The organism is Enterococcus lactis (genome assembly GCF_015751045.1).
GTDB classification, from domain to species: domain Bacteria; phylum Bacillota; class Bacilli; order Lactobacillales; family Enterococcaceae; genus Enterococcus_B; species Enterococcus_B lactis.
This window is the reverse complement of record NZ_BNJW01000007.1, coordinates 1-115,343: the sequence shown is the minus strand read 5'-3', so window position 1 is coordinate 115,343 and position 115,343 is coordinate 1. Positions and strand designations below refer to the sequence as shown.

At 38.5% G+C, this 115,343-nt stretch carries 106 protein-coding genes, 2 pseudogenes and 2 riboswitches (1 of these 110 running past the window's edge); of the genes and pseudogenes, 84 read left to right on the top strand and 24 right to left on the bottom strand.

Annotated elements, in window-relative coordinates; translation table 11 throughout:
• Positions 1-155 carry the 3' portion of a hypothetical protein gene (locus KFO35_RS05535; protein WP_002291816.1) on the top strand. 106 nt of this gene lie to the left of the window's left edge, so 155 of the gene's 261 nt are visible here — the last part of the coding sequence; the start codon falls outside the window, past its left edge; it ends in the stop codon at positions 153-155.
• Positions 156-168: 13 nt separating this feature from the next.
• A complete protein-coding gene (locus KFO35_RS05530; RefSeq protein WP_024636178.1) occupies positions 169-921 on the top strand; it encodes a class II aldolase/adducin family protein in 753 nt (250 codons plus the stop codon).
• Between the two features lie 92 nt (positions 922-1,013).
• On the opposite strand, the gene KFO35_RS05525 is transcribed toward KFO35_RS05530, so the two are convergent.
• From KFO35_RS05525 to celB, 4 genes are all read right to left on the bottom strand, one after another.
• The gene (locus tag KFO35_RS05525; RefSeq protein ID WP_002315241.1) at positions 1,014-1,619 is read right to left on the bottom strand and encodes an alpha/beta hydrolase; all 606 of its coding nucleotides are present in this window, start codon (positions 1,617-1,619) and stop codon (positions 1,014-1,016) included.
• A gap of 55 nt (positions 1,620-1,674) precedes the next feature.
• Positions 1,675-2,649 carry a ring-cleaving dioxygenase gene (locus KFO35_RS05520; protein WP_002288275.1) on the bottom strand — a complete coding sequence of 325 codons (975 nt, stop codon included), beginning with the start codon at positions 2,647-2,649 and terminating at the stop codon, positions 1,675-1,677.
• A 472-nt stretch (positions 2,650-3,121) separates the two neighbouring features.
• Positions 3,122-3,841 carry a GntR family transcriptional regulator gene (locus KFO35_RS05515; RefSeq protein WP_002315240.1) on the bottom strand — a complete coding sequence of 240 codons (720 nt, stop codon included), beginning with the start codon at positions 3,839-3,841 and terminating at the stop codon, positions 3,122-3,124.
• 127 nt (positions 3,842-3,968) lie between these two features.
• The gene (celB, locus tag KFO35_RS05510) at positions 3,969-5,240 is read right to left on the bottom strand and encodes a PTS cellobiose transporter subunit IIC (RefSeq protein WP_002315239.1); all 1,272 of its coding nucleotides are present in this window, start codon (positions 5,238-5,240) and stop codon (positions 3,969-3,971) included.
• A gap of 152 nt (positions 5,241-5,392) precedes the next feature.
• On the opposite strand from celB, the gene gmuD reads away from it, so the two are divergent.
• The 4 genes from gmuD to KFO35_RS05490 all read left to right on the top strand — a co-directional run bounded on the left by gmuD (position 5,393) and on the right by KFO35_RS05490 (position 8,535).
• Positions 5,393-6,790: a 6-phospho-beta-glucosidase GmuD gene (gene gmuD, locus KFO35_RS05505; protein ID WP_002315238.1), complete on the top strand. Its 1,398-nt coding sequence runs from the start codon at positions 5,393-5,395 to the stop codon at positions 6,788-6,790.
• Positions 6,791-6,870: 80 nt separating this feature from the next.
• Positions 6,871-7,311: a universal stress protein gene (locus tag KFO35_RS05500; protein WP_002289467.1), complete on the top strand. Its 441-nt coding sequence runs from the start codon at positions 6,871-6,873 to the stop codon at positions 7,309-7,311.
• Between the two features lie 147 nt (positions 7,312-7,458).
• Positions 7,459-7,785: a PadR family transcriptional regulator gene (locus tag KFO35_RS05495; protein ID WP_002291828.1), complete on the top strand. Its 327-nt coding sequence runs from the start codon at positions 7,459-7,461 to the stop codon at positions 7,783-7,785.
• Complete coding sequence (locus KFO35_RS05490) at positions 7,786-8,535, top strand: permease prefix domain 1-containing protein (RefSeq protein ID WP_002315237.1); 750 nt, start codon at positions 7,786-7,788, stop codon at positions 8,533-8,535. It begins immediately after the preceding gene.
• 161 nt (positions 8,536-8,696) lie between these two features.
• On the opposite strand, the gene KFO35_RS05485 is transcribed toward KFO35_RS05490, so the two are convergent.
• Together KFO35_RS05485 and KFO35_RS05480 are read right to left on the bottom strand one after the other, a co-directional pair.
• The gene (locus KFO35_RS05485) at positions 8,697-9,152 is read right to left on the bottom strand and encodes a Spx/MgsR family RNA polymerase-binding regulatory protein (protein ID WP_002291831.1); all 456 of its coding nucleotides are present in this window, start codon (positions 9,150-9,152) and stop codon (positions 8,697-8,699) included.
• A gap of 422 nt (positions 9,153-9,574) precedes the next feature.
• Entirely contained in the window at positions 9,575-9,850 is a 276-nt protein-coding gene (locus KFO35_RS05480; RefSeq protein ID WP_002315235.1) for a hypothetical protein, read from the bottom strand.
• 294 nt (positions 9,851-10,144) lie between these two features.
• On the opposite strand from KFO35_RS05480, the gene thiD reads away from it, so the two are divergent.
• Entirely contained in the window at positions 10,145-10,960 is an 816-nt protein-coding gene (gene thiD / locus KFO35_RS05475; protein WP_156272203.1) for a bifunctional hydroxymethylpyrimidine kinase/phosphomethylpyrimidine kinase, read from the top strand.
• Positions 10,961-11,145: 185 nt separating this feature from the next.
• Here thiD and cls read toward each other — a convergent pair whose 3' ends face one another.
• A complete protein-coding gene (gene cls / locus KFO35_RS05470; RefSeq protein ID WP_156272189.1) occupies positions 11,146-12,627 on the bottom strand; it encodes a cardiolipin synthase in 1,482 nt (493 codons plus the stop codon).
• 311 nt (positions 12,628-12,938) lie between these two features.
• Here cls and KFO35_RS05465 point away from each other — a divergent pair, with 311 nt between their 5' ends.
• On the top strand, positions 12,939-15,605 hold the full coding sequence (locus tag KFO35_RS05465; protein ID WP_024636181.1) for a cation-translocating P-type ATPase: 2,667 nt from the start codon (positions 12,939-12,941) through the stop codon (positions 15,603-15,605).
• Positions 15,606-15,907: 302 nt separating this feature from the next.
• Complete coding sequence (locus tag KFO35_RS05460; protein WP_002315232.1) at positions 15,908-16,660, top strand: class I SAM-dependent methyltransferase; 753 nt, start codon at positions 15,908-15,910, stop codon at positions 16,658-16,660.
• A 22-nt stretch (positions 16,661-16,682) separates the two neighbouring features.
• Here the strand turns inward: KFO35_RS05460 and KFO35_RS05455 are convergent, their stop codons facing one another.
• Entirely contained in the window at positions 16,683-17,837 is a 1,155-nt protein-coding gene (locus tag KFO35_RS05455) for a hydroxymethylglutaryl-CoA synthase (protein WP_002335590.1), read from the bottom strand.
• A gap of 184 nt (positions 17,838-18,021) precedes the next feature.
• On the opposite strand from KFO35_RS05455, the gene KFO35_RS05450 reads away from it, so the two are divergent.
• The gene (locus tag KFO35_RS05450; RefSeq protein ID WP_002315230.1) at positions 18,022-20,463 is read left to right on the top strand and encodes a hydroxymethylglutaryl-CoA reductase, degradative; all 2,442 of its coding nucleotides are present in this window, start codon (positions 18,022-18,024) and stop codon (positions 20,461-20,463) included.
• 201 nt (positions 20,464-20,664) lie between these two features.
• On the top strand, positions 20,665-21,255 hold the full coding sequence (locus KFO35_RS14145) for a phosphatidylinositol-specific phospholipase C domain-containing protein (protein WP_231401884.1): 591 nt from the start codon (positions 20,665-20,667) through the stop codon (positions 21,253-21,255).
• An 851-nt stretch (positions 21,256-22,106) separates the two neighbouring features.
• Here KFO35_RS14145 and KFO35_RS05440 read toward each other — a convergent pair.
• From KFO35_RS05440 to KFO35_RS05430, 3 genes are all read right to left on the bottom strand, one after another.
• Positions 22,107-22,811: a hypothetical protein gene (locus KFO35_RS05440; RefSeq protein WP_002290126.1), complete on the bottom strand. Its 705-nt coding sequence runs from the start codon at positions 22,809-22,811 to the stop codon at positions 22,107-22,109.
• A 184-nt stretch (positions 22,812-22,995) separates the two neighbouring features.
• On the bottom strand, positions 22,996-23,241 hold the full coding sequence (locus KFO35_RS05435; protein WP_002290128.1) for a hypothetical protein: 246 nt from the start codon (positions 23,239-23,241) through the stop codon (positions 22,996-22,998).
• Between the two features lie 16 nt (positions 23,242-23,257).
• Positions 23,258-24,109: an aldo/keto reductase gene (locus KFO35_RS05430; RefSeq protein ID WP_002290130.1), complete on the bottom strand. Its 852-nt coding sequence runs from the start codon at positions 24,107-24,109 to the stop codon at positions 23,258-23,260.
• A gap of 165 nt (positions 24,110-24,274) precedes the next feature.
• Here KFO35_RS05430 and KFO35_RS05425 point away from each other — a divergent pair, with 165 nt between their 5' ends.
• Positions 24,275-25,279: a nucleoid-associated protein gene (locus KFO35_RS05425; protein WP_002290131.1), complete on the top strand. Its 1,005-nt coding sequence runs from the start codon at positions 24,275-24,277 to the stop codon at positions 25,277-25,279.
• Positions 25,280-25,572: 293 nt separating this feature from the next.
• On the opposite strand, the gene KFO35_RS05420 is transcribed toward KFO35_RS05425, so the two are convergent.
• Positions 25,573-25,929, bottom strand: coding sequence for a YxeA family protein (locus KFO35_RS05420; RefSeq protein ID WP_156272187.1), 357 nt, complete (start codon positions 25,927-25,929; stop codon positions 25,573-25,575).
• 367 nt (positions 25,930-26,296) lie between these two features.
• On the opposite strand from KFO35_RS05420, the gene tuf reads away from it, so the two are divergent.
• Complete coding sequence (tuf, locus tag KFO35_RS05415) at positions 26,297-27,484, top strand: elongation factor Tu (protein WP_002289463.1); 1,188 nt, start codon at positions 26,297-26,299, stop codon at positions 27,482-27,484.
• 189 nt (positions 27,485-27,673) lie between these two features.
• Here the strand turns inward: tuf and mprF are convergent, their stop codons facing one another.
• Both mprF and KFO35_RS05405 read right to left on the bottom strand, forming a co-directional pair.
• The gene (mprF, locus tag KFO35_RS05410) at positions 27,674-30,265 is read right to left on the bottom strand and encodes a bifunctional lysylphosphatidylglycerol flippase/synthetase MprF (protein WP_156272185.1); all 2,592 of its coding nucleotides are present in this window, start codon (positions 30,263-30,265) and stop codon (positions 27,674-27,676) included.
• A 25-nt stretch (positions 30,266-30,290) separates the two neighbouring features.
• Complete coding sequence (locus tag KFO35_RS05405; RefSeq protein ID WP_002315226.1) at positions 30,291-31,052, bottom strand: alpha/beta fold hydrolase; 762 nt, start codon at positions 31,050-31,052, stop codon at positions 30,291-30,293.
• Between the two features lie 165 nt (positions 31,053-31,217).
• Here KFO35_RS05405 and KFO35_RS05400 point away from each other — a divergent pair, with 165 nt between their 5' ends.
• From KFO35_RS05400 to KFO35_RS05320, 17 genes are all read left to right on the top strand, one after another.
• Positions 31,218-31,850: a lysozyme family protein gene (locus KFO35_RS05400; RefSeq protein ID WP_002290135.1), complete on the top strand. Its 633-nt coding sequence runs from the start codon at positions 31,218-31,220 to the stop codon at positions 31,848-31,850.
• A gap of 57 nt (positions 31,851-31,907) precedes the next feature.
• The gene (locus KFO35_RS05395; RefSeq protein WP_002309619.1) at positions 31,908-32,768 is read left to right on the top strand and encodes a DUF368 domain-containing protein; all 861 of its coding nucleotides are present in this window, start codon (positions 31,908-31,910) and stop codon (positions 32,766-32,768) included.
• Positions 32,769-32,956: 188 nt separating this feature from the next.
• Positions 32,957-35,272, top strand: a complete 2,316-nt coding sequence (locus KFO35_RS05390; protein ID WP_181728964.1) for a cation-translocating P-type ATPase — start codon at positions 32,957-32,959, stop codon at positions 35,270-35,272.
• A 181-nt stretch (positions 35,273-35,453) separates the two neighbouring features.
• Entirely contained in the window at positions 35,454-37,295 is a 1,842-nt protein-coding gene (gene dnaG / locus KFO35_RS05385) for a DNA primase (RefSeq protein WP_024636185.1), read from the top strand.
• Between the two features lie 23 nt (positions 37,296-37,318).
• Positions 37,319-38,428 carry an RNA polymerase sigma factor RpoD gene (rpoD, locus tag KFO35_RS05380; RefSeq protein ID WP_002290142.1) on the top strand — a complete coding sequence of 370 codons (1,110 nt, stop codon included), beginning with the start codon at positions 37,319-37,321 and terminating at the stop codon, positions 38,426-38,428.
• Positions 38,429-38,644: 216 nt separating this feature from the next.
• Positions 38,645-40,777, top strand: coding sequence for a cell division site-positioning protein MapZ family protein (locus tag KFO35_RS05375; RefSeq protein WP_167513739.1), 2,133 nt, complete (start codon positions 38,645-38,647; stop codon positions 40,775-40,777).
• 281 nt (positions 40,778-41,058) lie between these two features.
• Positions 41,059-41,922 (top strand): virulence factor B family protein, encoded by an 864-nt coding sequence (locus tag KFO35_RS05370; RefSeq protein ID WP_002290150.1) that lies wholly within the window; start codon positions 41,059-41,061, stop codon positions 41,920-41,922.
• A gap of 104 nt (positions 41,923-42,026) precedes the next feature.
• A complete protein-coding gene (fur, locus tag KFO35_RS05365; protein WP_002290152.1) occupies positions 42,027-42,500 on the top strand; it encodes a ferric iron uptake transcriptional regulator in 474 nt (157 codons plus the stop codon).
• Positions 42,501-42,595: 95 nt separating this feature from the next.
• The gene (gene xerD, locus KFO35_RS05360; protein WP_002290156.1) at positions 42,596-43,483 is read left to right on the top strand and encodes a site-specific tyrosine recombinase XerD; all 888 of its coding nucleotides are present in this window, start codon (positions 42,596-42,598) and stop codon (positions 43,481-43,483) included.
• A gap of 18 nt (positions 43,484-43,501) precedes the next feature.
• Positions 43,502-43,873, top strand: coding sequence for a GNAT family N-acetyltransferase (locus KFO35_RS05355; RefSeq protein WP_002290158.1), 372 nt, complete (start codon positions 43,502-43,504; stop codon positions 43,871-43,873).
• Positions 43,870-44,640 carry a segregation/condensation protein A gene (locus tag KFO35_RS05350; protein WP_277885141.1) on the top strand — a complete coding sequence of 257 codons (771 nt, stop codon included), beginning with the start codon at positions 43,870-43,872 and terminating at the stop codon, positions 44,638-44,640. The genes KFO35_RS05355 and KFO35_RS05350 overlap by 4 nt, the downstream gene beginning before the upstream one ends.
• The gene (gene scpB / locus KFO35_RS05345; protein ID WP_002290163.1) at positions 44,624-45,199 is read left to right on the top strand and encodes an SMC-Scp complex subunit ScpB; all 576 of its coding nucleotides are present in this window, start codon (positions 44,624-44,626) and stop codon (positions 45,197-45,199) included. Before KFO35_RS05350 ends, scpB begins: the two co-directional genes overlap by 17 nt.
• Positions 45,200-45,916 carry a pseudouridine synthase gene (locus KFO35_RS05340; protein WP_002313886.1) on the top strand — a complete coding sequence of 239 codons (717 nt, stop codon included), beginning with the start codon at positions 45,200-45,202 and terminating at the stop codon, positions 45,914-45,916.
• Positions 45,917-45,997: 81 nt separating this feature from the next.
• A riboswitch (FMN riboswitch) is annotated at positions 45,998-46,122 on the top strand.
• Positions 46,123-46,245: 123 nt separating this feature from the next.
• Positions 46,246-46,857, top strand: a complete 612-nt coding sequence (locus KFO35_RS05335) for an ECF transporter S component (protein ID WP_002290166.1) — start codon at positions 46,246-46,248, stop codon at positions 46,855-46,857.
• A gap of 377 nt (positions 46,858-47,234) precedes the next feature.
• A complete protein-coding gene (locus KFO35_RS05330) occupies positions 47,235-48,758 on the top strand; it encodes a YfcC family protein (RefSeq protein ID WP_156272183.1) in 1,524 nt (507 codons plus the stop codon).
• Between the two features lie 232 nt (positions 48,759-48,990).
• The gene (locus KFO35_RS05325) at positions 48,991-50,331 is read left to right on the top strand and encodes a M20 family metallopeptidase (RefSeq protein WP_002315221.1); all 1,341 of its coding nucleotides are present in this window, start codon (positions 48,991-48,993) and stop codon (positions 50,329-50,331) included.
• 154 nt (positions 50,332-50,485) lie between these two features.
• On the top strand, positions 50,486-51,223 hold the full coding sequence (locus tag KFO35_RS05320; protein ID WP_002315220.1) for an alpha/beta hydrolase: 738 nt from the start codon (positions 50,486-50,488) through the stop codon (positions 51,221-51,223).
• Positions 51,224-51,385: 162 nt separating this feature from the next.
• Here KFO35_RS05320 and KFO35_RS05315 read toward each other — a convergent pair whose 3' ends face one another.
• Positions 51,386-51,607, bottom strand: a complete 222-nt coding sequence (locus KFO35_RS05315; RefSeq protein WP_002290171.1) for a ferredoxin — start codon at positions 51,605-51,607, stop codon at positions 51,386-51,388.
• Between the two features lie 30 nt (positions 51,608-51,637).
• Between KFO35_RS05315 and KFO35_RS05310 the strand changes: the two genes are divergently transcribed.
• The 10 genes from KFO35_RS05310 to KFO35_RS05265 all read left to right on the top strand — a co-directional run bounded on the left by KFO35_RS05310 (position 51,638) and on the right by KFO35_RS05265 (position 61,990).
• Positions 51,638-52,669, top strand: coding sequence for a helix-turn-helix domain-containing protein (locus KFO35_RS05310; RefSeq protein WP_002315219.1), 1,032 nt, complete (start codon positions 51,638-51,640; stop codon positions 52,667-52,669).
• Entirely contained in the window at positions 52,656-54,059 is a 1,404-nt protein-coding gene (locus KFO35_RS05305; RefSeq protein WP_002315218.1) for a RecQ family ATP-dependent DNA helicase, read from the top strand. The genes KFO35_RS05310 and KFO35_RS05305 overlap by 14 nt, the downstream gene beginning before the upstream one ends.
• A 65-nt stretch (positions 54,060-54,124) precedes the next feature.
• Positions 54,125-54,760 carry an SAG1386/EF1546 family surface-associated protein gene (locus KFO35_RS05300; RefSeq protein ID WP_002315217.1) on the top strand — a complete coding sequence of 212 codons (636 nt, stop codon included), beginning with the start codon at positions 54,125-54,127 and terminating at the stop codon, positions 54,758-54,760.
• A gap of 48 nt (positions 54,761-54,808) precedes the next feature.
• Positions 54,809-55,489, top strand: coding sequence for a (d)CMP kinase (gene cmk, locus KFO35_RS05295; RefSeq protein ID WP_002309595.1), 681 nt, complete (start codon positions 54,809-54,811; stop codon positions 55,487-55,489).
• A 134-nt stretch (positions 55,490-55,623) separates the two neighbouring features.
• The gene (gene rpsA, locus KFO35_RS05290) at positions 55,624-56,853 is read left to right on the top strand and encodes a 30S ribosomal protein S1 (protein WP_002290176.1); all 1,230 of its coding nucleotides are present in this window, start codon (positions 55,624-55,626) and stop codon (positions 56,851-56,853) included.
• Positions 56,854-57,034: 181 nt separating this feature from the next.
• Complete coding sequence (der, locus tag KFO35_RS05285) at positions 57,035-58,345, top strand: ribosome biogenesis GTPase Der (protein ID WP_002315215.1); 1,311 nt, start codon at positions 57,035-57,037, stop codon at positions 58,343-58,345.
• Positions 58,346-58,587: 242 nt separating this feature from the next.
• On the top strand, positions 58,588-58,863 hold the full coding sequence (gene hbs / locus KFO35_RS05280) for a non-specific DNA-binding protein Hbs (RefSeq protein WP_002290178.1): 276 nt from the start codon (positions 58,588-58,590) through the stop codon (positions 58,861-58,863).
• 232 nt (positions 58,864-59,095) lie between these two features.
• Positions 59,096-60,142: a hypothetical protein gene (locus KFO35_RS05275; protein ID WP_002309590.1), complete on the top strand. Its 1,047-nt coding sequence runs from the start codon at positions 59,096-59,098 to the stop codon at positions 60,140-60,142.
• 1 nt (position 60,143) lies between these two features.
• Positions 60,144-61,403, top strand: coding sequence for a tetratricopeptide repeat protein (locus tag KFO35_RS05270; protein ID WP_002290180.1), 1,260 nt, complete (start codon positions 60,144-60,146; stop codon positions 61,401-61,403).
• Between the two features lie 5 nt (positions 61,404-61,408).
• On the top strand, positions 61,409-61,990 hold the full coding sequence (locus KFO35_RS05265; RefSeq protein WP_002335598.1) for a ReoY family proteolytic degradation factor: 582 nt from the start codon (positions 61,409-61,411) through the stop codon (positions 61,988-61,990).
• Between the two features lie 77 nt (positions 61,991-62,067).
• Here KFO35_RS05265 and KFO35_RS05260 read toward each other — a convergent pair whose 3' ends face one another.
• Positions 62,068-62,943 carry a YitT family protein gene (locus KFO35_RS05260; RefSeq protein WP_002290183.1) on the bottom strand — a complete coding sequence of 292 codons (876 nt, stop codon included), beginning with the start codon at positions 62,941-62,943 and terminating at the stop codon, positions 62,068-62,070.
• A 147-nt stretch (positions 62,944-63,090) separates the two neighbouring features.
• Between KFO35_RS05260 and KFO35_RS05255 the strand changes: the two genes are divergently transcribed.
• The 8 genes from KFO35_RS05255 (at position 63,091) to KFO35_RS05220 (ending at position 71,722) form a co-directional block, all read left to right on the top strand.
• Positions 63,091-63,423, top strand: coding sequence for a nucleotide pyrophosphohydrolase (locus KFO35_RS05255; protein ID WP_002315213.1), 333 nt, complete (start codon positions 63,091-63,093; stop codon positions 63,421-63,423).
• Between the two features lie 111 nt (positions 63,424-63,534).
• Positions 63,535-64,743 carry a CCA tRNA nucleotidyltransferase gene (locus KFO35_RS05250; protein WP_024636190.1) on the top strand — a complete coding sequence of 403 codons (1,209 nt, stop codon included), beginning with the start codon at positions 63,535-63,537 and terminating at the stop codon, positions 64,741-64,743.
• Positions 64,744-64,896: 153 nt separating this feature from the next.
• Positions 64,897-65,352 (top strand): hypothetical protein, encoded by a 456-nt coding sequence (locus tag KFO35_RS05245; protein ID WP_002290187.1) that lies wholly within the window; start codon positions 64,897-64,899, stop codon positions 65,350-65,352.
• Between the two features lie 464 nt (positions 65,353-65,816).
• Positions 65,817-66,092 (top strand): hypothetical protein, encoded by a 276-nt coding sequence (locus KFO35_RS05240; RefSeq protein WP_002290188.1) that lies wholly within the window; start codon positions 65,817-65,819, stop codon positions 66,090-66,092.
• Positions 66,093-66,104: 12 nt separating this feature from the next.
• The gene (locus KFO35_RS05235) at positions 66,105-68,183 is read left to right on the top strand and encodes a cation:proton antiporter (RefSeq protein ID WP_002290189.1); all 2,079 of its coding nucleotides are present in this window, start codon (positions 66,105-66,107) and stop codon (positions 68,181-68,183) included.
• A 158-nt stretch (positions 68,184-68,341) separates the two neighbouring features.
• The gene (locus KFO35_RS05230) at positions 68,342-70,225 is read left to right on the top strand and encodes an ABC-F family ATP-binding cassette domain-containing protein (RefSeq protein ID WP_002315210.1); all 1,884 of its coding nucleotides are present in this window, start codon (positions 68,342-68,344) and stop codon (positions 70,223-70,225) included.
• Between the two features lie 11 nt (positions 70,226-70,236).
• The gene (locus KFO35_RS05225; protein ID WP_002290192.1) at positions 70,237-71,184 is read left to right on the top strand and encodes a thymidylate synthase; all 948 of its coding nucleotides are present in this window, start codon (positions 70,237-70,239) and stop codon (positions 71,182-71,184) included.
• A 19-nt stretch (positions 71,185-71,203) separates the two neighbouring features.
• A complete protein-coding gene (locus tag KFO35_RS05220; protein ID WP_002290193.1) occupies positions 71,204-71,722 on the top strand; it encodes a dihydrofolate reductase in 519 nt (172 codons plus the stop codon).
• A 64-nt stretch (positions 71,723-71,786) separates the two neighbouring features.
• Here KFO35_RS05220 and trhA read toward each other — a convergent pair whose 3' ends face one another.
• Positions 71,787-72,440: a PAQR family membrane homeostasis protein TrhA gene (gene trhA / locus KFO35_RS05215; RefSeq protein ID WP_002290194.1), complete on the bottom strand. Its 654-nt coding sequence runs from the start codon at positions 72,438-72,440 to the stop codon at positions 71,787-71,789.
• 129 nt (positions 72,441-72,569) lie between these two features.
• On the opposite strand from trhA, the gene fakB reads away from it, so the two are divergent.
• From fakB to lepB, 6 genes and pseudogenes are all read left to right on the top strand, one after another.
• Positions 72,570-73,412 (top strand): DegV family protein, encoded by an 843-nt coding sequence (gene fakB, locus KFO35_RS05210; protein ID WP_002290196.1) that lies wholly within the window; start codon positions 72,570-72,572, stop codon positions 73,410-73,412.
• Positions 73,413-73,568: 156 nt separating this feature from the next.
• Positions 73,569-74,462, top strand: a complete 894-nt coding sequence (locus tag KFO35_RS05205; RefSeq protein ID WP_010732778.1) for an SGNH/GDSL hydrolase family protein — start codon at positions 73,569-73,571, stop codon at positions 74,460-74,462.
• 5 nt (positions 74,463-74,467) lie between these two features.
• Positions 74,468-75,180 (top strand): annotated as a pseudogene (locus tag KFO35_RS05200) (YpmS family protein).
• 19 nt (positions 75,181-75,199) lie between these two features.
• Positions 75,200-75,718 (top strand): peptide-methionine (S)-S-oxide reductase MsrA, encoded by a 519-nt coding sequence (gene msrA / locus KFO35_RS05195; protein ID WP_002315206.1) that lies wholly within the window; start codon positions 75,200-75,202, stop codon positions 75,716-75,718.
• Positions 75,715-75,942 (top strand): YozE family protein, encoded by a 228-nt coding sequence (locus KFO35_RS05190; protein WP_002309571.1) that lies wholly within the window; start codon positions 75,715-75,717, stop codon positions 75,940-75,942. Before msrA ends, KFO35_RS05190 begins: the two co-directional genes overlap by 4 nt.
• A 149-nt stretch (positions 75,943-76,091) precedes the next feature.
• Complete coding sequence (gene lepB / locus KFO35_RS05185; protein ID WP_002290203.1) at positions 76,092-76,643, top strand: signal peptidase I; 552 nt, start codon at positions 76,092-76,094, stop codon at positions 76,641-76,643.
• An 87-nt stretch (positions 76,644-76,730) separates the two neighbouring features.
• Here lepB and KFO35_RS05180 read toward each other — a convergent pair whose 3' ends face one another.
• Both KFO35_RS05180 and KFO35_RS05175 read right to left on the bottom strand, forming a co-directional pair.
• The gene (locus tag KFO35_RS05180) at positions 76,731-77,273 is read right to left on the bottom strand and encodes a folate family ECF transporter S component (RefSeq protein WP_002315205.1); all 543 of its coding nucleotides are present in this window, start codon (positions 77,271-77,273) and stop codon (positions 76,731-76,733) included.
• Between the two features lie 236 nt (positions 77,274-77,509).
• The gene (locus KFO35_RS05175; protein WP_002290207.1) at positions 77,510-77,908 is read right to left on the bottom strand and encodes a VOC family protein; all 399 of its coding nucleotides are present in this window, start codon (positions 77,906-77,908) and stop codon (positions 77,510-77,512) included.
• A gap of 256 nt (positions 77,909-78,164) precedes the next feature.
• On the opposite strand from KFO35_RS05175, the gene ylqF reads away from it, so the two are divergent.
• The 10 genes from ylqF (at position 78,165) to KFO35_RS05125 (ending at position 89,108) form a co-directional block, all read left to right on the top strand.
• A complete protein-coding gene (ylqF, locus tag KFO35_RS05170) occupies positions 78,165-79,025 on the top strand; it encodes a ribosome biogenesis GTPase YlqF (protein WP_002315204.1) in 861 nt (286 codons plus the stop codon).
• Positions 79,018-79,785 (top strand): ribonuclease HII, encoded by a 768-nt coding sequence (rnhB, locus tag KFO35_RS05165; protein ID WP_002315203.1) that lies wholly within the window; start codon positions 79,018-79,020, stop codon positions 79,783-79,785. The genes ylqF and rnhB overlap by 8 nt, the downstream gene beginning before the upstream one ends.
• A 55-nt stretch (positions 79,786-79,840) precedes the next feature.
• Positions 79,841-80,698, top strand: coding sequence for a DNA-processing protein DprA (dprA, locus tag KFO35_RS05160; RefSeq protein ID WP_024636191.1), 858 nt, complete (start codon positions 79,841-79,843; stop codon positions 80,696-80,698).
• A gap of 121 nt (positions 80,699-80,819) precedes the next feature.
• Positions 80,820-82,898 (top strand): type I DNA topoisomerase, encoded by a 2,079-nt coding sequence (gene topA / locus KFO35_RS05155; protein ID WP_002288411.1) that lies wholly within the window; start codon positions 80,820-80,822, stop codon positions 82,896-82,898.
• A complete protein-coding gene (trmFO, locus tag KFO35_RS05150) occupies positions 82,867-84,243 on the top strand; it encodes an FADH(2)-oxidizing methylenetetrahydrofolate--tRNA-(uracil(54)-C(5))-methyltransferase TrmFO (protein WP_080000586.1) in 1,377 nt (458 codons plus the stop codon). Before topA ends, trmFO begins: the two co-directional genes overlap by 32 nt.
• 197 nt (positions 84,244-84,440) lie before the next feature.
• Entirely contained in the window at positions 84,441-85,346 is a 906-nt protein-coding gene (xerC, locus tag KFO35_RS05145; RefSeq protein ID WP_002315200.1) for a tyrosine recombinase XerC, read from the top strand.
• A 35-nt stretch (positions 85,347-85,381) separates the two neighbouring features.
• Complete coding sequence (gene hslV, locus KFO35_RS05140) at positions 85,382-85,930, top strand: HslVU peptidase proteolytic subunit (protein ID WP_002290221.1); 549 nt, start codon at positions 85,382-85,384, stop codon at positions 85,928-85,930.
• A gap of 13 nt (positions 85,931-85,943) precedes the next feature.
• Positions 85,944-87,344, top strand: a complete 1,401-nt coding sequence (gene hslU, locus KFO35_RS05135) for an ATP-dependent protease ATPase subunit HslU (protein WP_002290222.1) — start codon at positions 85,944-85,946, stop codon at positions 87,342-87,344.
• 15 nt (positions 87,345-87,359) lie between these two features.
• On the top strand, positions 87,360-88,151 hold the full coding sequence (gene codY, locus KFO35_RS05130; protein WP_002315199.1) for a GTP-sensing pleiotropic transcriptional regulator CodY: 792 nt from the start codon (positions 87,360-87,362) through the stop codon (positions 88,149-88,151).
• 81 nt (positions 88,152-88,232) lie between these two features.
• Complete coding sequence (locus tag KFO35_RS05125; RefSeq protein ID WP_024636192.1) at positions 88,233-89,108, top strand: aldose 1-epimerase family protein; 876 nt, start codon at positions 88,233-88,235, stop codon at positions 89,106-89,108.
• Positions 89,109-89,252: 144 nt separating this feature from the next.
• On the opposite strand, the gene plsY is transcribed toward KFO35_RS05125, so the two are convergent.
• A complete protein-coding gene (gene plsY, locus KFO35_RS05120; protein WP_002290229.1) occupies positions 89,253-89,891 on the bottom strand; it encodes a glycerol-3-phosphate 1-O-acyltransferase PlsY in 639 nt (212 codons plus the stop codon).
• A gap of 126 nt (positions 89,892-90,017) precedes the next feature.
• Here plsY and KFO35_RS05115 point away from each other — a divergent pair, with 126 nt between their 5' ends.
• The 8 genes and pseudogenes from KFO35_RS05115 to KFO35_RS14140 all read left to right on the top strand — a co-directional run.
• Complete coding sequence (locus KFO35_RS05115) at positions 90,018-90,452, top strand: CoA-binding protein (protein ID WP_002315197.1); 435 nt, start codon at positions 90,018-90,020, stop codon at positions 90,450-90,452.
• 165 nt (positions 90,453-90,617) lie between these two features.
• Positions 90,618-92,663: a DNA topoisomerase IV subunit B gene (gene parE / locus KFO35_RS05110; protein ID WP_002315196.1), complete on the top strand. Its 2,046-nt coding sequence runs from the start codon at positions 90,618-90,620 to the stop codon at positions 92,661-92,663.
• Positions 92,664-92,674: 11 nt separating this feature from the next.
• Positions 92,675-95,125 carry a DNA topoisomerase IV subunit A gene (gene parC, locus KFO35_RS05105; RefSeq protein ID WP_156272181.1) on the top strand — a complete coding sequence of 817 codons (2,451 nt, stop codon included), beginning with the start codon at positions 92,675-92,677 and terminating at the stop codon, positions 95,123-95,125.
• A gap of 276 nt (positions 95,126-95,401) precedes the next feature.
• On the top strand, positions 95,402-97,633 hold the full coding sequence (gene pflB / locus KFO35_RS05100) for a formate C-acetyltransferase (RefSeq protein WP_002309546.1): 2,232 nt from the start codon (positions 95,402-95,404) through the stop codon (positions 97,631-97,633).
• 243 nt (positions 97,634-97,876) lie between these two features.
• On the top strand, positions 97,877-98,638 hold the full coding sequence (gene pflA / locus KFO35_RS05095; RefSeq protein WP_002290235.1) for a pyruvate formate-lyase-activating protein: 762 nt from the start codon (positions 97,877-97,879) through the stop codon (positions 98,636-98,638).
• 84 nt (positions 98,639-98,722) lie between these two features.
• The gene (locus tag KFO35_RS05090; protein WP_156272179.1) at positions 98,723-99,649 is read left to right on the top strand and encodes a manganese-dependent inorganic pyrophosphatase; all 927 of its coding nucleotides are present in this window, start codon (positions 98,723-98,725) and stop codon (positions 99,647-99,649) included.
• A 181-nt stretch (positions 99,650-99,830) separates the two neighbouring features.
• Positions 99,831-100,712, top strand: coding sequence for a DUF1803 domain-containing protein (locus tag KFO35_RS05085; protein WP_002315193.1), 882 nt, complete (start codon positions 99,831-99,833; stop codon positions 100,710-100,712).
• A gap of 74 nt (positions 100,713-100,786) precedes the next feature.
• Positions 100,787-100,996 (top strand): annotated as a pseudogene (locus KFO35_RS14140) (GNAT family N-acetyltransferase); the annotation flags it as partial.
• Positions 100,997-101,132: 136 nt separating this feature from the next.
• Here the strand turns inward: KFO35_RS14140 and KFO35_RS05080 are convergent.
• Positions 101,133-101,765 carry a hypothetical protein gene (locus KFO35_RS05080; protein WP_002315192.1) on the bottom strand — a complete coding sequence of 211 codons (633 nt, stop codon included), beginning with the start codon at positions 101,763-101,765 and terminating at the stop codon, positions 101,133-101,135.
• A 147-nt stretch (positions 101,766-101,912) separates the two neighbouring features.
• Positions 101,913-102,455 carry a DUF2179 domain-containing protein gene (locus tag KFO35_RS05075; protein WP_002289260.1) on the bottom strand — a complete coding sequence of 181 codons (543 nt, stop codon included), beginning with the start codon at positions 102,453-102,455 and terminating at the stop codon, positions 101,913-101,915.
• Positions 102,456-102,589: 134 nt separating this feature from the next.
• Between KFO35_RS05075 and KFO35_RS05070 the strand changes: the two genes are divergently transcribed.
• The 4 genes from KFO35_RS05070 (at position 102,590) to KFO35_RS05055 (ending at position 105,694) form a co-directional block, all read left to right on the top strand.
• Positions 102,590-102,979: a hypothetical protein gene (locus KFO35_RS05070; protein ID WP_002290241.1), complete on the top strand. Its 390-nt coding sequence runs from the start codon at positions 102,590-102,592 to the stop codon at positions 102,977-102,979.
• A 3-nt stretch (positions 102,980-102,982) separates the two neighbouring features.
• Positions 102,983-103,741, top strand: a complete 759-nt coding sequence (locus KFO35_RS05065) for an alpha/beta fold hydrolase (protein WP_002315190.1) — start codon at positions 102,983-102,985, stop codon at positions 103,739-103,741.
• Between the two features lie 135 nt (positions 103,742-103,876).
• A complete protein-coding gene (locus tag KFO35_RS05060; protein ID WP_002290245.1) occupies positions 103,877-104,824 on the top strand; it encodes a LacI family DNA-binding transcriptional regulator in 948 nt (315 codons plus the stop codon).
• Between the two features lie 129 nt (positions 104,825-104,953).
• Positions 104,954-105,694, top strand: coding sequence for a hypothetical protein (locus KFO35_RS05055; RefSeq protein WP_002315189.1), 741 nt, complete (start codon positions 104,954-104,956; stop codon positions 105,692-105,694).
• A gap of 290 nt (positions 105,695-105,984) precedes the next feature.
• Here KFO35_RS05055 and KFO35_RS05050 read toward each other — a convergent pair whose 3' ends face one another.
• Positions 105,985-106,653, bottom strand: a complete 669-nt coding sequence (locus KFO35_RS05050) for a YitT family protein (protein WP_002290249.1) — start codon at positions 106,651-106,653, stop codon at positions 105,985-105,987.
• Between the two features lie 132 nt (positions 106,654-106,785).
• Between KFO35_RS05050 and KFO35_RS05045 the strand changes: the two genes are divergently transcribed.
• The 8 genes from KFO35_RS05045 (at position 106,786) to KFO35_RS05010 (ending at position 114,749) form a co-directional block, all read left to right on the top strand.
• Positions 106,786-107,073 (top strand): hypothetical protein, encoded by a 288-nt coding sequence (locus tag KFO35_RS05045; protein WP_002290251.1) that lies wholly within the window; start codon positions 106,786-106,788, stop codon positions 107,071-107,073.
• A gap of 414 nt (positions 107,074-107,487) precedes the next feature.
• Positions 107,488-109,026: an ABC transporter permease/substrate-binding protein gene (locus KFO35_RS05040; protein WP_002315188.1), complete on the top strand. Its 1,539-nt coding sequence runs from the start codon at positions 107,488-107,490 to the stop codon at positions 109,024-109,026.
• Positions 109,023-109,988: an ABC transporter ATP-binding protein gene (locus tag KFO35_RS05035; protein WP_024636195.1), complete on the top strand. Its 966-nt coding sequence runs from the start codon at positions 109,023-109,025 to the stop codon at positions 109,986-109,988. Before KFO35_RS05040 ends, KFO35_RS05035 begins: the two co-directional genes overlap by 4 nt.
• On the top strand, positions 109,975-111,297 hold the full coding sequence (locus tag KFO35_RS05030; protein WP_002315186.1) for a dihydrolipoyl dehydrogenase family protein: 1,323 nt from the start codon (positions 109,975-109,977) through the stop codon (positions 111,295-111,297). Before KFO35_RS05035 ends, KFO35_RS05030 begins: the two co-directional genes overlap by 14 nt.
• 62 nt (positions 111,298-111,359) lie before the next feature.
• Positions 111,360-111,464, top strand: a riboswitch (TPP riboswitch).
• Positions 111,465-111,537: 73 nt separating this feature from the next.
• Positions 111,538-112,281, top strand: a complete 744-nt coding sequence (locus tag KFO35_RS05025; protein ID WP_002329108.1) for an ABC transporter permease — start codon at positions 111,538-111,540, stop codon at positions 112,279-112,281.
• A gap of 14 nt (positions 112,282-112,295) precedes the next feature.
• On the top strand, positions 112,296-113,288 hold the full coding sequence (locus KFO35_RS05020; protein WP_002315184.1) for an ABC transporter substrate-binding protein: 993 nt from the start codon (positions 112,296-112,298) through the stop codon (positions 113,286-113,288).
• Between the two features lie 11 nt (positions 113,289-113,299).
• Positions 113,300-114,025, top strand: a complete 726-nt coding sequence (locus tag KFO35_RS05015; protein WP_024636196.1) for an ABC transporter ATP-binding protein — start codon at positions 113,300-113,302, stop codon at positions 114,023-114,025.
• A 1-nt stretch (position 114,026) separates the two neighbouring features.
• Positions 114,027-114,749, top strand: coding sequence for a TatD family hydrolase (locus KFO35_RS05010; RefSeq protein ID WP_024636197.1), 723 nt, complete (start codon positions 114,027-114,029; stop codon positions 114,747-114,749).
• Between the two features lie 83 nt (positions 114,750-114,832).
• On the opposite strand, the gene apf is transcribed toward KFO35_RS05010, so the two are convergent.
• Positions 114,833-115,343, bottom strand: a 511-nt coding sequence (gene apf, locus KFO35_RS05005) for an aggregation-promoting factor (RefSeq protein ID WP_211140335.1), incomplete at its 5' end; no start/stop codon positions are given.

The window sequence follows — 115,343 nt, the reverse complement described above, 5'->3', positions numbered from 1 at the left end:
TGGTCATTTTTTTCGCGCTAGTGATCTATAAATATGGAAATCACGTTTTATTCAGAGAGTACGATGAAAAAAGAAAACGGAAAATAGAAGAATCAATAAAAATAAAAGAAGCTACCAAAGAAATATTGAGAGAAAAAAGTTTTATAAAAAGATAATGGAGGGGTCATTATGTCAGATGGACGTATGTTATTTGAGAGAGAACGACAGGACATGGCACGTATCGTAAGAGTGATTTTCGAAAGGAAAAACACAAATGTCGCAGGAGGGAATTTTTCCTTTAAAACTACTGATGATCAAGGGAAAGACTACATCATCATGACGCCGACCATGATGTCAGAAGCCTATCTAGGAGAGATTTCTCCTGCACAGGTTCTAGTAGTAGAACCAAGAACGCGTAGAATCGTTGACGGAGTCGGTCATTTAACTCGGGAGATCAATATGCATGAAGCGATGTACGAGACTAATCCAGCTATCAAAGCTGTTCTACATGCTCATGCGCCTAATGCAATGTTCTGGGCGACTACTGGGTTGCCTATGCCTAATTTGACAGAAGCCACAGCTAAAGTAAAAGAGATTCCTGTCATGGACTTTGAGCCTAATTGCTCTGAAGAACTTGCTGAATTGACAAGCGATTACGTAAAAACACATGATTTAGAATTGCCTCATATGTTATTACTCAATTCACATGGTGTATTGATCAACACAGGTGGAGAATCAGGAATCGAAGCCATCCATAAAGCACTGCAAATCCTTGATACAGTCGAATGGAATGCAGAAATCGCTTATAAACAGACGATTTTCCAAGCACTAGGGATTACTGATGGGTTTTATTCGAAAGGTGAGAAAATCGGCAGATTGGAAGATTTGAAACATAAAACGGCTATTTATAATAAATCTGTTATTACAGTTAGCGGAGACTAACCTATCTGACAAAAAAACTACGACTTTCACACACTATGATCCAGATTGATGTCTGCTTCAGGTTGTGTCATGTAAGTCGTAGTTCTTTTCTTTTATTTAGTTAGAAGATGCTCTGACCATTCCCTCGCTTGCTCGATTTCGTCCATCGACAACTGATGACCTGTCACAGTTAGCTGAATCGTCACATTTGCTTGGCGTGTTTCGAATTGATCGGCCAATTCTTTAAAGGAAGCAGGGGAAACGATTGGATCGTTATCACCATAAGAAAGCCAGACGGTTTTATCCTCTAATGTGGAACGGCTTTGATGAACACCTAGAGACATCGGATGGAAAAACAACCCTTTATTTAGCTCGGTCTCACGCTCCAATAATAAATGAGCAGCGATGTTTGCGCCATTTGAATAGCCGACAAGCAGCCAATCGCTTAAAGCTATCTGTTCTTTTTCGCTGATTTCTTTGATTTTTTCATGGAGTTTATCTGCTTCTTTTTCCAAACTGTCCAGGTCGAATTGATTCAATCCATTACGCTTGAAAAAACGATTCATCCCATCTTCTTGGACCGTGCCGCGAAAAGAAAGCAACGTACTGTTTGGTGCAAGAAAGTGAGCGATATCCAGTAAAGAATGTTCGTCGCCACCTGTGCCATGAAGTAAGATCAAATGCTTGCCACTTGTTCCTTTTTCAAAAATATAGGTCATTTTGTTTCCTCTTTTCTGTTTCTATAGATACAAAAAATGAAGTAGCATGAAGAGATTATTCACGTTTTTTATTTGCATCACTTGTATCGAAAGGACGGACATAGGCTTCAATGGCTTCACGACGTTCTTCTAAGAATGGAGGAAGAGATAGTTTTTCTCCTGCTGATTCTGCTGGTTCATCTTCAAGGAATCCAGGACCGTCAGTTGCTAGTTCAAACAGTACGTGATGAGCGGCTAGGAAGTACTCAGATTGGAAATAGAAACGATCGACGAAACCAGAATTTGGCAATTCAATCTTATTGATTACTTGAATCCAGTATTCCAATGCTTCTTTGTCTGCTACACGCAATGCTAAGTGATGGATATTTCCAAATCCTTCGATTGCTTTTGGCAAGTCTGTCCGATGTTCAATAATAATGCTTGCACCATTTCCGCCTTCACCGATTTCAAATAAGTAGAAATCTCCTGAATGGTCTGTTTCTTTGAATCCTAAGATTTTTTCAAGAATCAAGCGGATATGCTCTAATTGACTGACACGGACAAAGACAGGTCCAAGTCCTGTGATCGCAAACTCTGTCGGTACATTGCTGTTTTTCCAAGGAATGCCAGCTGCTACACCTTGATTATTTTCGTCAGAGATCAATTGATAATATTGATTATCGAAATCTTCAAATTCGATATATTTTTTGCCGAAACGTTCGTTGATTGCTGAATGAGTAACGTCATATTTTTCAAATCGTTCTAACCAAAAGTCTAATGCAGCGTCACTTGGCACACGGAAAGAAGCACGAGAGATCGTATCTGTTCCTTTTTTTCCTTTTGGCTGATTTGGAAAATCAAAGAAAGTCATATCTGTTCCCGGCGCACCAGTATCATCTGTAAAGTAAAGATGGTAAGTTTCGATGTCATCTTGGTTAACGGTTTTTTTGATTAAGCGCATTCCTAAAATATCTGTAAAAAAGCGGTAGATTTTTGTTGCGCTAGATGTCATTGCTGTGACGTGGTGAATTCCTCTGATTTGTGTATCCATGATAAATTTCCTCCTGTTAACTTACAAAAAGTAAGTAGTTGATTTAGAAATAGTATAGAGGGTGCATCTCTATTTTGCAATTAATTTGTTTTCTAAAGTATCAGGAAGGAATCTAGAATGGAAAAGAGGAGGAACGGATCAATAAAATAAAAAGACTTACGACTAGCTGTATCGATTTCAAAAAAACTAGCTTTAAAAAGCTAACTTTAGAATCATTACGGGTGGTCATAAGTCTTTTTATGATTAGATGGAAACGAGCTTCTGAAAGTACTTGGTAAATGTTATTCAAAAGATTGTATCTGTGACAATCAATCAACTCGAAACTAAGCGGCTTTTCCACAACCTCTGATTCACGGTGTTCAAAAGCCAGTTTCTCGGTAGTAAGTCAAATTTATGCAAAAATGAGGAAAGCCATTTTCACAAAATTTTTCTTACTACTCGAAACTAAGCGGCTTTTCCACAACCTCTTTGGTTAAGTTGAACGCACATCCAACACAGAATAGTTCCGAACATCAAATCGGTTTCGGCTGGAAGAATATTCAATCGGCTGGCCATCTTTGAGATAGACGACTTGCTGAACTTCCAGTACAGGATCGTTTTCTGCACAGTTCAAATATTGCTGATCATATTCATCACTTTTATCTGCAGAAATAGCACGATAAGCCCCTGCAAAATGGACATTCAATTCTTGATGAAGATGATCATAGATAGAGGCTAACAAATGTTCTTTTTTTAAACCCGGCACAAGATGGACTGGCATAAAGGTATGCTCTAAAACATAAGGCTCGCCATCTAAGATCCTTAACCGGTGAATATTGTAGACAGGTTGCTCGGCATCGATCATCAATCGTTCTTGGATATATTGATCAGGGAATTCGACGTCAAAATGAATGATTTGACTCTTCAAAGAACGATGTCTGCGTTTCATTTGGAGACTCAAACCTTCATACTCGTTAGCGGGCGATGTGTCTTTTTGCATGAATGGATGATTCAAGATTTTCGTTCCTGATCCTCGCTGCGAATAGACAAGTCCTTCCATCGCTAAGATATTGATGGCTTTTTTGATTGTCATCCGGCTCGCACCAAATTCTTTTACCAAGTCCACTTGATTAGGCAAAAAACTATCGGGAGGATACTCTTTTGAACGGATTCGTTCCCTTAAAATATTTGCGATTTCTTCGTATTTTGGCACGTTATTCACCTCTTCTAGAGTATAACGAAAGATTATGCTTCCGACAACTCGAAGTAGCATCTGGAACATTGTTTATTCGAAAAAAGAGGATATGACAAGTTTCTTGTCACATCCCCTTAATGATCCATTAAGCAATATCTAGGTCTGGTTGTTTATCTAATACTTTCAAGAACGGGTACCAGATAAAGGCAACGATGACAAAGTCGATGACTTGCAGCATACCACCAAGCCATGAATTTGTTGCTAAGACACCGCTTGCAATGATTGGCACAGTCCATGGAACAGAGACGCCAGTTGGTGCAGGGACAAGTCCAGCAGCCATTACCAAATAATTGAACGTCGTTACGATTAGAGGCGCCACGACCCAAGGAATAAGGATTGTTGCATTCAATACGATCGGCAGACCAAAGATCGCTGGTTCATTTACATTGAAAATACCAGGTGCTAAAGCTAATCGACCAACATCACGATACTGTTTCTTTTTAAGAACGAAGGCCATTAATAAAACGACAGCTAAAGTCATTCCAGAGCCACCAATACCAACAGTGAAGGTTTCCATGAATGGTTTTGTGATGATGTGTGGTAATTCTTTTCCATGTTGATAAGCTTCTAAGTTATCAAGCATCAGTGTATTCCAAATCGGGTCCATTACAGAGTTGACGATGATTTGTCCGTGAAGTCCGAAGAACCATAAGAATTGGACAAAGAACAAAGCAATCAATGTTGCAGGTAAACTACTTCCCAAACCAGTTAATGGTTTTTGGATCACTTCATAAACGACATCATGTAAGTTAGCATTGAAAATACCAGTCATCACAGCGTTGATTACTAAGAAAATAGTTAGTGTCACTACAGCAGGGATCAAAGCGGCAAATGATTTTGTTACTGCAGGTGGAACTCCATCAGGCATTTTGATCTGCCAGCCGCGTTTCGTGATTCTGCAGTAGATTTCTCCAGCCAAGAAAGCAGCGATCATTCCAATGAACATTCCTTTTGCGCCAAGACGATCAAGTGAAAGAACACCAGTTACATCTTCACCACCAACGGTTTTCATTGCAAAAGGCGTAAGAATCAAGAAGCTGGCAAAAGACACGGCACCACCGAAAATACCTTCAACGTCATAAGATTTTGATAAATAATAGCCGATACCAAAAGTAACAAAAACCGACATGATGCTCATTGTTGCATTTTGCCCATTACCGAATAAGTTCGATAAAGTTCCCTTTGTTGCGTCACTGAAAAAAGGCAAGTTATTGATAACGACAACGATCGAACCGAACATCGTTAAAGGGAAGGAAAGCATAAACGCATCCCGTAAAACTGTAAGGTAACGATTTTGCCCTAATAAATTAGCTAAGGGCATGATTTTCTCAGAAAGCTTGTCCATAAAACCGTTCATTTTTATTCACCTCAAATTTATTTGCAATCGATTACATACAAAGTATAACGCCGAATATTTTAAATGTCTAGTCATTTTTATAAAAAGTATTGATTTATTTTTTTAGGTTCGTTATGATTACGATATCAAGAAGAAAAGAGAGGAAGTACAAAATGAAAACCTACACATTTCCAGAAAATTTTTGGTGGGGTTCTGCTGCTAGCGGACCGCAAACAGAAGGAAGAGTAAGTAATGACGGGAAAGGAGAAAATATTTGGGATCATTGGTATGCATTAGAGCCTGAAAAATTCTTCGATCAAGTAGGACCTGAAAAAACTTCGCAAGTTTACACAAAATACAAAGAAGATGTTCAGTTAATGAAAGAAACTGGCCATAACACATTTCGTACATCTATCCAATGGAGTCGTTTGATTCCGGAAGGGACAGGTGAAATCAATCAAAAAGCTGTTTCTTTTTATCGAGATTATTTTACTGAATTGCTGAACAATGGTATCGAGCCTTTTGTGAATCTTTATCATTTTGATATGCCACTGTCCTTGCAAGAAAAAGGCGGGTGGTTATCAAGAGAAACGGTTGACGCTTATGTTTCTTATGCAGCCGCGTGTTTTGAATTGTTTGGAGACCTAGTCAAAAAATGGTTTACTCATAACGAGCCAATCGTACCTGTAGAAGGAGGCTACTTGTATCAATTCCACTATCCAAATCATATCAATATGAAAGAAGCGGTCCAAGTAGGCTATCATGAGAATCTAGCAAGTGCAAAGGCAATCAAAGCCTACCATGAAGGCGGTCATGATGGCGAGATCGGAATCATCTTGAATCTGACACCAAGTTATCCGAGAGATGAAACAAACCAAGATGATGTAAAAGCAGCGCAAATCGCGGATGCATTCTTCAACAGATCATTCCTTGATCCTGCAGTGAAAGGCGAGTTTCCACAAGAGTTGATCGAGATTGTCAAAACATTGGGTATAATGCCTGACATTCATGAAGGAGACTTAGAACTCATCAGAGAAAACACGATTGACCTGTTAGGAATCAATTATTATCAGCCTCGTCGGATCAAAGCAAAAGAAACACCGATCAATCACGAACATAGCCCCATGCCAGATGATTATTTTGATAATTACGACATGCCCAATAAAAAAATGAATCCATATCGTGGATGGGAAATTTACGAAAAAGGCATCTATGATATTTTAACGAATACAAGAGAAAACTATGGTAATATCAAATGCTATATTTCTGAAAATGGGATGGGGGTCGAAGGAGAAGAACGATTTGTTAACAGCGAAGGCATGATTGAAGATGATTATCGGATCGAATTTGTGACGGATCATTTGAAATATGTCTATCAAGCAATCCAAGAAGGAACGAATTGTGTGGGGTACCACATGTGGACATGTATGGACAACTGGTCATGGACAAATGCCTACAAAAATCGCTATGGCTTTATCGCTGTTGATTTGGCACAAGACGGCAAACGCACGATCAAAAAATCAGGTCGCTGGTTTAAAACGGTCTCCGAAAAAAACGGATTTGATGCCTGATATTTTTTGATAAAACGTTCACAAAATGTTTGTCCTAACACTGTAATCGTGCTACACTAACAGTGAAGGAGGCGTTTACAATGGTAGACACTTATCGTAATATTTTAGTAGCAATTGATGGTTCTGAAAAGGCAGAAAAAGCATTTCTTGAGGCAATCACGATTGCCAAACGAAATCAAGCAACGTTGCACATCCTGTATGTCAATGAAGTAACAGGCAATTACTTTGGTGATTTTGCATTTGTTACAACAAGCCTGCAGGAAGAATTGGATGAGGTTGCGGAAAACCAGATGAAAGAACATCGAAACTTGGCAATCGAAAAAGGCCTGACAGATATCGAGACATATGTTCTTTACGGTTATCCAAAGACACTGATTGCTAATTTCCATGAATCGAAAGAACCAATCGATCTGATTGTCATGGGGGCGACAGGTCTGAATGCGGTAGAACGTGCGCTAGTAGGTTCCACTACTTCCTATGTAGTCAACCACGCATCATGTAACGTCATGGTTGTAAAATAAATAAATTAAAGGAACAGAAAGCAAAAAAGCATAATGCTTCTCTTGCTTTCTGTTCCTTTTTATTTTTTGCAAAAAATTACTTTACCTGATGAAGTAATCATGCTATGCTGATTACAACGACAGATGGAGTAATATGGAGGAGAGAACATGATTTCAAGTGATGGAATACGCGGATACAATGATGCGATTATTTTATCGATCCTTAACAAAAACGATTCTTATGGATACGAAATTTCTAAAACAATCCGTGAGAGGACAAATGATTCCTATGTAATCAAAGAGACGACACTTTACTCCGTTTTTGCCCGTTTAGAAAAGAATCAATTGATTGTTTCGTACCCTGGTGAAGTGACCCATGGAAAAAAACGGACCTATTATAAAATCACTGAAATAGGACGTAATCTTTTAGAAGAAAAAAAGCAAGAGTGGCTGACGACGAAAGACGTGGTCGATCAATTTTTGGAGGGAAAGTAAATGGATACAATCCGTAATTATTTAGAAAGTCTTTTTATCGGAGTACCCCGAAGTAACGAGATAGAAAAGCTGAAAGCTGATTTGTTGGCAAATATGGAAGATCATTATCATGAATTAATGGGAGAAGGGAAAAATGAACAAGAGGCCATTGGTACAGTCATCTCGACATTTGGTTCAATCGACGAATTATTAGAAGAATTAGATGTCAAAAAAGAAAATCCAAGTCCCGAGACGGAATCAAATCCAGCTTCGATTTATTTAAGCGAAGCAGAAAATTATTGGAAAGAATACAGAGCAGCAAGTCTTCAAGTAGCGTCAGGTGTCCTATTCACTTGTTTATCCTTTGCAGGATTTCTGTTCTTCTGTTCAACAGGCTATGCATTCATGGGTGTTTCTTGTCTGATTTTCGGTATAGCATTAGCTGTCGGTTTTTTCATCGCTTCTGGTATGAAAATCACCCGCTTAAATCACTTTTTGTATAATAGAAAAATACCTGAAAAAGTATTAGCAGAAGCAAAAGAAAAAGAAGAAGCATATCAGCGAAGTTTTGGCTTCTCGTTGATTGCAGGAATCGGATTATGTATTTTTTCACTTTTCCCACTTTTTGCTTCGATTTTGTGGTATATGGATGGTAGTATCGGTGCCTCTGGATTTTTTGTTACAGTAGGAACGGGTGTCTTTTTGATTATTTATGGCAGTCTTGTTCGTCATTCTTATCGTCAGTTCACTCAAAGCACTTATTCGTGGTAAGTGTGCACAAATTTGAACGCCATGAATCAGAGGTTGTGACAGAAGTAGTTATCTTCAAGAATTAGCTTCAAGAAAATTCGGCTTATTTTTCGTAGAAGCTACTTCTGGAACACTAGTTATTCGGAAAAAAGGACGGTGACACTTTTTTGTCACCGTCCTTTTTATATATAATAATTTAAAAATTCATCATCTAATTCCATAGAATTGTCTAGATCGCTTACCCACGTGAAATCGTTATAGACAGATTTGAGCTGGCTTCTGCGCCATTGTACAGGGATAAAAAGACGCATACTATCTTCATTGAACCCGACTAATAATTTTTTTCCGTCAGTAATGATGGGACGTTGCAACAAAGTAAAATGAGACACGATTAAATCGACAAGTTCTGAGGTCGTACATTGGTCAATTTGATCTTTCAAATTTTTATAATCAATCGAGCGTTTAGCTAATAGATCGTCAAATCCGTTTTCTGTTAATGATAATAAATAAAAGATTTCTTTTCTGGTTAAAGGCTGTTTAGGTGTGAAAATTCGTTCTCTGTAAGGCATTTGGTGGTCTTTCAGCCAATTTGCCATCAGATGGTAACTATGTGTACGAGAAGAATAGATCGTAAGCATAACAAAACTCCTTAAATTTTCCATTAATTTGTTCGATCTGTTGAGATAAATAATAGGTAAGGAGCTGTGTATAAGCGTGAAACAACCCAAACATCAATAGAAATAACTTTCTAAAGTCTTAAATTTGCGACGAGAAACAACTAGACTAATAGAAGGAATGTCTCAGCCATTTGGCTTCCTGTTTGTTTTTCTTGCTTATGCTGCAGCTCCTCGGGAAAGGGTTCTAACAATTTGAAGAAGGTTGATGATTGATCTAGTTTCAATTGTGTGAAATTTGAAATCTGGTGTTTTTACTAGATGAATCATCTAACAACTATGATTATAACTTATAGAACCGTCGTTTTGTATTCTGTTTTGTTATAGTTGTTATAAAGTTTTATTTTATTACAGAGCATATTTAATTAAGAGCGTATAGTTAAAAGTTAAAATTGCTGATGCACATAGAGTTTATGACTTCTTGGAAATTCTTTTTCAATCAGTTTTTTCATCTGTTTATGAAATTCTTTTTTTTCAGTAAACATAAAGGTTTGGGTATCGTAACCTTCTTCATTTAGGAAATAGATTATTCCTTTTTCTGTGTTTTGCGTATAAGCTTTTATACTCCTGTCTTTTTTGAAAGAACAGATCGTATAGTTTTCTATTTGGTCTGGGAGACGTTTGATTTTCTTCAAAATGACTTTTTTATCCTCAAGTTTCATTTTTTCACCTGACTTTATTTTTTATCATATGGAAATCATAGCGCCATTGGTTATATGAAAACAAGAAGGATACTGAAATATATACAAATCGAATAGCAGGTATTTGTTATTAGAATAACTAGTTCAAATAAATGACAACTATTTTCTGATTTATTACAAATGTTTTTTCAAATAAATTTGATTACCAAGAAAAGGTAGTGGTATATTTACTGAGGGATACTTTGAAAAACATATAATAGAAACAGTAACAGCATCATGAAAAAATTTTTTTATAAAAATGGAGGGATCGATTTAATGGAAGAGCAGTATTTACAAGCAATGACGATCGCAGGATCAGATAGCGATGGAAGCGCAGGGATGCAAGCAGATATGCATACATTCTTTACAAGAAGTGTTTACGGTGTTTCTGTCATGACCGCATGTGTTGCAGGAAATTCTTACGGAATCGGAGCAAGTGTGACCTTGCCAACCGATTTTATCGATAAAGAATTTGAACTGATTGCAGAGGACTTTCAAATACGTGCAGCTAAAACAGGTATGCTAGCAGATTCAAATTTGATTGAGACAGTTGTAAAAAATTATCAAAAATATGATTTTGGACCATTAGTCGTGGACCCCGTGATCGTAACGAAACATGGAAATCTTTTACTAGAAGAATCTGCTTTGCAAAGCTTGAAAGAAAAACTTGTCCCTTTGGCCGAAGTACTGACACCTAATTTTTACGAAGCAGAAAAGCTGACTGGACGGACATTAGCAACTGAAGAAGATTTTGTGCAAGCAGCAAAAGAACTGCAAGAGATGGGTGCGAAAAACGTCATGATCAAAGGACATCATGCAAAAGATGCGCAACAAGAAACAGTCAACGACTACGTATTGCTTGAATCAGGAAAATCATTTTGGCTGAATGCGCCATTTTATCCTACTGACCGGATCAATGGAACTGGCGATTCGTTATCTGCATGTATTGCAGCCGAATTAGCTAAAGGAAAAACAGTAGAACAAGCGATCCGATTGGCAAAAGACTATGTAAACCGTGCGATTCGTGAAGAAATAAACGTAGGGCATAAATATGGACCAATCAATCATTGGGCAGCCAGTGAATTAGAGTAAAAGAAAGAGGTTGTGAAATCAGCGTCCTGTCCTGAGTATTAGCTCAACAAACGGAAAAATAGTTCCTCATATTTTGCCGTTTGTTGAGCTAATACCGAAGGTCAGCTGATTGAACACCGTTTATTCAGAAAAAGAGGTTGTGACACGTTTTGTCACAGCCTCTTTTCTCTACTTGAATGGAAAAATTATAAGATTGGAGAAAATAATCGAGAAATTTGTTGTTTGAATAACAGCCAGTTAGACATTTCCTTCACTGTTTCAGTCGTCATTGGTGAACAATGTGTCTCATCTTCTTTAAACTGAGTAGCAAGTTCTTCTAAAAACTCAGGATCGTAGATGACAGCACTTGTTTCAAAATTCAATCGGTAGCTACGAATATCTTGATTTGCTGAACCTACCATGCAGATTTCATCATCCATTATCAATGTTTTTGCATGGAGGAAGCCATTCTCATAGACAAGGATTTGTACGTTTTCCTTGATGAGCTGACGAGCATAATATTGTGTTGCTCGATAAATAAAAGGATGATCCGGTTTATTGGGGATCATGATTTTTACATCGACACCAGAAGCAGTTGCGATTTTCAAAGCAGCAATGACACTTTCATCAGGAACGAGGTAAGGTGTCTGTATCCAAACACGTTTTTTAGCAGAAGTAATCAATTTGATAAACGAAAGCTTGATTTGTTCGCGTTCGTTATTTGGTCCGCTTGAGACAAGCTGGATGGACGTATCAGCAAGTTTGGATTCGTCTTGATCTGCTTTTTTAAAGAAATAATTCAAATGATAGCCGACCTTTTTTTCTTCAGGTACTGAGACGTTCCAGTCTGTTAAAAAACGAAGTTGAAGCAAAGAAGAAGCGGCACCGAAAATCCGTATATGCGTATCACGCCAATAGCCGAATTTTTTTGTCGTATTTACATACTGATTGGCAATGTTGAAGCCACCGGTGTAACTGATCTTTCCATCGATCACAACGATTTTCCGGTGATCATGGTAATTCAATCGGAAACGAAGCAATGCTTTTTGCGAGGTAACAAATGTATGGACATGTCCACCATTTTTGATTAGACGATTGAAATCTTTTGCTTTTGTGCCATGGGAGCCAAATGCATCATATAATATACGAACTTCTACGCCTTCTGCGGCTTTTTCTTCTAAAACGCGTAAGACTTGCTGACCGATAGTATCTGTCACAAATGCGTAATATTCGATATGGATCGAATGTTTGGCTTTTTTTAGATCTTGAAGCAGTGAATCTAATTTCTTTTGTCCGTCTGTGAGAAGAGTGACAGAATTCATTCTTGTCAGCGGCATACGATTTAATGAAGAGAAGAAGTCGACAAATTGTTGTTTGTCTTTGTCGCCCATGTCAGGATCGTAATGTTCAATGGTATCTCCTCTAAAAGACTGAAAGTTTTCTAATTCTTTCAAGTCACTTTGTCGGAGATAGAATTTTTTCTTATCCGTTAATCCACGTCCGAAAAATAAATATAATACAAAACCCACCCCAGGAAGGGCAAATAATACTAAGAGCCATGCCCAAATAGCTGCTACATCTCGGGGTTTGATCAAGATAGCCACTAAAGCAATAAGTGCATTCAATAGATAAAGGGCGGTTATAATACTAGATACCACAAAAATGTTCCTCCTTACATACAATAACATTAGTATAGCATGATAGAAGAAAGAAGCCTACCAAGGTGAATATACTTTTCACTCTTTTCATGAAAATGTAGGTAAATCGGGCTAAAGTAGTTGCTTTTTGTAGCTTAATAAGGTAGGATATTAGTACAGTTGAATATCTCCTTAGGGGAGTAACCGGCAACATTTTGTTGCGATAATATCAACAGTAAGTTAACCAAATGGTTTTCTGGTATTGTATGAAATGGTGAGACCTAAGACAAATGCGTATTTGTCTTAGGTCTCTTTTTTTTCAGACAGGACTAGGACCGAGATCAAAAAATGGGGGATGAAATTTGGAAAACAAGGAACAAGCACAACAAGCGGTCTATAAAGAAACGATCGACTCGTTGATGCAGCAAACGCAGAGCTCAACCGATGGATTGAGCACCACGCAAGCGAAGGAAAAATTAGAAAGAGATGGCTTGAACCAGCTAAAAGAAAAGCCGAAGAAGCCAACTTGGAAATTGTTCTTAGAAACCTTCAAAGATGCAATGGTTATCGTATTGCTGATTGTCGCACTGATTCAGATGGTCATGGGAGACTACATCGAATTCTTAGTTATTTTAGCAGTGTTGATGTTGAATTCTATCATCAGTGTTGTCCAAACAAAAAAAGCAGAAGGTTCTTTAGAGGCATTGAAAAATCTTTCAGCACCTGATGCTCGAGTGATTCGTGACGGTAAAGAAAAAACGATTCCGGCAAACGAACTTGTCGTAGGGGATATCGTGTTGTTAGACGCAGGCGATTATGTACCTGCTGATGGACGATTACTAGATGCGGGTTCATTAAAAGTAGATGAAGGCATGCTGACAGGAGAGTCGACTTCCGCAGAAAAAGAAGTAATGGATATCACAAGTACTGTTCCAATCGGTGATCGTACGAATATGGTATTCAGTGGAACGATCGTAACTTACGGACGCGGTAAATTCTTAGTGACTTCAACTGGGAACAATACGGAGATCGGACAAGTTGCTGGTCTTTTGGAATCAACAACTGAGCAAGTCACTCCGTTACAACGAGGTCTGGATAAATTCAGTAAAAAATTAAGTCTGGCTATTTTGGCATTATCTCTACTGATTTTAGGTATCCAATTGTTCCGTATTTATCTTGGAGAAGGTACAGGAGATATGACTGCAGATATCGTCAGCGCAGTGATGTTTGCCGTAGCCGTAGCCGTAGCTGCTATTCCAGAAGCATTACAGTCTATCGTAACAATCGTGTTATCTTTGGGAACGAATAAAATGGCGAAACGTCATGCCATTATCCGAAAACTTCCAGCAGTTGAGACACTTGGTTCGACAAGTATCATCTGTACAGATAAAACGGGTACATTGACACAAAACAAAATGACAGTTGTTGACTACTTTTTAGGAAATGGCGATACTGGAGATTTCACAAACGATCCTTCAAAGTGGACAGCTGACGAACGTCGTTTGATTGAAATCAGTGTCTTAGCGAATGATGCATCAATCAGTGAAGATGGGACTAAATTGGGCGACCCTACGGAAGTAGCGTTTATCGATTTTAGTGAAAAACTAAACCAGCCTTATCAGGAAATTCGAAACAACTACCCAAGACAAGCAGAACTTCCTTTTGACTCAGATCGAAAATTGATGTCTACTGGACACACGATCGATAACGAAAATTACTTATTTGTCAAAGGGGGACCAGATATCGTCTTCCAACGCAGTAAAAAGGTATTACTGAATGGCGAAGTTGTTCCGATGACGGATGAATTGATGAAAAAATTCCAAGAGCAAAATGAAGCTTTTTCAACACGAGCATTACGTGTACTAGCTTTTGCTTACCGTCCACTTGATAATTTTGATTTGTCATTTGAAGATGAAGATGATTTGATCCTTGTTGGTTTGCTTGCTATGATCGATCCTCCACGTGCTGAAGTCACTCAAGCGGTGACAGAAGCAAGAAGTGCAGGAATCAAAACGATCATGATTACTGGTGATCACAAAACAACAGCTGTTGCTATCGCAAAACAAATCGGGATTTTTGAAGAAGGAAACTTAGCTCTGACTGGAACGGAATTAGATGAATTAACAGAAGAGCAACTAAACGAAGTTTTAGAAAAAGTCACCGTTTATGCACGTGTTTCTCCTGAAAATAAAATCCGTATCGTTCGTGCTTGGCAAAATAAAGGTCATATCTCCGCTATGACAGGTGATGGCGTAAATGATGCACCAGCATTGAAACAAGCAGACATCGGGATTGCTATGGGAACTGGTACAGATGTGGCAAAAGATGCAGCAGCGATGGTATTGACGGATGACAACTTTGCTTCTATTGTCAGCGCAGTAGAAGTAGGACGTAACGTGTTTGATAATATCAAGAAAGCTATTTCTTATCTATTTGCCGGAAACTTAGGTGCGATCATTGCGATCATCTTTGCCTTAGTTGCTGACTGGTCCAATCCATTTACAGCATTACAACTGCTGTTCATCAATTTAGTCAATGACTCACTGCCAGCGATTGCATTAGGTACAGAAAAAGCAGAACCCGCTACGATGAACCGTCCGCCAAGAGATCCAAATTCAGGAATCTTTACGGACAAAACATTGATTTCTGTAACATATCGTGGTGTGCTGATTGGGATTGCTGTTATCTTCGCTCAATGGCTTGGCATGCAGCATTCACCTGAATTCGGTGTAGCTATGTCATTTTCAACATTGATTTGGTGTCGGACATTGCAAACATTCCCAGCACGTTCAAATACACAAACAGCTATCCAAGCAGGGTTCTTCTCTAACAGAAGTGTCTTACTAGCTGTAGTTGTATGTAGCGCGCTTTACTGCTTAACAATGATTCCAGGACTGAAAGAAGTCTTCTCTATCCCATCAGCATTTGGATTGACAGAAGTCTTTACATGTATGGGAATCGCCCTTGTGACAATCATCTTGATGGAAATCACGAAATTGATCATTGTACGAGTACAAGGAAATAAATAAAACGAATCAAGGAGGTTGTGAAATCAGCGTTCTGATCTGAGTATTAGAGAAACAAACGGAAAAATAGTTCCTCATATTTTGCCGTTTGTTGAGCTAATACCGAAGGTCAGCTGATTGAACACCGTTTATTCGGAATAAGGGACTGTGACACGACGTTTGTCACAGTCTTTTTTTATTTATAATAGACGGAAAGCAAAACATTTTTTTATTCATCAAAAGAGATATAATAGATAAAAGAGGAGAGTTATTTATTCCGAAAAGTGAAAATATCTAACAAAAATCAAAAAGTAAGAGGGATTCAAATGAATGAAAAAGAATGGGATGATTTTGCGGAAGAATATTATGAAATCCAGCAAGAATCACAAACAACTATTGCAGAAGATGTAAGAGAATATCTGAAGTCGGAGAAAGTCCTGCCTGCTGAAATAGTAGCAGACGTTGCCGGAGGATCTGGCAGATTTCTTTCTTTAGCAAAAGAAGTTAATCACTACGATTTGATTGATTTTTCTTCAGGAATGTTAGCAAATGCAAAAAAAGAAGCAGAAAAAATTGACTTATCAAATGTTTCCTTTATCAAACGATCATTAGAAGAATTTATCCAATCCAGTGAGACATATGAAGTGGTTTTTACAGCAGCAAACCCAGCTTTGACACATCCCAATCAATTAGAAAAACTGATGAAAAAGTCAAGCAAATGGTGCGTGATAATGAGAGTAGTGGAATCAATCGATGATGTTTTTTATCCTATCGAAAAGCAACTAGGAATGATAGAAGAAGATCCTAATACAACCCCATTTATCATGGATCAATTTGAATCATATTTAATTGATAAAGGATTCAAAGTAAAGAAAAAAGATTTTACTTATTTTGCACAGGAATCAATTACTGAAGAGTGGATGAAGATGTACTATGAAGAGTACGCAAAAGACCCTGTTATGACTAGATATATTCGCAAACTATTCAGTGAAAAACAAGAAATCATCAGTACGACTAGGTTGACCTATCGATTGCTTCTCTGGTCCAAGGACAAAAAAAGATCCCCTCACATTTCGTGAAGGGATCTTTTTTATGCGTGTATTATATTTTGTAATAACGAATATCATTTTCAATTTTTGTAATCGAGAAAGGTACGTCTGATGTATATTCTGCGCTTTCTCCATGTTCAGGAAGCGATTCGCTGAAAATCGTTTCATATTCGTCAACAGAGATTCGTTTTCGAGAATCCAGCATCTCTTGATGAGATTGCGCGAAGAGATATTCTTGATAGTTTTCCTCCAGATAACCTGTAAAAAATTCACTTACTGCACCAGAACCGTAGCTGAATAAACCAATGCGGTCTCCTGGCTGCAATGATTTCGAATTTTCCAGTAGAGAAGTTAGTCCAAGGTATAATGAACCAGTGTAAAGATTACCGATTCGTCGGCTGTAACGAATGCTTTCTTCATAGCGAGCCAGTAGCCGTTCTTGATTTCCTTCATCTGTTTGGTCTAATACGCTTTGCAATGCCTTTTTTCCCATCTTCGTATATGGGATATGGAAAGCAATCGCTTGATAATCTTCGAGTCCTCGACCCGATAATTCTTTATGTCGATTCCAAACTTTTTGGAACGATTCGATATACGTAGAATTAGATAAAGGTCCATCGACAACAGGAAATTCACTGTAATCTGGACGCCAGAAATCATAGATATCTTCTGTCAGAAATACGCTGTCGTCTTCAATCGATAAAATACGCGGATTTTGAGTGATCATCATCGCAACAGCACCGACACCTTGCGTCACTTCACCCCCGCTTGCCAAGCCGTAACGAGCAATATCACTTGCTATGACTAGTACTTTTCGTTCTGGATGATTTTTGACATATTCTTTTGCCATGTGTAAAGCTGCGGTGCCACCGTAGCAAGCTTCTTTTACTTCAAAAGAACGAGCAAAAGATTGGATTTTTAGTAAATGGTGGATAATTACCGCACTCGCTTTTGAATGGTCAATCCCGGATTCTGTTCCGACGATGACCATGTCGATTTGCTCACGGTCTTTTTCTGTCACGATCTTGCTGGCAGCATTTGCCCCTAGTGTAATGATATCTTCATTCGCACGATTGACTGCCATTTGGTCTTGACCAATACCGATATGATATTTTGCAGGGTCATCTCCACGGCTTTCTGCTAATTCTGTCATATCTAAATATAAATTAGGAATAAAAAAGGAAAGACGATCAATCCCTATTTTCATTTCAACACCTCTTTACTCATGATAAAAAACTTACTTTACTAAAGTATCATAAAAAGATTAAAAGAAATATAAAAAAGCGAATATTTAAGGATTGTTAAAATTTAATCTTAGAAAAAACTAACTGGAACAAGAGCTATTTGTTTTTATAGCAAAGAATGGTATATTTTTGTAGGAGGTGGCTTACTTGAAAGAAGTCGTAATGATAGATGCTGCAAGAACGCCGATAGGAAAGTATCGCGGAAGTTTAAGTTCATTTACTGCAGTTGAATTAGGCACACTTGTGACCAAAGAATTATTAGATAAAACAAAACTGAAAAAAGATAAAATAGATCAAGTAATATTCGGGAATGTCCTGCAGGCTGGTAATGGTCAAAATGTTGCTAGACAAATTGCTTTGAACAGCGGTATCCCAGTGGATGTCCCTGCAATGACAATCAATGAAGTTTGTGGATCTGGTATGAAAGCAGTGATTTTAGCACGTCAACTGATCCAATTAGGTGAAGCAGAGCTTGTGGTAGCAGGCGGAACAGAGAGTATGTCACAAGCACCTATGCTGAAACCCTATCAGTCAGAAACAAATGAATATGGCGAACCAATTTCCAGTATGGTCAACGACGGATTGACTGACGCATTTTCAAATGCACATATGGGATTAACCGCAGAGAATGTGGCAACCCAATTTTCTGTGAGCAGAGAAGAACAGGATCGTTATGCCTTGGCATCCCAATTGAAAGCAGCTCAAGCTGTTGAAGCTGGCATGTTTTCTGAGGAGATCATTCCGCTCAAGATTTCTGCTGAAGACGTGTTATCTGAGGATGAAGCAGTTCGTGGAAATAGTACATTGGAAAAATTGGGTACATTACGTACAGTATTCTCGGAAGAAGGAACAGTAACAGCAGGCAATGCTTCTCCATTGAATGACGGTGCCTCAGTGGTGATCCTTGCATCCAAAGAATACGCAGAGAATAATAATCTGCCTTATTTGGCAACCATCAAAGAAGTAGCGGAAGTTGGTATTGATCCAAGCATCATGGGAATCGCTCCAATCACAGCCATTCAAAAATTGACAGATAAAGCAGGAATAGCTTTACCAACGATCGATCTTTTTGAAATCAATGAAGCATTTGCGGCTTCATCTATCGTGGTCAATCGAGAACTACAGTTAGATGAAGAAAAGGTCAATATCTATGGAGGAGCAATCGCATTAGGACATCCAATTGGGGCAAGTGGTGCACGGATTTTGACCACGTTAGCTTACGGATTGCTTCGTGAGCAGAAGAGATACGGGATTGCTTCATTATGTGTTGGCGGAGGTTTAGGCTTGGCAGTCTTGTTAGAAGCGAATACGGAGCAAACACGTGAGGATTTGCAAAAAAAAAAGTTCTATCAGCTCACGCCATCTGAACGGCGCAGTCAATTAGTCGAAAAAGGTGTATTGACACAGGAAAATGCACTGATTTTTGAGGAACAAACACTTTCTGAAGAGCTCTCAGATCATATGATTGAAAACCAAGTGAGCGAAGTGGAAATCCCAATGGGCATTGCACAAAATTTCCAAATCAATGGCAAGAAAAAATGGATCCCGATGGCTACAGAAGAACCATCTGTTATTGCAGCTGCAAGCAATGGCGCAAAAATCTGCGGAAATATCTGTGCAGAAACACCTCAACGGCTGATGCGCGGACAAATCGTTCTATCAGGAAAATCGGAGTATCAAGCAGTGATCAATGCAGTGAATCATCGAAAAGAAGAACTGATTCTTTGTGCAAATGAAAGCTATCCTTCCATCGTGAAACGCGGGGGCGGTGTTCAAGATATCTCTACACGGGAATTTATGGGAAGTTTCCATGCCTACCTATCTATTGATTTTTTAGTGGATGTAAAAGATGCAATGGGTGCCAACATGATCAACTCGATTCTTGAGAGCGTAGCAAACAAATTACGGGAATGGTTCCCTGAGGAGGAGATTCTATTCAGTATTTTAAGTAATTTTGCTACAGAATCGTTGGCTTCTGCCTGTTGTGAAATCCCCTTTGAACGCTTAGGAAGAAGTAAAGAAATTGGTGAACAAATTGCTAAAAAAATCCAGCAAGCAGGGGAATACGCGAAGCTTGATCCGTATCGTGCAGCGACGCATAATAAAGGAATCATGAATGGTATAGAAGCTGTAGTAGCAGCTACAGGAAATGATACACGTGCGGTAAGTGCTTCGATCCATGCCTATGCGGCAAGAAACGGATTATACCAAGGATTAACAGACTGGCAGATTAAAGAAAATAAACTAGTTGGGAAGTTAACAGTGCCTTTGGCTGTGGCTACAGTGGGCGGAGCTTCTAATATCCTGCCAAAAGCTAAAGTATCCTTAGCTATGCTAGATGTCGATTCAGCCAAGGAACTAGCGCAAGTAATGGCTGCTGTAGGGTTAGCTCAAAATCTTGCTGCTTTGCGAGCATTAGTTACAGAAGGAATCCAAAAAGGACACATGGGGCTTCAAGCTCGTTCATTAGCGATCTCAATTGGGGCAGTTGGTGAGGAAATCGAGCAAGTTGCGCAAAAATTACGTGAAGCAGAAAAGATGAATCAGCAGACAGCTATACAGCTATTGGAAAAAATCCGAGAAAAATAAAAAAGTATCTTTAGAGGAAGAAAGCAAGATTTGCAGTTATTTTATTTACTGCAGATCTTGCCTTTTTTTCTTTTACGAGAAAAATGCGTTCATTGTTAGAATATTTTTCTAGCTATAATTAAGTGTGCGCACAAAATAAAAAAGAATGGAGAACTTATGAATAAGAAAAAACTTACCGTACTACTGAGCATCTGTTTTGGGGTGTTTTTACTAGGTTATAAAGTCCCAATCTCTTATGCCAATATGACTACCGAATCTTGGACAGTTCGTACATATAATCGGAATTGGATGAGTCAGTTAAGAGATGATGTACGTCTATCAGAATTATCTATTCCAGGGACACACAATTCAGCGACAGCAACTTATAGAGGAGGACTCAGTGATTATGTGAGAACACAAAGTATCGACATCCGCAAGCAACTTGACAATGAAATACGTTTTTTAGATATACGTGCCATTGATGGTGTTTTTACGATGCATCACGACAGGTACTATCTAAACCAGAATTTCGGTGATGTACTTAATAAAACAGTGGCCTTTCTTCGTGACAATCCTGAAGAAGTAGTCTATATGAGATTGAAACAAGAATACAGTAGTGAAAATGACCATACATTCAACCATATTCTTAATACACGATATTTACAAGATAGTCGCTGGAGAGATTACTTTACGCTAATCCGACTCTTAGCGAGACACGAGGAAAAATCGTCATTTTTCGTAATTTCTTGGGAAATAATGTCGGAATCCCTTATCCGTCAAGTTTTGATATACAAGACTATTGGAATCCAGTGAATCCAAATGATAAACGATGGGCTGTCGAGCAGCAAATTGATAGCGCAAATCAAAGTAGAGGGACGAATGGTGTTAAATATATCAATTTTTTAAGTGCAAACGGATTTTGGAGCGGCGTACAGGGGTAGGCAGCAGTAACCAATCCTTTTACCTATCGTCGTATATTACATAGAAATATCAGACACATAGGAATCGTTCCTAACGATTACCCAAGCGAAAAGCTCGTCAATGCGATTATTGACATCAATCATCGCTTATTAAAAGATACTGAAAGCAGAGGCAAATACCATGGCTATATCGCTTCTATTCAATGTCAAGCAGATGTTTGGAGAGTAGTAGACTGGAATCAGAGTAACAATACTGGGATCATATTTAGAAATCGAGGTCATTCAAATCAAAAATGGATTTTCGAATATGATGAACAGACAAGATCATATATCCTAAGAAGTCTGGCAAATCCAAGATATCTTCTAGCAGAAGATATCTCATCTCGTGACGTAGAGATGATCGGTGGTTTCTTGACTCGGGCAAGATGGCGATTGATACCAGCTAGGGAAGAGCATGTAAATGGGGATGTTTATTATCTACAAAGTGTTCGGAGCCAACGAGTCTTAACTGTGCAAAACGACATATATTTAGATAATCGTCCTTTGCGTATGCAACCTTTGGAACATGCGCAAAGACAACGCTTTGTCATTCACAGAGAGGACATGCAATAGACAAGAAAAACAAATTGAAAAAAGCACGAATCTATTGTTATATTCGGATATATATTTTTAATATTAACTATTTATTATATGACTAAAAAGGCTGGAATCTTCGATTCCAGCCTTTTGTGACAAATAGAATTTTTATCTATCGGTAATCGCTGTCGCTGCAAATTGTTCAATTAAAGGAATCAAAGTCAATTTGACTTTGTATTTTCGTTCAAGTGCTTTTTCGATGACAAATTCATTTTCAGCAGTCATAGAAATAGTTGCTAACTTACGAGGTTCATCCGCATTTTTTTCATAAATAACTACTTCTTGTTCATTTTGTTCTGTGTAAAATTTAGGATACTCAGCAACAGCTTTTGAAAAATCAGCAAAACTTAAAGCGGCATTCGTATCAGTTGAGCGTGTATTTTCAGTTGTGTCCGCTTTTGGTTCTTCCACTTTTTCTTCTGGCACACTGACTGTTTCTTCTGTCACTGGTGTTGCAACGGTTTGTGCAGTTGGTTCATCGTTTTTCAATCGTTGATCATTCCAGTAAGATACGATCTCAATAAGAAGATTGTCACGGAATCGTTCGAAAATACCGTTTTCTCCCGAACGGATCCGCTTTAATACAGTATTGAAATTATCATCGATAGGCACGTTGATTCGTGTATCTTCATTTGTTTTTCCAGCTAATCCGATCGTTAAGATTTGACGGTTTTTGGGATCAAGCATGACTTGTAATGGCAAACCATAACGTCTCAAGCTTTCATCTTCTAGAGAACGGAATAACTGTCCTCTTACACCATCCAATGAAGGACGGAATTGATTTAATAATTTTTGTTTCTGTTTTTTCTTCATATGTTCTCTCCTTCGCTCATACCCTTTCGATTATAAGAAAAAAAAAGCCAAATGAAAAGGAGTAATGCAAAAAAACTTGCGTATACGCAAATTACAACAGAAAAATTTGCTTATTTTTCCATTTTTTGAAAGAAAAATAAAAAAAGGAACAGGTTATCTATTCACATAACCTGTTCCAATCTTTTTATCTTTTCGGTATCAAGGCAAAAACAGGTAACTCAGGTGAATAAATGACTTCGTGTTCGTGCCAAGTTGTGACCATTAGTGAATGATCGAACCGTTTTTTTAGCTCTTCGATAATTTGATCATGTGTCCAGTTTCTTGCAGGAAAATGTTGGATCTTCTCTGCATCGATCAAAAAGACAAAATCGGAATGAAAAGTCTGAATGACTTCTTCCGAGAGAGAATTCAAGCGTTCGATTGGATCCATAAAATCACCTTTCGACTTAGAATTGGGTAGTATCTGGGTCTTTTGCCTTGCCAACTACACCATCTAATTGATCAATTTGTTTCATTTCTTCTTCTGTCAATTCAAAATCAAACAGTTCAGTATTTTCTTTGATTCTGCTTGGTGTGACTGACTTAGGAAGAGGAAGGAATCCGTGTTGCAATGACCAACGTAAAGCAACTTGTGCGATCGTCTTATCATGCGCTTCAGCGATTTGTTTCATTTCAGGTACATCGAAGATTTTCCCAGTGCCTAATGGGCTGTATGCTTCAAGGATCATCTCATGTTTTTTTGCATACTCAACTACAGCTGGCTGTAATTCACCTGGTGCAAGGAAAACTTGATTGACCATTGGCATGATTTTTGCTGTTTTAGCAAGTGTATCTAGATGGTGGGGCAAGAAATTGCTGACACCAATTGCTTTGATTTTACCTGCTTCATACAGTTCTTCAAATGCTCGCCATGTATCTGCGTTTGCTTGTTCCCAATTATCACGAAAAGCAACTGGATTTGGCCAGTGAATCAAGAACAGATCTACATAATCTGTTTGGAGTTTCTTTAATGATTCCTCAAAAGAAGACATCACAAGTTCATAACTGTGATTGGCATTCCATAACTTTGTTGTTAGGAAGATCTCTTCTCTAGGAATGCCACTTTCCTTAATCGCTTGGCCGACACTTTCTTCATTCTTGTATCCTTGGGCAGTATCGATATGGCGATAACCTGCAGCCAGTGCTTCTTTAACAGAGGAAACAGCGACATCCCCGTCAGGTGTTTGCCATGTGCCGAATCCTACTACTGGAATTTCGTAACCATTTGATAGACGATACGTGCTTGTTAATGAATTCATACTTTCAGCTCCTTTTTTATTCGTTCATCTATAAGTTTAGCGCATTTTCCAAAAAAAAGAATCCATTTTGTTTCTACTATTGAAATTTTTGTTTAAAAGAAAATGATTTTGATTCTGGCATTTTTGATTTTTTTTCCGTAAACTAGGACAGAAGGGAATGAAGAAATGGATATCTATTTAAAAAAAGCAATCCTGCATATTATTGACAGAGAAACAGGTTCGCCGGTCTTTTCACAAAAAGAGCTAGATCTGACAAAAGAATATATTCGTGATTTTCTTCAAAAGAAAATCCAAAAAATCTCTTCTGCCCAAACGAAAACTGGACAATTGGCAGAAGAAAGCATGATCGTTGAATCACTTAAAATCGCTCAAGAAAATTTTGTGGAAGCAAGTGAAGCAATCGTTCAGCGATGGTTCGATATTTACCAAGAAAGTGAAGAGGCGCCAAGTGCAGATGTATTTGTTGTTTTGTATGAATTAGATACAGTGATGTACCTATCTTTATTGAAAGTCAATTATCGTGAGGCTTATACGCATTTTGTTGAAGCAGACGAAGTAGGGATTGACAACCGTTTGATTTTGAACCGAGCAATACTAGGCGCGAAAACACAAAAAGCAGATGAAGCCTTCGCGGTGAACTTGTCCGATTGGACCTACGAATTGATTGAAAAAAAATATGAGTTTTCCGGTAAAAAAGAGCTTTATTTTTCTGGAAGAGTGATCGAAAGTGTTCCTGCACCTTCTTTAGAGGAAAACGTAAAAGTGATCCAAAAAGTAGCCAAGCATCTCGGAAAAAAATTCGAGACAGAAGAATTTGATATCATGGCTGATTTAAAAGAAGCTGTCTATGACACGATAGAAGAAAAAGGACGGTTGGATCATGAGATGATCGCAGAAAAAGTCTTCAAGGAAAACATTACGGCAAAACTGGCTTTTAAAGAAGAAGTACAGGAGCAAGGGTTTGTCCCAGAAGCACCCCCTGTAAAAGAAGTACAAGAAATTTCTGAGAAAAAATTTGGAAAACAAAAATTTAAACTATCAAACGGAATCGAACTGATTGTACCAGTCGATGTATATCGCAACCCAGATTTGATTGAATTTGTGAATAATCCGGATGGTACGATATCTGTGATGATCAAAAATGTGGATGAAGTATTGAATCGTTTATAAAAGAGACTGGAACATTAGATGTTCAACTACCGATGTTTAGTTGAATGAATGGTCCATGAGAAAGATCTGAAAAGACGAATATAACAAAAAAAGAGCGTGAGACAAAAGTAAAGAACACTTTAGTCTCACGCTCTAAACACGTATAAACGGCGGAAGCAGAAGCAACTCCTTCGGAAATAAGCTGAAATTCACAAGAATTTGAAAAGCAAGTTTCATGAATTTCTTCTTATTTCTTGGAGTTAAACGCTTCTGTCCCTGCCTCTTTTTATCTAATAAAATTTTAAGACCACCGATTATTGATCGATTTTTTCTGCCGCATTTTTAGGGACTTCAGAAGCTTTTATTTCTTCCCAGCTTAATACACCTTTACGAGCATTGACTTTGAGTTGGAGATACGCATTCATTTTTAATGGATGTTCTCTTACTTCATGAAGCGTCACTTGTTTTTTTTCTCCATCTTTGTTATAAGCCGCTTGCTTGTAGGTATAAGTCGTAAATTTTTCTCCATTATCTGTTCGGAAAGCTGACATTTCGCCATTCGTCGTGATTTTTGTATAATAGGCTTCGCCGCCGTAAAAATAATGATAGGCTGCAAAACTTCCGCCGAGAAAGATGCCTAAAACGACAAGTACGCCAATTAATTTTTTCATGTACTTCACCTCTCTTCTTATTATTAACGAAATAGAAGATTTCGTCTATTGAAAGTTGTTGGCGACAGCTGAATTTTAAACTTTTCCTCATTTTGTTCTTATTGCTTCAAAAGAAAGTTAAAGAAGAGCTTGAAGTTTTTCTCAAAAAACATAATTTTTTATTTATAAAAGGTACTTTTTTCGCGTATAAGACAGGCGAGTGCTCTTAGTTGACTTTGACCAATTTTGACGTATAATAAGCTTAGTTCGAATCTTACAAAAAGTAAGCCGGACGTATTCTTTTTGATTTATTCAAAAAAAGACTATAATAAAAAAGTGAGAGCTGAAATCCTTCAGTGATCTATATTATTTAGGAGGTTTGTAAATTATGGCAAAAGAACATTACGACAGAAGTAAACCACACGTTAACATTGGTACAATTGGACACGTTGACCATGGGAAAACTACTTTAACTGCTGCGATCACTACAGTATTAGGCAAAAAAGGCCTAGCAAATCCTCAAGACTATGCTAGTATTGATGCAGCTCCAGAAGAACGTGAACGCGGGATTACGATCAATACCGCACACGTAGAATATGAAACAGAAAAACGCCACTATGCGCATATCGATGCACCAGGACACGCGGACTATGTGAAAAACATGATTACAGGGGCAGCCCAAATGGATGGTGCCATCTTAGTCGTTTCTGCCACTGATGGTCCGATGCCTCAAACACGTGAACACATTTTGTTGTCACGTCAAGTTGGTGTAAAATACCTAATTGTTTTCTTGAACAAAGTAGATTTAGTCGATGATGAAGAATTGATCGATTTGGTAGAAATGGAAGTTCGCGAGTTATTGAGCGAATATGGTTTCCCAGGCGATGATACTCCTGTGATCAAAGGTTCCGCATTAAAAGCATTGCAAGGCGATCCAGATGCTGAAGCTGCTATTATGGAACTGATGGATACAGTGGATGAATATATCCCAACACCAGAACGTGATACAGATAAACCATTACTATTACCAGTGGAAGATGTTTTCTCCATTACAGGACGAGGAACTGTTGCCTCAGGTCGTATTGACCGCGGTGCTGTTCGTGTCGGTGATGAAGTAGAGATCGTAGGGATCAAACCTGAAACACAAAAAGCAGTTGTCACAGGTGTAGAAATGTTCCGTAAAACGTTAGATTACGGGGAAGCTGGGGATAACGTAGGCGTACTGTTACGTGGTATCCAACGTGACGATATCGAACGTGGACAAGTACTTGCTAAACCAGGTTCCATTACTCCACATACAAAATTCAAAGCTGAAGTGTACGTGTTGACAAAAGAAGAAGGTGGACGTCATACACCATTCTTTAACAACTACCGCCCACAATTCTACTTCCGTACAACTGACGTTACTGGAACAATCACGTTACCAGAAGATACAGAAATGGTCATGCCTGGTGACAATGTGACGATTGATGTTGACTTGATCCACCCAATCGCTGTTGAAAACGGAACGACCTTCTCCATTCGTGAAGGTGGCCGTACAGTAGGTTCAGGTATCGTTACAGAAATCGAAGCATAAGAAACGTGACTCGAATATTTTGGTAATGAAAAATGTTTAAAATGAAAAGCGGTCAAAACAGAAATCTTGTTTTGACCGCTTTTTTTGTTCTTCAATTGTACAATAAGAGAGGGCAGGAGCCGTACCTCACGCTTTGGTTCAGTCTCTTTTATTTATATTGTGAGTGTTTCCTTACTAACTACGCAGTTTTTAGTACTTTCTTCGTATCCATTTTTTCAAACCATTTATTCTACCTTGTGTCTGCTCAACTGGCGTATTATCAATAATCAGCAAAGCAATCATAACATATGCAATCCAACTATCTCGCGAATATAGGGTGTAGCGTGAGACCCAGTTCGTAGCGTACTTGCTTTTGTATTCTCTTAATCCATGGAAAGAATAAAAATGAGAGCCAAACTCGTAAACCAAGTAAGCAATTCTTTCCTGTAAAAAACTCTTTCTGGAAGTTCCAACATTTGAAAGAGGTGCCATCCCTAAATTGAACCATTGGATATGTTCTTCTTTCATATAAGCAAATAAATGCAGGAACAAGAAATCCATACTGCCGGAAGGGGCTTTTTTGGGATCATATCGCATCAAATCGATCGTTCCTACTTTGTTGTTCGTGTAAGTAGGCATGATCGTCGCAAAAGCGACAATTTCTTCTTGAGTATTTTTGACTACAGCAATAGGCGCTCTTTGTAAATAATCTTCCGAGAAAAAGCCTAAAGAAAAACCTTTTTCTTTTCGTGAACCCAACCAATTATCAGAAATATTTTTGAAAATACTCATTTGCTCAGCAGAAAACGGCGGTTGTAAGACATCAAATGTAAATCCTTCTCGTTCAATTCGGTTCAAGACAGCCCGAGTGCCCTTCATTTTTTTCCCTGATGTTGTAAAACTATTCAGGTCTACATAAGCTTCTTCCCCCATTTTAATGAAGTCATAGCCGAATTCATGCAAAATCATAACGATCTCTTCGCTTGTTTCGTAGAAAACAGGTAAATAACATAATCGGTCTGTCTCTTCGATGAAAGCTTCAATTGCTTCTGGAAAATCTTCTTTCTTACCAGAAGGATCGCCCATTACGATGCATTTATTATTGAAGCAAGCGAATTGGAGAAGCACAGTTGGTTCACCGTCTTTTTCATAGGCAAACATCCGCTTGTCTTTTAAGAAGATCAATTGACTGTCGGAGTTTCCTCCATAAGTTGTGAGGATCTTCAGTGCCTTTTCTTCATTAAAGGCTTCGCCAATCTGTTTCTTTTCTCCTTGAAGAAAATGGACAAATAGAACGATCATGAAGCTAACGGCGATAATGGCCAACAACCCTGAAAACCAAATCTTTTCAGAAGGGAATAAGAAAAAGGAAATAAAATGGTGACGCCGATGTGGAAAATCAGGCAGATTGTATGCACCAATAACGATATAAAGCAATGTCAATGCACCGATAATGATTCCGTCGATTGTACGCCATTCCCACGAATAGATGAGTTGTTCCCGAAACAGTTCGTTTTTGGACGCAAGAATGATCAGAAGCAGAATAGACAAGAAAATCACCGGTGTGAAGCTAAAATCGCTTAATAAAACATAAAACAAAGCGAGTCCGATCAAGAAAATTGTAGGCAGATAGGCTCGTTTTACGCGTGCAGCGATCCCTCTCCCCATAACAATCAAAAGAAATCCTAATAATATACTAGGAAATTGGATAATAAAGTGGAATTTCAATGGGTTCAAACTATGAAGCCAGCGAAACTCTGTAAAAGCTTGCGGAATAGTGGCAGAAAGTACCAACATGATTCCAGAAAAGTATAAGAGGACAACCACGATTTTATGCGCGATTTCTGTTGCTAACTGCTTAGGGATCCCTGAATAACGTTGATCAAAAGTGGAACCGATATTTTTGAAGAAAAAGACGATTCCAATCAAAAACGGAATGATGTAGTAGAACAGACGATAAAGCAAGATCCACACAACGACTGTTTCTCTTGGCACACCAATAGCAGATAATCCGATAATCATCATCACATCGAAACTGCCGATCTCGCCAGGAATCATAGACACAATCCCTATCACTGAAGCAGCAATGAATAACGGAATCGTTTGCCACAGATCGATTCGGATTTCCATTAGGTAACCAACAGAAAGGAAACTGAACAGGACACCAGACCATTCCAATAATGAAACAAGCAAGAGCTGTCCTTGCGTTTTAAGTGAGGTACCACCAAGGAATCCTTTCTTTTTGAAAGTAGTGAATAAAAAGACAACAGGGAAATACAGACCGCCGCCAATCAGCCATATCCAATATTGCTTCAAAAAAGGAGCAACTGGCGTGAAGACTACAAGTAAAAAAGAAAGCAGACTGTAAATAGAAAGTCCAGCCATCAAAAACAAGAAAACTTTCGATAATGCCTGGATCACGTTTTTGCTCTCTTTCTTTTGTCCATATAGCTCAGAGCGAAGCCCCACACTGACAAACCCGCCGAAACCGGCAATATTGTTGATTGTATTGATCAGCCAGCTTGTCTCAAACAAGTAACGAGGATTCTGCTTTTGTTCAAGCATCCGATTCAAAATAATATCATAACCAATCATAGGTAACACAGAGACAAGACCAATCAACAGCATAAGTCCGCTTTTCCAAATAGGTATAGTGGCAAACGTTTCTCCTAATTGCTGGATAGATAGAGTCTTACCGATGGACATCAATTCACCGACAATAATGACAATGACAGAAATCAAAAAGATTGTTTTGAACAGTCCTAGATGGTTTTTCAGCCATTGTATGGTAGTTTTTAACAAATAAATCACCTTCTATTCCTAATAATTATGTTTCAGAAAGAAATTGAAGAACTTCTCGGTTGAAGCGTTCAGGATCTTTTCTAGCTAATTCATGTCCTTGTTCTTTTACAAGTACAAAAGAAGCTTTTGGTATAGTTTTAGCTATATACAGAGAATGTTTCAGCTTGATCACATCTTTTTTTCCTACAATAATCAAAGTTGGGGAGTTGATTTTTTTTAAATCATTTTCTGTAAGGCCGATATCATGCAGCAATAGTTTAATAACTAACAGATTTTTGCGAAGGCTTGGGCGAAATAAAGAGAGCAACCATACCCATGCATAATGAAAATTGCTGATGACTCTGGCAGAAAAACGAACGCCTTTAACTAGCGTGTTTCCAGAATTTAAAATCAGTCGATGAACTTTTTGGGGAAAGCTGCTGGCAAATACCAATGCCAGATTTGCGCCATCACTAAATCCAAGAAAATCTGCCTGATTGATTTTTTCTAGCAACATAATCGTATTCAGATCCTCAGCCATCAAATGAAAATTCAATATAGATGCTTCATTTGTTGAACGGCCATGTCCTCTGCTGTCTACTAGATAAACGGTATAGTAGCGTTCAAGTACGGGAACCTGTTCTGAAAAAAAGCGGCCGCTGCCATCATTGCCATGCAGTAAAAAGAGTGGGAAGCCTTGACCACTCTTTTCATAATAAATTTCGCTCCCGTCTGACATTTTTGCATATTTCTTTTCTTTTTTCACATAATCACCTACTGTGTAAAGTATAACGATTATAACAGTCATTGGGCAATCGTTTTTACTGAAAAACAACGATCATTTTCGTAAGATGATAAAAAACACAGGAAAATTCATTTTTTCTTAAGGTGTACACAGAATTTAAGGAAGAAATAGCCAAGAAGATAAAGAAATAGTAAGATAAAAAAGATGTCAAAATAACTAGGTGATGAAATGAAGCGAAAACGATTATCTATTATCCGTATTCTTTTTTACATGATCCTTCTAACGGTCATTGGTGCGGTGTTGTTTTTAGGAGGAAGAACTTATCGCTCAGTAAAACGGGTGGAAAGCTATCAAATAGAAATAACGACAGCTGCAAAAAATTATCATATGGAAGCATACGAAAAATTGATCAAGGCAATAATCTTGACCGAATCAAAAGGAAAAGGCACAGATCTCATGCAGAGTTCAGAGAGTTTGCATGGAGAAGCCGATATCATTGATAATCCAGCTGACAGTATTGATCAAGGGGTCAAATATTTGGCGGAGATGATAATGGAAGCAAAAAAACAAGGATGTGATCTGTGGACCGCTGTCCAAGCGTATAATTTTGGGAAAGATTATATTGCCTATGTAAAAAATCATGGCGGAGAAAACACAGTAGAACTAGCAGAAGCGTATTCTAAAGATGTGTTAAGCCCGCTTTTAGGAAATGAGGAAGGAAAACAGTACCGATATTGGCGAATCCAGTCCTTGCTTTACAACGGCGGCTATCTCTATCATAATGGAGGTAACATGTTTTATCCTGATATTGTCAAAATGAATGAAAAAATAATAGAGACTTACGAAAAAGTCTTTAAATAAACGAGTAGGAAATATCCAAACATAATAAAATGAGTTGAAAGAAGGAGTGCGCAAATAGTGGAAAAAAGGCAAAAAATGGAAAATCAAAAAGTGGGGTACACAACCAAAGATTGGATGTTGCGGTTTGTGAAGGGAATGTTTATCGGTTCAGGATTTATCTTGCCGGGGGTCAGCGGTGGTGCATTAGCAGCTGTTTTTGGCATGTATGAGCGACTGATTTCTTTTCTAGCCCATATCACAAAAAATTTCAAAGAAAATGTTTTGTTTTTCCTGCCTGTTGGTCTAGGCGGAGTGACAGGCATCTTTTTACTTTCTTTTTTAGTCAGTTTTTTATTAGGGGCGTATGAAACAACAATATTGTGGTTTTTTGTTGGGTGTATCGTCGGAACTGTTCCTGCCTTATGGAAAGAAGCAGGAAAAAAAGGACGAGATACTTCTGATGTGATCATCATGGTTGTTACTTTTGTTCTGGCTTATTTGTTTTTATTATACGGTGCTCGATTATTTGATGGACAAGTCGATCAGAATTTTGGGACTTGGCTGATCGCCGGTGGATTGATTGGTTTAGGGATGATTGTCCCAGGATTGAGTCCTTCTAATTTTTTGGTATATATGGGATTGTACAAAGCGATGGCTGACGGATTTAAAGAAGTTCGGTTTGAAGTCATCTTGCCGATCGGAATTGGTGGGGTTCTTTGTGTCCTTGGCTTGTCAAAAATCATGGATTATATTTTCTCAAAGGCATACAGTAAGCTATTCCATTTTATTTTAGGCGTCGTTTTTGCTTCAACGATTATGATCATCCCTACTGATTACGCGGGATTGGGAGTCGCTGGCGTACTAGCTTGTCCTGTTCTTTTTGTAGCTGGTACAGCACTAGGATGGTGGATGAGCCGTTTGGAAGAACAATATAAGTAAAGATAGTTCGATAATAAAAAAACAACACACGGGTGATTCATACAAAAAAGATCAGCATCTTTTTCGTAAGAATCATTCGTGTGTTTTTCTATAAATTTTATAAAAACAAGTTGTTTTTAACCTTGGAACACGCTAGACTTAAACACGTGATTATTTTTGAAAGTTGGCGGAAAATGGAGAAAAAGAAAATGAATGGACTTACACAGCAAGAAGTAGTTCAAAAAATGGCTTCTGGCCAGCAAAATGACTACCAGGAAGATGCATCAAAAAGTACAAAGCAAATATTCAGCGATAATATATTGACGTTATTCAATTTTCTGAACTTCGGTATCGGGATTTGCCTGTTATTTGTAGGTGCTTATTCCAACATGGCATATTTAGCAATTATTATCGTAAATATCGTTATTGGAATTTATCAAGAAATACATGCAAGAAATCTTGTACGGAAATTATCGATTGTTTCCCAATCAGAAGTACTAGTGATTCGGGACGGTAAAGAACAATCGATTTCTACTAAAGAGCTGGTATTAGGAGATTTGGTAAAAATCGGAGCAGGAGAACAGATACCAGCCGATTTGCAGGTCATATCAGGACGGGCAGAAGCAAATGAAGCTCTTTTGACAGGTGAATCTGACTTGATTGTCAAAGAAGCTGGAGCTGAATTGCTTTCTGGGAGCTTTTTGACAAGTGGTTCTGTCATGGCTGAAGTCATCCGAGTAGGGGCAGATAATTATGCTGTCCGCTTGACTAGCGAGGCAAAAACCCACAAAGCTATTCATTCTGAACTTGTAGATTCGATTCGTAAAGTATCCAAGTTCACTAGTTTCGTGATTATTCCTTTAGGGATCATACTATTTTTGGAGGCACTGTTCATTCGCGATGCTTCTATCAAGATTTCAGTTATTGCCTCTGCAGCAGCTTTGTTAGGGATGCTTCCAAAGGGATTAGTATTGCTGATAAGTATTGCGTTAACGACAGGTGTAACAAAACTGGCAAAAAAACGGATTCTTGTTCAAGACATGTATTCCATTGAAACACTTGCTCACGTCGATACATTATGTTTGGATAAGACAGGAACTATTACTGAAGGGAAAATGAGTATCCAGCGTGTAGAAGCATTACATCCGCTGTATGAAAAAGCTATTCCAGAAATTATGGGAACGTATCTTGCAGAAAGCAGTGATAACAACATCACCATGCGGGCGATGAGAGAGTATTTTGAGCTTTCTAATCGTTATGATGTAACAAACAAAGTCGCATTTTCTTCTGATCGCAAATGGGGTGCGATGGAGTTTCCAGAATTAGGAGTCGTATACGTAGGAGCACCTGAACGCTTGGTGGAAGAAGATCGGCTGCCAGATAGTCTAAAAACAGCTCAAGCGAATGGCTATCGCGTACTTATGTTGGGGATTGCTCCAAATCAGCAATTAAACGAAGAAAAACCCGCGTTTGTTGAGCCAGTTGCTCTGTTTGAAATCGATGACCCAATCCGAAAAAATGCGCCAGAAACACTAGCTTATCTTCATGAGGAAGGCGTTGACCTGAAAGTAATCTCTGGAGATAATCCATTTACTGTCTCCAATATTGCCAGACGTGCAGGATTACCGAATTATGATGCGTATATCGACCTTTCTCAGATTACTGAAGAATCGGACGTGCGAGAAGCTGCACATCAATATACCGTTTTTGGTCGAGTGAGTCCTCAGCAAAAGAAATTACTGGTAAATGAATTGAAAGATAGCGGCAGAACGGTTGCGATGACAGGTGACGGCGTAAATGATGTTTTGGCATTAAGAGAAGCAGATTGTAGTATCGCCATGGCAGAAGGTGACGGAGCGACACGTCAAATTGCTAATCTGGTATTGTTGGACTCTGATTTTACGACATTGCCAGAAGTCCTGTTTGAAGGACGTCGGGTAGTCAACAATGTGACGAAAGTCTCCGGTATCTTTTTCATCAAAACGATTTATTCTTTTATTTTATCGATTATCTGTGCCGTTACAGCTATTGGATTTCCATTTATCCCTATCCAGATTACGCTGATTGATTTGGCGATTGAAGGGTATCCTTCCTTCTTTTTATCATTTGAACAAGATAAACGCAAAATCACTTACCGTTACTTGCCTACTGCACTTATCAACGCGTTGCCAAATGCCTTGCTTGTAGTAGTGAATATCATAGCAGTGTATCTACTTGGAAAAACGTTCGCGTGGGGAAGTAGTGAAACCACTACGTTGATGTATTACTTGCTAATTGGAATCAGCTGCATGGCAGTTGTAAAAGCTTGTTATCCTTTCAACCCGTTGCGAATGTTCTTAGCAGTAACGACAATCGTAGGGATATATGTAGCTGCGATGCTGTTCCACGGAATTTTGGAAGTAAACTTAGGTTTAGGAGAAACCATAGGATACTTCGTTATGTTCATGATCATAAATATTGTCTTTCGATTATTGTACTGGAAGGCTGATATTCAAAATCAGCTACTGAAAAGAGTAGCAAATTGATGCTTAATTAAATAGAAATGTGTTATACTTGAAAAAGAATTGAAATATGATACAATCAAACATGTATAATTGTGTCCTTTAAAATCGCACTGATTTCAGTTAGTGCGATTTTTTACCGGTTATTCTCCTGAAATATCTTTTGTTAAAACGAAAAGATATCAATAAAGCAGGGGGTGGAAAAATGGCTCAACGGATTCCTCCAGAAGTTATCGAAACGGTACGCAGTCAAACGAATATCGTTGAGGTGATTGGACAATATGTCCAATTGAAAAAGTCTGGTAAAAACTACTTAGGGCTGTGTCCTTTTCATGAAGAACGCACACCATCCTTCTCTGTTGCAGAAGACAAGCAGATCTTTCATTGCTTTGGTTGCGGCAAGGGCGGAAACGTGTTTACTTTTCTTCAAGAACTAGAAGGACTGAGTTTTCCAGAAGCAGTGATAAAAGTAGCAGATTTCGAACAGATTCCGTTGGAAGATCAATGGCGTCAGCGAACGGTAGCTGTACAAAATCCTGAATCTGCTACAGGAAAATTGATTGCTGCTCATGAAAAAGCAGCGGAAATCTATCATCACATGCTGTTGCATACAAAAGCGGGACAGCCAGCCCTAGAATATTTGCAAAGTCGTGGGTTGTCTTTAGAATTGATTGAAGAATTCAATATCGGTTTTGCACCTAATGAACGCTCGTTTCTTCAGCAAGTCTTCAAGAATGAATCATTCTCAAATGAATTATTAGAACGTTCTGGATTGTTTGTCACACATGATGATGGCCGTCTGTCGGACCGTTTTTACCAAAGGGTGATGTTTCCTCTTCGTAATCCTCAAGGCCAGACAATCGGGTTTTCAGGACGCTGGCTTGCACCTGAAAAAGGGCAGGAAAAAGATCAGCCCAAATATTTGAACAGTCCGGAAACAGAATTGTTCAATAAAAGACAAGTTTTATTTAATCTTGATAAAGCAAGAAGCGATATCCGAAAAAATGGAGAAATCTTGTTGTTCGAAGGTTTTATGGATGTGATTGCTGCATGGCAGGCTGGTATCAAAACTGGATTAGCTTCCATGGGAACAAGTCTGACAGCTCAACAGATCCAGCAAATGGAAAAACTGACGAAAGAACTGGTTTTTTGTTATGACGGAGATAACGCAGGTTTTGAAGCAACCAATCGAGGGATTGAATTGCTTCGGCAAAATAGTCGCTTAGGACTTTCGGTCGTAGTCGTTCCAGAAAAGCTTGATCCTGATGAATATCTCCGTAAGTATGGGGAAGCATCTTTTCAAGAATTAGTGGCTCACGGGCGTGAAACAGTTTTTACTTTTAAATCACGTTATTTGAAACAAGGGAAAAATTTAGAGAATGAAAAAGACAAAATCGAATACCTTGAAGAATTATTAGTTGAACTTAGCCGAGTCGTTTCACCAATTGAACAAGATATGTATTTATCGCAGCTGTCCACAGAGTTTCAGGTCAGCAGAGAGACGATACAAAAACAATTGCGTGAGCTCCGAAGAACAAATCAGCAAAATCGTCAAGAACCTCAGGAAAACCAACATGCGCAGACCAAGAGACAAGAAACTGTACGGAAGAAGAGACCGTTGACGCAGGTAGAAAAGGCAGAGCAGATTCTGTTGTACCGCGCATTTAAAGAAGTTTCTGTCCGCAATATTTTAAAAGAACGAGAATTTCAGTTTATCCACGACGCATATGCAGAAGTTTATTTTTTATTCGATGCATATGTCTCACAACATTATGAATTCAACCTTGCAGAGTTTTTAGACTTTTTGCAAGATGAAAATTTAAGGCGGTTGGTGGTGGAGATCGAATATCTACCGGTGGCAGAAGAAAGTTCGCCACGGGAAATCCAAGACTTGCTAGATGTGATCAGCAAATCTGGCTTAGCTGATGAAATAACATTAAAAAAACAAATGCAGCAAGAAGCCAGACGTACTGGGAACAAACAGCTTGAGCTTGAATTGACGATCGAAATCATCAATTTAACGAAACAGTTAAAACAAGCCAAATAGCTACTCAAGGGGGGCCTTCTTTTATGGCAAATGGAACAGATAAAAAAAAGTATGAAGCAGCAGTAGCAGCTTTCATCAAAGAAAACAAACCCAAACGACAAGTTGTATATGATGATTTATCCAATCAGCTTGCTACACCATTCACTTTGAATGCAGATGAAATGGACAAATTGATCCAAAAGATTGAAGACGCAGGTATCAGTGTGGTGGATGAAAATGGTGATCCATCAATTCACAGCTTGAAAAGTGCTGAGAAAAAAGCTGAACAGGCAAAAACAGAAGATCTCTCTGCGCCAACCGGTGTAAAAATCAATGACCCGGTTCGTATGTATCTGAAAGAAATTGGCCGTGTCTCCCTTTTAACTGCGGAAGAAGAAGTAGCGTTAGCATTGAAAATCGAAGAAGGCGACCAAGAAGCAAAACAGCGTTTAGCAGAAGCAAACCTTCGTTTAGTAGTAAGTATCGCTAAACGTTATGTAGGGCGAGGCATGCAGTTCCTTGACTTGATCCAAGAAGGAAATATGGGGCTGATGAAGGCAGTTGAAAAATTCGATTATCGCAAAGGATTCAAGTTTTCTACTTATGCTACATGGTGGATTCGTCAAGCAATTACTCGTGCAATCGCCGACCAAGCACGTACGATCCGTATTCCAGTTCACATGGTAGAAACAATCAATAAATTGATTCGTATCCAGCGTCAATTGTTGCAAGACCTTGGAAGAGAACCTACGCCGGAAGAAATCGGTGCAGAAATGGACCTTCCGACAGAAAAAGTCCGCGAAATCTTGAAAATCGCGCAGGAACCTGTTTCCCTTGAAACGCCAATCGGTGAAGAAGATGATTCTCATTTAGGTGATTTCATCGAAGACCAAGAAGCAACAAGTCCAGCAGAACACGCAGCATATGAACTACTAAAAGAACAATTGGAAGATGTACTAGATACATTGACAGATCGGGAAGAGAATGTCCTTCGCTTACGTTTTGGTCTAGACGATGGACGTACGAGAACACTGGAAGAAGTAGGAAAAGTATTTGGTGTTACTCGGGAACGTATTCGTCAGATCGAGGCTAAAGCATTGAGAAAATTACGCCATCCTTCTCGTTCGAAACAATTAAAAGACTTCTTAGAATAAGCACGAACTATTGACCAGAAGAGAAATCAGTCAAATGGTTTGGTTTATTTTAAAAGAAAAAAAGCTTGGGACTATGCGGTCTCAAGCTTTTTTTTCTATAGGAAGAAAATTTATTCATTATTTTTAAGTAAATCCTAAAAATAAGCTATTGGCGTGACGTATAGAATATGATAGATTAAATGGTAGCGTAAACCTAGTAAAGGAGCCGATCGCTAAGTGATGAAAAAATGTCCAAATTGCGGATCGAAAAAAATGGATGAGAACAATATCTGTCCAGACTGCGGTCATCAACTAACTGCAGAAGATCAGCAAACAAAAGAAACAATCAAAGAAATAAATGCAGATGAAACTATGCAGGATAAATCAACTGAAGACGCAGTCTTTCCTGATACAGAATTAAACGATCCAATCGAATGGTCGGAATTGAAAGATCTACCTCTCGAATCTGTGATGGAATTATTCGAAAAAACAGAATTAGAAGACGATGTATCATCTACTCACGATAAAGTAGCCAATAAAGAAAAAATGGAACAGAAGAAAGCGACTGTTCGTGAGACTTTGGAAAAATCAGGAAAGAATCAAGAAGAAACCCTTGAATCAAAACAAAAAAGAAGAGTAGCTGAACTAAAAGAAATCGTCGATAATGAGGAAGAAAATTCGATACTATCCGCCTATATCAAAGCACATCGTGAAGATACAAAGGAAGAGCACGCGGAAGAGCTACTCAAAATGATCAGTGAAAAAATTGCACAGGAAAACAAAGTAGAACCAGAACATGAAGCTGAAAAAGACGCTGAAAAAGCCATTAGTAGAGTAAACGCTGCAGGTAAAGAATCATTAAAAACGAATGATCTAAAAACGGATGTCCCGGAAAAAACTGAAACATTGTCTGAAAAACAATCAGAAGACGAGAAATCGAATGGATTGCCGGAAGCAGAGAAAAAAGAAATGCTCGAAAAAGCAGACAAGAAGTCAACAGAGTCAGATGAAATAAATAATGAAGCCGATGCTGAAAGTCAATCTGCAAGTGAAGATAGCACTGTTCTTGAAGCTAAAATAGAAAAAGAAGAGAACCAGCCTGAGCTGATTGAAGCAGAAACAGAACTAATAACAATCGTGCCAAATACTGAAAAAACGCCTCAAGAATCAAACCTAGAAAAAAAAGATCTAGATAAGACACAAAAGAAAAAATCAAAAAAAGTGCCTTATCTCGCTTTAGCAGCGGTTCTTCTACTAGGTGGGGGAGGCTGGGCTTATTATGACCATCATCAAAAAGTAGAAGCCGAAGTAGCAGCAGAAGCAAAAAGACAGCAACAAATGGAAGACCTTCATGGGAAACTTGCTGCCTTTTATACAGATGACCACCATCAATTTATTCGTGCAGATATGATTCATCAAGATCTATCAAAACTAAAAAATGATTTATCAAGTCTTAAGAATGAAAAAGGATATTCAGCGTTAGAAACAACTTATCAAGATATCCAATCTAAGATCCAAGATATCCAGAAAGTGAATGAATGGTTCGTAGCACCTGTGATCGTCGATGATCATCTAGCAGATGACATCAAGTTGAAAGCAGATAAAGAGATACAAACAATCGAAACGGATAACACAGATTTTGGAAAATTGATTCAACAAGCACAAACAGAAGCTAAAAATCAATATGCTGAATTGCAAACAGCTAAAGAAAAAACAGCTATAGTCTTTAAAGACGGAAAAGTAGTGGGTTCAGCGACACGCGACCAATACAAGACGGCAAAAGAAGCAGTAGAAAAGGTGAAAAATACAGATCTATCTGCTCAGTTGAATGAACAATTGAAACAAGTAGACAAGATGCTCACTGATAAAGAGAAAAAAGAAGAAGAGGAAAAGAAAAAAGCAGAAGAAGCGAAAAAAGCAGAAGAAGCGAAAAAAGCAGCTGAAGAACAAGCAAAACAAGCCGCTCAAGCAGCAGCAGCTGCTGCAGCTCAAGCCGCTCAACAAGCTGCGGTCGCACAAGCAGCACAGCAAGAAGCGGCATCCTCGACTCCTTCCTCTTCAAACTCAGCGAATCAGCCAATCAAATCTGCCAGAGCAAGTGATATTGCCGATGCATCTAATCCAGCATGGACGTGGGCACCAGGTGTCCAAAGCAAAGTGATTGCTACATGTATCCAACGTGGATATATCGTTGAAGGAGGTTACAGATTAGAAAAAGCCAGAATCGAAAATGGGGAAGGCTATTACAATCTATATGCCACTTCAACAAAATCTGCATTGATGAAAGGCATTGGAGAAAGTGCTTTGCCATTTTATATCGTAACGATCAACTGTAAAACTGGGTGGTTCGGAGGAAATGGGAGCAATTAGTTTTAACTAAACGAAAGAGGTTGTGAGCCTGCCGTTTCACTCTGAGTCACAAGGAACAATTTCAAAAAACAGCTTCTCATGTTTGATGAATAGTGTGACTTGAAACCGAGGAGTTGGCAGGTAAACACCGTTTATTCAAAAAAGGGGAGTATGACACAACTGTTGTCATACTCCTTTTTTCACCTTTCCAAAGCAAGGCTCAGCTATTCAAGTAGATAACATTATGTTATGATAGCAAAGAAATGTATTAAGAAAACCTTTCACTATAGAGGGAGAAAAAAATGAACGATTTATTAGCAACTATATTTACAGGTATTATTATTGATGAAAATGAAAAAAATTACTTTGTCCAAAAAAATGGGCAAACCTTTGGCTTAAGCAAATCAGAAGGCGAGCACAAAATCGGTGAGGCAGTGGAAGGATTCGGCTACCAAAATCAAAAACATGAAAACCGGATCACTACACAAATTCCAAAAAGTCGCATCGGTCACTATGCATTTGGGATCGTTACTGCTACACGAAAAGATTTAGGCGCATTTGTCGATATCGGTCTTCCAGATAAAGACTTTGTCGTATCTCTTGATGAATTACCGACCATGACAGAGCTGTGGCCTAAAAAGGGAGATCGTTTGATGATTTCCCTTAGAGTTGATGCAAAGGATCGTGTTTGGGGTAGTTTAGCAGACGAAAAAATATTCAAATCTTTAAGCAAGTATGGAACAGAAGAAATGAAAAACAAAGATGTGATAGGAACAGCCTACCGTTTGAAATTAACAGGTACGTATGTTTTGACTGAAGATTTCTATCTTGGGTTTATCCATCCTTCTGAACGATATAACGAACCTCGACTAGGCGAGCAGGTAAAAGGGCGTGTGATCGGTGTCCGACCAGATGGTGTACTGAATCTTTCATTGAAACCAAGAGCGTATGAAGCAATATCAGATGATGCACAAATGATTTTAACCATTTTAGAACGTTCTGCAGATCAGCAAATCAACTTTACAGATAAATCAGATCCAGAAGACATCATGAAAGCTTTCGGCATCAGCAAAGGTGCTTTTAAGCGAGCATTAGGCAATCTTTTGAAACAAGGACTGATTAAACAAGAAAACGGTGTGACAAAATTAGTCAAAAAATCTAATTGAGAATCCCTTGCATGTTTTTCTTAACTAGCTTATAATAATTTTAATTAACACAGTGTTATTGTTTTTCTAAATTGTAATTATTATAAATTGTTGGGGTTGAGTAAATGGTCATGAATGCTATTTCGGCGATGAAAAAAACAAAACAGCAGCTACATGAATCGGGGTTCAAGCTGACACCGCAAAGAGAAGCTACCCTGCTTGTGCTTTTGGAGAATGAGAAAGAGCATTTGTCTGCAGAAGAGATCTTCTTTTTAGTGAAAAAAAAGAGTCCAGAAATTGGACTTGCTACTGTTTATCGAACCCTTGAAATCTTGACAGAATTAAAAATTGTCGATAAAGTAAGTTTTAATGATGGATTAGCCCGTTATGATTTGAGAAAAGAAGGCGCCAAACATTTCCATCATCATTTACTATGCTTGAACTGCGGCACGATCGAGGAAGTAGAAGAGGATCTTTTACTTGAAGTGGAGCAAGTAGTAGAAGAACGTTATCATTTTTTAGTAAAAGATCATCGGCTGACGTTCCATGGAATCTGTCAGGAATGTTATGAAAAAGAAAAAAGAAACCAGTCCGTCTGAGTGTCTAGACGGCTTTTTCTTTGCTCAGATTATGGAAAAAGACTATCAGAATGAAGCGGTATCTGATATGATAGAGAGGCATGAGGGGGATTATTATGAAAGAGCAAATCAACGATTATCTCCACTACTTGAATATTGAACGGGGATTATCCGCCAATACACGTCAAAGCTATGAACGTGATTTGGAACAATACTTGCATTTTCTAGAAGAGCAGAAAGTTGCTTCATGGCAAGATGTCGATCGCTTTTTAGTCATCCGTTTTCTGGAAAAAATGCATGAAGAAAAAAAAGCGACAGCAACCGTTACGCGGATGATCTCAAGCCTCAGAAGATTTCATCAGTTTTTACGACAAGAGCGTATCACGGATCATGATCCAATGCAGCATATCGATACGCCAAAGAAAGCGCAGAAATTACCAAGTACATTGACGCTGGCAGAAGTAGAAAAGCTGATTGAAGCACCTGATACGACAAAAACATTAGGGATAAGAGATCGTGCAATCTTAGAAGTCATGTATGCTACTGGGATGCGCGTCAGTGAATTGATTGGATTGAAATTGGGAGATCTTCATCTTTCTCTTGGGCTGGTACAGACAGTCGGTAAAGGAGATAAAGAGCGGATTATTCCTTTAGGTGATTATGCGATCCAATGGCTGGAACGCTACTTAGACGAAGCACGTCCGTTACTTGTAAAGGACGCATCTGAAATGCATGTATTTGTCAATAATCATGGAAAAGGTCTTTCCCGGCAAGGAATCTGGAAAAATCTGAAACAGCTAGTAAGAGAGGCTGGGATTTACAAAGAAGTAACGCCGCATACGCTACGGCACAGCTTCGCCACCCATTTGCTAGAAAACGGAGCAGATTTGCGGACAGTACAGGAATTGTTAGGTCACGCGGATATCTCTACGACACAGATTTATACACATATCACGAAAAAAAGGATGACAGATGTTTATAAGCAGCATTTTCCAAGGGCTTAGTCATAGGAAGGTGAGAAGATGTTAACACATTACCGAAAAGAAAACCGTAAAATTGCTATGGGACTGTTGAGTTTCCATAAGAAGCTGACAGGTAAGTCTTCTTTGTTGAAGGAGATAGATACGTACGAATCTGAAGATGATTATGAACTTTTTTTCTTTACGCCGGAAGGTTCGACCAACATTCAAGGAATCATTGGTGTTTATTGGGCAACGAACGATCAGCTGATTATCCATGACATTTCTTTGAATCCATCTTATCGCGGTGAGAATATGGGCTTCCAAATGTTAGATGAATTACAAGAAAAGTATCCGGATGTCTCCATCCGTGCAACTGAAATCACAGAGCCTTATATTGGAAAGTGGCTAGCAAAGAAAAAGAAGAAAGAGTGAATGAGTTGACGGAGATCAATATTAAATTAGATGTATTCGAGGGACCTCTCGATCTGCTGCTTCATCTGATTCAGCAAATGGAAATCGATATATATGATATACCAATCGCTACGATCACAGAGCAATATATGAATTATATCCATACAATGAAGACACTAGAGCTAGCTGTTGCAGGAGAATACCTAGTGATGGCTGCTACATTGATGGCAATCAAAAGTAAGACGTTGCTCCCTATCCAAGAGTTTGTTACAGATGATGAAGAACTATGGGAAGAAGATCCTCGAGAAGAATTGGTCACTCAGCTTTTAGAATACCGTAAGTATAAGTATGCGGCTGAAAAATTAACAGAAAAAGCAGAGGAACGAAGTCTTTATTACACAAAAGACCCTATGAACATCGATGGATTGGCGGATGTTGAAAAACCGTTGAAGCGAGGACAAGTCAAAAAAATCGATCTAATCCGTGCCATGCAGAAAATTTTGGAACGTAAGAAATTTTCTCAAAAAGTGGAAAAAACGATCACGCCCGATGATACAACGATCGAAGAACGAATGATCTTTATCGAAGAGCGTATAAAAAGAAATACGCATGGCTGTACCTTCGACTCTTTTTTTGAGTCGCCTTCCAAAAGTGAAGTTGTCACTACTTTTATGGCTTTGCTAGAGTTGATGAAAAAAGGACAGATTATTGCGCAACAAAAAGAAAACTATGAATCAATTATGCTTTATCCAGCAGTAGGAGATACCGAACATGACGAAATTAAGTGAACTTGAAGCCCTTCTTTTTATTGTTGGCGAGGAAGGAATCAGTAATGAAGAATTAAGCGGACTGTTGAATCTCAGTGAAGCAGAAGTCGCAAATTTAGTGAAAGAATTAAAAGACTCTTACGCTCAAAACCCGCACTCAGCTTTGCATATTTTTGAAACGGAAAGCCATTATGTATTAACGACTAAAAAAGAGCTAGCGCCATTGCTCAAGCGATATGCACAAGGAACATCGAACACGTTATCTCAAGCCGCTGTCGAGACTTTAGCAATCATTGCCTATAAACAACCGATCACACGAGCTGAGATCGAGCAGATTCGAGGCGTTCAGGTTTCAGGAGCGGTACAGCGTCTGGCTGCTCATAAACTGATTGAAGAAAAAGGCAGAGTAGAAGGACCAGGTCGCCCGATATTATATGGAACAACTGGTTACTTCTTGGATTATTTTGGGCTGAAATCATTAGAGGAACTGCCTGATACACAAGAAATGGAAATTTCACTTGAAGAAGATGTGTCACCAGATCTATTCTTTGATGGAATGAATAAAGGAGAACAATTGTAAATGGAGAGATTACAAAAAGTAATTGCCCACGCTGGCATCACTTCTCGTCGAAAAGCAGAAGAATTTATCCTTGCAGGACGTGTAAAAGTAAACGGACAAGTTGTAAGAGAATTAGGGATAAAAGTTGGAAAACATGACACTGTGGAAGTGGATGAAGTGCCAATTTATCAAGAAGAATACGGTTATTATTTATTGTACAAACCTAAAGGAGTCATTTCTGCTGTAGCAGATGACAAAGGAAGAAAAGTCGTTACGGACCTTCTGCCGATGGTAAAAGAACGAATTTACCCCGTAGGTCGACTGGACTACGATACTTCGGGCATCTTACTGCTGACAAATGATGGAGATTTTGCCCAGCGCCTGACACATCCAAAACATGAAGTGGATAAAGTTTATGTCGCAAAAGTAAAAGGGATTGCGACAAAATCGATGCTTGCACCTTTGGCGAAAGGAATAAAGATCGAAGGACGAAAAACGTCTCCAGCTAAATTCCAAATTTTATCAGTGGATCCTAAGACAAATCACAGTATCGTGGAATTGACGATCCACGAAGGACGGAATCATCAAGTGAAAAATATGCTTCAAGCAGTTGGGCTTCCTGTGCAAAAGTTAAAACGTGAAAAATACGGTGATTTGACATTACAAGGTTTACGCCCTGGGGATTATCGTGAATTGAACAAAAAAGAAGTCAGCAGCTTATTGAATCATTCAAAATAAACACTTACTTTTTATAAGCGTTAAATGTTGCGTTTTTTGAAGAGATATGTATAATGAACATGTAAACAAAAATTATATAAGGTTCGTCTTCAGGGGCAGGGTGAAATTCCCGACCGGTGGTTATAGTCCACGACCTATTTTGCAAAAAATAGCTGAATCGGTGAAATTCCGATACCGACAGTACAGTCTGGATAAAGAAGATAGGGCTTATTTGACGCACACTTGATCAAATAACTCTAACTCTATTTTCCCTGGAAAATAGAGTTTTTTCATTTGGAGAGAAACGTCAAAAAGTTCGCTGAAGAGGAGTCCTAACAGGAGGATTTCAAATGAAGAACACCCGTGTACAGAAAATGGTTGCAGTAGCGATGTTTGCTGCGATCGCGTTAGTTTTACAGTATTTTGCTTTTCCGATCATGCCGGCTTTTAGTTTTTTGAAGATTGATTTTAGTGATATCCCGGTATTGATCAGTATGTTCTTATTCGGTCCAGCGGCCGGAGTAGCAACAGCGTTCTTGCGTTCAGTATTACATCTGCTGACTACAGGTTTTTCTCCAGATAACCTAGTGGGAGACACAGCTAGTTTCTTATCAACAACGATCTTTACATTCCCGATTTATTACTTCTTTAGTGTAAAGAAACAGCATAAAGGAAGAAATAAATTTTTAGGTGTGATTACAGGAACGATTGCTCTGACTATTTTCATGAGTATCGCGAATTATTTCGTTATTACGCCTCTTTACTTAATGTTTTTAGGACTGAACGCGACACAGATGTTGGGGATGTCTTTAGCAAATTATGTATTGATTGGGATTGTTCCTTTCAACTTGATCAAAGGATTCATCGTGAGTGCTGTCTTTTTAGTGCTACATGCGCAACTTCTTCCATGGTTAAGTCGAAAACAACATCAGATGGAACAACGTCATACAGCAGTTAAATAAATGTCAAAAAGATCAAGAAATTTCTTGATCTTTTTTTTGGAAAAAAATACAATACATGCAATATTGTAAACGTTTTATTTGTTTGTTTTGAGTATTTTTTTTATTTATGCATAAAAATCAATTAGTTCTTTTGGAATGTGAAATCCTTCTCCTTTTAAAAGACGGAAATGTTTGTTTATATAAAAAAGGAAACGCTACAATGAAAATGAAGAAAGCTTTAAAAACCTAAGAAAAGGGGGAGAAAATAGGAAAAAACGAACTTTTTGAACAAAAGTTTTATAAAATGCGTGTTATTATTTTTGTTCTGATACTCTTTTTGATAAAATAACATTAGAGCCAAAAATGATGTCTCTAACGGAAAAGAAAGGAAGAAGAAGATGGAACAAACAAAGAAGAAAAAATTTCAAATGCCTTCAGCGTATACGGTCTTATTCATTATTATTGCAGTAATCGCTGTACTTACTTGGTTTATACCAGCTGGGCACTATAGTGTAGACAATGCAGGCAACATTGTCGCTGGATCATATGAACGAGTACAACAAAATCCTCAAGGGCTGTGGGATATTTTCATGGCGCCAATCAATGGGATGCTAGGTGTACCAGCGGGGGAGCTAACTAAAGAAACACCTGCTGCAATCCCAATCTCTTTCTTCATTTTAGTTGTTGGTGGATTTTTAGGTATTATCAACAAAACAGGCGCCCTAGATGCCGGAATCGCTTCAGTTGTGAAGAAATTCAAAGGAAAAGAAAAAATGCTTATTCCAGTATTGATGCTGTTATTTGCATTAGGCGGATCTACTTACGGAATGGCGGAAGAAACGATTCCGTTCTATGCTTTACTGATCCCAGTTATGATGGCAGTAGGCTTTGATACAGTGGTAGCAGTAGCCATCGTATTAGTAGGGTCTCAAGTAGGCTGTTTAGCTTCAACGGTCAATCCTTTTGCAACCGGCGTAGCTTCGCAAGCTGTTGGGATTTCGATGGGTGAAGGGATTGGTCTTCGATTCTTGATGTTCGTTATTTTGTTAGCTATTTCTATTGTATATGTGTATCGCTATGCATCAAAAATCGAAAAAGATCCAACAAAATCATTAGTATACAATCAACGTAAAGAAGATATGAAACATTTCGATATCGAAGCAATCGGTCGCCAAGAAGTAATCACGAAAAAACAAAAACATGTAAATGTATTGTTCTTCATTACTTTTGGTATCATGATCATTAGTTTGATTCCTTGGACAACCTTGAATGCGAATTTCACAATTTTTGAATCGTTGACAAACTGGTTAACAAATCTTCCGGTACTAGGAACTGTTTTAGGTAAAAGCATGCTTCCACTAGGTGACTGGTACTTCCCAGAAATTACTATGTTGTTCTTAGTCATGTCAATCGTCGTAGCAATCACGTATGGTATGAAAGAATCTGAATTCGTCTCTGAATTTTTAGCTGGTGCTTCTGACTTGATTGGTGTAGCTATCGTAGTAGCTGTTGCTCGTGGTATTCAAGTGGTTATGAACAACGGATTGATTACAGATACTATCTTACACTGGGGCGAACAAGGATTAAGTTCATTATCTTCAAGCGTATTCATCATCATTACATTTATTTTCTATATTCCTATGTCATTCTTGATTCCTTCAACTTCTGGCTTAGCTGCTGCAACAATGGGAATCATGGGACCTATGGGTGAATTTGCCGGTGTAGGGAAGGATTTAGTTATCACTGCTTATCAATCTGCGTCTGGCTTAGTAAACTTGATTACGCCAACATCTGCTATCGTAATGGGTGCTGTAGCGATTGCTCGTTTCGATGTTTCAGTGTGGTGGAAATTTACTGGTAAATTAATTGCGATATTATTTGTAGCCATCTGTGTGATCCTAGGTGTAGCAGCAATGTTCTAAACCTAGACAAATACAGGTACAAGGTCTATCATAAGAGTGAAGAAACCGATATACGGCTATCAATAAGCACGTGGATAAGTCGATTGCTCCATTCAGTGAGTGTTTTTTCTTTCATCATTAAGAACATTCTGCTTGCTGATGGAGCAGGCTTAAAACGTCATTATTAGAGAAGAAGAGGTTGTGTCGGAGGCATTTGACATAACCCTTTTTAACATATTAGGAGGTTAAAATCATGAAACAATTTGTGACAGAACAACATCATGAACAAGCATTAGAATCATTGAGCGAATTGATCCGAATCCCTTCCGTACTAGATGAAGCAGATTCAGGGCAAGGACACCCCTTCGGTAAAAAAGTGATTGAAGCTTTGGACAAAGTATTGGAAATCAGTGAAAAGCTAGGATTTAGAACATTTAAAGATCCAGAAGGCTATTACGGTTATTCAGAGATTGGCTCAGGAGATGAATTATTCGGTATCTTGTGTCATATGGACGTTGTTCCGGCAGGCGACGAAAACAATTGGGAAACGAAACCATTCGATCCAACCGTAAAAGACGGCTGGTTAGTTGGTCGCGGCTCTCAAGATGACAAAGGTCCTTCCATTGCAGCAATGTATGCTGTAAAAGCTTTGATGGACGCTGGCGTGGAATTCAAAACACGTATTCGTTTTATCTTTGGTACAGATGAAGAAAATTTGTGGCGTTGTTTAGAAAAATATAACGAGAAAGAAGAAGGCATTACGCAAGGATTTGCGCCAGACGCTGAATTCCCTTTAATTTATGCGGAAAAAGGCTTACTACAAGCTTACTTGACAGGTCCTGGAACGAACGATTTTTCTGTAAAAGCTGGCGGAGCGCTGAATGTTGTTCCTGATGCAGCTCCTTATTCTGGTGAAAAGATTTCTGAAGTAAAAGAAGCATTGAAAAAACACGGATTCGATTTCGAAGAACAAGGCGAAGGAATCGTCGTTCTTGGTAAAAGTATCCACGCGAAAGATGCCGCACAAGGAGTGAATGCTATTTCTCGTCTGGCAATCGCTCTTTCAGAAGTATTCGATTTTGGCCCAATCAATTTCTTAGGAAAATTAGTTCAAGAAAATGCAACTGGTGAAGCAGTCGTGGGCAAGACAGAAGATGAACAATCTGGTGAGTTAACGATGAACTTTGCAAGTTTGGAAATCACACCAGAACAAACAAAAATCGGTGTAGATATGAGAATTCCTGTGACATTCAAAAAAGAGGATTTAGTAGCTAAATTAACTAAAACAGTAGAAAAATATGAGTTGTCTTATGAAGAGTTTGACTTCCTAGATTCATTATACGTGCCATTGGACAGTGAGTTAGTGAAAAACCTATTGGGGACATATCGCGAGATTACTGGAGACATGACTGAACCATTTGTATCAGGTGGCGCTACGTTTGCCCGTACGATGAACCAGTGTGTGGCATTCGGTGCGATGTTCCCTGATACTCCTGACTTCATGCATCAGGCAAATGAACGATGGGAATTAAGCAGTATGTATAAAGCAATGGAAATTTATGCAGAAGCAGTGTATCGTTTGTGCGCTAAATAAAAAATAATCATATAAAAAAGGCGGATATTCGAATGGATATTCCGTCTTTTTTATTTGGTGCTGGAAAGTTTGCATTTTTCTCTTATTTTTTTTAAGGTATAATCATACTTGATTGAGAAGAAGGTATAAACTCAGATAGAAAAGGTGGGAGAAATTGAAAATATTTAGACGAATACTAATTGGCTTAGTCATTATTTTAGGATTACTTGGCGGAGGCGGTTATTACTATATACAGCAAAATACGTACGAACCATCGTCAGAAGCACAAAAGGTGGTAAAAGAAGGAAGAAACAAAGAAGATTACTTGTTTTTTGAAGGAGAGAAAAAGAATCAGGCAAAGTCTCCATTACTTATTTTTTATCCTGGTGCTCTCGTAGAACCAGAAAGTTATAGTATTTGGGCGCAAGATTTAGCAAAAAACGGCTACTCAGTTGCTATTGTCAAAATGCCTCTTGATCTAGCAGTGATAGGTGGAAACAAAGCGGATAAGATCAAAGAAGATTTTCCAGATTCCGATTATGTGATCGGTGGTCACTCTTTAGGCGGTGTCATGGCAAGTCGATATGCGAATAAGAATCGTTCAGACAGTCATTTAAAAGGGGTATTCTTCATGGCAAGCTATCCCGATAAAAAAGGAACATTGAAAGAATCAGCTGTCCCAATTTTATCCATTACAGCAACTAAAGATAAAGTATTGAATCAGAAAGCTTATGAAGAAGCCAAGCAGTACTTACCAGAAAGAACAGAGTATGTATCAATCAACGGCGGGAACCATGGAGGTTTTGGTAGCTATGGTGAGCAAAAAGGAGATGGAGAAGCAGAAATTTCTAACGCAGATCAGCAAACTGTGATTGTCAATACATTGGAAAACTGGCTGAAAAAGTTGAAATAACCGAAATGGGTCCTATAGGGTCTATGAAAAAAACAAGTCAAATAAATAGATAGTAAATATAACTTTCAAAATAAGTCGGGATTTCACGGAACGGGAGAAACAGATCCCGGCTTATCTTTAAGTTTAGAAAATCTAGTATCCATTTTTAAAGCTTAGTTTGACTTACATTTTATTTTCTAATAAAATCGCCCGAACTGGACATTTTTGATACGCTTTTCTTACATACGCTTCTTCTTCCGGCATGACGAACTGTTGATGAGCCTCTGGTTCTTGGGCAAATAAAACGATTCCTTCTTCATCATAATCGAAAATATCCGGCGCTTCGATTTGGCAAAGACCGCATGCAATACAGCGTTCAGGTACAAGTTTACATAGTAGTGACATTTCTAACCATCCTAACTTAAGGAGAATAATATGATTGTTTTTATTTTATCGCTATTTTCATCAAGAAACAAGCTGCGAGTCAGCTCTCTTTACCAGCTCCTTGTGGGAAAACGAACGACTTCAGTACTTATTTTCGGATTTACTCACGAACTTTTATTTGCTCATAACAGTTTTCCAGATTTGAAGCAAGACAAGTTTTATCAGATTATGCAAAAACTTGCACAGCAAGGCTGGATCGAAATAAATGAAAATGAAGCAAAACTAACGTCTGCAGGAGCAGATAGGTTGTCTGAACTTCACACAGAATATACTGGTTTGCGTTTTGACCGATATGGACGAACTGGGGCAACTAGTTGGCGGCTCATCAAATTTGCTGTTCAAGTGATTTCTAATCTGGCATCTGGGAACCAAGATTATCTTCCAGCAGAGACAAGTCCTTTTTATACTTTCCAACTGAAAAAATGGCTTAGTGGAAGCAGATTGCCACGTGGAATTTTGATTGATAGCGCGTATGAAAGTTTAGCGCAGCTGTTTTCGGAGATACCAGAAGGAGCAGCCGATTTTTTAGCTAACCAATTCTCTGGAAATGATCGAACAGGACTTCTGCCGTATCAGCTAGCAAAAACCAATGATGAGGCAGCTGTTTATTTACAACAAAGCAGATGTATCCATCTTTTGTTCGCACAAATAGAAGAACGGCCAGATTCGCTATGGTATGTGTTGATTGATCCGTTATTACAGCAAAATTTCAATCAAAGCATGATGATCACCAAGCAGATGTTTATGAATGGTCAGACAATTGACCAGATCATGGCAATCCGACATTTAAAAAAAGGGACGGTAACAGATCATCTTATTGAGTGGGCCTTGTTTTTTGATGATTTTCCATATGAGCGGGTTCTCTCTCAAGAAACGGTCGAACGATTGGAACCAAATAAGGATTCCGTGCGCGAGTGGCGCTTCAGCGAATGGAATGTAGATGGACAATTAGATTATGGAGAATTTCGTTTGTATCAAATCTATCTATTGAGAAAGGAAGCGATACAGAATGTTAATAAATGAATTAAAAAAATATTTTGGATTCGATTCATTTCGACCCGGCCAAGAAGAAATTATTCAGGCGTTGCTTGATGGAGAAGATACTCTCGCTATTTTGCCTACAGGAACGGGGAAAAGCCTGTGCTATCAATTAACAGGGTATTTAACGGATGGGATGGTTCTCATCGTGTCACCGCTACTTTCTCTCATGGAAGATCAAGTGACACAACTGCAAAAACGAGGGGAAAAACGAGTAGCTGCTTTCAATAGCTTGCTTTCGCGAGCTGAAAGAGGATACGTTCTCCGTCATCTGTCGCAATATAAATTTTTATTTTTGAGTCCGGAAATGTTGACTAACCCTTCTCTTTTAGAGCAGCTGAAAAAACAGGATATAGCGCTATATGTAGTGGATGAGGCACATTGTGTATCACAATGGGGAGTTGATTTTCGGCCAGAATATCAACAGTTAGGAAAAATCCGCGAGCATTTAGGAAACCCGGTCACATTGGCTCTAACCGCGACAGCGACAGATTTAGTAGCGAAAGATATACGTCAGGTGCTATTTGATCGACAGCCAAAAGAGGTTAGACAATCAGTCAATCGACAAAACATCTCGCTTTTTGTTCGAAAAACGCAGCAAAAAGAACAAGAACTTGAACAATTCATGGAAAGTGCACATGGTGCGGCAATTATTTATTGTGCAACAAAAAAAGAAGTCGAACGTTTGTATCATTTATTCAGGGAGCGCTTTTCAGTTGGATATTATCACGGTGGCCTTGACACAGCTCAAAGAAGACAGCTTCAGCAACAGTTTGTAAAAAATCAGCTGCAGTTTCTCATTGCTACGAACGCATTTGGTATGGGGATCGATAAATCTGATATTCGTTATGTGATCCATTACGATTTGCCAGACAGTCTGGAAAACTATGTACAAGAAATCGGTCGAGCAGGCAGAGATCAGGAAGAAAGTGCAGCAATCCTTTTATATCAAAGTGGAGATGAACGTATTCATTATTTCTTTAATCAACTTTCTAGAGAACAGCGACAAAGTTTTGAGCTTTATTTGGAATATGCAGCAGAGCAAGCGCCATTTGATGAGCTGCAAAAAAAATGGATGGAGTTGATCCAGCAGTCTGAAAAACCAGAAAATTGGGTGGAACGGCTCAAACGTCAGGAAAAAGAAAAAGAATTCCGCCTGCAGCAGATGCTTCGTTATATCCATGAAGAAGACTGCCGCAGAAAATTCATCTTGGCTTATTTTGGGGAAGAACTTTCCGAAAAGCCGCAGAATTGTTGTGATATTGATGGCGCAAAAGTAGAACTTCTACCAAAGAAAAAGGATTTTTCTAAGACTGAACCGCTTCATTGGGAATCGATTTTACTAAATTTATTTAAAAAAAACATGGAACATTGATTTTTTAGGACAAGACACTTTTTCCTATGGTATAATACACACGATAGAGTTTAGGAGGTAAAACAGTGAGCAGAAAAGATAGACATCAATCTACAGAAAATAACGAAACACAAGAACCATGGGAACAACCAATTTATGATACAGATGATGAGGTTTCATCAAGAAGTTCTCAGAGACAACAAAAGAAAGGAAATACATTATTTCTTTCGCTATTTTTGATTTTACTAGTCTTATGTATCGCTATTCCAGCAGGTGCTTATTTCTGGATCAGAAACGGATCAAGCAACAATGCAACAGCAGCATCTTCTTCTGAAACTTCGACATCAGTAGTAGAAAGTTCCACAAGTACAACAAAAGAGGAGTCAACTGAGACTTCAACAGTAGAATCTAGTACAATGGCGGAAGAATCTACTGTTTCTCAAGATACAGGGGTAACGTCAGAAAGCAGTATTGCAGCAGAGACAACACCTTCTTCCTCAAGTGACACAACTTATCAAGCAGGGGATTCAAGCAGCAATGCAGCAGAAACAACACCTTCTTCCTCAGCTGTAGCCGGTACGACAACGACTGTTCAAGCAGGCGAAGGTCCAAAACAAGTGGCTGAGCGTGCAGGAATCACCACTGACCAATTGTTTGAATTGAATGGCTTAGATCCAAACAACTTTATGCTTTACCCTGGTCAAGAATTAAGAATTAAATAATAATAGCCGCGCTTTGCGGCTTTTTTTTTGAGAAAAAGGAGTTATATCATGACACAAATCAGTATTGCGATCGACGGACCTGCTTCATCTGGAAAAAGCACCGTTGCCAAAATCTTAGCAAAAGAATTAAATTATATTTATACGGATACCGGTGCCATGTATCGCGCAGTGACTTATCTAGCTATTACGAATAATGTATCTTTTTCAGATGAGGAAGGACTAGTTTCACTGATCAAAAAGTATCCTATCTCTTTTTCACAACAAGAAGATGGGCAGCATGTATTCACAGCATCAAAAGACGTCACACTAGAAATCCGTCAGCCAGATGTCACAAAAGCTGTTTCAGAAGTCTCTGCTCATGGGAAAGTCAGAGAAGAACTAGTTGCTATCCAGCGGAAAATAGGCGAACGCGGTGGCGTTGTGATGGACGGAAGAGACATCGGGACAGCTGTATTGCCGAATGCAGAAGTAAAAATCTTTTTAGTAGCAAGCGTAAGTGAGCGTGCAGAAAGACGATTCAAAGAGAACCAAGAAAAGGGGATTCCGACTGATCTTGAAACACTAACAAAAGAGATACAGGCAAGAGACCATTATGATTCAACAAGGGAAGTTTCTCCGCTGCAGCAAGCAGAGGACGCTGTTCGTATCGATACTACCGGCAAATCCATTCCAGAAGTCGTTGCAGCGATAAAAGCCGTCGTTTTAGAAAAGGGATATCTTCTTTTTTAAATGAAGAAAAAAACTGAAAAACAATTGTTTTTTCAAGGAAAACGAACGAAATCGCTTTATTTTTTTTGAATAATCAATTAAACTAAAAACAGTACCGTACTTACGGCAGAATGTTGGTTAGGAGGACAAGTGTTATGACAGAATTTGATCAAAATCAAGAGAACAACCAGTCAATGGAAGACGCAATGAAAAGCGTCCAAGAAGTAAAAGTTGGCGATGTTGTTAAGGGCGAAGTTTTGGTTATCGAAGACAAACAAGTAATTGTCGGAATCGAAGGGGCCGGAGTTGAAGGCGTCGTTCCGGCAAAAGAATTATCAACTTTACCAGTAGAAGATATCAACGAAGTAGTGAAAGTCGGCGATGTATTAGACTTAGTCGTTATCAGTACGATTGGCAAAGATAAAGAAAACGGCAGCTATCTTCTTTCAAAACGCCGTTTAGATGCTAAAAAAGTTTGGGAAGACATTGAAAGAGATTTCCAAGACGGCAAGGTAATTGAAGCACCTGTTACAAATGTTGTCAAAGGCGGTTTAGTCGTTGACGTCGGTGTGCGTGGCTTTGTCCCTGCATCAATGGTGGAAGATCATTTTGTTGCGGATTTTTCAGATTATAAAGGCAAAACATTGAGCTTTAAAATCATTGAAATCGAACCATCAGAAAATCGTTTGATCTTATCGCACAAAGCGGTAGTTGAAAATGAAAGAGAAGAAAAGAAAAAAGAAATCCTTTCAACGATTCATGAGGGAGATGTTCTCAGCGGACGTGTCGCACGTCTTACTGATTTCGGGGCATTTGTCGACCTAGGCGGAATTGACGGTCTAGTCCATGTCTCAGAGATTTCTCATAGTCATGTAGCAAAACCAAGTGATGTGTTAGCTGTTAATGACGAAGTAAACGTCAAAGTGTTGTCTATCAACCCTGAACAAGAACGTGTTTCCTTGTCAATCAAAGATACACAGCCTGGACCTTGGTCAGAAATCGATACAAAAGCCCCAGTTGGAGCAGTATTGGACGGAACTGTTAAACGTCTAACAAGTTTCGGTGCCTTTGTTGAAGTATTCCCTGGAGTAGAAGGACTAGTCCATATCTCTCAAATCTCACATAAACATATCGCCACACCTCACGAAGTACTTCATGAAGGCGACGAAGTGAAAGTGAAAGTACTGGAGATCCATCCAGAAGAACATCGTATTGCATTGAGCATCAAAGCTTTAGAAGAAAAACCAGCTTCAGAAGAAGAACCAAAAAATGTGGAGTCTTATGAATTACCAGAAGAAAATACTGGATTCACTATGGGAGACATTTTAGGGGATGCGTTGAAAGAAGAAGTAGAAGAAAAAGCAACCGATGATTCTGAAAAATAATTGATTTTGTATCTGTGACTGAGATGAAAGCAGCTGCTTTTGTCTCAGTTTTTCTTTTGAAAAGCGGTGAGTATTTCATTAAGGAATAAAAATACTTCGTTTAATTGACAATCTATGCTTGAAAGTTGGCATTGCATTCGTTAAACTAAGTGAGATTGGAAACTTGTGAGGAGGAAATAATATGGCAAATCCAACAATTGCAATCGTTGGCCGCCCGAACGTCGGTAAGTCTACGATTTTTAACCGCATCGCTGGTGAGCGTATCTCGATTGTCGAAGATACTCCTGGAGTAACTCGTGATCGTATTTATGCAAAAGGCGAATGGTTAGGTCGAGAATTTAGCGTGATCGACACAGGCGGAATTGATCTTGGTGATGAACCTTTTATGGATCAGATCAAACATCAAGCAGAAATCGCGATTGAAGAAGCAGATGTGATCATCTGTGTCGTCAGCGGACGCGAAGGCGTGACAGACGCAGATGAGATGGTTGCGAAAATTTTATACAGAAGTAATAAACCAGTGATTTTAGCAGTCAATAAAGTAGATAATCCGGAAATGAGAAATGATATCTATGAATTTTATTCTTTAGGACTAGGCGATCCTTATCCTGTTTCAGGAAGCCACGGACTAGGAATTGGCGATATTTTAGATGAAGCAGTGAAGTATTTCTCTGAAGAGACTGAAGAAGAGGATGACGACACGATCAAGTTTAGTTTGATTGGTCGCCCAAATGTTGGTAAATCTTCTTTGATCAACGCGATTTTAGGAGAAGAACGTGTGATTGTTTCGGATATTGAAGGAACGACAAGGGATGCAATCGATACTCACTTTGTTTCTGAAAATGGACAGAAATTCTTGATGATCGATACAGCCGGCATGCGTAAACGCGGAAAAGTATATGAAAATACTGAGAAATACAGCGTGATGCGTGCGATGCGTGCGATCGACCGTTCTGACATCGTTTTGATGGTACTGAACGCGGAAGAAGGGATTCGAGAACAAGACAAGCGAGTAGCGGGTTACGCTCATGAAGCTGGTCGTGGTATCATTATCGTTGTGAATAAATGGGACCTTGTGAAGAAAGAAACCAATACGATGCGTGATTTCGAACAAGAGATCCGTGATGAATTCCGATATTTAGATTACGCACCGATCGTCTTTGTTTCTGCAGTGACTAAACAACGGTTGGAACGTCTTCCTGAAATGATCGAACAAGTAAGTATGAACCAGAATCTTCGTATCTCTTCTGCTGTTTTGAATGATATCATTATGGATGCTGTAGCCATCAATCCAACACCGACAGATAAAGGAAAACGGCTGAAGATTTTTTATGCTACACAAGTTGCTGTCAAACCGCCTACATTTGTTGTTTTTGTCAATGAAGAGGAATTGATGCACTTTTCTTATGAGCGTTTCTTAGAAAATCAAATCAGAAAAGCATTTACTTTTGAAGGGACATCCATTCGAATCATCCCTCGTAGAAGAAAATAGGCATTTTACCATATCAACGTTTTTTTTTCAAAAGAAAAAGACAGTTTTGTTTGTTACGTTTCTATGACTAAAAAAAGCATATGAAAATTGGTAAAAACCTTGCTATTAAGCGGTTCATATGATATCGTGATAACAGAATATTGAAGTTAATCAATATTTCTTTTTAAACTTCTGGACCACTCAGAAAGTTTTAACTAAATGATATTTCTATCATATCTCTTGTGGAGGAGGTGAATCTATCCATGGCAAACAAAGCAGAATTAATCGAAAAAGTTGCTTCAGCTACTGATTTAACTAAAAAAGATGCAACTGCAGCAGTAGATGCTGTATTTTCAACTATTCAAGATGCTTTAGCTAACGGCGAAAAAGTTCAATTAATCGGTTTTGGTAACTTTGAAGTTCGCGAACGCGCAGCTCGCAAAGGTCGCAACCCACAAACTGGTGAAGAAATCGAAATTCCAGCTAGCAAAGTACCTGCATTCAAACCAGGTAAAGCATTAAAAGACGCTGTTAAATAAGACAGTAAAAAAGCGCTTGTGGCTCTAGGGCTACAAGTGCTTTTCTTTTTATTTCCTAGCAGAAAAAGTCAATTAAGAGACAAAAATTTCGAATCCGCATGTCATACATAAAAAACACATGTATTTTATTTAATTTTTATTTATTTCTAAGTTAAGAGGTGGACTTTGCCCTTATCTTTTCTAGATTTTGCTTACTAATGGTAAAATAAAAATAAGAAGAGGAGGGATGCGCATGGAACTTGATTATCAAGTAGAAGAAGCATTGACGAAAGTGTTCTACGGAGAAACGCTTGTCAGTCAACTAAGAGCACTTTCGATCGATCAACCCATCTTGTTTTTAACAAATCAGCGTTATTATGATTTGTTTGCAGATAAGATTAACCCATTATTTGCAAATCAGGCAAATAATGACTGGTACATTTGTGCCAATACTCAATGCAATCATTTAACAGAATTGAAGAACTTGCTTGATTTCACCAAACGCTATCCCGAAAATCAATCCATGTTTGTTATCGGATTTGGAAATGAAGGGATCATGGATCTGGCAGGTTTTTTTCAAAAACATACAATCCTTGATTCATCACTTTGGCTGATTCCTGTGTCGATCCGTTCGCTGAGCCGAGCATTAACTCCACAGCGAACGATTTTGCAGCTACCGAATCGTGTCGTGCTGCAAACCATCAACATGCCAGAACGCATCGTTTATGATCAAACGATCAGCGAGCGGCAAGTGGACGGAAAACAGATTGACTTTTTGACTTTTATCTGTTGCGGAATGATTTGTGATCACCGTTTTTTACAAAATTTGTATAAAAACTATCCAAATAAAAAGCAATTAACGACCCGGCCATTTGCCGGGATGATCGAAGAAATGATTTATTTTTATCAATTAGAGGCAGAAAATCTGTCAAATTATGGTAAACTGTTTGAACAAGCTTTTTATCTGACTGAAAATGGGCACTTGCTTTCTGCTAGTATGAAAAAATTTTTAGGGATGATGTTTCATTTCGTGTGGAATCTCCAAGCCTATCCTTTTGATTTCCAACTAAAAAATTTTTTTGTATGGCTAGACTTGCTTGGCTATCCTATCCAATGGTTAGAACAGATTTCAAAGATGGAGTATTTGGAAAAAGTCCTTTTCTTGGCAGAAAAAAGCAAAAAAATACTTGTTTTAGAAAAAATAGGTATAATAGACGGATACCAACGACCAAACGAAAAAGAATTGTTGAGAACAATGACGGTATTTCAACAAATCGTCAGCGAGATAAGAGGGAATTGAAATGAATACAAATAGCGAAAAAATGTTGCAAGCTTTATCAGATGAAGATCTGGCACAAGCACAACTCTTTTTAGAAAAAGCATTAAAAGAAGATCCAGCAGATATATTAGCTGAACTAGGGGAAGAATTGCTAGCTATTGGCTTTTTGATCGAAGCAAAACAGATTTTTGAACAATTGATCAACCAATATCCAGAAAATGACGGACTAAACATCCCCCTAGCAGAAATTGCAATCGAAGACAATGAGATCGACCTAGCTTTTGAATACTTGGAAAAAGTGGATAAGGAAAGTGATTACTATCCGCAAAGCTTATTGGCGATAGCTGATTTGTACCAAGTCATCGGGATTCCTGAAGTAAGTGAAGCAAAATTGAAAGAAGCGGCAGGGTTGCTACCGGATGAACCATTGATCCAGTTTGCACTAGCTGAATTGTATTTTTCAGTCGATCGTTTCAAAGAGGCAGCAGTGATTTATGAAACATTGTTGGCAAGTGGGATAAACGAGATGTCAGGAATCTCAATGCAAGAACGTTTAGGGCAATCCTTAAGCATGCAAGGTGAATTTGAAGCAGCTATCGCACCTTTAGAAGAAGCATTGAAAGAAGAAAAGACAGATGATCGACTGTTCCAGCTAGCCTTTACGAATCTCCAATTAAAAGAAAATCAGCAGGCAATCAACTATCTGGAAGAACTTCGAGAAGTCAATCCGCATTATCAATCGTTATACCTATATCTAGGACAAGCTCTTCAAGAAGAAGAAATGGTTGAAGAAGCGCAAACAGTGTTAGAAGAAGGAATCAAAGAAAATCCTTACCAAGTTGAACTTTATCATCTAGCCTCTGAAAATGCTTTTCGTCTCCACGACAAACAGCGAGCAGAGGAACTCTTGCTGAAAGCTTTAGAAGTAGGAGACAAACAAGATGAAACATTACTTACTTTAAGCAATCTTTACTTGGATGATGAAAGATATGAAGATGTGATACAAGTGATCAATCAGATGGAAGAAACTGCTAATCCGTATGCGGAATGGAATCTAGCGCATGCTTATAATGAATTAGAAGACTTCACCGTTGCAGCTGTACACTATGAACAAGCTTATCATGAACTATCTCATGAACCAGATTTCTTGAAAGAATATGCCTTTTTCTTAAGAGAAGAAGGACAGCTAAAAAGAGCGCAAGAATTATTGACTCATTATTTAAAACTTGAACCAGGAGATATGGAGGCACTGTCATTATTAGATGATCTAACAGAGAGGTGAGAAAAATGCTAATTGATGTACGGGAAAAGAAGAATTTTTTAACGTGGATGGTCAATCATGTATCTTTTAGCCGAAGAGAAGTTTTTTGGATCTTGAATTATCTTGCCAATCATGAAGCGATTTTAAGTAATGTCCACTTTGTAGAAGGGGCAAATTTTGCGGATCGAGGTCTGCAAATCAGTGATCTATCTGTTGAAGGGGAACCAATGAAATTGTTTTTGCAGGGAAAAGAATTTACGGATACAGATCAGATTTTTCATGAGATCCGATTGAATTGGAAGAAACCCTTATATGTGGAATGTCTATTTGAGAATGCTTGGCAGACAAGAGAATACCTATCGATCTTAGAAGATAATCCATTTTCTTCTTGGGATGCTTCTGTCAGTGAAGAAGATACTGAATTGATCGAGCGATATTTTCAAGAAAAAGAAGAAGCAGCAAAACTAAATATGCTTTATGCTCAAATCGATCAAGCGCTAGAAGATGGAGACAGGGATGCATTTTTGAAATTGTCTGATGAAGTCAACCGAAAAATCCTTTTGCAGACGCAAAAGAAAAATAATCGAGTAAGTGAACATAATAATTAGCTAAAAATGAATCATACCAAAAAAGACAAGGGGTAGCTGTGAGGAAAGATTCCAAATCCAGCTGCCCCTTGTCTTTTTTATCGTTTTTTCAGTAATCTTGTTTGTGGCTTCAAATAGGTAAACCCTTGCCCTTCAACTTCATGCACATTAATGATCGACAGAAAAGCTTTTTCGTCAATCTCGTGGACAATTCTCTTGGCTTCCGTTAATTCACTAGAACTAACGACCATGTAGATGATCTTTTTTGAATTTCCAGAGAATGCGCCTTCGCCAGAGAGGAAGGTGACACCTCTTTGCAGACCGGTCATCAGCAGCGGTGCAATTTCTTCGCTTTTGTTAGAGACGACAAGCAGACCTTTTGCAGAATACCCACCATCCAAGATTGAATCAATTACGCGACTGAAAACATAGGAAACGATCAATGTATACATCATGCGTTTCAAGTCGATATAGGTTAAGGAAGCAAGCAAGACGATGATATCGAATGCCAATAGAGAACGCCCCATGGAGATGCCGTAATTTTGTTCTAAAATCCGAGCGATAATATCGCTTCCGCCTGTTGTTCCACCCATCCGATAGACGATCCCGCTTCCTACCCCTGCAACCAAACCCGCAAGTAGAGAAACGATCAGTAGATCATGCTGTAAATTGATTTCTAGCGGAACCCGTTGCCAGATCCATAAAAAGAATGACAAAGAGAGTGTACCTAGAACAGTGTAGGCTAAAGAACGTTTTCCGAGGATCTTTCCCCCTAGTAAAATCAACGGGATATTGATTAATAAAGTCGTATAAGCTGGATCAATTCCGAATAAAGCTCTCAAGATCAAGGTGATTCCTGAGACGCCCCCTTCTGCTAAGTGATTAGCGATGTTCAAATAAACAAGTCCAAATGCGTAAATACTCGTTCCTATAATAATAAAAAGTACTTCTTTTACTGTTTTCCGTGTGGCCATATGAATCCCAGCTTTCAATTATGTATTTTCACAGAATCTCCATTTAGAAAATCCTTCCTAAATGTAGCATGGAAATTCGATTTTCTCAATTGCTCTTATCTAGGATTTGCGTTAAAGTTTTGGTAAGATAGTTTTGGAGGGAAAAAGATGGATGAAAAACGTTCTTTATACAGTATGCAGCAGGAAGTAGATGAATATATCCAACAATTCAAGGTCGGGTATTTCTCTCCATTAGCTCAGCTGGCTCGATTAACGGAAGAAGTAGGTGAATTGGCCAGAGAAGTCAACCACACTTATGGAGAAAAAAGCAAAAAAGCTTCGGAACCAGATAACTCGGTAGCAGAAGAACTTGGAGATGTTTTATTCGTTACGATGATCATGGCTAATTCATTGAATATCGACTTAACTGATGTTTTTGAAAAAAATATGGAAAAATTCAATCACAGAGACTATAACCGCTTTGAACGGAAGGACAAGTAAGAAAGATGAAGTGGTTTGTGCTTTGAAGCCGCTAAAACGGACGTATCAATCAGGCATCATGCAACTGATTGCTTATCTCAGTACAAGAAACACACAGGAAAGGTTGGAAAAATGAAATTAAAACAATTACCTCTGGAATACCAAAAGGCAATTCCAGTTCTGAAAAAATTAGAAAATGCAGGATATGAAGCTTATTTTGTAGGTGGAAGTGTTCGTGATATCTTGCTGAACCAGCCGATCCATGATGTGGATATCGCAACAAGCGCATTTCCAGAAGAAATCAAACAGCTTTTTCCAAAAACGATAGATATCGGGATCGAACACGGGACTGTATTGGTATTAGAAAACGATGAACAATATGAAATCACCACATTTCGGACGGAATCAACTTATCAAGACTACCGCAGACCAGATCATGTAGAATTCGTTCGTTCGTTGGAAGAAGACTTAAAACGAAGAGATTTTACAATCAATGCCTTTGCTTTGAAAGAAGACGGCGAAATCATCGATTTGTTCGATGGCCTGCAAGATTTAGAAGAACAAATCTTGCGAGCTGTAGGCAATCCTCATGAGCGGTTCCATGAAGATGCCTTGCGAATGATGCGCGGGTTGCGTTTTGTCAGTCAATTAGGATTCAAATTAGAGGAAGAAACCTTCTACGCCATCAAAGAAAACCACGAGCTATTAGGCAAAATATCTGTAGAACGTATAAATGTGGAATTCATCAAGATGCTTTTGGGAAATGAACGGTCTGCAGGAATCCATGCATTCATTGAAACAGAATGTTATATTTGCTGCCCTGGTTTGAGAGAAGAAGGTGAAGCACTTTTACGCTTTGCTGAATTACCTTCCGTTCCATTGAAAGAAGAGAGTCAAGCATGGACATTATTAATCAGTCAACTGGATCTAAAAGAAAATGAAATCCGCTCCTTTTTGAAATCGTGGAAGTGTTCCAATCAAATGATCAAGGATGTCCAAGCACTTGTTCAAGGACTGCGTCAACGAAAAACTGGAGTTTTAGAACCGTTCGAATTATACTTCTTAGGCAAAGAGCATGCATTGCAAGTAGAAGAATTGATGACTTATTTTGATGAAACACCACAGATGGATGTCGTAGAAGAATCCTATGATCGTTTACCTATCAAGTCATTAAGCGAATTAGCTATAGATGGTAAAATCTTGTTGGAAGAAAGTGGAAAAAAACCTGGCAAGTGGGTTAGTGAAGCTTTGCAATCAGCTGAAAAAGCTGTCGTAGAACAAAGAATAGAAAATGATAAAAAACAGGTTTTGGATTTTTTATCGAAAGAAAAATTGATTTAAAAAACGCTAGACTGTATCTGCTCAGCTTGGCTAGCTACTTAAACTGGGCAGATACGTCATTAGAAGAAAAAACATAAAATGTGACCACTTACATAAATTTGTGCTAAACTGAGGAAGTACAAGAATAAATTACATCATAAAGGAGTCTTTTTAATGAGTAAAGAAATGACAGCGCTAAAATTTTATTTTAGAAATGGAGAAACATGGACGATTAACCGCCGCCACATCGGCGATCTTTGGATCAAACAAATCACAACAAGTTTTGGAAGGATCAACGGCAGTGAATTTGTTGAAATCCATCCATGTGCCGGATTTAAAATCGAAATCTTCCATGAAGGGGACGCAGTTGCGACACATGATATCAACTTAGGTGGACTGGAAATGGGCATGTTTAATCGTGCATTGAAATACGAAGATATCGAACGAATGGAAATCCTTTATCGCAATGGAACACCTGATCTTGTATACTTCCCATATCTAGATAAAGGAACAGAAGGATTAGACAACCAATACCAATCTACAAAAATCAGCGAAAAAACAGGTAACTTGTACATCGTAATCAACCCAGACCAACGTGTAGAAGATGTATACGGAGAATTTTTCGAATAAATTGATTTTACGCAAAAAATGAGGTTGTGAAAGAGACATTCAGCCTTGAGCGATGATGAAAACTCTAACAAAAAAATTGCGACGAGTAACCGCAGGAGCGATAAGAAGTGATGTTGAAAAATAGCTTCTCATATTTTACAAAATCGTGCCTTATGGCTGATAGGCTGTCTCTAGAACACCATTTATTCAGAATAAGGGGCTGTGACAAGATTTTTGTCACAGTCTTTTTTTTGTTATGACAAAGGAACAAGGAGGATATGATAAAAAAACGAATATTATTTTTGTTAGAAACTTTTATCTTTCTTAAGTTTTACTTGATATCTGAGACTATTTGGAATAGAATGAGGCGTTGAAAAATTTATGGAAATTTCTAACTAGCAATAAACGATGAAACAATGAAATATTTTTCATTCAAAGAGAACTTTGCTATAATGATGGAAGTTTGTGTATAGGAGATCTAGAAAATGAGAGAAAGTTTTGAACAACAAAAAAAACTGTTGCATGATCGCTATGGCGCCCTTTCGATGGATGACCGCCGTCAAATACTTTGTAAGTTGCGTAAAAGAAATATATTGATGTATCGTCAGTTGGAACGTCTGAAACATGATCTGCTTCGTTTGGAGTCAAAACGTGTACAGTGTGAATTAGAGGGAAATCAAACACAAGTTGAAGTAGTTGAAACCAAAATTTTAAAGAAAAAAGAACAATTTTTAAAAATGCTTACACAAAATAAAAAATAAAGGGGATGAACGATGGAATTTGCTGAGTTAGTTATTGTATTTGCAGTAACGATCACCTTATCGAACATAGCTAGCCGCATTTTGCCAATGATCCCAGCTCCACTGATCCAAATTTTCCTTGGAGTGGTATTAGGTCTGACAGAGTGGGGACAATCAGTTGATTTTGAACCTGAATTGTTCTTGGTTATGATCATTGCACCATTATTATTTAGAGAAGGAGAAAAAGCAGATATTTCTTCGATTCTCAAAAATTTCGGGACGATTCTGTTCTTGGCATTTGGCGGAGTCATTTTGACCCTTGTCGGCGTAGGTGCGACGTTGTCATTCCTGTTGCCAAGTGTCCCTCTTGCTGCCTGCTTTGCTTTTGGAGCAGCGTTAGGTCCGACAGATGCGGTGGCAGTCAGTTCGCTTTCTGGACGGGTGAATATCCCTAAGAAAGCAATGCATATTTTAGAAGGAGAAGGCCTGTTGAATGACGCATCTGGTGTTACTGCCTTCCAGTTTGCTCTTGGTGCGCTGATCACCGGTTCTTTTTCCGCAGTAAATGCTGGGATGAGTTTAGTGGTCTCCAGTATTGGTGGAGCTTTGATCGGTTTTTTGCTTGTCTGGTTCAAACAAAAAATAATCCATTTGATTGAAAAAGCATCGGCACAAGATGTCACAGGGTATCTGCTCATCGAACTTTTGCTTCCTTTTCTAGCCTATGTATTGGCAGAGGCATTTGATGTATCTGGGATCATTGCTGCAGTAGCAGCAGGTATTCTCCAAGCTTCTGGTTTTAGGAGAATCACCGTGTTTGATGCAGAGTTATCGAGTTTGTCCCACAGTACATGGACAACTATTGCTTTTACACTGAATGCATTAGTGTTTATATTCTTAGGAATCGAACTGACACAAGTATTCTCGCCGGTATGGGGCGACGGTTTATATCCAAACGGTCTTTTGTTAGCAATTATCGTATTGATCTCTATTATGCTTTTTGTGATTAGATTCATTTCCATCAGTCTTTTTTATGTATTCAAAGATGGCAGTAAAAAGTTCAAAAAACAGTTGAACGAGATCTTGATTTTGACATTTGGCGGTGTAAAGGGAACAGTCAGTTTGGCTACGATCTTTATTTTGCCCTTTTCGATCAATAATATGATGTTTTACCAGCGATCTTTACTTTTGTTTCTGACGGCCGGTGTCATCTTAGTGACTTTGGTCATAGGGATCATTGTCTTGCCTATGCTGACGGAAACAGAGGAAGCGAAAAGTACGGATTTGAATGCTTTGATGATCTTAGAAGAGGTCGTTGAAGTTTTGCGAAAAGAAATAAAGGAAATTGATCGTGATACAAAAGAATTTTTAGCCACTGAAGCAGTGATAGAAAATTACCAGGAACGGATACGTGATCTGTACTTGGAAGATTTAACCGATGATGAAAAGCAAGAAGTACAAGAAATACAAGCGCTGATTTTGTCGATCGAACGCGACGGATTAGATGAAAGTTATCGTTCGGGTAAACTTTCTTCTAATGGTTATCGCTTTTATTCCCGTTTTCTTTCCCGGTTCGAACATTCGATCACCAGTCAATTTTTATCTTTTATCGGCTTTTGGTTCATTGTTGTCCGTAGGTTGATGCGAATCGTTCTCCACCCCAAAATGTTTTGGCAAAGAAGGTATGCGGATCGTCAGACATTTATTAGTGATGAAGATATCCAAGAAATCAGGGAGACATATCAAAAAAATACCCAATTGATTATTGAAAGTTTAGATAACTTGACTGATATTTATGATGAAACGATGCTTCAATTTTTTATCCAGCAACGCAAACTTGAGGGAATAAAAATGAGCTCGGGGAATTTGATTTCTTCGTGGATGATCCAGCAAGATAGCCTGTTTACGAAAAAAATGCTGAGAGGTTATTATCTTGAAAGAAAAATCATTGATGAATACGAAGTTGCTGAGAAAATCACGACGTTTTCTGCGAATAGCTACCGTAGGAATATCAATTTGTTAGAATCTTATACGATGAACAAACCGTCAGATAACTTTTCTTTCCGATTTGCGTTTCGAGCAAAGTCAAAAAAATCGAGCGCAACGAAATAAAAAAATAGATTTTCAAGAACGATAAAAACAAAACATGTCAGAACAGGATCGGATTGGTCCTGTTCTTTTTTTGGAACACAAAAAGAACAAATTCGAAAAAAATTTTCCTGAAGTTCACTATTTTTATGATACAATATCCAAGATAAGGAGGGAACACGTTGAAAGAATTAAAAGTAACTGACCTCAAAAAAACTTATGGTGAAAAAGATTTGTTTGACCAGATTTCTTTTTTGATCCACGAAAAAGACCGTATCGGGTTGATTGGGACGAACGGGACGGGTAAAACAAGTCTCTTAAATATTATTGCTGGTATCGATAGCGGCGATGGCGATCGGCAAACAGTGTTTTATCCAACTGATTACCGTATAGGTTATCTTTCTCAAGCAGCTGAATTTTCCGATGAATTAACTGTTCTCCAAGCAGTCTTTCAAGGAAACAGTCCCTTGATCCAAACTGTTCGAGCATATGAGGAAGCATTGATCGAACTAGGGGAAAATGGAGAAGACCCTAATGTGCAAAAACGTTATGCTAAAGTAGAAGAACAAATGAATAAAGAAGATGCTTGGACTACAGATACCAATGCGAAGATTATTTTGCAAAAATTAGGAATCAGTGAATTAGATAAAAAAATAAATACGCTATCGGGTGGACAGAAAAAACGAGTTAGTTTAGCTCAAGTGCTGATTGATGAACCCGATTTACTATTACTAGACGAGCCAACAAACCATTTGGATTATCAAGCGATCGAGTGGTTGGAAAACTATTTGAAACAATACCGTGGCGCCCTACTGATGGTTACCCACGATCGGTATTTTCTAGATAGAGTAGCAAACCGGATCTTCGAACTTTCATTTGGGAAATTATACGAGTACAAAGGAAATTATGAAGCTTACGTCTTAGAAAAAGCAGAACGTGATCGTGTAGAAGTAGAACAAGAAGAAAAGCGCAAGCGGCTTTATAAGCAAGAACTAGCATGGATGAGGGCAGGAGTGCAGGCTCGCGGTACCAAGCAGCAAGCACGAATCAACCGTTTCGAAGATCTAAAGGAGAATTTATATCAAGTAAACCAAGAAGATGACTTAGAATTGAATCTAGCGACACAACGTTTAGGAAAAAAAGTACTGGAAATCAAAGATGGCAGTTACCGTATAAATGACCAAACACTGCTAGAACATTTAGATTTGCTGATTCAATCTCGGGAAAGGCTAGGAATTACTGGTAAAAATGGGGCAGGGAAATCGACATTGCTTAATATTCTAGCTGGCAGAATTCCTCTGGGTAGCGGTACAATTTCTATCGGTGAAACGGTTCGGCTTGCGTATTATACACAAGAAAATGAAGAAATGGCACCAGATAAACGGATGATTGCTTACTTGCAAGAAGCTGCTGAAGAAGCAAAAACGGCTGATGGCAGTCAAATCGGGGTAGCAGAATTACTTGAACGATTTTTATTTCCGAGATTTATGCATGGGACACTGATTGGCAAACTTTCAGGCGGAGAAAAACGGCGATTGTTTTTGTTGAAACTGCTGATCCAACAACCCAATGTGTTATTATTGGATGAACCGACCAATGATTTGGACATAGCAACATTGACGATTTTGGAAGACTATTTCAGAAGTTTCCCAGGTGCTGTAATCACTGTTTCCCATGACCGTTATTTCTTGGATAAGGTAGCAGATAAGCTATTGGTATTCCAAGGAAACGGAAAACAAGAACTTTATTATGGAAACATGTCCAGTTATTTGCTGAAGCAAAAAGAACTCCAGCAGCCTGCTGAAAAAGTGAAGCCAAAAACACAGAGCAAGGAACCTGCTGGAAAGAAAAAATTATCTTATATGGAGCAAAAAGAATGGGAAACGATTGAAGAGGATATTGCAGAACTTGAAGAAAAAATCTCATTGCTCCAAGAAGAGATGAATCATCAAGGTGATGATTTCACTCGGTTACAGGAATTGCAAAACGACGTATCTGAGACAGAAGCACAACTTGAAGAAAAAATGGCACGTTGGGAATATTTGAGTGAATGGGCAGAAGATTAGGAGGAAAAGGGATGGAACAAGCGTATCTTGACTTAGGAAGAAAATTGTTGGAAGAAGGACATCGTAAAGAAGACAGAACGGGCACGGGTACGTTAAGTTTATTCGGGTACCAAATGCGGTTTGATCTGCAAAAAGGGTTTCCTTTGTTAACAACGAAACGAGTACCTTTTGGCTTGATCAAAAGCGAACTGCTTTGGTTTTTAAAAGGAGATACGAACATCCGCTATCTATTACAAAATAAAAACCATATTTGGGATGAGTGGGCATTTGAACGCTATATCAAAAGTACAGATTATAACGGACCAGATATGACTGATTTTGGACATAGAAGTTTGGCAGATCCTGAATTCAATGAAGAATACAAAAAGCAGAGCAAACTTTTTTGCGAAAAGATCCTAACAGATGATTCCTTTGCTGAGAAATACGGTGATCTTGGTCACATCTACGGTTATCAATGGCGGCATTGGGAGACAAAAGACGGCGGTTTTATCGATCAAATCAAAGAAGTGATCGAAGCAATCAAAAAGACACCTGATTCTAGAAGATTGATTGTCTCTGCATGGAATCCAGAAGATGTTCCTAGCATGGCTTTGCCTCCTTGCCATACAATGTTTCAATTTTATGTGCAAGAGGGACGGTTAAGCTGCCAATTGTATCAACGTAGTGGGGATGTCTTTCTAGGTGTTCCGTTCAATATTGCAAGTTATGCGTTGCTGACTCACTTGATTGCACATGAAACAGGTTTAGAGGTGGGAGAATTTGTTCATACATTAGGAGATGCTCATCTTTATATCAACCATATCGAACAAATGAAAGAACAATTAAGCCGAGAAGTACGCGCATTTCCAACTTTAGCTTTGAATCAGGAAAAGCAGTCAGTATTTGATTTTGAGATGGAAGATATCCAGTTAGAAGGATATGACCCACATCCAACAATCAAAGCGCCTATCGCTGTTTAAAATCAGAAAGGATGAGAAAATGTTAGCTGCAATTTGGGCACAGGACGAAAACGGATTGATTGGAAAAGAAGACCGCCTTCCTTGGCGTTTGCCAAATGATCTGAAATTCTTTAAACAAATGACAGAAGCAAATACATTAGTGATGGGACGTAAAACTTTCGAAGGGATGGGCAGCCGTCCGTTGCCGAATCGTCAAACGATTGTTTTGACTAGAGATCCTTCCTATACAGCAGAAGGCGTGCATGTTATGCATAGTGTAGAAGAAGTGCTTGCCTTGGAAAAAGAAACAGACGGTATTTTTTTCATCGCTGGAGGTTCAGCTGTTTATCAAGAATTTCTACCATTTTGTACGATATTATACCGGACAGTCATCCATCATGTATTTGATGGAGATGCTTATTTTCCACCTGTTGACTGGTCTGATTGGTCATTGATCAATACGAGTCAAGGAGAAATAGATGAAAAAAATCGTTACCCGCATCAATTTGAAACCTATCAGCGTAATGAGAATCCTTTAAAAAAAGGGACAGGCGAATAGACGATAAAAAAAACTATTGATGGAACAGCTTTTATTTAGAGCTGACCCATCAATAGCTTTTTTATTAAGTAAAGAATAAAACAGAGAAGTACATAAAACCTGCACCTAACATAACAAACAAATGCCAAACAACATGCATATAGCGGATAGAATTCAAACTATAAAAGAATGCGCCTATCGTGTAAGAAAGGCCGCCTGCCACCATCAAAATAACACCAGTCATTCCAAGAGAATGATAAAGAGGAACAGCAGCCACGACACAGAGCCACCCCATAAAAATATAGATGATCGTAGATACTTTTGATACTCTCTCGCGTTTATGCAACGTCAACGCTTTATATATAATGCCAAGAATCGCAAACAACCAGATCAATACAAATAAAGTCCAACCTAGCCATCCTCGGATACTCAGCAAACAAAAAGGAGTATAACTTCCTGCAATCAAAAGAAAAATCGAACTATGATCGAATACTTGGAACACCTTTTTTGCTTTTGTAAAAATCAATGAATGAAACAACGTAGACGTTAAAAATAAAAGAATCATCATCGATCCATAGATAGCATAAGAGACAATATGGAGAGAGGAATGCAAGTGGGCACCCTTTATCAAAAGAATCACTAGTCCTGCGATACTCAATCCAGTCCCAATTCCATGGGTGATTGCATTAAACACTTCATTTAATATTTCATACGTTCGATTAAATTTCGTTTTTTCCATGAAAACGGCTCCTTTACTAGGTGTAATTAATGAAAAATCATTATTTGTCTGTTATACTAAAAATAGAAATTGTCTTACATGTAGTTTAACATGAATAAGGCATCTTGTTAAAGAAAGAGAGAGAAAATAATGACAAACGTAAAAATCGTAACAGATTCTTCATGTACGATGGAAAAAAACATACGCGACGCTTTAGGCATTCGTGTCATGCCGCTATCCATCATGATCGACGGAACAGTATATCCGGATGATGACCAATTAGACGGTGAAAGATTTATGGAAATGATGGCGAAAGCAAAAAATCTGCCAAAAACCAGCCAACCACCGATTGGAGAATTCATCTCAATGTATGATGAGTTAGGAGAAGACGGCAGTGAAGTGATTTCGATCCACATGACAAAAGGCTTGAGTGGAACAGTAGAAGCAGCAAGACAAGCTAGTAATTTAACAAAAACGAAAGTAACGGTTATCGACAGTGATACCACTGACCAAGGATTATCGTTTCAGGTAATTCGAGCAGCTGAATTAGCAAAAGAAGGTAAATCAGTAGAGGAAATCCTTGAAGAAGTCAAAAAAGTACAAGATCATACAAAATTATACATCGGAATTTCCACACTAGACAACTTGGTAAAAGGTGGAAGAATTAGCCGAACGACTGGTTTACTGTCTAGTGTTTTGAACATACGCGTGGTGATGAATTTCGCCCACTCTGAATTGATTCCTGTAACGAAGGGGCGAGGAAAGAAAACGTTCGACAAATGGTTCAATAATTTGAAAAACGAACTGAAAGAATTGCCAAATGTGCGGCAAATCGGCATCTCACATGCGGATGCAAAAGAATTGGCACAAGAATTCAAAGAAGGTCTGCAAGAATTGTTTCCTGATATGCATATCCCTGTACTGCATACGAATCCGGTTATCGCTACGCATACTGGGAAAGACGCGTTTGCAATCATGTATTACGTAGACTAGTCAAAAAGAGGATAAGCCCTCAGCCTGCAAGGCTTTTAGCTTATTCTCTTTTTCTTTGTAAAAATAGGAAAATAATTATTTTCTTTTTTCATAAAGACTACCTTTTTGAGAAAATTTTTGATAACATTAGACCAATCGAATACAAGAGGTGAAAAGATGAAATTAACGAAACGACATTTGATCCTCGTTTTGTTCCCATTATTAATTGCGATCATCATCTATGCAGGTCTAGCTGCTTCCATACCGAAAGCTGGCCCTCTAATGAAACCAGTAACTACTGTGAGAGAAGATCCAAATAAAAAAGAAAAACTTCACTACATAGCTATCGGAGATTCGCTGACTGAAGGAGTAGGAGATCAAACCAAACAAGGAGGCTTCGTTCCCCTTGTCGCAAATGATCTAAAAGACCGTTATAATTTGACTGCGGTTGAAACAGAAAATTATGGTGTAAATGGTGAACGAAGTGACCAGATCTTAAAGCGAGTAAAAACAAAAGAAGAAATTCGAAACAATATCAAAACAGCTGATTTTATCACGCTGACTGTTGGCGGAAATGATTTGATGAAAGTTATCCAAAATAATTTGTTCGGGTTAACGGTCAATTCCTTTAAAAAACCACTGAAAAACTATCAGGAAAATGTCACAGAACTATTGGAAGAATTTCGATCCCTCAATAAAACCGCGCCAATTTATATTTTAGGCATCTACAATCCATTTTATTTGAACTTTCCTGAAATCACTGACATGCAGACCATCGTTAATAATTGGAACAAAGGAACAGAAACGGTGACGAAAAAAATGCCGAACTGCTACTTTATCCCAATCAACGATTTGCTTTATCAAGGATTGAATCAGGAAGTAGGTGTCACAGAAGAAGGCACAGATCAAACAACTAGCACGACAGAAAATCTAAATGGCATCAAAAACAATGTGCTTTACGAAGAAGATCATTTCCATCCGAATAATTTAGGTTATCAATTGATGGCAAATGCAGTGAGAGATCAGCTGATCGAGACACAAAACCAATGGCTAGAGAAGGAGGACGATTAAAAAACATGAAAACAAGATCTGGAGCAACTTCAAACAAAGCAAAGAAAATGAATTACTGGAAAGTCGCCTTTCTTATCCTTCTTGGGGTAGTACTCGGTTCGACAGTATTTTTAGGTAGCCGTATTTTTGCTAATCGGGAACCAGAACTCCCAGAAATACCTGCCCTCACGGAAAGGCAAGGCGATCCTGTCCTCACGATCAATTCAAATAAAGAAAAAGTCAATCAAATCATTAGCTTTTTCCTTAGTGAGTATCAAAAAGATAGTGATATCGAATATAAATTCTATTTGGAAAATGAAGCACTGCTCAATGGTACTTTCGAAGTATTAGGTTTTCCTATCAATTTCTATTTATATTTTGATCCTTATGTGATGGAAAATGGAAATGTCCAACTAAAAGCTAGAAGTCTTTCTATTGGAACATTGAGTTTGCCAATCAAAGATGTGATGAATATGATCAAGAGAAACTATAAATTGCCAGATTGGATCGAAGTTAATACAGATGATTTGACTATCATGCTTAGATTAGATCAATTCCGAATGCAAAACGGGATGTATATTAAAGCAGATAAAATCGACTTAGTAAATGATGACATTCGATTTAGTCTATATTTGCCAAAAGATACCTCTGATGCTTCAAACAACTCAAATACAAACAAAACTAGCAAAGCAGTACTGAAAGCAAAACAAAAGAGAACAATAAAACATCAAATGAGTAGTATTAGAGGAGGAATAATAATGGAACGAGCAATATTTGCAGGAGGCTGCTTCTGGTGTATGATCCAACCTTTCGATACGCTTCCTGGTATTCATACAGTGATGTCAGGATATACTGGAGGACACGTACCAGATCCAACTTATGAACAAGTAAAAAGCCAAACGACTGGACATACGGAAGCCGTGGAGATTATCTATGATCCAACATTGATTTCATATGAACAGTTAGTAGAACTTTACTGGCAGCAAACGGATCCGACTGATGCTTTTGGACAATTTGAGGATCGCGGCGACAATTACCGTCCGGTCATCTTTTATTTGACAGAAGAACAACGGATCATTGCTGAAAAAAGTAAGAAACAGCTAGCTGAAAGTGGACGTTTCGAACAGCCAATCGTTACGAAAATCGAACCAGCCCAACCATTTTATCTAGCAGAAGAAGACCATCAAGAGTATTATAAAAAGCATGCTGAAAATTTTAAAAGAAACCATGCACGCCGGGCTGCCTTTATTGAAGAAAATTGGAGGAACGAAGGGTGAATCGAAGCTTTTTTCACTATTTAATGACACTGCGAGGCGGTGGTGCACATGATACTTTATCTATTTTTGCTACAGAAGCCGGTAAAGATATCCAATTCCCTAAGCATAGCTCTAGCTACGAAGAAATTTCTAGTTATCTAGAATTGAATGTCGACTATTTGCCATCCATGGATATTTTTGACGAAGCCTGGGAAAAATATTTAGAGAACAATCATGACTTATAAAAATTGGCTTTCCATTTATGATCCAAGCGCTTTTTGTCCAACAGTTTGATAGAAAGAATTATTTTTATTTCAGCTATCTAGTCGCATTTTTTTGATATTTTTCTTATAATAAAGAAAGAATGAAAAAACGAGGGATGGATTGATAGAGATTGACAAAAAAACAACGCTATATTGATCGCTTCTGGCTTATATTCAAATACTTGCTTGTTTCTGTATTCATTGCGTTCATGTTGCGGGGATTTTTGTTCATCCCTGTACCAGTGGAAGGCAATTCAATGGAAAATGTCTTGAAACAAGGCGACATGGTTGTGATGGAAAAATTTTCGGAGATCAGACGATTTGATATTGTTGTTTTTCAATTAGCAGATGGGACGATTTATATCAAACGAGTGATTGGGCTTCCAGGAGAAAATGTTAGCTACCAAAATGATCAATTGAAGATCAATGGAAAAGTAGTGAAGGAGCCTTATCTAACTAAAAACATGAAGTCAGATCATGCAAATGCGTCCTATACGACGGACTTCACACTACAAGAACTGACGGGTCAATCGAAGCTTCCCGAAGATAGTTACTTTGTACTTGGAGATAATCGAAGAGTTTCAAAAGATAGCCGCTCATTTGGTACGATCAATAAAACGGATATTTTAGGTAAAGCAAGATTTGTGTATTATCCGCTTGATGAAATAAAATGGATCCAGTGAGAAATAATAAAGAGGTTGTGACCATTCTTTTGTCACAACCTCTTTATCGTTTGGTCCAAAATCAGCATATTACCTTAGTACATAAAATCAAACAGCTCGTTTAAACACTTTTCTAGCCTCTAAAGCTTTGATAAATGAATAAACGACTGTTACTTGAATAGGAATCTGAATCATATTCCTGATAACCCTGCCTAGAAAAATCACTTTGAAATCTGCACCAAACAAAACAGACATCAGCCAAGAATTGATAAAAAGGCTAACTGGAATCATAATCAATAGTTGGGCGGCGATGACGGAAAGCAGATTTATCTTTTTATGATATAAAAATAAGCCATTGATAAACCCACCAAGGAATGCTGTGATAAGAAAAGCAGCTTGAAACGTACCTGAACCAAATATTGTGAAATTCAAAGTGTTCGACAACATTTCAAGCAAACCAGCCCAGATCGGCCCATATAGATAACCCATAAGCGCCATACTTAAAAATCCGAATGTGACTTGAAAATAAGCAGGACCAATCGCTATCTTGTATAAGATGACATCAAGGGCTAATAAAAGGGCAGAGGTCGATAACAATCTTGCATTCATTTCAGGCAATCTAAAAACGTCTTTTGCAATCAAAGTGTTCAAAATATTCTCTCCTTTGTCAGTTAATAAGAAAAGGATACCATAAAATCGCCGATGTGTCATGACACCTTTGCGATTTACAAAAGTAACCATCCAACGACTAATAAAAGGAGAAGAAGACTGATTTTATAAACTGTAAAAAAGGCAATTGTACGATCGAAAAAAATAGAGGTGGAGAATACTTATCATATCACCCATCTCTATTTTTTTGTTATAAAAACGTCAGTTTCGTTATCTGCTTACATCTTCATCCATACGGGTTCTAATGTGTTTCCATCCAAATCTTGGACTTCTAATGAAAACATTTCTTCTTCAGGTATTCCCATATCGACTTCGTGGAAAGTACCACCATTTTCTTTGGCAATTTGAGCGAATTTTTTTACTTTGTCCGCGTTGTCCATGCTAAACGAAATCAAAGCGCCACTTGTTTTTTTATTATCGGCTATTTCTTTATCTTTTATAAATTTTTTATAAAAATCATGAGAGAGGAGCATCACCCAAAAAGTGTCATCCCACACCATTGAACTAGCTTCTTCAGTAGAGAATTCTTCGTTTTTTTTAAACCCAAGCTTTTCATAAAAAGCAACGGAACGATTGACATCGGCAACAGGAAAATTAACAAAAACCATACTATTCATTTGTTTCGTCTCCTTTCTGCTTTGTTCGTCCATCATCTCTTATTTAGGAAGCGCTGTCAAAAAATCAGGCTCGTATAGAGAGATCAAAATAAAAAATTTACATCATCAAAAAAGAGAAGATGTGATAGAATGAGGACTGGTTCACTTTCACTTAACTAATAGATAGGATTTTTTTATAATAGAAAAAGTGAATATATATTGAAAAAAAACAAGTAAAGTCGGAGAATATTCCGATATGAAAGGAATGGAGAGAACAATGACCATCCAATGGTTTCCAGGACACATGGCAAAAGCCCGACGAGAAGTTTCTGAAAAAATGAAATATGTGGACATCGTATTTGAATTGGTAGATGCACGTTTACCTTTATCTTCTCGTAATCCAATGCTAGATCAGATCATTCAGCAAAAGCCTCGGCTTGTTTTGTTGAATAAAGCGGATCTAGCAGATCCACAACAGACAAAGCTGTGGCAAGAATATTTTCGTAAGCAAGGCCACCTTGCGTTAGCTATCACGGCACAAGAAAGTAAAGGAATCAAAGGGCTAGTACCTGCAGCTAAAGAAGCGTTGAAAGAAAAGCGAGCAAGAGACGCTGCTCGTGGGATCAAGCCTCGCGCTATTCGGGCAATGGTGTTGGGTATTCCGAATGTTGGAAAGTCTACGTTGATGAATCGACTAGTAGGCAAAAAAATTGCTCAGACAGGAAATAAACCAGGTGTAACAAAAGGTCAGCAGTGGCTTCGTTTAGGTAACGAGTTGGAATTGTTAGACACACCAGGGATTTTATGGCCTAAATTTGAAGATGAAGAAATCGGCAAAAAACTAGCGCTGACAGGCGCCATCAAAGACCAACTTGTCCATTTAGATGATTTGGCGATTTACGGATTGGACTTTTTTGCCCGATATTATTCAGGAAGAATCAGCGATCGTTATGGTTTGCCAATCGAGCAAGAAGAAAAATTGGCACCGGAATTGCTGATGGATATCACAGCAAAACGTGGGTATAAAGAAGACTATGATCGCGGCAGCGAACTAGTCGTGCATGATATCCGTCAAGGAAAACTTGGTCGATACACATTGGATCGTTGCGAAGAAATGGAGCAAAAAAGCGATGAATGAATCCATCCAAAGTATCAAAGAACGATTGAAAAGCATACAGAGAATAGATGATCCTACACTAGAATCATTGAGAAACGATCCACGCAAAGGCGTACAGCAAGCGCTAGTTTCTTTTGAACGACGATTGAAAAAAGAGGCATTGATCAAGGAAAAATATGAAGAAATGTTTTGCTTTGAAAAACAAGGGTACGCACAAGGTCACCAATGGATTGCCGGCATTGATGAAGTAGGAAGAGGACCGTTAGCTGGACCTGTCGTGGCAGCTGCAGTTATCTTGCCGAAAAATGAGATCATATTAGGGCTGAATGATTCAAAACAGTTATCAGAGAAAAAACGAGAACTTCTTTCTCAACAAATTCAAGAAAAAGCTTTGGCCATCGGGATCGGAATCATTGATCAGCAGGCAATCGATGAAGTGAATATTTATGAAGCAAGTAAATTGGCGATGATCCAAGCAGTAGAAAACTTGTCTATTGCACCAAGCTATTTGTTGATCGATGCGATGACCTTGGATTTGCCTATACAGCAGGAAAAAATAATCAAAGGGGATGCACGATCTGTGTCGATTGCGGCTGCAAGTATCATTGCTAAAGTATATCGAGACCAATTGATGAAAGAATATGACGTGCTTTATCCTGGGTATGGTTTCTCGCATAATGCAGGCTATGGAACAAAGGAACACTTAGAAGGACTTGAAAGACAAGGGATTACGCCAATCCATCGCAAAAGTTTTGCACCTGTAAAAAAATATTTACAATAAAAAACAGCCGCTTTTACGTATCTTATTAAAAAGAGAGACGAAAGGCGGTTTTATGATGTATCAAATAGAAGAGAATTTATTGAAACTTGCTTATGCAAAAGGAATCAGTAGCCAAGGGAAATGGGCACTTGCTAACTGGATGATGCAGTATCCTTACAAAGAAATCGGATTTGAAGACATCGTTAAGATAGGAAAAATCACCGCACATCGGGAGCTGTTCCGTACAAGTTGGCAAGAAATTCACAATAATTGGGACAATATCCAATCGAAACAGTCGTTTGTTACTTGCTTTGATCTCAACTATCCCCCTCAGTTGCTTCACTTGACCTATCCACCAATTGTCCTGTTTTACAGTGGTGACCTGTCTTTACTTTCTTGTAATATGTTGAGCGTTGTTGGTGGAAGACGTACTTCTGCTTTAGCAAAAAAAACAGTGTATTATTTACTAAAACCAGTGGTAGAAGCTGGATATGTGATCGTCAGTGGCTGCGCGAAAGGGATAGATACCTACAGTCACCAAGCAGCAATCTCTCATGGTGGACGGACAATCGCGGTCATTGGAACAGGGATAGAGCAAGTTTATCCTGCTGAAAATCGTGACCTGCAAGAGGTGATTGCAAATGATCATCTTCTTTTGAGTGAATATCCTCCTCAATCCGGCCCGAAAAAGCATCGTTTTCCAATGAGAAATCGTATTATCGCAGCTTTGTCTAAAGGAACATGTGTCTTTGAAGCCAAGAAAAAAAGCGGCTCTCTGATAACAGCACAGCAAGCATTGGATCTTGGAAGAACAGTTTTTTCTGTTCCAGGAAATATTTTAACAGAACATTCTACCGGATGTCATCATTTGATCCAAGACGGTGCAGTTTGCACGGTTTCGGGTGAAGATATCTTGGCAGAATTTAAAGAATAACACCATACTTTTCATTTGCTTTTCTTGACAAACGTTTTCTGAATGGATATGATTAGCTACGATTTGTATGAATCCTCTTTTAATAGTAGGAACACGACAATGGAAAGGAGTCCATTCAGTAATGGCGTATAAATATTTAGTGATTGTAGAATCACCTGCAAAAGCCAAGACGATTGAGAAATATCTTGGACGAAACTATAAAGTAATGGCCAGTGTTGGCCATATAAGAGATTTACCGAAAAGTAAAATGGGTATCGATTTTGAAAACAATTATGAACCCCATTATATTTCTATACGCGGAAAAGGCGATGTCATCAAAAGCCTGAAAGCCGCAGCAAAAAAAGCTCAAAAAGTTTACTTGGCAAGTGACCCGGATAGAGAAGGAGAAGCGATTGCTTGGCATTTAGCGTACCTACTTGGGTTGGATCTGAAAGAAAAAAATCGGGTGGTCTTCAATGAAATCACAAAAGATGCAGTCAAAGCAGCCTTTAAGGAACCAAGAACAATCGATGTAGATTTAGTAGATGCACAGCAAGCTCGTCGTACCTTAGACAGAATCGTTGGTTATTCGATCAGCCCTATTCTTTGGCGCAAAGTCAAGAAAGGGTTAAGTGCAGGACGTGTCCAATCTGTCGCTTTAAAAATTATTATTGACCGTGAAAAAGAGATCCGAGAATTTGTTCCAGAAGAATATTGGAGCATCGACGGTAATTTTAAAAAAGCTCGCAAGAAATTCAAAGCAAATTTCTGGGGAATCGACGGTAAGAAAAAGAAATTACCAGATGCACAAAGTGTAAAAGAAGTCACTGCTAGAATTGATGGAACAGACTTCGAAGTTAAAAAAGTAGAAAAGAAAGAGCGCAAAAGAAACCCTGCGAATCCTTTCACTACAAGTAGCCTGCAACAGGAAGCTGCCCGTAAATTAAACTTTCGAACAAGAAAAACCATGATGGTAGCACAACAATTATATGAAGGAATCACTTTGGGTAAACAAGGAACAGTCGGCTTGATTACATACATGCGTACTGATTCTACCCGGATTGCCGATACAGCAAAAGCAGAGGCCGCAGCATTTATTGAAGATACGTATGGAAAAGAATTTTCTAGACATGATCACCGAAAGATCAAAAATGCTCAAGGTGCACAAGATGCCCATGAAGCTGTGCGTCCAACAAGTGTGCTTCGTACACCAGATGAACTCAAACAATATTTAGATAAAGATCAATTGAAACTTTATACATTGATCTGGTCACGTTTTGTGGCTAGTCAGATGACGCCGGCTATTTTAGATACAATGAAAGTAACATTAGAACAAAATGGTGTGATCTTCATTGCGAACGGTTCAAAAATCAAATTCAAAGGATTCATGCAAGTGTATGTGGAAGGTAGAGATGACGGCAAAGAAGAGAAAGAAAATATTCTTCCAGAACTTGAAGAAGGCGATGTCGTCCAATCTGTTGATATTGAACCAAAACAGCATTTTACTCAACCACCTGCACGTTTCAGTGAGGCTACGTTGATTCGTGCACTAGAAGAAAACGGGGTAGGGCGACCTTCCACTTATGCACCAACACTTGATACGATCCAAAGACGCTACTATGTAAAATTGACACAAAAAAGATTTGAGCCGACAGAATTAGGAGAGATTGTCAATTCGCTGATCTGTGAATTCTTCCCTCAAATCGTCGATATCCATTTCACAGCAGAAATGGAAGGAGATTTGGATAAAATCGAAGAAGGCACGGAAGCGTGGGTCAAAGTAGTCGATCGTTTCTATAAACCGTTTGAAAAAGAACTGACGAATGCGGAAGAAAAAATCGAAAAAATCCAAATCAAAGATGAACCAGCAGGATTCGATTGTGATGTCTGTGGACATCCGATGGTGATAAAATTAGGGAAATACGGGAAGTTTTATGCTTGTAGCAATTTTCCTGATTGTCGGAATACCAAACCGATCGTAAAAGAAATCGGTGTGACTTGTCCAGTATGTCATGAAGGGCAAGTCATCGAACGAAAATCTAAGAAAAACAGACTGTTCTACGGTTGTTCTCGTTTCCCAGAATGTGAATTCACTTCTTGGGATAAACCAGTGGGCAGAAATTGTCCAAAATGTGACGGATATCTGGTCGAAAAGAAAGTCAAAGGTGGCAAACAAGTAGTCTGTGTAAATGGAGACTACGAAGAAGACATCCAAAAATAATAGAAAAGAGGTTCTTTCATTGAAAATGGTAAATGTTGTTGGAGCAGGACTTGCCGGAAGTGAAGCTGCTTGGCAGATCGCACAAGCAGGAGTACCTGTCCGTTTATATGAAATGCGTCCAGTCAAATCGACTGAGGCGCATCACACAAGTAATTTTGCTGAACTAGTATGTTCCAATTCACTAAGAGGAAACAGTTTGGCTAACGCAGTAGGATTATTGAAAGAAGAAATGCGACGATTGAATTCAGTAGTAATCACTTCGGCAGATGAAACAGCAGTGCCAGCTGGTGGTGCTTTAGCTGTTGACCGAGATTCTTTTTCTGAAACGATTACCCGAAAAGTCAAAGAGCATCCATTAGTAACAGTGATAAACGAAGAAATTACTGAAATACCAGAAGGAATCACCGTAGTAGCAACAGGACCGTTGACTTCTCATCCATTGGCAGAAAGCATCAAAGCATTCAATGGTTCAGATGGTTTTTATTTCTACGACGCAGCTGCACCGATCGTAGACAAAGCTACGATCGATATGGATAAAGTATATTTGAAGTCCCGCTATGACAAAGGAGAAGCAGCTTACTTGAACTGTCCGATGACAGAAGAGGAATTCAGAGCTTTCCATGAGGCACTAATCAATGCCGAAGTGGCAGAACTTAAATCTTTTGAAAAAGAAAAATATTTTGAAGGATGTATGCCAATCGAAGTAATGGCACAGCGTGGATTCAAAACAATGCTTTTTGGTCCTATGAAACCAGTTGGATTGGAAGATCCTAAAACTGGCAAACGTCCTTATGCTGTTATCCAGCTACGTCAAGACAATGCTGCAGCTTCTTTATACAACATCGTGGGCTTCCAAACTCACTTGAAATGGGGCGAGCAAAAACGTGTTTTCCGGATGATTCCTGGATTGGAAAATGCTGAATTCGTTCGCTATGGTGTTATGCACCGAAATAGCTTTATGAATTCGCCAGAATTACTGAAACCGACGTATCAATCAACGAAACGCGAAGATTTGTTCTTTGCAGGTCAGATGACTGGTGTAGAAGGCTATGTTGAAAGTGCAGCAAGCGGATTACTTGCTGGAATCAATGCCGCACGCTTAGCAAAAGAAATGGAACCAGTCGAGTTTCCACAAGAAACAGCTATTGGAAGCATGGCTTATTACATTACTCATGCGGAAGGAAAACATTTCCAACCAATGAATGCCAACTACGGTCTGTTTCCTGAATTGCCGGAACGCATTCGGGACAAAAAAGCAAGATATGAAGCAATTGCCCAACGCGCTTTAAAAGCGAATGAGACAATAAAAAAAGAATTAGAAAAAACAGCAGTCCCAAATGAGTGAGCAAACTCGATGAAGAGGGTGAGACGGATAGTCTCGCTCTTTTTCTTGCGTTTTTCTTAAGGATTTCTCAAACAAAATGTGAGGAATTGCATTAATTGTGAACAAACTTAGAAATATTGGTTAAATTCTGACAATTTATTTGTCTTTTTGTAGACGCTGTGCTAAATTATTCTCTGGGACAAAAGGAAGGTGAGAAAATGACGGAAGCCACGTGGGAACAAAAATTTTTGCGTTATTTGATTGTCGAAAGAGGATATTCAGAAAAAACGAAAGAAGCATATGAAGAAGATATTCTCCATTTTAAACATTTCTTGGAGGAATCTGGAGACGCTGATCTGCTGAAGGCGGAATACTTTACGGTTCGTGTCTATTTGAGTGCATTAGCTGATCATCGCCCCAGCTATAGCAGAAACTCTATCAGTCGCAAGATAGCTAGCCTCCGTTCGTTTTATCAGTACCTTCTCAAAGAAGAAGTGATAAAAGAAAATCCATTTTCTTACGTTCATCTCAAAAAGAAAAATTTGAGATTGCCACGCTTTTTTTATGAAGATGAAATGCAAGCACTTTTTGACAGCGTAGCAGGAGATAGTCCTCTAGATTTGAGGAACCGCGCTTTGCTGGAAGTCCTTTACGGATCTGGTATCCGTTTAAGCGAGTGTAGCAATCTGTTGGTATCAGACATTGATTTTGATTCAGAGGTCATGTTGATTCATGGTAAAGGAAACAAGGAGAGATACGCGCCTCTAGGTTCTTTTGCCCAAGATGCTCTACAAGAATATTTCACAGAAGGCCGTCAGGTATTGATGACAAAATATCACGAAGAGCATGATATTGTTTTTGTGAATCATCATGGAAAACCAATCACGCCTACTGGTATTGAATATGTCTTGAATCAGATGATCAAAAAAAGCAGCTTGGATAGCGATATCCATCCCCACATGCTGCGTCATACATTCGCCACTCATTTATTAAATAATGGGGCAGATTTGCGGACAGTCCAAGAATTGTTAGGACATGCCAATTTATCAACTACCCAGATCTATGCCCATGTAACAAAAGAAAGTTTACAAAAAAACTATCGTTCATTCCATCCAAGAGCGTAAAATAAGGAAAAGAACAAATTTAGGAGGAAACAAACATGGTCGAATCACCATTTCATTCAACCACAATCTGTGCTGTCGAAAAAGACGGAAAATTTGCCATGGCTGGAGATGGCCAAGTAACAATGGGTGAATCTGTTGTCATGAAAGGCACAGCAAAGAAAGTACGACGTATCTACAATGGCGAAGTCGTTGTAGGTTTCGCCGGAAGTGTCGCAGATGCATTTACTTTAGAAGAAAAATTTGAAGGCAAACTGAACGAATACAATGGAAATCTGCAACGTGCAGCTGTTGAATTAGCTCAAGAATGGCGGACACAGCAATCTATGCAAAAACTTGAAGCGATGCTGATCGTAATGAATGAGAAAGAAATGCTTCTTGTTTCAGGTACAGGAGAAGTAATTACGCCAGATGATGGCATCTTAGCTATCGGATCAGGCGGGAATTTTGCGTTGGCCGCAGCCCGAGCAATGAAAAATTATGCTCAAAATGACATGAGTGCGAAAGAAATTGCAGAAAATGCGTTAAATATTGCCGCAGACATCTGTATCTTTACTAATCATAATATTATCGTAGAAGAACTGTAAGAGGTGAGTAAATATGTATGAATTGAAACAAACACCAAGACAAATCGTAAGTGAATTAGACGAGTACATCGTAGGACAGCATGCAGCAAAAAAATCTGTTGCCGTCGCTTTGCGTAACCGCTACCGCCGTTTGCAGTTAGATGAAAAAATGCAACAAGATATTACACCCAAAAATATGCTGATGATCGGACCTACAGGGGTCGGTAAAACAGAAATCGCGCGACGTTTGGCCAAAATCGTCAATGCACCATTTGTCAAAGTCGAAGCAACAAAATTTACTGAAGTCGGTTATGTCGGAAGAGATGTAGAATCAATGGTCCGGGATTTAGTAGAAAATGCGATCCAAATCGTAGAAAAAGAGCAATACAGCCGTGTATACACAAGTGCTAAAAAAAATGCTGAAAAACGTTTGGTAAAAATCTTAGTGCCTGGTATAAAAAAAGAACAGAAACAATCCACTAATCAATTTGAACAAATGATGAATCTTTTTAATGCTAGTCAGCAAAACAACGCAGAACCACAAGAAGAAGTGACAGAAGATATTCGGATCAACCGCCGTACAGTTTTGGAACAACTACAAAAGGGATTACTGGACAATCGTGAAGTAACCATTGAAGTCGAAGATCAAAAGAAACCTGCACCAATGATGAACAATGGATTGGAGCAAATGGGGATCGACCTAAATGAAACGTTAGGTGCTCTAACACCAAAGAAAAAAGTGGAACGGACGGTAACGGTCAAAGAAGCTTTAGAGTTATTAATCAAAGAAGAATCAGCAAAACTAGTCAAGGATGCTGATATCCACAGCGAGGCAATCAAATTAGCAGAAGAAAGCGGGATTATCTTTATCGATGAAATCGATAAGATTACTTCTAAATCACAGCAATCTGGAGAAGTATCCAGAGAAGGCGTCCAAAGAGACATATTGCCAATTGTCGAAGGTTCACAAGTAAACACAAAATACGGAATCATCCAAACAGATCACGTCCTATTCATTGCTTCAGGAGCTTTCCATTTGTCTAAACCAAGTGATCTAATTCCAGAACTTCAAGGACGCTTCCCAATACGGGTAGAATTAGATGATTTGACAGCTGAAGATTTTGTGAAAATTCTGACTGAACCGAATAATGCTTTAATAAAACAATATGTAGCATTGATTGGTACAGAAAATGTGTCAGTTACATTTACAAAAGAAGCAATTGAACGGATCGCTCAAATTGCTTTCGATGTCAATCGTGACACAGATAATATCGGTGCACGTAGACTGCATACTATTTTGGAAAAACTATTAGAAGACCTATTATTTGAAGCACCAGATATGCAAATGGGTGAAATAACGATCACAGAAGCATACGTTGATGACAAACTTGGCTCAATTGCGGCAAATGAAGATTTAAGTCGCTATATTTTATAAAATCGGAGGACGACAATGACAGACTTGCTAACGAAAACCCGCAAGATAAACACACTTTTGCAGCAAAAGAATACTTTTGACATGCAAGCAGATTTGCCTTACGATAAAATGGCTGTCACATTAGGTGGTATTCTTGACAGCAACACCTATATCATAGGAAGTGACGGAGTATTACTAGGTTATAATGAACGCCACGATGTGAATAATGAACGAATCAAAACAATGTTTGTTGAGAAACAATTTCCTGAATCTTACACTGATACAGTGGCACAGCTGATGAAAACTGAAGCTAATATCCCGATTACAAGTGATATTACTGCGTTTCCGGTAGAGTCAAGAGAAAAATACCCATTTGGTTTGACGACTGTCGTTCCAATCTTTGGAGCTGGCGAACGTCTGGGGACGATCATTTTATCTCGCGTGGAACAATCGTTTGCAGATGACGATCTCGTCTTAGCAGAATATGGAGCTACGGTTGTCGGTATGCAGATCCTTTATCAGAAGTCTCGAAGTATCGAAGCTGATGTACGGAGTGCAACGGCTGTTCAAATGGCAATCAACACATTGTCTTACAGCGAGTTAAAGGCTGTACAAGCCATTTTTGAAGCATTGGATGGAGATGAAGGACGTTTGACTGCTTCTAACATCGCCGATAGCATCGGAATCACTCGTTCTGTGATCGTCAATGCTTTACGAAAATTGGAATCAGCTGGAATCATTGAATCTCGCTCGTTAGGCATGAAGGGAACTTATTTAAAAGTATTGAATTCCCGTTTTAAAGACGAATTGGCAAAACATAGTTATTAGAAACAAGGGGACTGGGGCGGATATAGATGTTTGCTCCAGCCTTCCCATTTTAAAAAGTAAGTCGAAGTTGGAGGAATGGCAATGACTGTTATTATTCAAAATGACCAGCTGATCGCTGAAATCGCTGAACACGGTGCGGAATTGATCAGTTTAAAATCAAAAGAACACGGTTTAGAGTATATCTGGCAAGGTGATCCAGCGTATTGGGGTAGACATGCACCAGTTTTATTCCCTTTTGTTGGACGCTTAAAAGATGACCAGTATGTTTACCAAGGGAAAACATATCAAATGGGACAACATGGATTTGCCCGAGATATGGATTTTGAAGTCATTGAACATGGACAAGAAATGGCTAGTTTCATCTTGCGGAATACACCGGAGACATTAGAAAAATATCCTTTTGATTTTGAATTAGTGATTAGTTATGAATTAGGAGGAGACGGTATCACGGTCCATTACCAAGTAGCAAATACAGGTGAAGAAGAAATGTTCTTTTCTATCGGTGGACATCCTGCTTTCAATGTACCTCTTGAAGAAGGATTGTCATTCGAAGACTTTTATCTAGCATTTTCTCCATTGAAATCAAGATTACGCCTGCCTTTGAAAGGCCCATTCATTGATATGGATCAAAAGACGTTAGGACAAACAAATACGAATTTGGCTTTGAATCGGGAGCTTTTTGATCAAGATGCATTGGTTTTTGAAACAAGAGGACTAAATGCGTACGCCATTCGGAGTGAAAAATCTTACCATAGCATAACTTTAAGCTATAAAGATATGCCTTATGTAGGAATCTGGTCTCCTTATCCAAAAGAAGCCCCTTTCGTGTGTATCGAACCATGGTGTGGAATTGCTGACACGGTGAATAGCAGTGGAAACTTGATGGAAAAAGTAGGAATCAATCAACTAGGTGCCCATGAAATCTTCAAGACAAAATATTCGATCACAGTGAAGTAAGAGGGTGTAAAAAAGCTATTCTACATCAAGTAATAGGAGGTTGTGGCAGAAGTGGTCAGCTTCTGGAACATCGTTTGTTCGAAAAAAGGGAGTGTGACATGGATTTGTCACACTCCTGTTTTATCTCTTTGGACTGAAAAAGTGTCAGGATTTTTTCTTGCTGCTGTTCAAACCAAATGGGATTCGACTTTCCGTATGGTTTCTGATACGCTTGATATTGTCTTTGTGACGATAGAAGATAAAGGAAGAGACTAAAAAGGCAATGATCGTCAGCAACCAATTGGGCTTAGCCAAAATCACAGGAGCTACATAAGGAAGGACGATCGTGGATAAAGTGATCAACGCTGCACTGATCATACTGCTCAAACTCACCATACTTGTACAAAATAGACTAACGATAAAAATGATACAGGAATAAACAAAAAATACAGGATTAAATCCTAAAAGCATTCCTGCACTTGTCGCAACAGCTTTTCCTCCTTTAAACCCAGCAAATATCGGAAATGTATGACCAAGAATCGCACATACCCCAAACCAAAGAGGGTTAGTCCCAGAAAGGTGAAAAATCATCGGCAGACAAGTAGCCAATGTACCCTTTAAAATATCCATAAGAAGGACAACGATCCCGGCGGTTTTGCCTAATACCCGAAATGTATTGGTGGTTCCAGTATTACCGCTCCCATGTTGCCGGATATCTTTTTTGAAAAACAATTTGCCGATCCAGACACCGGAAGGAATAGAACCTAAAAGATATGCTAAAATAAGTAATAAGATCAATTTCATTTTTTACCCTCTCTCAAGTTGAAAACTATCCTTTATTTTAGCATGAATAGGTAACAGGAACAATTGAAAAAATGAAAGATACAAGTATAATAGATGAAATAAAAAGAAAAGCAAGGGGTGACAGAAATGTCTATAAAAAATCCAACACAAGAAACGATTTTTAACTATTTGAAAGAAGCAAAAAATATTGCCGTCGTAGGCTTGAGCAATAAACCAGAGCGAACAAGTTACATGGTTGCACAGGTATTGCAAGACAATGGATATAAAATCATACCAGTAAATCCATTATTGGCTGGTGAAGAAATTCTAGGAGAGAAAGTTTATGCGAATGTAACAGAAATCGATGATCCAATCGATATCGTAGATGTATTTAGACGGAGCGAATTTTTGCCTGAAATAGCAGCTGATTTTTTGAAAACCGATGCTAAAGTGTTTTGGGCACAACTAGGGATCGAAAACGAAGAAGCAGATGAGATGCTAAGAAAAGCAGGACGCACAGACATCGTAATGGATCGCTGTATCAAGATTGAACTTGGTAAGTTGAAAGAAAACCAAAAATAAAAATGACCACAAAGAAGAGATGATCGATAGAGAGGAATGTCGAAAAAGCGGTTAGGAGATAATTAAAATTGATTTCTCATCTAACCTCTTTTTTTTCACGACCTTTTCTAGTATGATAATCGTGGTGCGGTTTTGCCGCAAAGTATTATTGAAGGAGCGTTTGCCTTGGCAAAAAAAGTAAACAACGAATATAATGACTCGTCCATCCAAGTATTGGAAGGATTAGAGGCAGTTAGAAAAAGACCAGGGATGTACATTGGATCCACTGACAGCCGAGGCTTGCATCATTTAGTCTATGAAATCGTCGATAATGCAGTTGATGAAGCATTATCAGGATATGGCAGTGAGATTGATGTGACCATCCATGAAGACAATAGTATAACTGTTGCAGATAGCGGACGCGGGATGCCTGTAGGGATGCATGCTTCCGGAATCCCAACAGTTGAAGTGATTTTTACTGTGCTGCATGCTGGCGGAAAGTTTGGCCAAGGAGGGTACAAAACTTCTGGTGGACTTCACGGTGTAGGAGCCAGTGTGGTAAATGCCTTATCGAAATGGCTGACTGTAACAATCGTTAGAGATGGCATAGAGTATCAGCAGAAATTTAAAAACGGCGGTAAACCTGACGGTACGTTGAAAAAGATAGGAAAAACAAGAAAAGCAAACGGGACGATTGTCCATTTTTTACCAGACGATACAATATTTAGTACAACAAAATTTTCATACGAAATTTTAGCCGAACGGTTAAGAGAATCTGCCTTTCTTCTAAAAGGCGTTAAAATCTCACTTTCTGATCTTCGGGGAGAAGAATCAGTCAAGGAAGTTTTCCATTATGAAGAAGGAATCAAAGAATTTGTTGATTACCTGAATGAAGAAAAAGATACATTGACACCGGTCGTTTATTTTTCAGGAGAAAAAGAAGGTATCGAAGTAGAGGTCGCTTATCAATACAATGACGGGTATTCAGAAAATGTCTTATCTTTTGTCAATAATGTTCGAACAAAAGATGGTGGAACCCATGAAGCTGGAATGAAAGCGGCAATGACGAAATCTTATAACGAATATGCGAGAAAAGTCGGCTTGCTGAAAGAACGGGACAAGAATCTGGAAGGTAGTGATTTCAGAGAAGGATTAGCTGCTGTTCTCTCTATCCGTGTACCTGAAAATCTTCTGCAATTTGAAGGCCAAACAAAAGAAAAACTTGGTACGCCAGTTGCTCGTACCGTAGTAGATAACGTCATCAGTGAACAAATGGGCTTTTATTTGCAGGAAAATAGCGAAATGAGCCAGATGTTGGTCCGTAAAGCAATCAAAGCGAGAGAAGCGAGAGAAGCAGCACGTAAAGCCAGAGAAGAAAGCCGAAATGGGAAGAAACGTAAAAAAGGCGAATCTCTTCTTTCAGGAAAATTGACACCCGCACAATCCCGAAACCCTAAGAAAAATGAATTGTATTTAGTCGAAGGGGATTCTGCCGGCGGATCTGCTAAACAAGGAAGAGACAGAAAGTTCCAAGCAATTCTACCTTTACGAGGAAAAGTCATCAATACCGAAAAAGCTAAAATGCAAGATATCTTGAAAAATGAAGAAATCAATACGATGATCTATACGATTGGTGCAGGAGTCGGCCCTGAATTTTCTATCGAAGACTGTAATTACGACAAAGTAATCATCATGACCGATGCGGATACAGACGGCGCCCATATTCAAGTATTACTGCTTACTTTCTTTTATCGTTATATGAAACCGCTGATTGAAGCTGGGAAAGTATATATCGCGTTACCTCCTTTATATAAAGTATCCAAAGGACAAGGGAAGAAGCAAGTCATTGAATATGCGTGGACAGATGACGAATTGGCAGCAATGATTAAAAAAGTCGGCAAAGGATATATGCTACAGCGATATAAAGGACTTGGAGAGATGAATGCGGAACAATTGTGGGAAACAACGATGGATCCAACTTCCCGTACGTTGATCCGCGTCCGTATCGACGATGCTGCGCAAGCTGAGCGTCGAGTAACCACACTAATGGGTGACAAAGTAGAACCTCGAAGAAAATGGATCGAAAATCACGTACAATTTACGTTGGAAGAAGATGGCAGTATCTTAGATAAAAAAGAGGATGCTGAAATCTCTCCTTCGGTTTCTAATGAATTGTTAGATGAAGAACGAGCAGATAAAAACGAAGACAATCAGTTATTTGAAGTAGAATAGGAGGTCACCTGATGGAAAATCGACAAGAAGTACAAGAATTAACTTTAGAAGAAGTGATGGGTGACCGCTTCGGACGTTATTCCAAATATATTATCCAAGAACGTGCACTGCCTGATATCCGTGATGGATTGAAACCAGTACAACGCCGGATATTATTTGCCATGAACAAAGATGGCAATACGTATGACAAAGGATTCCGTAAATCAGCAAAATCTGTCGGAAATATCATGGGGAATTATCATCCTCATGGTGACAGCAGTATTTATGAAGCGATGGTCCGCATGAGCCAAGATTGGAAGTTGCGGGAAGTACTGATCGAGATGCACGGAAATAACGGGAGTATGGACGGTGATCCACCTGCTGCGATGCGTTATACTGAAGCCAGATTATCCAAGTTAAGTGGAGAGATGCTAGCAGATATCGAAAAAGAAACAGTCGATCTCGTGTGGAATTTTGATGATACAGAAAAAGAACCAACAGTCCTTCCAGCTCGATACCCAAACCTTCTAGTCAATGGATCGACAGGTATATCTGCTGGATATGCGACAGAAATCCCGACGCATAACTTAGCTGAAGTGATCGACGGCACAATCTATATGATCGATCATCCACAAGCGAGCCTTGAAAAATTGATGGAATATATTCCTGGACCTGACTTTCCAACAGGAGGGATCTTGCAAGGAAAAGATGAAATCAAAAAAGCTTATGAAACAGGGCGAGGAAAAGTTATTCTTCGTTCGAAAACAAAGATAGAAGCAATGAAGGGCAATAAACAGCAAATCGTGATCACTGAAATCCCATATGAAGTAAATAAAGCGACATTGGTGAAAAAAATGGATGAGATCCGTTTGAATAAGAAAATCGATGGAATAGCTGAAGTACGAGATGAAAGTGATCGAACTGGTCTGCAAATTGTCGTTGAATTGAAAAAAGACGCCAACGCTCAAGGTATTCTGAATTATTTGTTCAAAAACACTGAGCTACAGATCAATTACAATTTCAATATGGTCGCTATCGATCATATGACTCCGCATCAAGTTGGACTGAAAGACATTTTAAGAAGTTATATCGAGCATCGAAAGCAAGTCATAACAAAACGCAGCCAATTCGATTTAGCCAAAGCTCAAAAAAGACAGCATATCGTGGAAGGCCTGATGAAAGCTTTATCGATTCTGGATGAAGTAATCGCAACGATTCGTGAGAGTAAAGACAAAAAAGACGCCAAAAAGAATTTAGTCGACGTTTTCCAATTTACAGAAGAACAAGCAGAAGCAATCGTCACATTGCAACTATATCGTTTGACGAACACAGATATCACAGAGCTTCAAAAGGAATCTGAAAGCTTGATTGCACAAATCACAGAGTTGAATAAAATCCTTTCAAACGACAAAGAGCTTTTCTCTGTTATGAAAAAAGAATTGCGAGAAGTGAAAAAAAATTACTCTTCCGCTCGTCTGACGACAATCGAAGACGAAATCGAAGAAATCAAAATCGATACGCAAGTTTTAGTGGCGCAAGAAGACGTAATCGTCAGTGTGACACGAGAAGGCTATGTGAAGCGAACAAGCCTTCGTTCTTATAGTGCTTCGAAACCAGAAGAAATCGGGATGCGAGAAGGCGACTACTTGCTGTACTCAGGTGAATTGAGCACATTGGACCATGTTCTTCTGATTACGAATAAAGCAAATGTGATCTACCGTCCTGTTCATGAACTACCCGATTTGAAATGGAAAGATGCTGGCGAACACATTTCTCAAACAATCTCCAATCTGTCTGTAGATGAATCGATCTTAGCTGTTTTCCCATATCAAAAAATCCAAGCAGAGAAAACATTTGTATTCATCAGCAAGAATGGATTGATCAAGCAAACACGAATGACAGAGTTCGAACCATGGCGCACCTACAAGAGCCGTCCGCTCAGCTGTATGAAGCTAAAGGCGGAAGAAGATGAACTTATTGCTGTATATCTGAAAGAAGACCAGCCAGGCTTAGATGTGTTCTTAGTAACGCATCAAGGAATGGGCTTGCGCTATCCTTTAACAGATGTTCCCGTTGTTGGAGCAAAGGCAGCTGGAGTGAAGTCTATGAATTTGAAAGATGGAGATAGGATTGTCAATGGGCTGCTTGTGTTAGCAGACGGAGATACGCCGATCGTAATCGTTACTCAGCGAGGAGCTGTGAAACGCATGCTTGCTCAAGAAATCAGCCAAACTTCACGTGCGAAGCGGGGAGTGACGGTCATGCGTGAGCTGAAAAAAAATCCGCACCGTATTATCTATATGTCGGAAGGAAGATCAAAAGAAACAATCTTGATGAATCAAAAAGGACAACAGATAACGATTGATCCAACGGATTTTCCTATAGGTGATCGAACATCGAATGGTTCGTTTGCTATGGACGAGAAAAAAGGTGGAGAAGTCATCGAAGTTATCGATGCTCCTGAGATTTTCATCGAATCATAACTGTTATGGTATTTTAGTGAAGAGGGGCCATCTGTATTAATACAGATGGCCCCTCTTTTTCATTTGTTTTTAATAAATCCTTATACGTTTGCAAAAAAAGATGAAAGTGTTCACAATACTTAAATATTGGTATATCAACGTTACTTGCAATATACATAGATAAAACATAAAAATTGTTAAATAAAAAACAAGAAAACCCTTGCAAAGATAAGGCGCTGTGTTATACTAATCACGTAAAAACTGTTACATAAAACAGAAATTTAGGAGGTCCATACAATGGAGCAATGGAATGGATTTAAAGGTACCAAATGGAAAGAAGGCGTAGACACTAGAGACTTTATTCAAAACAACTACACTGAATATCGCGGTGATGACAGCTTTTTGGAAGGCCCAACAGAAGCAACAGAAAAATTATGGGATGAATTGCAAAAGCTGAATGATATCCAATTCGAACGTAACGGTGTCTATGATATGGATACAGAAATCGTATCAACTATTACTTCCCACGATGCAGGCTATTTGGATAAAGATTTGGAAAAAATCGTCGGTCTACAGACAGACAAACCTTTGAAACAAGCATTCATGCCGTTCGGTGGAATCAATATGGCTAACAATGCGCTGAAAAGCAATGGCTATACACCAAACGATGAATTAACACATATTTTCACTGACTGGCGCAAAACACATAATCAAGGGGTGTTTGATGCCTATACTGCCGAAATGCGTGCAGCTCGTAAAAACAAAATCATTACAGGGCTTCCAGACGCTTACGGTCGCGGACGTATCATCGGCGACTATCGTCGTGTGGCATTGTATGGAATCGACTATTTGATGGAACAAAAGAAAAAAGATCATGATATGACTGGTTATCATACGATGAGTGAAGAAGTGATTCGTTTACGTGAAGAAATCACTGAACAATATCGTGCATTAGCACAAATGAAAGAAATGGCTGCAAAATACGGCTATGATATCTCTAAACCAGCTGCAAATGCAAAAGAAGCTGTCCAATGGTTATACTTCGGTTATTTAGCAGCAATCAAATCACAAAATGGCGCTGCGATGTCAATCGGACGTATCTCAGCATTCCTTGATATCTATATCCAACGTGATTTGGATAATGGAGTAATCACAGAAAAAGAAGCGCAAGAATTGATCGATCACTTAGTAATGAAATTACGTATGGTCAAATTCGCGCGTACACCTGAATACAACCAATTATTCTCAGGTTTCCCTATCTGGGCTACTTTATCCATTGCTGGTATGGGCTTAGATGGTCGTTCATTAGTGACAAAGAATGATTTCCGTCTGCTTCACACATTGACAAATATGGGACCTTCACCAGAACCAAACTTGACTGTTTTGTACTCTGAACACCTTCCAGAAGGATTCAGAACATATGCGAGCCGAATCGCTATTGAAAGTTCTTCGATTCAGTTTGAGAATGACAATCAGCTTCGTGAACAATGGGGTTCTGATGATTGTGCGATTGCTTGCTGTGTATCAGGAACAGTTGTTGGAAAAGACATGCAGTTCTTTGGTGCTCGTGCTAACTTGGCTAAAACACTATTATATGCTATCAATGGTGGGGTCGATGAAGTGACTGGCGCCCAAGTTGGACCAGAATATCGTCCAATCACATCAGAAGTACTAGATTTTGAAGAAGTGAAACATAACTTCATGAATATGATGGATTGGTTAGCAGAACTATATGTCAATACGTTGAACATCATTCATTACATGCATGATAAGTATTCTTATGAAGCAGCTCAGCTTGCCTTGATGGATTCTGACTTGCAACGCACATTTGCTACAGGTATTGCTGGAATCTCTCATGCGGCAGACAGCTTGTCAGCCATCAAATATGCAAAAGTAAAAGCAATCCGTAATGAAAAAGGAATAGCAGTTGATTTTGAAGTAGATGGCGACTTCCCTAAATACGGAAATGATGATGACCGTGCAGATGAATTAGTTTCATGGATCTTGGAATACTTCATGGGACAAATCAAACGTCATAAAACTTACCGCAACTCAAAACCAACAACTTCATTATTGACGATTACTTCAAATGTTGTTTACGGTAAAAATACAGGAAATACTCCTGATGGCCGTGAAGCTGGAAAACCACTTGCGCCAGGAGCAAACCCAAGTTACAATGCAGAACAAAGTGGGTTATTAGCTAGCCTGAACTCAACAGCTAAAATGAATTACGGCTGTGCATTGGATGGAATTTCAAATACCCAAACAATCAATCCTTCTGGTCTTGGAAAAGAACAAGATACAAGAATCGAAAACTTGCGTAATGTCTTAGATGGATACTTCTCAAAAGGGGCTTATCATTTGAATGTCAATGTATTCAGTAATGATCTATTGCGTGATGCAATGGAAAATCCAATGAAATATCCGAACTTGACGATCCGGGTATCTGGTTATGCAGTTAAATTCCGTGACTTGACAAGAGAACAACAACTAGATGTCTTGATGAGAACTTCACACGACAGAATGTAAAAAAGTTTAGGAAACAGCCTTTCGACTCAGTGCCGAAAGATCGTTAGATATCCTTCGCATCATAATCGAATGATCAGTATGCTTATTTGAAAGACACGATTTACAGGGGCAGGACATGTATGTTCCGTCCCTGTAAATTTTACACATAACGAAGCGGTGATTGCGAAAAATTTTGTTCAAAAAGCTTCGCTTCGACAGCTAACTTGTACTTAAAATGAAATCAAAGAAAAGATGTGAATTTAAATGGAAGAAAAAACAATCGGCTATGTTCATTCTATCGAAACTTTCGGTTCAGTAGACGGCCCTGGACTGCGCTTTGTCGTGTTTATGCAAGGATGCCGCATGCGTTGCCAATTCTGTCACAATCCTGATACTTGGAATATTGGCGGAGGGAAAGAGTACTCAGCAGATGAACTTTTAGATAAAGCGGAACGCTTCAGACCTTACTGGGGAGATAAAGGTGGTATTACTGTTAGTGGCGGAGAGCCTCTATTGCAGATCGATTTTTTGATCGAACTGTTTAAAAAAGCAAAAGAGCGGGAAATGCATACTACATTGGATACATGCGGAAAACCTTTTACGTATGAAGAACCCTTCTTCTCTCGTTTTCAAGAATTGATGAAGTATACAGACTTACTGTTATTTGATATCAAACACATCGATAATGAAGAGCATAAAAAACTAACGCATTGGGACAATGAAAATATTCTAGAAATGGCTCAATATTTGTCAAAAATCAACAAACCGGTTTGGATTCGTCATGTACTAGTTCCTGAGCGAAGTGATTATGATGAATATTTGATCCGACTAGACAACTTTATCCAAACCTTGTCAAATGTAGACAGAGTAGAGATCCTTCCTTACCATACGATGGGAAAATACAAGTGGGAAACACTTGGTTTGAAATATCCATTAGAAGGAATCGAACCACCTACAAAAGAACGTGTCGAAAATGCTAAACGATTGCTTCATACAGAAGAGTATACAAAATATTTAACGCGATAGAACGCATCGGAAAGAAGTTAAGTATTGCTTCTTTCCGTTTTTTTGCTATTATTAAATAGGAGAAATCACAAAGGAGCGAATGACATGTCAAAAATTTTAGTTTTTGGTCACCAAAATCCAGATACAGATGCAATTGGGGCAGCCATTGCCTTTTCACACTTCCAAAATGAATTAGGTAACGAAACAGAAGCAGTTGCTCTAGGTACACCTAATGAAGAAACACAATACGCATTAGACCACTTTCAATTATCTGCACCACGAGTATTAGAGTCAGCTAAAGCAGAAAATGCAGATGTCATGCTTGTGGATCATAATGAATTCCAACAAAGTATTTCAGATATCAGCGAAGTAAATATTTTGGCTGTAGTAGACCACCATCGTATTGCAAACTTTGAAACAGCTAATCCATTGTACTATCGTGCAGAACCAGTTGGATGTACAAGTACGATCATTTTAAAACTATATAAAGAAAACCAAGTAACGATCCCTAAAGAAATTGCTGGGATCATGCTTTCAGCTATCATTTCAGATACATTGTTGTTCAAATCGCCAACATGTACGCCTGAAGACGAAGCAGCTGCAAAAGAACTTGCAGCAATCGCTGAAGTAGATCTAACTGCCTATGGTCTTGAAATGTTGAAAGCCGGAACGAATCTAAGTGATAAATCAGCTGCGGTTCTTCTTGATTTGGATGCAAAAAGTTTCCCAATGGGCAGTTCCAATGTGCGTATCGCTCAAGTCAATACAGTGGATCTGAATGAAGTGATGGATCGGCAAGCAGAACTAGAAGCAGCGATGGAAGAAGAAATGAAAGCAAATGGCTACGATTTATTCGTATTAGTTGTCACAAATATCTTAGACAGCGATTCAGAATTACTTGTTGCTGGTAAAGAAAAAGAAAAAGTAGAAGAAGCTTTCCAAACAACTTTGACCAACAACCGAGCTTTGCTTAAAGGTGTCGTTTCACGTAAAAAACAAGTCGTACCTCAGTTGACGGCTGTATTCAGCTAATCAAATGGTAGGATGAAGCATTCAAAGTGAATGGGATAAGCGATTGAATAAAAAGAAACACAGAACATACTAAAAGTCTAAGAAATGGAGGAGAATAACAGTCAAACATGACTCTTATTCTTCCTCCTTTTTATGTAAAAGCCTTTTAAGTAAAATAAAATGGATAGAAAAGAGAACATATATGAACTATTATTATTCAAAAAATAAGGAAAACTTTTATCAAAAACTGACCGGTGATCCGCTTTTTTCTTTATTGACCGATTATCTATATGAACATCGAGAAAAAGAAACGATTCTAAGAGAATTGAAAAAAGAATTTCCGCAAAACAAATTTTCTCATTTTCTTGATCTATTGATCGATGCAGGATTAATCAAGAGAGAAGAACGAAGATATCATTTGAACTTTCCAGTATTTGATCCCAACGATTACTTGCAACAAGCCACTTCGGCTGCTGAAACCATAGCCGACCAATTGAAGAGACTCTCTGTGGCTGAACAAAAATTAGCGATGGGAGAAGTTATTTGGGCGTATTGTTTTGAAGATGAACGAAAAGAAACGCATTTTTATGGAGTAAGAAACAGCCGAGAGACAGAATTGCTGAGAACGACTGCAGGAAATCAGAAGTATCGTTTTATTACACTTTCCTCTAAAGAACACTTCCCGCTTACGTTGGCTAATTATTTTTTTATACAAAAGAATCAGCTTCCTGTAACGAAGGCATTCAAAGAATTAGCCGAACTTATTGGAGATGTAAATGAAGCGTACTTTTTTGATCAAATAGAAGTTATCGTTGACAGGATACGTAAGAATAAATATAAAAATCGTCGGCCTAGTATTTTCCATCAGTCATTACTTGTGACGAATACCATAAAGGAAGAAGAATCATTTACACTAGCATTGCCTATTGTCGAAAAAAACAATCTTGAGATCGAATTTCCAACATTGGATCCTTCATTGACAATGGAGGAAACGGCCTTTCTTAAACGACAAATCTTTTCTGAGCTGAGCAAAAAATTTATGCCGCATGCATTTTCTTATATCAAAGAATATGGAACAATATAGAGTAGCTTTGGTGAGTAGAATCTAAGAGAGCAGTAAGCAAAAATTATGCTGATTTTTGCAAGAGGAGTCTTTCTCTTCTTTTATGGTTAAAAGAATTATTTGAGTATTTTGCCTATCTACCACATATTGGATTCACTACATGGTCTGGAAACAAAGGAATGCAAAAAATTGGTGAGAAATGTGGAATGACTAAGGAAGGAGTCATAAGAAAAGTTAGATTTTTAAATAATCAATATTATGATTCAGTCAAGTATGGCATTCTAAGGGAAGAACTAGCCGATTAGATTAGGAAGCCCATTTGGTGATCCAGAATCACTCAGAAACGAATGGTAAGTCATTATTAATCATCTATCCAAACTTGGGTTATTTTTTTAGATTGAAGTGTTTAAAACTAAAAAAGCATTTATGAAGTCGTCATAGTCAGGCTTCAAAATGCTTTTTATTTTGTTTCTTTTTTCTTTGCCACATAAATACACCTAGACTGACGATGAAAAGCATATCCAACAGATTTCCTGCGACTTGGATCGTCGAAGGGTTGGCCAATGGTATCAAAGCAAGGACAAAAAAAGAAAACAAGCTGTAGATAAAACATGTGACAGGAACTAATCGAAAGAAGAGCGGACATCTCATTTGGCTAAAAATGAGTGAAAAAATAAAATAAGTGAAAATAGATAAAATCACGACTAAACCATTCATGATAAAGAAGAAAAGCGTATTGTGATTAAACGAATAAAAAAGAATAGCTAAAAAAGAAAACGTTTTAAATGCAATCAATACACCTGAAGCTTCATTTAACGTACCAGGATGTCGATGAAAAAAATAGGCACCGAAATATACAGAAAACATCAAGCCGCATAGAGAAGATAGAATCAAAAAAAACGGATTTTCTTCGGTTTCTGTAATATCAGAATGATCCAAAAGCAACCAGCCTAATGCACTAGAAGGCGCATGTGAGGTCTTAACGTACGAATAACATAGAAAAAATAAAATCGTCAAAGTTGCAAAAAAAGAGCCTAAATGTAAAAAATTAGTTGTTTTACGTTGAATTTCCATAATATCTCCAAATTAAATTGATAAGTATATAAAGTATAATAACAAATCAATGAGTATATGTCGATGTTTTTTAATCAAAATTATAAATAAAAACTGTCGAACATCTAAAATTTAATTTATATGTTCGACAGTTTTTTAATTTGTGAGTTATTTTCCTTGTCTTTTTCTTACTTTTTTAGTCCAAAAACCACCTGAAATATATTTTGGCTCATATGAGATGATGAAAGCACGCTCTTCAATTTCTTTGATCAGACGATACAGTTCACGTTCGCTTTTTCTAGGAGAAAGTATTTCCAAGACCAGTCGCTCGCCTTCTAGACCCATTGCAGAAGTTTGTGTCACACCGTAACCGTGTTCTCTCAGTATACCAGGCAAACTTTTATCTTCCGCGCTATTTGCTGGCAAAATCGTTGTGACCATGATGTATCCTAATGCCAGCTTGTCTTCAATCAAAATCCCAACACTGATACCTACTGCGTAACCTAGCGCATAGACAAATAAATTCAGCGGATTATCTAAACGATCCAATACAAGAGATAGCCCTACGATATAGATCGTGATCTCAACCATACTGACAAGGGGAGCAATCAGCCGGTAGCCTTTCATTGTCAGCATAAAACGTAACGTGTTCAAAGTGATATAAGCAAAATTGATGAGGAAGATCATCCCCAACATTTTAGGATCAATCATTTGTAAAACTCCTTTCATTTGTATAACAACAATATCAAAAAAAATCGCAAGTGAAGAAAAATTGAAACTTTATTGGTACCAAAAAATGATAAAATGATTATAATAGAATTATAAAGATAGGTTAGGTGATTAAAATGAAAACGGTCAATCGAGTGTTTTGTGCCAGCCACGTGCTCAGTCTCCTTCTCAGTATATACTTAGGTGTCTATGCGATTCAACAGCCAATTGATGTAGAGAACATTGTTTTTCAGATGTCGCTGACAGATGGTTTGATTCTAAGCGTTTTTTTCTTTTTGATACTATTTATTGGTAATATTTTCGGTAGCGTTGCCAGTTTTTTGAATTTCTCTATTTATCCTCTCCTTTCGCTAGCATTAGGAGTGGTGGGGCTTTGTTCCCTATTCTTATTTCCTGAGCCATTCAGTCCTGCATTTATATTATTTGGTATACTGAACCTGTTCCAGACGACTGTCGGATCATGGTTGCTATGGCGATCAGGAAATTTAATGAAAATAGGTGAGTAACCATTGAATCCAATTATATTGAAACGTTCTGTCAATCAAATTCCAGTGCTAGAAGTTGTCCTGAAAGAATTAAGAGAAGAACGGATTCCCGTTGTCATCTATTATCACGGATGGCAGACAAGTAAGGAGTTAGTTTTGACACAAGGAAGGAAAATTGCACAGCAAGGTATTCGCGTGATCCTGCCAGATGCGATGAATCATGGGGAACGAAAACAGCCAGTTTCTTCTATTCCATCCTATACATTTTGGGATAGTATCTACGGGAACTTGTTTGAGTTTGACACGCTTATCAAGCATTTAGAAAAAAGAGATCTTTTACATGATCGGCTTGCAGTTGGCGGGGTTTCGATGGGCGGAATGACAACATGCGCGTTGTTAGCCAAGCATCCTCATATAGCAGCAGGTGTATGTTTGATGGGATCTCCTGCGCCTCTGGAATATGGGAAAGAAATCGCAAGACGAGCGTCAGAATACAACTATATCTTGCCAAAAGACTATTTTGATCTGATCTCGTGGATCAAGAGTTATGATTTATCATTGCAGCCGGAAAAGTTAGCTGGACGCCCTCTGTTCTTTTGGCATGGACAAGCAGATGAAAAGATCCCTTATATACAAACGGAAAGATTTGTAGAGAAAAACCGGCATGAGCCTTACGGAAAAGAAATTGTTTTTCGTTCCTCCAAAACACAGCGACACATGGTACAAATACCACTGATGGAGGAAGCTTCCGCTTTTTTAGCAAAGAATTTGATAAAAAAATAGAAATAGCTGAATCGGAAAATCACTTAAGGAGGATAGGAGATTTTCTGATTTTTCTTTTGGGCTATAATGAACCCTGTTAGGAAAATTTGGTATAATTGGTAATAAGAACGACAACATGTTAGAAAGGAAGAGAGCATGCCCACTTTAGCAGATGTTGCAAAACGTGCCAATGTTTCAAAAATGACGGTTTCTCGAGTCATCAATCATCCGGAACAGGTGACGGATGAATTGAAAGAGTTAGTTTTCTCAGCAATGGCTGAATTGGATTACCGCCCAAATATTGCTGCAAAAGCACTTGTCACGAATCGGTCACAGATCATCAAATTATTTATACTGGAAGAAATCGACACAACCGAGCCCTATTACATGAATTTGCTGATGGGGATCGCTAAACGGATCGGAAAAGCGCATTATTCTCTCCAACTAGTTACAAATGACGCATTCGATGTCGGTTCTTGTGATGGATACATCATCACAGGTGTCAGAAAAAAAGACTTCGATTGGATTGACCGCTTGGAAAAACCAGTTGTTTTGTTTGGAGAAAATTGTGAAGGATATGACTATGTAGACAGCGATAATGAATATGGTACAGCAAAAGCAACGCAATATGCCTTAGAAAGAGATTACCAAACAATTATTTATATCGGGATCGAAGTGGACGAATCTTTTGAGCTTTCAAGGGAAGCTGGTTACTTATCTGTGATGAAGGAAGCTGATCTTCCAAGTAAGATCTTGCGATTTCCAAATCATTCGACAGAAGTAGAAAGATATATGATAGAAAACTGGGCAGGTTTCACCGATAAAACTTGTTTTGTATGCAGCTCAGATCGACTGGCACTAGGAGCGGTAAGAGGAATTGTAAATGCTGGTGGGCACTTGCCGGAAGAATTTGGTGTGATCGGCTTTGATGGCGTGTTTTTAGACCAAATCAGTTCGCCTAAATTGACAACGATCAAGCAAGATATTATCCGTATGGGGGAAGTATGCGGGGAAATGTTGCTGAAAAAAATAGAAGAGAAAGGGGCAAGTCAAGGTTATCGTCGTTTTTTCCCTGAACTAGTCATCAGAGAAACGACAAATTAAGCCTCGTTACTTTTTATATATTTATGAAATTCATCGCTATTTTCTTAAAATAATCAGCGCATTGCTACTGAAAACAAAAAATCTGTGCTATTATTGAGAAAAGTTCCATTTTTGAGAAGGATGGTTTGAATGAAAGAAATCAGACGAAAACATTTCCGTTTTCCTGCGTACGATGACGAGTTAGGCGTAAAATTAACCAGCGAGAAGAAGCGGGTATTATTTGACGGACAGGAAGATCTTTTGACTGAACAGAATCAGCACCCGTTTGAACAAATGAAAGAATTCCATTTCACGAACACAAACACTGAACAGGTCCGACGCAAGCGCCGTGCAACAAATGGATTGAAGTCAGCTCCGCGTAAGGAAAATTTGGAAAAACATAAAGAAAAATTACCGGATTATACTGGACATCATCAATCAGAACTCACGTCGACTGGACGAAAAAAACTTTTTGGTGAGTCTTCTCGTCCTGTCAGGCAAAGTGAAACGAGGACAGAGTCTCGAAATACTATGAGAAGTTCATCAGTGGACACAAAGGTACGGGAACGTTCTTATTTTGTTCCTAAATATGTACCTGCATCTATTATTCCAGACCCTAGAGAAAGTAAAATTTCTGAAGAGCATTTGATCGAATCAATGAAAAAAACAGATGACTCTTATCTGTTGTTTGATACAGAACCAACGCCTTATCAAGAAAAAAGAAATGATGAGCCTTCTGTACGCACGTTCAATCTAACAAAAACATTAGAGGAAACAAAGCAGTCAGAAGAAAAAAAATCGAAAAAAAGCCATAGTATCTTAGAACGTTCACTGCAAGGGCTGATTGACGATCAGGGAAATTCTTTAGGAGAGAATAGCTATTTTAAATAAGTCAAATACAACCTTGTATTATGTTATAGTGGGGAAGGAAACGCTGCGGCGTTTCTTTTTTTATACTCTACTCGAATGATTATATCGTAACCTAATCTTTTTTTCTTAGCTGATGTTTTCTGCCGTGAGCAAGAGGAGAAAGGGTGAAGAGTAAAAAACAAACTATTTTCACAGGTTGTCTGCAAAAATAGTTTGTTTTCATATTTTATAAAAAATTTTATTGAAAGAATATACGTCGTAGTTTACATAATGATCTTTTAGTAAAGTAAATAAAATAGTAAAAATAAGAATCAGTGCTCTAACTGTTCAAGAGGATCAAGTGGTTCAAATGTTTCTGTAGTCTGTTTTGCTTCCAATTGGGGTAAAACAGATCCAATTTCCAGATACTTCACTTTATTCAATGTATAAGATAGAATAGAACAGCTAAGCAATGTATACAGAAAATGTGTGAGATCCAAATAAAGCAAGGAGACAACTAAAATACCAAAAGTGATCAAGAAAAGACTTTTGCCAATCTTAATATGAAAATATTTTTCAATGGCTTGATAAATGATATCTGTTCCGCCTGTGCTTCCGCCAAATCGAAAGACGAGACCGCAACCAATGCCAGAAAGAATCCCTGTCATCAAACTATTGATCAGTAGACTATCTACAGCAAAATGTATATGAAGGCTTTCCCATAAATGTAAAAAGAAAACCAGCGCAAATGTTCCGACGATCGTCCGAAGAAAAGCGTGTTTTCCAAAAAGAAACAATGAGATAAGCAGTAAAGGTAAATTAAAAAGCAGCGAAGTGATAGAAGGCGCGAATCCAAAAAGATTATGCAAGAGCAAAGCAATACCAGTAACACCACCATCTGCCAGTTTAGATGGAATATTGATGCCTGTCACAGCCAATCCATAGATCCCTGCGCCTAAAATGATTCCGCACAATTCTGTCATTAAATTTAATTTTTTCATTTCTAGCCTCTTTTCTTTTGAAAATTTTCAGCAACCTCTTCATTATACTGACTTATACTCTTTCTTCAAGAGGAAAATGAAAAAAATTTATTTTTGGTTGTTTCTTCCAAATTATCAAAAAGGAGTGGAAAAATGCGAGCAGCAGACTTATTGACAATTCTTACAAAATCACCCAAAAAAACAGATTATCAAGGTGTTTTTTTGGCTCAAGACCAAAAACTGATTCCTGTGACAAGAATCCAGATAAATGAATCGTATCAATTCATCTTTTTATTTGAACAAGGCAAAGCACCACTTGCTATGAAAGAAATCTTTCTATTTTTGATGAAGAACCGTGAAAAAGCTGTTTATTATCAGTCAAAAGAAGAACTCATTCCGCTTTATGGAGTGAAAGAGATAGAAAATAAAGTGGTGATATAAGTAAAAATAAGAAAACAAGACGTTTATGATGCCAAAACAACCGTTTTTTACATTTTTGGCAAAAAAGTGTCATGATACAGTATAATACTTGTTGAACAGGCCAGTAAAGGTGTTCTCCCCCACGAGATTTCTACTTTATTGGCTGTTTCTTTTTATTTAAAAGAAAAGTTGTATATGAAAAAATACGGTTGATTCCGAGTAATCATTTCGTATAGATGTATTGGATGTTCGTTGTGAAGAAACGAGAACCAAAAAATCTATCCGATTTTGTTGCTCGGATTCTTTTTTTATCCGCATATTTAGAGGTGATTTTTCTATTAATTACTGACGTCTAGTAGGGTTAAGGCAAGTCAAGTTAGTTGGGAAAATGTAAAGAAATGTTTATACTTAAAGAATAACAGAAAGGAAGGTCGCATGAATAATTTTATACAAACATTAAGTGAAAGAAAAGGCGAGTTGCTGGAAGCTGCATTTCAACATCTGTCTATTTCTCTCATTTCTTTGCTGATTGCAGCACTGATTGCTATTCCTCTAGCAATTTGGGCAGCTAATCATAAAAAAATGGCAGAAGTCTTATTGCAGATCACGGGTGTGCTTCAAACGATTCCTTCACTTGCCTTATTAGGGTTACTTATCCCATTTGTAGGGATCGGAACTGTTCCAGCATTGATTGCACTTGTTATTTACGCTTTGCTTCCGATTTTCCAAAACACGTATATTGGTCTAGCTGAGATTGACCCGTCTATTGAAGAAGCGGCGGTAGCATTTGGTATGTCCAGAATGAGACGCTTGCTGAAAGTAGAACTTCCCATCGCATTGCCTGTCATTATCTCAGGTATCCGAACTGCCTTAGTTTTGATCATCGGTACGGCTACTTTGGCGGCATTGATCGGAGCAGGTGGATTAGGAACATTTATTTTATTAGGTATCGACCGCAACACACCAGTTTTAACATTGATTGGTGCAATCAGTTCTGCCTTGCTTGCCATTATATTCAGCGGATTGATTCGCTGGTTGCAGCATAAGAAACCTCGATATTCTATCATTACTTTAGCAGCCGTCGTGTGTTTATTTGGGGGCGTTTCTTTATATCAGTCTGCCTTATTTAAAAATGAAACCATCACGATTGCTGGAAAATTAGGAGCAGAACCTGAAATCCTGATCCAAATGTACAAAGAATTAATTGAAGACAACACAAAAACAGAAGTTGAATTAAAACCGAATTTTGGCAAGACTAGTTTTTTGTTCAATGCCTTGGATCAAGGGCAAATCGATATCTATCCTGAATTCACAGGGACTGTCCTAGAAAGCTTGGTGAAGGTACCTGAAGCAATGAAAAGTGCTGATTTGACAAAAGAAAAAACATATGACGAAGCAGAAGAATTATTGAACAAACAATTCGATATGACATTATTGAAACCAATGGCTTATCAAAATACGTATGCCTTGGCAGTCAAGAAATCTTTTGCAGACGAGCATCAACTTAAAAAGATTTCCGATTTAGCAGCAGTTTCTGATCAGATCAAAGCGGGATTCACACTGGAATTTATTGATCGTTCCGATGGATATAAAGGAATTCAAGAAGCATATGGATTGAATTTCTCAAGTGTACAAAGTATGGAACCAAGTTTGCGTTACCAAGCAATCAATAATGGAGATGTCAATATTGTGGATGCTTATTCCACAGACAGCCAACTCAAAGAGTATGATCTAGTCACTCTAGAAGATGATCAAGGCCTATTCCCAGCTTATCAAGGCGCGCCACTGATGAAAACAGATTTTGCCAAGGACCATCCTGAAATCGTTGAAGCGCTGAATAAATTAAGCGGAAAAATAACAGAAAATCAAATGATCAATATGAACTATCAAGTCAATGTCGAAAAGAAAAAACCGGCAGAAGTAGCACGAACCTTCCTGGAAAACGAAGGATTACTAAAGGAGGGAGATCAGTGACTAAATTAATCGAATTCAAACATGTGCAAAAAAAGTACGATGGAAAATATGTCATTGATGACCTAACTCTTGCAATCAAAGAAGGAGAAATCTTTGTTTTGGTTGGGCCTTCCGGTAGTGGAAAAACAACTACTTTGAAAATGATCAATGGATTATCTAAACCATCAGCAGGAGACATCTACTTCAAAGGAAAATCGTTAAATGAATATAATCTGCAGAAAATGCGGTGGAATATGGGGTATGTGCTGCAGCAAATCGCTTTGTTCCCGACCATGACAGTCAAGCAAAACATTGAAGTCATCCCTGAAATGTTAGGTTGGGAAAAGCAGAAAAGAGCAGACCGTGTAGATGAACTTCTTCAAAAAGTTGGCTTATCTCCTGATATTTATCGAGATCGTATGCCTAGAGAGTTGTCTGGAGGAGAACAGCAACGGATCGGGATCATCCGAGCTATTGCTGCAAGCCCAGATGTGATTTTGATGGACGAGCCATTTAGCGCATTAGATCCTATTTCAAGAAATTCATTACAAGAATTAGTTTTATCTTTACATGAAGAACTGGGAACGACCATCGTTTTCGTTACGCATAACATGGAAGAAGCAATCAAGCTAGGAGATCGTATTGCGTTTATGAAAGATGGAGAAATTATCCAATGCGACACACCAGAACAGTTATTGATGAATCCTAAAAATGAATATGTACGGCATTTCTTTGATGAACCGAAACAGACGAAAGAATGGCGAGTCGAAGATTTAGTCGTCAATGGATATTTTTTAAAAGAAGTACCAAAAAACAGTCATCAACAAGTTTGCCTTGATACGCCTCTGAAAGAAGTGTATTCACTTCTTTCAGTGTACCCAAACATTGTGATAGTAGAAAAAGGAAAAAACATTGGTTCACTGACAAGTAAAGAAGTCTTTACTTTTTTAAGTCGAAAGGAGGAAGAAAATGAAAACATATGAGGCAATCGTCATCGGTTCAGGTGTGAGCGGCTTAAGTGCTGCTTATGGATTGAAAGAAGCAGGTAAAACAGTACTAGTGGTCGAAGAAGATCTATGGGGCGGGACTTGTCCTAACCGTGGATGTGACCCTAAAAAAGTCTTGTTGAGTGCAGTAGAAGCCCGTAATCGGATAAAACAATTGAATGGAAAAGGATTTAACGAGATCCCAACCGCTAATTGGGAAGAACTCCAAAAATTCAAACGCACATTCACAGATCCAGTTCCAGAAAATCGGAAAAAACAATTGGCAGAAGCTGGAATCGATCATCTTTCAGGGACCGCTCGTTTTTTAGACGACTCATCTATTGAAGTCAATGAAGAAGTTTTTCATGGAGATTACTTTGTTCTGGCAACAGGACAAAGACCCACGATCTTACCAGTGGAAGGAAAGCAATACTTGAAGACTAGTGCAGATTTTTTATCATTGCCTGTACTGCCTAAAGAAATCATTTTTATCGGCGGCGGATATATTGCTTTTGAACTGGCTACGATTGCCAATGCTGCAGGGAGCAAAGTAACCATTGTCCATCATAATCAACGGCCATTAAAAGAATTTGAGGCGTCTTTGGTAGGGGAAGCCGTCCATCAAATGGAAGCATCTGGCATTCAGTTTGCTTTTGATGTTGAAACTCAAAAGATCATCTCGGAAGGAACTCGATATCGTTTAGTCGGAAAAGAGACGGAATTAGTAGCAGATATGATTTTTTGTGCGACTGGGAGACAGCCGAATACAGAATCTTTAGCACTTGAACAAGCGAATGTCGTCTTTGATAAACACGGGATTGAGGTCAATGATTATTTGCAAACGAGCAATCCAAAAGTTTTTGCGTGTGGAGATATTGTTTCAAGGAAAACACCCAAATTGACACCAGTCGCCACTTTTGAAGGAAATTATGTAGCTAAGCGGATAACAGATGCAACAAGCGAACCTATCAAATATCCGATTATACCCACGATCGTCTACGCCAGTCCTAAACTTGCTGAAGTAGGAGTTACAAAAAGTCACGCCTCTTCGTCAGATCAAGTGGTGGAGATGGATCTTACCAGTTGGTTCACCTATCATCGCGTCAATGAACCAGTTGCTAAGGCTGAATTGACCTTTGACCAGCAAAATTATTTGATTGGTGCTGCAGTGATTAGCGAGCAAGCAGATGAATTGATCGATGATTTGACACTAGTCATCAATCAAAAATTGACTAAAAAAGAGTTGGATGGCTATATCATGGGGTATCCGACATTGGCAAGTGATCTCTCCTATTTATTGAAATAATCAGCATGATAACTAAAGCGCTTGTTGCTTTTTCCTTCTTGTGCTACACTTTAAAAAATGAATACCTGTTTCTGGGGATGTCGTAGACGACATGAGAGTAAGTTGTGAACTTAGACCCATTGAACCTGTCAGTTAATACTGGTGAAGGGAGAAACATAGCAGACGCTTGAAGCGGGTTACTATGTCGTGCCCATTTCAAGCGTTTTTTGTTATCCATATTAGAAGAAAGGAGGCATCAAAATGAAGAAAAATCTTTATCCAGCAGTCAGTATGGCATTCATTTTAATTATTTGGCAGATCGTTGTCTTAGTTTGGAAAATACCCGCTTTTATTTTACCCGGACCTGCTGCTGTATTTTCTGCGTTAACAGCAGATGCACACGTATTGCTTTCCCATTCTGTCACAACATTAAATGAAGCAGTGATTGGTTTGGCAATAGCTAGCGTTCTTTCTTTTATTACTGCTTTGGCAATGGATTATTGGAAGTTCTTAGAAATGTCTTTTTATCCATTATTAGTGATTTCTCAAATGTTGCCAATCATGGTTTTAGGGCCTTTGCTGACCCTATGGTTTGGTTTCGGTATGCTTCCAAAAGTGATCCTTGTTGTCTTGATAAGCTATTTTCCGATCGTAGTTTCTTTTTCGGATACATTGAGGAAAGTATCAAAAGAGCAAATCATCTTTTTGAAAACGATGGGGGCAGATACAGGGAAGATTTATCGAATATATAAAATACCAGCGGGTTTATCCGGATTCTTTTCCGGTTTAAAAGTGGCCGCTACTTATTGTGTCAGCGGAGCAGTTGTTGGAGAATGGCTAAGCGCTCAAGCAGGCTTAGGGTATTATATGATACGCGTAAAAAACAGCTACCAGATCGATAAAGTTTTTGCTGCGATCATTTGTGTCATTCTATTGAGTTTATTGCTGAATGGCGCTTGTTCATTATTGAAAAAAGGGTATTATCGTATGCTTTATATTTTTTAAGAGAAGGGGATCAAATGAAAAAATTATGGCTTTTATTACCGCTACTGTTGCTTTTATCCGCTTGTGGCACTGCAAAGGAAACAAGTAGCAAACAAGAAACGAAGGATTTGAAAAAAGTGACACTTGTTTTGGATTATGTACCGAATACTAATCATACTGGCATCTACCTAGCAAAAGAAAAAGGCTATTATAAAGAGGCTGGTTTAGATGTCCAAATCATCGAACCAGGAGATAATTCGACAAGTATTGGTCTAGTAGGTGCGGACAAAGCACAATTTGGTGTAAGTTATCAAGAAGATGTCACTTATGCTCACGCAGATGGACAGAATATACCAGTCAAAGCAATTGCTACAGTGATCAAACATAATACTTCTGGATTCGCCACCCTATCAGACAGTAACATCCATTCACCAAAAGATTTTGAAGGAAAAACATATGCAGGTTGGCAAAGTCCAAGTGAAGAAGCTGTCTTAAAAGCTGTGATGGAAAAAGACGGCGGTGACTTTTCAAAACTGACAATGGTAGGAAGCAATGGAGAAGGGCCAGAAAGCTTAGGAAAATCCTCAGATATCCAATGGTACTTTGAAGGTTGGGATATGATCAAAGCAAAAGAAGCCGGTATCAAACTAAACTATATCCCATTGAAAGAATTAGATGAACGGTTAGATTACTATACTCCGGTAATTATTACGAATGATCAACTGATCAAAAATGATCCAGGATTGGTACAGTCTTTTATGGATGCCACGAAAAAAGGCTATCAGGAAGCTATTAAGGATCCAAATGACAGTGCTAAACTGTTGCAAAAATATGCAAAAGGAAATGAATGGACGTTTTTAGAAGAATCACAAGCATTCTTGTCAAAAAATTATACGGATGATCCTGAGAATTGGGGATTGATGGAAGAAAAAGTTTGGCGCAATTATACAGCTTTTATGCAGGAAAACGGATTGATCAAGCAAGATGTACCTTCGAAAGAACTATTCACTAATCAGTTTATAAAATAGGAGTGATAGATGTGTCAATCCAAATCAGCCACTTGAATGTAGTCATTGAAAACCTGAAAATATTAGAAGACATCCATTTCACTCTCCCTAAAGATACTTTTACATCGATTGTCGCGCCAAGCGGAGCCGGTAAGTCAACATTGCTGAAAACTTTAACAGGAGTCCAGCCTATGACTTCTGGAACGATCAAAGTAGACGATCAAAAAGTAACGGGTCTCCATACAGCATTTAGTTATATGCCGCAAGAAGATATGTTACTTCCTTGGCTGAGCGTCTATCAAAACGTTACGTTATATCAAAAAATCAATCATCTAGCAATTGATGAAGAACAAGTAAGGGATTATCTGGATATCTTTGGGTTAAACGGCTATGAACATTTTTTGCCGGAACAATTATCTGGCGGGATGAAGCAGCGAACGGCCTTGTTACGAACAATCATGAATCCTTCTTCTTACTTGCTTCTTGATGAACCATTTGGAGCGTTAGATGCTATGACCAGAGGGCAGATGCAAGACTGGATGCTGAAGCTGCCTAAAAAAGCAAAGCGGACTACTTTGCTCGTGACACATGATATTGAAGAAGCAATTTATTTATCAGACAGGATTCTTGTGCTTTCCGCCCGTCCGGCACATGTGATTGCTGAGATTCAAGTGCCTGAAAAACGACGGTCACGTGAATGGCTACTGCAGCAATCAGAGTTGAAGCAAACGATTTATCAGTTATTGGCAGGTGAATGAGATGTTAAGTGATGCTCATTGCCATTTAGATGGGAGTCAGAGTTTAGCACTCCTTCAGCAGGAACACACGATTTTGACGATCATTAATTGTGATTCGCCAGAAGAATGGGAGGAAAACAGACGGCTTGCAACAAGCAAGAATCAAGTCTTAAGTTACGGTATCCATCCTTGGAAAGCGGATAGCTATACGTTTGCACAAGTTGAGCTTTTTTTGAAAAAAGCAAGGATCATCGGTGAAATAGGGCTAGACAATATCTGGACGAATGTGCCGCTGTCTACACAAAAAAGGGTGTTTGAGCAACAGCTTGCTTTTGCATCCATAAATAAGAAACCTGTTGTACTGCATACAAAAGGATGCGAAAAAGAGATCTTAAGCTATATCCAAGCTTACCCTAATCACTATTTGATTCATTGGTATTCTTCTTTGGACTATCAACAAGACTATATTGATTTAGGCTGTTATTTCAGCATTGGTCTTGATTTGAAAAAGAACCCAGCAGTCTGGCAACTAGCTAAAACAGTCCCAATCGACCACTTACTTATTGAAACGGATGGACTACATGCAGCAGAATGGGCATTAGGTGATAGCTTTTCAGAAAAAGATTATGTCTTACTGCTTGAAGAACAGTTAAAGACAATCGCTGAAATCAAAGAGCTATCAGTTGAAGAAGTTAAGAAAAATACTTACCAAAACTTGGAACGTTTCATTAGATTAGGTAAATAAAAAAGAGGTGCGACACTAGTTGTGTCGCACCTCTTTTTGGCTTTCTTTGTATAAAAGTAAACCGTTCGATTAATAAATGAATCTTAGTACCAACCGTTTGCTTCCCAGAATGCTTTCGCAGCTTCCCAAGAACCATAACGTGAAGCAACATATTGTTCTGCCACTTTTTCTTGGTTCGCAGCAGAGTAATCACCATTCAAGTAAGAAGAATCTAATTGGTAACGTCCGATGTAACGTCCGTTCGTTGCTGTGTAAGAACCGCTTGATTCTTTTTGTGCGATCCATTCTTTTGCAGCATTCGTGCTTGTTGCCGTTGTTGTTGTTTCTGTTGCAGCAGATTGTGTTTCAGCAGATTGTGTTTCAGCAACAGGGGCTGCTTGTGTTTCTGTTTGAACCGTTTCTTGTACAACAGGTTGTTCAGCTTGGACTGGTGCTTCTTGAACGGCTGCTTGAGGTTCAGCAGCTGCTTGTGCAGAGCCTTCTGTTGGAATCGTTAATTGTTGTCCTGAGTAGATCAGGTTAATGTCAGAAATTGAATTTGATTCTGCAATGGCATTGATCAAGGAGTTGTCACCAACGTATTTTTGAGAAATC

What these genes read in the sequence shown, in the direction of transcription:
- KFO35_RS05240 (WP_002290188.1), top strand. Translation starts at nt 65,817, where the DNA reads ATGAGAGAAAGTTTTGAACAACAAAAAAAACTGTTGCATGATCGCTAT.
- KFO35_RS05025 (WP_002329108.1), top strand. Translation starts at nt 111,538, where the DNA reads ATGAAGAAAAATCTTTATCCAGCAGTCAGTATGGCATTCATTTTAATT.
- topA (WP_002288411.1), top strand. Translation starts at nt 80,820, where the DNA reads ATGGCGTATAAATATTTAGTGATTGTAGAATCACCTGCAAAAGCCAAG.
- KFO35_RS05070 (WP_002290241.1), top strand. Translation starts at nt 102,590, where the DNA reads ATGAAAACGGTCAATCGAGTGTTTTGTGCCAGCCACGTGCTCAGTCTC.
- KFO35_RS05340 (WP_002313886.1), top strand. Translation starts at nt 45,200, where the DNA reads ATGGAGAGATTACAAAAAGTAATTGCCCACGCTGGCATCACTTCTCGT.
- KFO35_RS05250 (WP_024636190.1), top strand. Translation starts at nt 63,535, where the DNA reads ATGAAATTAAAACAATTACCTCTGGAATACCAAAAGGCAATTCCAGTT.
- KFO35_RS05030 (WP_002315186.1), top strand. Translation starts at nt 109,975, where the DNA reads ATGAAAACATATGAGGCAATCGTCATCGGTTCAGGTGTGAGCGGCTTA.
- KFO35_RS05040 (WP_002315188.1), top strand. Translation starts at nt 107,488, where the DNA reads ATGAATAATTTTATACAAACATTAAGTGAAAGAAAAGGCGAGTTGCTG.
- KFO35_RS05045 (WP_002290251.1), top strand. Translation starts at nt 106,786, where the DNA reads ATGCGAGCAGCAGACTTATTGACAATTCTTACAAAATCACCCAAAAAA.
- xerC (WP_002315200.1), top strand. Translation starts at nt 84,441, where the DNA reads ATGACGGAAGCCACGTGGGAACAAAAATTTTTGCGTTATTTGATTGTC.
- KFO35_RS05205 (WP_010732778.1), top strand. Translation starts at nt 73,569, where the DNA reads ATGAAATTAACGAAACGACATTTGATCCTCGTTTTGTTCCCATTATTA.
- tuf (WP_002289463.1), top strand. Translation starts at nt 26,297, where the DNA reads ATGGCAAAAGAACATTACGACAGAAGTAAACCACACGTTAACATTGGT.
- KFO35_RS05485 (WP_002291831.1), bottom strand. Translation starts at nt 9,152, where the DNA reads ATGCTTACGATCTATTCTTCTCGTACACATAGTTACCATCTGATGGCA.
- KFO35_RS05115 (WP_002315197.1), top strand. Translation starts at nt 90,018, where the DNA reads ATGTCTATAAAAAATCCAACACAAGAAACGATTTTTAACTATTTGAAA.
- KFO35_RS05010 (WP_024636197.1), top strand. Translation starts at nt 114,027, where the DNA reads ATGTTAAGTGATGCTCATTGCCATTTAGATGGGAGTCAGAGTTTAGCA.
- KFO35_RS05400 (WP_002290135.1), top strand. Translation starts at nt 31,218, where the DNA reads ATGAAGCGAAAACGATTATCTATTATCCGTATTCTTTTTTACATGATC.
- cmk (WP_002309595.1), top strand. Translation starts at nt 54,809, where the DNA reads ATGACACAAATCAGTATTGCGATCGACGGACCTGCTTCATCTGGAAAA.
- KFO35_RS05080 (WP_002315192.1), bottom strand. Translation starts at nt 101,765, where the DNA reads ATGGAAATTCAACGTAAAACAACTAATTTTTTACATTTAGGCTCTTTT.
- KFO35_RS05500 (WP_002289467.1), top strand. Translation starts at nt 6,871, where the DNA reads ATGGTAGACACTTATCGTAATATTTTAGTAGCAATTGATGGTTCTGAA.
- KFO35_RS05480 (WP_002315235.1), bottom strand. Translation starts at nt 9,850, where the DNA reads ATGAAACTTGAGGATAAAAAAGTCATTTTGAAGAAAATCAAACGTCTC.
- KFO35_RS05305 (WP_002315218.1), top strand. Translation starts at nt 52,656, where the DNA reads ATGTTAATAAATGAATTAAAAAAATATTTTGGATTCGATTCATTTCGA.
- KFO35_RS05355 (WP_002290158.1), top strand. Translation starts at nt 43,502, where the DNA reads ATGTTAACACATTACCGAAAAGAAAACCGTAAAATTGCTATGGGACTG.
- KFO35_RS05125 (WP_024636192.1), top strand. Translation starts at nt 88,233, where the DNA reads ATGACTGTTATTATTCAAAATGACCAGCTGATCGCTGAAATCGCTGAA.
- KFO35_RS05020 (WP_002315184.1), top strand. Translation starts at nt 112,296, where the DNA reads ATGAAAAAATTATGGCTTTTATTACCGCTACTGTTGCTTTTATCCGCT.
- dprA (WP_024636191.1), top strand. Translation starts at nt 79,841, where the DNA reads ATGTATCAAATAGAAGAGAATTTATTGAAACTTGCTTATGCAAAAGGA.
- trhA (WP_002290194.1), bottom strand. Translation starts at nt 72,440, where the DNA reads ATGGAAAAAACGAAATTTAATCGAACGTATGAAATATTAAATGAAGTG.
- KFO35_RS05335 (WP_002290166.1), top strand. Translation starts at nt 46,246, where the DNA reads ATGAAGAACACCCGTGTACAGAAAATGGTTGCAGTAGCGATGTTTGCT.
- gmuD (WP_002315238.1), top strand. Translation starts at nt 5,393, where the DNA reads ATGAAAACCTACACATTTCCAGAAAATTTTTGGTGGGGTTCTGCTGCT.
- codY (WP_002315199.1), top strand. Translation starts at nt 87,360, where the DNA reads ATGACAGACTTGCTAACGAAAACCCGCAAGATAAACACACTTTTGCAG.
- pflA (WP_002290235.1), top strand. Translation starts at nt 97,877, where the DNA reads ATGGAAGAAAAAACAATCGGCTATGTTCATTCTATCGAAACTTTCGGT.
- scpB (WP_002290163.1), top strand. Translation starts at nt 44,624, where the DNA reads ATGACGAAATTAAGTGAACTTGAAGCCCTTCTTTTTATTGTTGGCGAG.
- KFO35_RS05075 (WP_002289260.1), bottom strand. Translation starts at nt 102,455, where the DNA reads ATGATTGATCCTAAAATGTTGGGGATGATCTTCCTCATCAATTTTGCT.
- KFO35_RS05085 (WP_002315193.1), top strand. Translation starts at nt 99,831, where the DNA reads ATGAACTATTATTATTCAAAAAATAAGGAAAACTTTTATCAAAAACTG.
- KFO35_RS05425 (WP_002290131.1), top strand. Translation starts at nt 24,275, where the DNA reads ATGGATATCTATTTAAAAAAAGCAATCCTGCATATTATTGACAGAGAA.
- KFO35_RS05255 (WP_002315213.1), top strand. Translation starts at nt 63,091, where the DNA reads ATGGATGAAAAACGTTCTTTATACAGTATGCAGCAGGAAGTAGATGAA.
- KFO35_RS05525 (WP_002315241.1), bottom strand. Translation starts at nt 1,619, where the DNA reads ATGACCTATATTTTTGAAAAAGGAACAAGTGGCAAGCATTTGATCTTA.
- KFO35_RS05225 (WP_002290192.1), top strand. Translation starts at nt 70,237, where the DNA reads ATGGAACAAGCGTATCTTGACTTAGGAAGAAAATTGTTGGAAGAAGGA.
- KFO35_RS05420 (WP_156272187.1), bottom strand. Translation starts at nt 25,929, where the DNA reads ATGAAAAAATTAATTGGCGTACTTGTCGTTTTAGGCATCTTTCTCGGC.
- KFO35_RS05455 (WP_002335590.1), bottom strand. Translation starts at nt 17,837, where the DNA reads ATGAAAATAGGGATTGATCGTCTTTCCTTTTTTATTCCTAATTTATAT.
- KFO35_RS05490 (WP_002315237.1), top strand. Translation starts at nt 7,786, where the DNA reads ATGGATACAATCCGTAATTATTTAGAAAGTCTTTTTATCGGAGTACCC.
- KFO35_RS05270 (WP_002290180.1), top strand. Translation starts at nt 60,144, where the DNA reads ATGAATACAAATAGCGAAAAAATGTTGCAAGCTTTATCAGATGAAGAT.
- KFO35_RS05370 (WP_002290150.1), top strand. Translation starts at nt 41,059, where the DNA reads ATGAACGATTTATTAGCAACTATATTTACAGGTATTATTATTGATGAA.
- KFO35_RS05325 (WP_002315221.1), top strand. Translation starts at nt 48,991, where the DNA reads ATGAAACAATTTGTGACAGAACAACATCATGAACAAGCATTAGAATCA.
- rpsA (WP_002290176.1), top strand. Translation starts at nt 55,624, where the DNA reads ATGACAGAATTTGATCAAAATCAAGAGAACAACCAGTCAATGGAAGAC.
- der (WP_002315215.1), top strand. Translation starts at nt 57,035, where the DNA reads ATGGCAAATCCAACAATTGCAATCGTTGGCCGCCCGAACGTCGGTAAG.
- KFO35_RS05245 (WP_002290187.1), top strand. Translation starts at nt 64,897, where the DNA reads ATGAGTAAAGAAATGACAGCGCTAAAATTTTATTTTAGAAATGGAGAA.
- KFO35_RS05390 (WP_181728964.1), top strand. Translation starts at nt 32,957, where the DNA reads ATGAATGGACTTACACAGCAAGAAGTAGTTCAAAAAATGGCTTCTGGC.
- KFO35_RS05330 (WP_156272183.1), top strand. Translation starts at nt 47,235, where the DNA reads ATGGAACAAACAAAGAAGAAAAAATTTCAAATGCCTTCAGCGTATACG.
- KFO35_RS05405 (WP_002315226.1), bottom strand. Translation starts at nt 31,052, where the DNA reads ATGACTGTTATAATCGTTATACTTTACACAGTAGGTGATTATGTGAAA.
- KFO35_RS05060 (WP_002290245.1), top strand. Translation starts at nt 103,877, where the DNA reads ATGCCCACTTTAGCAGATGTTGCAAAACGTGCCAATGTTTCAAAAATG.
- cls (WP_156272189.1), bottom strand. Translation starts at nt 12,627, where the DNA reads ATGTTATTGTATGTAAGGAGGAACATTTTTGTGGTATCTAGTATTATA.
- KFO35_RS05440 (WP_002290126.1), bottom strand. Translation starts at nt 22,811, where the DNA reads ATGAAGAAAAAACAGAAACAAAAATTATTAAATCAATTCCGTCCTTCA.
- KFO35_RS05265 (WP_002335598.1), top strand. Translation starts at nt 61,409, where the DNA reads ATGCTAATTGATGTACGGGAAAAGAAGAATTTTTTAACGTGGATGGTC.
- xerD (WP_002290156.1), top strand. Translation starts at nt 42,596, where the DNA reads ATGAAAGAGCAAATCAACGATTATCTCCACTACTTGAATATTGAACGG.
- KFO35_RS05430 (WP_002290130.1), bottom strand. Translation starts at nt 24,109, where the DNA reads ATGAATTCATTAACAAGCACGTATCGTCTATCAAATGGTTACGAAATT.
- ylqF (WP_002315204.1), top strand. Translation starts at nt 78,165, where the DNA reads ATGACCATCCAATGGTTTCCAGGACACATGGCAAAAGCCCGACGAGAA.
- KFO35_RS05460 (WP_002315232.1), top strand. Translation starts at nt 15,908, where the DNA reads ATGAATGAAAAAGAATGGGATGATTTTGCGGAAGAATATTATGAAATC.
- KFO35_RS05435 (WP_002290128.1), bottom strand. Translation starts at nt 23,241, where the DNA reads ATGGATCCAATCGAACGCTTGAATTCTCTCTCGGAAGAAGTCATTCAG.
- KFO35_RS05050 (WP_002290249.1), bottom strand. Translation starts at nt 106,653, where the DNA reads ATGAAAAAATTAAATTTAATGACAGAATTGTGCGGAATCATTTTAGGC.
- KFO35_RS05175 (WP_002290207.1), bottom strand. Translation starts at nt 77,908, where the DNA reads ATGAATAGTATGGTTTTTGTTAATTTTCCTGTTGCCGATGTCAATCGT.
- rpoD (WP_002290142.1), top strand. Translation starts at nt 37,319, where the DNA reads ATGGCAAATGGAACAGATAAAAAAAAGTATGAAGCAGCAGTAGCAGCT.
- KFO35_RS05315 (WP_002290171.1), bottom strand. Translation starts at nt 51,607, where the DNA reads ATGTCACTACTATGTAAACTTGTACCTGAACGCTGTATTGCATGCGGT.
- fakB (WP_002290196.1), top strand. Translation starts at nt 72,570, where the DNA reads ATGACAAACGTAAAAATCGTAACAGATTCTTCATGTACGATGGAAAAA.
- KFO35_RS05530 (WP_024636178.1), top strand. Translation starts at nt 169, where the DNA reads ATGTCAGATGGACGTATGTTATTTGAGAGAGAACGACAGGACATGGCA.
- KFO35_RS05520 (WP_002288275.1), bottom strand. Translation starts at nt 2,649, where the DNA reads ATGGATACACAAATCAGAGGAATTCACCACGTCACAGCAATGACATCT.
- KFO35_RS05090 (WP_156272179.1), top strand. Translation starts at nt 98,723, where the DNA reads ATGTCAAAAATTTTAGTTTTTGGTCACCAAAATCCAGATACAGATGCA.
- dnaG (WP_024636185.1), top strand. Translation starts at nt 35,454, where the DNA reads ATGGCTCAACGGATTCCTCCAGAAGTTATCGAAACGGTACGCAGTCAA.
- plsY (WP_002290229.1), bottom strand. Translation starts at nt 89,891, where the DNA reads ATGAAATTGATCTTATTACTTATTTTAGCATATCTTTTAGGTTCTATT.
- rnhB (WP_002315203.1), top strand. Translation starts at nt 79,018, where the DNA reads ATGAATGAATCCATCCAAAGTATCAAAGAACGATTGAAAAGCATACAG.
- KFO35_RS05260 (WP_002290183.1), bottom strand. Translation starts at nt 62,943, where the DNA reads ATGGCCACACGGAAAACAGTAAAAGAAGTACTTTTTATTATTATAGGA.
- KFO35_RS05220 (WP_002290193.1), top strand. Translation starts at nt 71,204, where the DNA reads ATGTTAGCTGCAATTTGGGCACAGGACGAAAACGGATTGATTGGAAAA.
- hslU (WP_002290222.1), top strand. Translation starts at nt 85,944, where the DNA reads ATGTATGAATTGAAACAAACACCAAGACAAATCGTAAGTGAATTAGAC.
- fur (WP_002290152.1), top strand. Translation starts at nt 42,027, where the DNA reads ATGGTCATGAATGCTATTTCGGCGATGAAAAAAACAAAACAGCAGCTA.
- msrA (WP_002315206.1), top strand. Translation starts at nt 75,200, where the DNA reads ATGGAACGAGCAATATTTGCAGGAGGCTGCTTCTGGTGTATGATCCAA.
- KFO35_RS05275 (WP_002309590.1), top strand. Translation starts at nt 59,096, where the DNA reads ATGGAACTTGATTATCAAGTAGAAGAAGCATTGACGAAAGTGTTCTAC.
- celB (WP_002315239.1), bottom strand. Translation starts at nt 5,240, where the DNA reads ATGAACGGTTTTATGGACAAGCTTTCTGAGAAAATCATGCCCTTAGCT.
- hbs (WP_002290178.1), top strand. Translation starts at nt 58,588, where the DNA reads ATGGCAAACAAAGCAGAATTAATCGAAAAAGTTGCTTCAGCTACTGAT.
- pflB (WP_002309546.1), top strand. Translation starts at nt 95,402, where the DNA reads ATGGAGCAATGGAATGGATTTAAAGGTACCAAATGGAAAGAAGGCGTA.
- KFO35_RS05310 (WP_002315219.1), top strand. Translation starts at nt 51,638, where the DNA reads ATGATTGTTTTTATTTTATCGCTATTTTCATCAAGAAACAAGCTGCGA.
- trmFO (WP_080000586.1), top strand. Translation starts at nt 82,867, where the DNA reads ATGGAGACTACGAAGAAGACATCCAAAAATAATAGAAAAGAGGTTCTT.
- thiD (WP_156272203.1), top strand. Translation starts at nt 10,145, where the DNA reads ATGGAAGAGCAGTATTTACAAGCAATGACGATCGCAGGATCAGATAGC.
- KFO35_RS05235 (WP_002290189.1), top strand. Translation starts at nt 66,105, where the DNA reads ATGGAATTTGCTGAGTTAGTTATTGTATTTGCAGTAACGATCACCTTA.
- KFO35_RS05055 (WP_002315189.1), top strand. Translation starts at nt 104,954, where the DNA reads ATGAAAGAAATCAGACGAAAACATTTCCGTTTTCCTGCGTACGATGAC.
- hslV (WP_002290221.1), top strand. Translation starts at nt 85,382, where the DNA reads ATGGTCGAATCACCATTTCATTCAACCACAATCTGTGCTGTCGAAAAA.
- parC (WP_156272181.1), top strand. Translation starts at nt 92,675, where the DNA reads ATGGAAAATCGACAAGAAGTACAAGAATTAACTTTAGAAGAAGTGATG.
- KFO35_RS05495 (WP_002291828.1), top strand. Translation starts at nt 7,459, where the DNA reads ATGATTTCAAGTGATGGAATACGCGGATACAATGATGCGATTATTTTA.